The 86,107-nt window shown below is 51.9% G+C and carries 105 protein-coding genes, 3 pseudogenes and 1 riboswitch (1 of these 109 running past the window's edge); of the genes and pseudogenes, 36 read left to right on the forward strand and 72 right to left on the reverse strand.

All coding sequences use genetic code 11. The features are described 5' to 3' along the window. Both B4923_RS15870 and B4923_RS15875 read left to right on the forward strand, forming a co-directional pair. A protein-coding gene (locus B4923_RS15870) for an ABC transporter permease (protein ID WP_109055345.1) crosses the window boundary here: on the forward strand, window positions 1-411 show its end. It extends 1,521 nt beyond the left edge of the window; only the last 411 of its 1,932 coding nucleotides appear in the window; its start codon lies off the left edge, out of view; the stop codon is at window positions 409-411. A 37-nt stretch (window positions 412-448) separates the two neighbouring features. Further along, entirely contained in the window at window positions 449-1,165 is a 717-nt protein-coding gene (locus B4923_RS15875) for a DsbC family protein (protein WP_109055346.1), read from the forward strand. 102 nt (window positions 1,166-1,267) lie between these two features. Here B4923_RS15875 and B4923_RS15880 read toward each other — a convergent pair whose 3' ends face one another. The 6 genes from B4923_RS15880 to moaA all read right to left on the reverse strand — a co-directional run bounded on the left by B4923_RS15880 (window position 1,268) and on the right by moaA (window position 4,858). Continuing rightward, window positions 1,268-1,978, reverse strand: a complete 711-nt coding sequence (locus tag B4923_RS15880; protein ID WP_109055347.1) for a Bax inhibitor-1/YccA family protein — start codon at window positions 1,976-1,978, stop codon at window positions 1,268-1,270. A 127-nt stretch (window positions 1,979-2,105) separates the two neighbouring features. Further along, complete coding sequence (gene moaE, locus B4923_RS15885) at window positions 2,106-2,558, reverse strand: molybdopterin synthase catalytic subunit MoaE (protein ID WP_109055348.1); 453 nt, start codon at window positions 2,556-2,558, stop codon at window positions 2,106-2,108. Window positions 2,559-2,560: 2 nt separating this feature from the next. Continuing rightward, window positions 2,561-2,806, reverse strand: coding sequence for a molybdopterin synthase sulfur carrier subunit (moaD, locus tag B4923_RS15890; protein WP_109055349.1), 246 nt, complete (start codon window positions 2,804-2,806; stop codon window positions 2,561-2,563). After that, on the reverse strand, window positions 2,803-3,285 hold the full coding sequence (moaC, locus tag B4923_RS15895; RefSeq protein ID WP_109055445.1) for a cyclic pyranopterin monophosphate synthase MoaC: 483 nt from the start codon (window positions 3,283-3,285) through the stop codon (window positions 2,803-2,805). The genes moaD and moaC overlap by 4 nt, the downstream gene beginning before the upstream one ends. A 32-nt stretch (window positions 3,286-3,317) precedes the next feature. Further along, window positions 3,318-3,836 (reverse strand): molybdenum cofactor biosynthesis protein B, encoded by a 519-nt coding sequence (moaB, locus tag B4923_RS15900; protein ID WP_109055350.1) that lies wholly within the window; start codon window positions 3,834-3,836, stop codon window positions 3,318-3,320. A gap of 32 nt (window positions 3,837-3,868) precedes the next feature. After that, window positions 3,869-4,858, reverse strand: a complete 990-nt coding sequence (gene moaA / locus B4923_RS15905) for a GTP 3',8-cyclase MoaA (protein ID WP_109055351.1) — start codon at window positions 4,856-4,858, stop codon at window positions 3,869-3,871. Next, window positions 4,846-4,994: riboswitch (molybdenum cofactor riboswitch) on the reverse strand. Its footprint overlaps the gene before it by 13 nt. 297 nt (window positions 4,995-5,291) lie before the next feature. Between moaA and yvcK the strand changes: the two genes are divergently transcribed. The 10 genes from yvcK to B4923_RS15955 all read left to right on the forward strand — a co-directional run bounded on the left by yvcK (window position 5,292) and on the right by B4923_RS15955 (window position 15,313). Beyond that, window positions 5,292-6,200 carry a uridine diphosphate-N-acetylglucosamine-binding protein YvcK gene (gene yvcK / locus B4923_RS15910; RefSeq protein ID WP_109055352.1) on the forward strand — a complete coding sequence of 303 codons (909 nt, stop codon included), beginning with the start codon at window positions 5,292-5,294 and terminating at the stop codon, window positions 6,198-6,200. Between the two features lie 335 nt (window positions 6,201-6,535). Continuing rightward, entirely contained in the window at window positions 6,536-7,255 is a 720-nt protein-coding gene (locus B4923_RS15915) for a GntR family transcriptional regulator (protein ID WP_109055353.1), read from the forward strand. Next, window positions 7,252-8,094 carry an ABC transporter ATP-binding protein gene (locus tag B4923_RS15920; RefSeq protein ID WP_245929621.1) on the forward strand — a complete coding sequence of 281 codons (843 nt, stop codon included), beginning with the start codon at window positions 7,252-7,254 and terminating at the stop codon, window positions 8,092-8,094. Before B4923_RS15915 ends, B4923_RS15920 begins: the two co-directional genes overlap by 4 nt. Window position 8,095: 1 nt before the next feature. Further along, window positions 8,096-8,869, forward strand: a complete 774-nt coding sequence (locus B4923_RS15925; protein ID WP_109055354.1) for an ABC transporter permease — start codon at window positions 8,096-8,098, stop codon at window positions 8,867-8,869. Window positions 8,870-8,873: 4 nt separating this feature from the next. Next, entirely contained in the window at window positions 8,874-9,866 is a 993-nt protein-coding gene (locus B4923_RS15930) for an ABC transporter substrate-binding protein (RefSeq protein WP_109055355.1), read from the forward strand. 58 nt (window positions 9,867-9,924) lie between these two features. Further along, window positions 9,925-10,941, forward strand: coding sequence for a quinone oxidoreductase family protein (locus B4923_RS15935; protein WP_109055356.1), 1,017 nt, complete (start codon window positions 9,925-9,927; stop codon window positions 10,939-10,941). 30 nt (window positions 10,942-10,971) lie between these two features. Further along, on the forward strand, window positions 10,972-11,388 hold the full coding sequence (locus B4923_RS15940) for a PaaI family thioesterase (protein ID WP_109055357.1): 417 nt from the start codon (window positions 10,972-10,974) through the stop codon (window positions 11,386-11,388). Between the two features lie 10 nt (window positions 11,389-11,398). Beyond that, a complete protein-coding gene (locus tag B4923_RS15945) occupies window positions 11,399-12,187 on the forward strand; it encodes a VOC family protein (protein ID WP_109055358.1) in 789 nt (262 codons plus the stop codon). Then, window positions 12,184-13,701, forward strand: a complete 1,518-nt coding sequence (locus tag B4923_RS15950; protein ID WP_109055359.1) for a class I adenylate-forming enzyme family protein — start codon at window positions 12,184-12,186, stop codon at window positions 13,699-13,701. Before B4923_RS15945 ends, B4923_RS15950 begins: the two co-directional genes overlap by 4 nt. Next, window positions 13,691-15,313 (forward strand): gamma-glutamyltransferase family protein, encoded by a 1,623-nt coding sequence (locus tag B4923_RS15955; RefSeq protein WP_109055360.1) that lies wholly within the window; start codon window positions 13,691-13,693, stop codon window positions 15,311-15,313. The genes B4923_RS15950 and B4923_RS15955 overlap by 11 nt, the downstream gene beginning before the upstream one ends. 5 nt (window positions 15,314-15,318) lie before the next feature. On the opposite strand, the gene B4923_RS15960 is transcribed toward B4923_RS15955, so the two are convergent. The 6 genes from B4923_RS15960 to bioB all read right to left on the reverse strand — a co-directional run bounded on the left by B4923_RS15960 (window position 15,319) and on the right by bioB (window position 22,262). Beyond that, window positions 15,319-15,759: a VOC family protein gene (locus B4923_RS15960; protein ID WP_109055361.1), complete on the reverse strand. Its 441-nt coding sequence runs from the start codon at window positions 15,757-15,759 to the stop codon at window positions 15,319-15,321. 28 nt (window positions 15,760-15,787) lie between these two features. Then, on the reverse strand, window positions 15,788-17,800 hold the full coding sequence (gene uvrB / locus B4923_RS15965; protein WP_109055362.1) for an excinuclease ABC subunit UvrB: 2,013 nt from the start codon (window positions 17,798-17,800) through the stop codon (window positions 15,788-15,790). A gap of 767 nt (window positions 17,801-18,567) precedes the next feature. Beyond that, entirely contained in the window at window positions 18,568-19,245 is a 678-nt protein-coding gene (gene bioD / locus B4923_RS15970) for a dethiobiotin synthase (RefSeq protein WP_109055363.1), read from the reverse strand. Next, the gene (bioC, locus tag B4923_RS15975) at window positions 19,238-19,999 is read right to left on the reverse strand and encodes a malonyl-ACP O-methyltransferase BioC (RefSeq protein WP_109055364.1); all 762 of its coding nucleotides are present in this window, start codon (window positions 19,997-19,999) and stop codon (window positions 19,238-19,240) included. The genes bioD and bioC overlap by 8 nt, the downstream gene beginning before the upstream one ends. After that, complete coding sequence (gene bioF, locus B4923_RS15980) at window positions 19,989-21,137, reverse strand: 8-amino-7-oxononanoate synthase (RefSeq protein ID WP_109055365.1); 1,149 nt, start codon at window positions 21,135-21,137, stop codon at window positions 19,989-19,991. Before bioF ends, bioC begins: the two co-directional genes overlap by 11 nt. Window positions 21,138-21,224: 87 nt before the next feature. After that, the gene (bioB, locus tag B4923_RS15985; RefSeq protein WP_109055366.1) at window positions 21,225-22,262 is read right to left on the reverse strand and encodes a biotin synthase BioB; all 1,038 of its coding nucleotides are present in this window, start codon (window positions 22,260-22,262) and stop codon (window positions 21,225-21,227) included. A gap of 94 nt (window positions 22,263-22,356) precedes the next feature. Here bioB and bioA point away from each other — a divergent pair, with 94 nt between their 5' ends. From bioA to B4923_RS16015, 6 genes are all read left to right on the forward strand, one after another. Beyond that, window positions 22,357-23,652, forward strand: a complete 1,296-nt coding sequence (bioA, locus tag B4923_RS15990; RefSeq protein ID WP_109055367.1) for an adenosylmethionine--8-amino-7-oxononanoate transaminase — start codon at window positions 22,357-22,359, stop codon at window positions 23,650-23,652. A gap of 110 nt (window positions 23,653-23,762) precedes the next feature. Further along, window positions 23,763-24,170: a CidA/LrgA family protein gene (locus B4923_RS15995; protein ID WP_109055368.1), complete on the forward strand. Its 408-nt coding sequence runs from the start codon at window positions 23,763-23,765 to the stop codon at window positions 24,168-24,170. Next, on the forward strand, window positions 24,170-24,868 hold the full coding sequence (locus tag B4923_RS16000) for a CidB/LrgB family autolysis modulator (RefSeq protein WP_109055369.1): 699 nt from the start codon (window positions 24,170-24,172) through the stop codon (window positions 24,866-24,868). Before B4923_RS15995 ends, B4923_RS16000 begins: the two co-directional genes overlap by 1 nt. Before the next feature lie 24 nt (window positions 24,869-24,892). Further along, complete coding sequence (locus B4923_RS16005) at window positions 24,893-25,246, forward strand: hypothetical protein (RefSeq protein WP_109055370.1); 354 nt, start codon at window positions 24,893-24,895, stop codon at window positions 25,244-25,246. A gap of 98 nt (window positions 25,247-25,344) precedes the next feature. After that, window positions 25,345-26,235 carry a cytidine deaminase gene (cdd, locus tag B4923_RS16010; protein WP_109055371.1) on the forward strand — a complete coding sequence of 297 codons (891 nt, stop codon included), beginning with the start codon at window positions 25,345-25,347 and terminating at the stop codon, window positions 26,233-26,235. A gap of 176 nt (window positions 26,236-26,411) precedes the next feature. Beyond that, window positions 26,412-28,109, forward strand: coding sequence for an NAD-dependent malic enzyme (locus B4923_RS16015; protein WP_109055372.1), 1,698 nt, complete (start codon window positions 26,412-26,414; stop codon window positions 28,107-28,109). Between the two features lie 67 nt (window positions 28,110-28,176). Here B4923_RS16015 and gsiD read toward each other — a convergent pair whose 3' ends face one another. The 4 genes from gsiD to gsiA all read right to left on the reverse strand — a co-directional run bounded on the left by gsiD (window position 28,177) and on the right by gsiA (window position 33,580). Further along, complete coding sequence (gsiD, locus tag B4923_RS16020) at window positions 28,177-29,082, reverse strand: glutathione ABC transporter permease GsiD (RefSeq protein ID WP_109055373.1); 906 nt, start codon at window positions 29,080-29,082, stop codon at window positions 28,177-28,179. A gap of 9 nt (window positions 29,083-29,091) precedes the next feature. Continuing rightward, window positions 29,092-30,012 carry a glutathione ABC transporter permease GsiC gene (gene gsiC / locus B4923_RS16025; protein ID WP_109055374.1) on the reverse strand — a complete coding sequence of 307 codons (921 nt, stop codon included), beginning with the start codon at window positions 30,010-30,012 and terminating at the stop codon, window positions 29,092-29,094. An 87-nt stretch (window positions 30,013-30,099) separates the two neighbouring features. Then, window positions 30,100-31,644 carry a glutathione ABC transporter substrate-binding protein GsiB gene (gene gsiB / locus B4923_RS16030; protein WP_109055375.1) on the reverse strand — a complete coding sequence of 515 codons (1,545 nt, stop codon included), beginning with the start codon at window positions 31,642-31,644 and terminating at the stop codon, window positions 30,100-30,102. A gap of 28 nt (window positions 31,645-31,672) precedes the next feature. Beyond that, window positions 31,673-33,580 (reverse strand): glutathione ABC transporter ATP-binding protein GsiA, encoded by a 1,908-nt coding sequence (gene gsiA, locus B4923_RS16035; RefSeq protein ID WP_109055376.1) that lies wholly within the window; start codon window positions 33,578-33,580, stop codon window positions 31,673-31,675. A gap of 489 nt (window positions 33,581-34,069) precedes the next feature. Here gsiA and moeA point away from each other — a divergent pair, with 489 nt between their 5' ends. From moeA to B4923_RS16060, 5 genes are all read left to right on the forward strand, one after another. Beyond that, on the forward strand, window positions 34,070-35,305 hold the full coding sequence (moeA, locus tag B4923_RS16040) for a molybdopterin molybdotransferase MoeA (protein ID WP_109055377.1): 1,236 nt from the start codon (window positions 34,070-34,072) through the stop codon (window positions 35,303-35,305). Between the two features lie 2 nt (window positions 35,306-35,307). Further along, window positions 35,308-36,060, forward strand: coding sequence for a molybdopterin-synthase adenylyltransferase MoeB (moeB, locus tag B4923_RS16045; protein WP_109055378.1), 753 nt, complete (start codon window positions 35,308-35,310; stop codon window positions 36,058-36,060). Between the two features lie 162 nt (window positions 36,061-36,222). After that, a complete protein-coding gene (locus tag B4923_RS16050; RefSeq protein WP_109055379.1) occupies window positions 36,223-36,618 on the forward strand; it encodes an acyl-CoA thioesterase in 396 nt (131 codons plus the stop codon). Between the two features lie 183 nt (window positions 36,619-36,801). Then, window positions 36,802-37,401 (forward strand): nitroreductase family protein, encoded by a 600-nt coding sequence (locus B4923_RS16055; protein WP_109055380.1) that lies wholly within the window; start codon window positions 36,802-36,804, stop codon window positions 37,399-37,401. Between the two features lie 496 nt (window positions 37,402-37,897). Then, window positions 37,898-39,355, forward strand: a complete 1,458-nt coding sequence (locus B4923_RS16060; RefSeq protein ID WP_425428641.1) for a diguanylate cyclase — start codon at window positions 37,898-37,900, stop codon at window positions 39,353-39,355. A gap of 94 nt (window positions 39,356-39,449) precedes the next feature. On the opposite strand, the gene B4923_RS16065 is transcribed toward B4923_RS16060, so the two are convergent. The 8 genes from B4923_RS16065 to B4923_RS16105 form a co-directional block, all read right to left on the reverse strand. Next, window positions 39,450-39,788: an antibiotic biosynthesis monooxygenase family protein gene (locus tag B4923_RS16065; protein WP_109055382.1), complete on the reverse strand. Its 339-nt coding sequence runs from the start codon at window positions 39,786-39,788 to the stop codon at window positions 39,450-39,452. 258 nt (window positions 39,789-40,046) lie between these two features. Beyond that, window positions 40,047-40,214 (reverse strand): YqaE/Pmp3 family membrane protein, encoded by a 168-nt coding sequence (locus B4923_RS16070; protein ID WP_109055383.1) that lies wholly within the window; start codon window positions 40,212-40,214, stop codon window positions 40,047-40,049. A gap of 560 nt (window positions 40,215-40,774) precedes the next feature. Further along, a complete protein-coding gene (locus tag B4923_RS16080; protein WP_109055384.1) occupies window positions 40,775-41,446 on the reverse strand; it encodes a hypothetical protein in 672 nt (223 codons plus the stop codon). Further along, entirely contained in the window at window positions 41,446-43,479 is a 2,034-nt protein-coding gene (locus B4923_RS16085) for a tail fiber protein (protein ID WP_109055385.1), read from the reverse strand. The genes B4923_RS16080 and B4923_RS16085 overlap by 1 nt, the downstream gene beginning before the upstream one ends. Window positions 43,480-43,593: 114 nt before the next feature. Then, the gene (locus tag B4923_RS16090; RefSeq protein WP_109055386.1) at window positions 43,594-45,405 is read right to left on the reverse strand and encodes a phage tail fiber protein; all 1,812 of its coding nucleotides are present in this window, start codon (window positions 45,403-45,405) and stop codon (window positions 43,594-43,596) included. Between the two features lie 2 nt (window positions 45,406-45,407). Beyond that, a complete protein-coding gene (locus B4923_RS16095) occupies window positions 45,408-46,313 on the reverse strand; it encodes a baseplate wedge 1 family protein (RefSeq protein WP_109055387.1) in 906 nt (301 codons plus the stop codon). Beyond that, window positions 46,300-47,514 carry a baseplate J/gp47 family protein gene (locus B4923_RS16100; protein ID WP_109055388.1) on the reverse strand — a complete coding sequence of 405 codons (1,215 nt, stop codon included), beginning with the start codon at window positions 47,512-47,514 and terminating at the stop codon, window positions 46,300-46,302. Before B4923_RS16100 ends, B4923_RS16095 begins: the two co-directional genes overlap by 14 nt. Beyond that, complete coding sequence (locus B4923_RS16105) at window positions 47,514-47,864, reverse strand: contractile injection system sheath initiator (RefSeq protein ID WP_109055389.1); 351 nt, start codon at window positions 47,862-47,864, stop codon at window positions 47,514-47,516. Before B4923_RS16105 ends, B4923_RS16100 begins: the two co-directional genes overlap by 1 nt. Window positions 47,865-47,950: 86 nt before the next feature. Between B4923_RS16105 and B4923_RS21340 the strand changes: the two genes are divergently transcribed. After that, a complete protein-coding gene (locus B4923_RS21340; RefSeq protein ID WP_425428642.1) occupies window positions 47,951-48,142 on the forward strand; it encodes an ECs_2282 family putative zinc-binding protein in 192 nt (63 codons plus the stop codon). Window positions 48,143-48,237: 95 nt separating this feature from the next. On the opposite strand, the gene B4923_RS16115 is transcribed toward B4923_RS21340, so the two are convergent. Genes B4923_RS16115 through B4923_RS16150 form a run of 8 tightly spaced genes read right to left on the reverse strand, consistent with a single transcriptional unit; the run spans window position 48,238 to window position 54,460 of the window. Further along, window positions 48,238-48,915 (reverse strand): Gp138 family membrane-puncturing spike protein, encoded by a 678-nt coding sequence (locus B4923_RS16115; protein WP_109055391.1) that lies wholly within the window; start codon window positions 48,913-48,915, stop codon window positions 48,238-48,240. Beyond that, a complete protein-coding gene (locus B4923_RS16120; RefSeq protein WP_109055392.1) occupies window positions 48,912-49,802 on the reverse strand; it encodes a phage protein in 891 nt (296 codons plus the stop codon). Before B4923_RS16120 ends, B4923_RS16115 begins: the two co-directional genes overlap by 4 nt. After that, the gene (locus tag B4923_RS16125) at window positions 49,795-50,085 is read right to left on the reverse strand and encodes a phage baseplate plug family protein (RefSeq protein ID WP_109055393.1); all 291 of its coding nucleotides are present in this window, start codon (window positions 50,083-50,085) and stop codon (window positions 49,795-49,797) included. The genes B4923_RS16120 and B4923_RS16125 overlap by 8 nt, the downstream gene beginning before the upstream one ends. After that, the gene (locus tag B4923_RS16130) at window positions 50,082-50,726 is read right to left on the reverse strand and encodes a phage baseplate protein (RefSeq protein ID WP_109055394.1); all 645 of its coding nucleotides are present in this window, start codon (window positions 50,724-50,726) and stop codon (window positions 50,082-50,084) included. Before B4923_RS16130 ends, B4923_RS16125 begins: the two co-directional genes overlap by 4 nt. Window positions 50,727-50,728: 2 nt before the next feature. Further along, window positions 50,729-52,477: a glycoside hydrolase family 24 protein gene (locus tag B4923_RS16135; RefSeq protein WP_109055395.1), complete on the reverse strand. Its 1,749-nt coding sequence runs from the start codon at window positions 52,475-52,477 to the stop codon at window positions 50,729-50,731. Between the two features lie 44 nt (window positions 52,478-52,521). Then, entirely contained in the window at window positions 52,522-53,343 is an 822-nt protein-coding gene (locus B4923_RS16140; protein WP_109055396.1) for a hypothetical protein, read from the reverse strand. Next, window positions 53,340-53,726, reverse strand: coding sequence for a hypothetical protein (locus tag B4923_RS16145; protein WP_109055397.1), 387 nt, complete (start codon window positions 53,724-53,726; stop codon window positions 53,340-53,342). Before B4923_RS16145 ends, B4923_RS16140 begins: the two co-directional genes overlap by 4 nt. Then, window positions 53,726-54,460, reverse strand: coding sequence for a hypothetical protein (locus tag B4923_RS16150; protein WP_109055398.1), 735 nt, complete (start codon window positions 54,458-54,460; stop codon window positions 53,726-53,728). Before B4923_RS16150 ends, B4923_RS16145 begins: the two co-directional genes overlap by 1 nt. 312 nt (window positions 54,461-54,772) lie before the next feature. Here B4923_RS16150 and B4923_RS21345 point away from each other — a divergent pair, with 312 nt between their 5' ends. Further along, window positions 54,773-55,579 (forward strand): ORF6N domain-containing protein, encoded by an 807-nt coding sequence (locus tag B4923_RS21345; protein ID WP_109055399.1) that lies wholly within the window; start codon window positions 54,773-54,775, stop codon window positions 55,577-55,579. 92 nt (window positions 55,580-55,671) lie between these two features. Here the strand turns inward: B4923_RS21345 and B4923_RS16160 are convergent, their stop codons facing one another. Continuing rightward, entirely contained in the window at window positions 55,672-55,863 is a 192-nt protein-coding gene (locus tag B4923_RS16160) for a hypothetical protein (protein WP_109055400.1), read from the reverse strand. On the opposite strand from B4923_RS16160, the gene B4923_RS16165 reads away from it, so the two are divergent. Continuing rightward, the gene (locus B4923_RS16165; protein ID WP_109055401.1) at window positions 55,841-56,197 is read left to right on the forward strand and encodes a hypothetical protein; all 357 of its coding nucleotides are present in this window, start codon (window positions 55,841-55,843) and stop codon (window positions 56,195-56,197) included. The genes B4923_RS16160 and B4923_RS16165 overlap by 23 nt on opposite strands. Before the next feature lie 86 nt (window positions 56,198-56,283). On the opposite strand, the gene B4923_RS16170 is transcribed toward B4923_RS16165, so the two are convergent. From B4923_RS16170 to B4923_RS16180, 3 genes are all read right to left on the reverse strand, one after another. Continuing rightward, a complete protein-coding gene (locus B4923_RS16170) occupies window positions 56,284-57,042 on the reverse strand; it encodes a phage antirepressor KilAC domain-containing protein (RefSeq protein ID WP_109055402.1) in 759 nt (252 codons plus the stop codon). A gap of 63 nt (window positions 57,043-57,105) precedes the next feature. Next, the gene (locus tag B4923_RS16175) at window positions 57,106-57,918 is read right to left on the reverse strand and encodes a phage antirepressor N-terminal domain-containing protein (RefSeq protein ID WP_245929627.1); all 813 of its coding nucleotides are present in this window, start codon (window positions 57,916-57,918) and stop codon (window positions 57,106-57,108) included. 67 nt (window positions 57,919-57,985) lie between these two features. Next, window positions 57,986-58,165 (reverse strand): Arc family DNA-binding protein, encoded by a 180-nt coding sequence (locus tag B4923_RS16180; RefSeq protein ID WP_109055404.1) that lies wholly within the window; start codon window positions 58,163-58,165, stop codon window positions 57,986-57,988. Window positions 58,166-58,288: 123 nt separating this feature from the next. Here B4923_RS16180 and B4923_RS16185 point away from each other — a divergent pair, with 123 nt between their 5' ends. Continuing rightward, window positions 58,289-58,687 (forward strand): Arc family DNA-binding protein, encoded by a 399-nt coding sequence (locus B4923_RS16185; RefSeq protein WP_109055447.1) that lies wholly within the window; start codon window positions 58,289-58,291, stop codon window positions 58,685-58,687. Window positions 58,688-58,874: 187 nt separating this feature from the next. Here the strand turns inward: B4923_RS16185 and B4923_RS16190 are convergent, their stop codons facing one another. The 20 genes and pseudogenes from B4923_RS16190 to B4923_RS16285 all read right to left on the reverse strand — a co-directional run bounded on the left by B4923_RS16190 (window position 58,875) and on the right by B4923_RS16285 (window position 73,233). Further along, entirely contained in the window at window positions 58,875-59,270 is a 396-nt protein-coding gene (locus tag B4923_RS16190) for a hypothetical protein (protein ID WP_109055405.1), read from the reverse strand. Beyond that, window positions 59,260-60,117, reverse strand: coding sequence for a hypothetical protein (locus B4923_RS16195; RefSeq protein WP_109055406.1), 858 nt, complete (start codon window positions 60,115-60,117; stop codon window positions 59,260-59,262). Before B4923_RS16195 ends, B4923_RS16190 begins: the two co-directional genes overlap by 11 nt. A gap of 20 nt (window positions 60,118-60,137) precedes the next feature. Next, a complete protein-coding gene (locus tag B4923_RS16200; RefSeq protein WP_109055407.1) occupies window positions 60,138-60,542 on the reverse strand; it encodes a hypothetical protein in 405 nt (134 codons plus the stop codon). 6 nt (window positions 60,543-60,548) lie between these two features. Continuing rightward, window positions 60,549-61,703 carry a DUF3383 family protein gene (locus B4923_RS16205; RefSeq protein ID WP_109055408.1) on the reverse strand — a complete coding sequence of 385 codons (1,155 nt, stop codon included), beginning with the start codon at window positions 61,701-61,703 and terminating at the stop codon, window positions 60,549-60,551. Window positions 61,704-61,711: 8 nt separating this feature from the next. Then, window positions 61,712-62,236, reverse strand: a complete 525-nt coding sequence (locus B4923_RS16210; protein ID WP_109055409.1) for a phage neck terminator protein — start codon at window positions 62,234-62,236, stop codon at window positions 61,712-61,714. Further along, window positions 62,236-62,655: a hypothetical protein gene (locus tag B4923_RS16215; RefSeq protein ID WP_109055410.1), complete on the reverse strand. Its 420-nt coding sequence runs from the start codon at window positions 62,653-62,655 to the stop codon at window positions 62,236-62,238. The genes B4923_RS16210 and B4923_RS16215 overlap by 1 nt, the downstream gene beginning before the upstream one ends. Window positions 62,656-62,657: 2 nt before the next feature. Beyond that, complete coding sequence (locus B4923_RS16220; protein ID WP_109055411.1) at window positions 62,658-63,245, reverse strand: hypothetical protein; 588 nt, start codon at window positions 63,243-63,245, stop codon at window positions 62,658-62,660. Continuing rightward, window positions 63,242-63,664 carry a DUF4054 domain-containing protein gene (locus B4923_RS16225; protein WP_109055412.1) on the reverse strand — a complete coding sequence of 141 codons (423 nt, stop codon included), beginning with the start codon at window positions 63,662-63,664 and terminating at the stop codon, window positions 63,242-63,244. The genes B4923_RS16220 and B4923_RS16225 overlap by 4 nt, the downstream gene beginning before the upstream one ends. 30 nt (window positions 63,665-63,694) lie before the next feature. Beyond that, on the reverse strand, window positions 63,695-64,054 hold the full coding sequence (locus tag B4923_RS16230; RefSeq protein WP_109055413.1) for a hypothetical protein: 360 nt from the start codon (window positions 64,052-64,054) through the stop codon (window positions 63,695-63,697). 1 nt (window position 64,055) lies between these two features. After that, window positions 64,056-64,991, reverse strand: coding sequence for a DUF2184 domain-containing protein (locus B4923_RS16235; protein WP_109055414.1), 936 nt, complete (start codon window positions 64,989-64,991; stop codon window positions 64,056-64,058). Between the two features lie 15 nt (window positions 64,992-65,006). Beyond that, window positions 65,007-65,519, reverse strand: coding sequence for a structural cement protein Gp24 (locus B4923_RS16240; RefSeq protein WP_109055415.1), 513 nt, complete (start codon window positions 65,517-65,519; stop codon window positions 65,007-65,009). 2 nt (window positions 65,520-65,521) lie between these two features. After that, the gene (locus B4923_RS16245; RefSeq protein ID WP_109055416.1) at window positions 65,522-66,712 is read right to left on the reverse strand and encodes a DUF2213 domain-containing protein; all 1,191 of its coding nucleotides are present in this window, start codon (window positions 66,710-66,712) and stop codon (window positions 65,522-65,524) included. 11 nt (window positions 66,713-66,723) lie between these two features. Then, entirely contained in the window at window positions 66,724-67,590 is an 867-nt protein-coding gene (locus B4923_RS16250) for a phage minor head protein (protein ID WP_245929629.1), read from the reverse strand. After that, window positions 67,523-68,920: a DUF1073 domain-containing protein gene (locus B4923_RS16255; RefSeq protein ID WP_109055418.1), complete on the reverse strand. Its 1,398-nt coding sequence runs from the start codon at window positions 68,918-68,920 to the stop codon at window positions 67,523-67,525. The genes B4923_RS16250 and B4923_RS16255 overlap by 68 nt, the downstream gene beginning before the upstream one ends. 2 nt (window positions 68,921-68,922) lie before the next feature. Further along, window positions 68,923-70,563 (reverse strand): phage terminase large subunit, encoded by a 1,641-nt coding sequence (gene terL / locus B4923_RS16260; protein WP_109055419.1) that lies wholly within the window; start codon window positions 70,561-70,563, stop codon window positions 68,923-68,925. 8 nt (window positions 70,564-70,571) lie between these two features. Next, a pseudogene (locus B4923_RS16265) lies at window positions 70,572-71,650 on the reverse strand (terminase small subunit). A gap of 280 nt (window positions 71,651-71,930) precedes the next feature. Next, on the reverse strand, window positions 71,931-72,200 hold the full coding sequence (lysC, locus tag B4923_RS21350; RefSeq protein WP_109055420.1) for an Rz1-like lysis system protein LysC: 270 nt from the start codon (window positions 72,198-72,200) through the stop codon (window positions 71,931-71,933). Then, entirely contained in the window at window positions 72,088-72,480 is a 393-nt protein-coding gene (locus B4923_RS16275) for a DUF2570 domain-containing protein (RefSeq protein ID WP_170116071.1), read from the reverse strand. Before B4923_RS16275 ends, lysC begins: the two co-directional genes overlap by 113 nt. Continuing rightward, window positions 72,477-72,911, reverse strand: a complete 435-nt coding sequence (locus tag B4923_RS16280; protein WP_109055422.1) for a lysozyme — start codon at window positions 72,909-72,911, stop codon at window positions 72,477-72,479. Before B4923_RS16280 ends, B4923_RS16275 begins: the two co-directional genes overlap by 4 nt. Next, on the reverse strand, window positions 72,895-73,233 hold the full coding sequence (locus B4923_RS16285; protein WP_245929631.1) for a phage holin, lambda family: 339 nt from the start codon (window positions 73,231-73,233) through the stop codon (window positions 72,895-72,897). The genes B4923_RS16280 and B4923_RS16285 overlap by 17 nt, the downstream gene beginning before the upstream one ends. 119 nt (window positions 73,234-73,352) lie before the next feature. Between B4923_RS16285 and B4923_RS16290 the strand changes: the two genes are divergently transcribed. Both B4923_RS16290 and B4923_RS20930 read left to right on the forward strand, forming a co-directional pair. Continuing rightward, entirely contained in the window at window positions 73,353-73,811 is a 459-nt protein-coding gene (locus B4923_RS16290) for an AcrIF11 family anti-CRISPR ADP-ribosyltransferase (RefSeq protein WP_109055423.1), read from the forward strand. Window positions 73,812-73,814: 3 nt separating this feature from the next. After that, on the forward strand, window positions 73,815-73,982 hold the full coding sequence (locus B4923_RS20930) for a hypothetical protein (protein ID WP_170116072.1): 168 nt from the start codon (window positions 73,815-73,817) through the stop codon (window positions 73,980-73,982). A gap of 100 nt (window positions 73,983-74,082) precedes the next feature. On the opposite strand, the gene B4923_RS16295 is transcribed toward B4923_RS20930, so the two are convergent. The 16 genes and pseudogenes from B4923_RS16295 to B4923_RS16365 form a co-directional block, all read right to left on the reverse strand. Continuing rightward, window positions 74,083-74,694: a hypothetical protein gene (locus tag B4923_RS16295; RefSeq protein WP_109055424.1), complete on the reverse strand. Its 612-nt coding sequence runs from the start codon at window positions 74,692-74,694 to the stop codon at window positions 74,083-74,085. Beyond that, a complete protein-coding gene (locus B4923_RS16300) occupies window positions 74,691-75,317 on the reverse strand; it encodes a recombination protein NinG (RefSeq protein WP_109055425.1) in 627 nt (208 codons plus the stop codon). The genes B4923_RS16295 and B4923_RS16300 overlap by 4 nt, the downstream gene beginning before the upstream one ends. Next, a complete protein-coding gene (locus B4923_RS16305; RefSeq protein WP_109055426.1) occupies window positions 75,310-75,759 on the reverse strand; it encodes a recombination protein NinB in 450 nt (149 codons plus the stop codon). Before B4923_RS16305 ends, B4923_RS16300 begins: the two co-directional genes overlap by 8 nt. 137 nt (window positions 75,760-75,896) lie before the next feature. Next, window positions 75,897-76,139: a hypothetical protein gene (locus B4923_RS16310; RefSeq protein WP_109055427.1), complete on the reverse strand. Its 243-nt coding sequence runs from the start codon at window positions 76,137-76,139 to the stop codon at window positions 75,897-75,899. Window positions 76,140-76,237: 98 nt separating this feature from the next. Next, window positions 76,238-76,459, reverse strand: a pseudogene (locus tag B4923_RS16315) (class I SAM-dependent methyltransferase); the annotation flags it as partial. Then, entirely contained in the window at window positions 76,456-76,935 is a 480-nt protein-coding gene (locus B4923_RS16320) for a hypothetical protein (RefSeq protein WP_109055428.1), read from the reverse strand. The gene B4923_RS16320 and the pseudogene B4923_RS16315, both read right to left, overlap by 4 nt. After that, window positions 76,932-77,207, reverse strand: coding sequence for an ArsR/SmtB family transcription factor (locus tag B4923_RS16325; RefSeq protein WP_109055429.1), 276 nt, complete (start codon window positions 77,205-77,207; stop codon window positions 76,932-76,934). The genes B4923_RS16320 and B4923_RS16325 overlap by 4 nt, the downstream gene beginning before the upstream one ends. A gap of 25 nt (window positions 77,208-77,232) precedes the next feature. Continuing rightward, the gene (locus tag B4923_RS16330) at window positions 77,233-77,775 is read right to left on the reverse strand and encodes a replication protein P (protein ID WP_170116073.1); all 543 of its coding nucleotides are present in this window, start codon (window positions 77,773-77,775) and stop codon (window positions 77,233-77,235) included. Beyond that, on the reverse strand, window positions 77,663-78,235 hold the full coding sequence (locus tag B4923_RS21355) for a DnaT-like ssDNA-binding domain-containing protein (RefSeq protein ID WP_425428644.1): 573 nt from the start codon (window positions 78,233-78,235) through the stop codon (window positions 77,663-77,665). The genes B4923_RS16330 and B4923_RS21355 overlap by 113 nt, the downstream gene beginning before the upstream one ends. A gap of 21 nt (window positions 78,236-78,256) precedes the next feature. After that, a pseudogene (locus B4923_RS21360) lies at window positions 78,257-78,703 on the reverse strand (DnaT-like ssDNA-binding domain-containing protein); the annotation flags it as partial. After that, window positions 78,703-78,936 carry a hypothetical protein gene (locus B4923_RS16340; protein ID WP_109055431.1) on the reverse strand — a complete coding sequence of 78 codons (234 nt, stop codon included), beginning with the start codon at window positions 78,934-78,936 and terminating at the stop codon, window positions 78,703-78,705. The gene B4923_RS16340 and the pseudogene B4923_RS21360, both read right to left, overlap by 1 nt. Continuing rightward, window positions 78,936-79,601, reverse strand: a complete 666-nt coding sequence (locus B4923_RS16345; protein WP_109055432.1) for a hypothetical protein — start codon at window positions 79,599-79,601, stop codon at window positions 78,936-78,938. The genes B4923_RS16340 and B4923_RS16345 overlap by 1 nt, the downstream gene beginning before the upstream one ends. 38 nt (window positions 79,602-79,639) lie before the next feature. Further along, window positions 79,640-79,879 carry a hypothetical protein gene (locus tag B4923_RS16350; RefSeq protein ID WP_109055433.1) on the reverse strand — a complete coding sequence of 80 codons (240 nt, stop codon included), beginning with the start codon at window positions 79,877-79,879 and terminating at the stop codon, window positions 79,640-79,642. Window positions 79,880-79,887: 8 nt separating this feature from the next. Beyond that, window positions 79,888-80,562, reverse strand: a complete 675-nt coding sequence (locus B4923_RS20935; protein WP_170116074.1) for a hypothetical protein — start codon at window positions 80,560-80,562, stop codon at window positions 79,888-79,890. 36 nt (window positions 80,563-80,598) lie between these two features. Continuing rightward, on the reverse strand, window positions 80,599-81,165 hold the full coding sequence (locus tag B4923_RS16360; RefSeq protein ID WP_109055434.1) for a toxin YdaT family protein: 567 nt from the start codon (window positions 81,163-81,165) through the stop codon (window positions 80,599-80,601). Then, window positions 81,166-81,396, reverse strand: coding sequence for a transcriptional regulator (locus tag B4923_RS16365; RefSeq protein ID WP_109055435.1), 231 nt, complete (start codon window positions 81,394-81,396; stop codon window positions 81,166-81,168). It abuts the gene before it with no gap. A 102-nt stretch (window positions 81,397-81,498) separates the two neighbouring features. Here B4923_RS16365 and B4923_RS16370 point away from each other — a divergent pair, with 102 nt between their 5' ends. From B4923_RS16370 to B4923_RS16390, 7 genes are all read left to right on the forward strand, one after another. After that, entirely contained in the window at window positions 81,499-81,891 is a 393-nt protein-coding gene (locus B4923_RS16370; protein ID WP_109055436.1) for a helix-turn-helix domain-containing protein, read from the forward strand. Window positions 81,892-81,931: 40 nt separating this feature from the next. Further along, window positions 81,932-82,471 (forward strand): hypothetical protein, encoded by a 540-nt coding sequence (locus B4923_RS16375; protein WP_109055437.1) that lies wholly within the window; start codon window positions 81,932-81,934, stop codon window positions 82,469-82,471. A gap of 160 nt (window positions 82,472-82,631) precedes the next feature. Further along, window positions 82,632-82,796, forward strand: coding sequence for a hypothetical protein (locus B4923_RS20940; RefSeq protein ID WP_170116075.1), 165 nt, complete (start codon window positions 82,632-82,634; stop codon window positions 82,794-82,796). 393 nt (window positions 82,797-83,189) lie between these two features. Further along, the gene (locus B4923_RS20945) at window positions 83,190-83,327 is read left to right on the forward strand and encodes a hypothetical protein (protein WP_170116076.1); all 138 of its coding nucleotides are present in this window, start codon (window positions 83,190-83,192) and stop codon (window positions 83,325-83,327) included. 124 nt (window positions 83,328-83,451) lie between these two features. Further along, window positions 83,452-83,640, forward strand: a complete 189-nt coding sequence (locus B4923_RS16380) for a DUF1482 family protein (protein WP_109055438.1) — start codon at window positions 83,452-83,454, stop codon at window positions 83,638-83,640. Between the two features lie 110 nt (window positions 83,641-83,750). Then, window positions 83,751-84,152, forward strand: a complete 402-nt coding sequence (locus B4923_RS16385; protein ID WP_342752556.1) for a hypothetical protein — start codon at window positions 83,751-83,753, stop codon at window positions 84,150-84,152. Window positions 84,153-84,226: 74 nt separating this feature from the next. After that, a partial coding sequence (locus B4923_RS16390) for a RecE family exodeoxyribonuclease (RefSeq protein WP_342752557.1) occupies window positions 84,227-86,107 on the forward strand: 1,881 nt, incomplete at its 3' end.

Here is an 86,107-nt window from a genome sequence, read left to right on the forward strand (position 1 = left end):
ATGGCGGAAAAGGTGAATATCACTGTTAGTAATCAAGTGTTCCGCGTTGCCATTATATCACTAATCGTAGGCAGCATTGGCATTATGAATATCATGCTGGTTTCCGTATCTGAACGACGTAGAGAAATTGGCATACGCATGGCTGTTGGTGCGAAAAAAACCGACATATTGCAGCAATTTATTATTGAATCCATATTAATTTGTTTAGTCGGCGGTACTGTCGGTGTAATTAGCGCGTTCGCTATCGGTGAAAGTATGAGAACCTGGATCAGTACAGCAATTATTTTTGATTATTTTTCATTTGGCACTGCTGTAGCCTGCTCATTGATTATTGGTATTTTATCTGGACTGTTTCCTGCTTATCGTGCTGCAACACTTGATCCCATAGAGTCATTAACCATAGAACAATAACATTCCCGTGAGAATCAGTAAACGTTAAGGATGAATAATGAAAAGTAACCACATAATAACCAAGCTATTTTTATTTACGCTGCTTTGCGGGCAAGCTTTTGCCAGCGACGAAGATAAAGTCAAAGAACTCGTTACAACACGAATGGGAAATAGTACAACTATCGATTCGGTACGAAAAACCGATTATCTTGGCTTATATGAAATTAAAATTGGAAAGAATATTATCTATACCGACATAAACGTTAATTACTACATAGCGGGTCATGTTATTAATGCAAAAACTCTTTTCAATTATACGAATGAAAGGCTGTTGGAAGCCAGTAAAACCGAGATAAATACTCTTCCGTTAGATTTAGCAGTAAAAATTACTAAAGGCGATGGTTCAAGAAAACTGTTTATTTTTGAGGATCCCAACTGTGGATATTGCAAATTATTAAGAAAGAAAATACAAAATATCAATAATGTAACAATATACACATTCATGTATAACATATTAAATGATAGCTCATGGACGCTATCCAGAAATATTTTATGTGCAAAACACCCCGACATTGCTTTTGAGGATTGGATGGTAAATGAAAAACAACCAGAAACCGCACCAATTGACTGCAAAGACCCTAATAAAATCGTTTACGAACTTGGTAAGAAAATGAATATTACCGGAACACCCACCCTATTCTTTATCGACGGAACCAGTCAGCAAGGAGTGATGGAAATCGATGCGCTGGAGAAAAAATGGCTAAGTATCAAATAAACCGGTATTTAGATGCCGGTTCTGGAAGAAACAACATTCATGGCGGCGACATGCCGAAACAGAGCATTACCCTCTGTCTCGGATATCGTAATAACGACGGGCTTAACGGCGGTTGCCGAAAATGCGCAGCAGCATCAGGAACAGGTTGATGAAGTCCAGATACAGCGTCAGTGCGCCGACGATCGAGTATTTGCGGAAATTATCCCTGTCATCAACAGACAGTTGTTCACCCATACGTTTCAGTTTCTGGGTGTCATAGGCCGTCAGGCCAACAAACACCACCACACCGATATAGGTCACTGCCCACATCAGCGCCTCGCTTTTCAGCCAGAAATTCACCAGCGAAGCCAGTACAATGCCGATCAGCGCCATAAACAACAAGCTGCCGAAACCACTCAGATCCCGTTTGGTGGTATAGCCATACAGGCTCATGGCACCGAACATCCCGGCGGTAATCACAAAAGTACTGGCGATGGACTCACCGGAATACATGATGAAAATGCTGGAAATCGTTAACCCGGTCAATGCGGAATAGAGCATAAACAGACTGGTTGCCACACCGCCGCTCAGACGCTGCACCATGCCGGAAATGACAAAAACCAGCCCCAGTTGCGCGATGATCAGACCAAAGAACGTAATCTGGCTGGAGAAAACAAAATTCAGCACCGCTGGCGTGTTGGCGGCATACCAGGAAACGAACGCCGTCAGCAGCAACCCGCAGGTCATCCAACCATAGACTTGTGCCATATAGGCCTGAAGGCCGGATTGAGCGCGTTCAACAATCGAATCACTCGAGCGTGGATACCTATCCATGATTTTACCTTTGCATTGAGTTATACGTAAGAAACCAGGTATCTCAGGCCTTACCCGCAACCCGAAGAGACCGTGTTTCACCTGCTTTTATCGTAACACATAAATCTTAGTTCCGTTGAAACCGCCGCTACCAGCGCTTCGCCGCCTGTCGGTCACTATCCCGCGATTCGACCCAGCGTTCTCCTTCCGACGTCGCTTCCCTTTTCCAGAACGGCGCGCGGGTTTTCAGGTAGTCCATAATGAACTGCGCCGCATCAAATGCGACGCTGCGGTGAGCGGCACTCACGCCGACAAACACGATTTCATCCCCCGGATAGAGCGCCCCCACCCGATGAATAATGCTAACGCGGGGCAGTGCCCAGCGTTCACGCGCCAGCTCAACAATCTCCGCCAGCGCTTTTTCGGTCATGCCGGGATAGTGTTCCAGCGTCAATGCACTGACATCAGCGGCCAGATTGTGGTTGCGCACCTTACCCGTGAAGGTGACGACCGCTCCATCTTCATCACATTGCGCCAGCCATTGATATTCATCACCGACGCTGAAATTTTCTTCGCCGACGCGAATCCGGGTTTCCGTCATCCTCAACCTCCTGTTACCGGCGGGAAAAAAGCGACTTCATCACCGTCCTGTAGCGGATGGTGCATTTCCACCAGCGATTGATTCACCGCCGCCAGCAGCTTGCCGGATTCCAGCGCCAGCGCCCAGCGGGCGCCTCGCTGACAAAGCCCCTGCCGCAACGCGTCAACCGTGGAGTACTCCGCCGGCAAGGCAAGATTATCCGTTTCGGTCAGTTCCCGTACCTGTGCAAAAAACAGTACGTTAATCATGATGCCTCCGCCTGGAAATCCCCGGATTTGCCGCCGCTTTTCGCCAGCAGCCGCACCGGGCCAATCACCATGTCTTTCTGCACGGCTTTGCACATGTCATAAATCGTCAGCGCCGCCACCGATGCCGCCGTCAGCGCCTCCATTTCCACGCCGGTTTTACCGGTGAGACGGCACAACGATTCGATGCGCACACGATTATGCTCAGGCTGCGCCGCAAGCTCTACCGCCACTTTACTCAGCAGTAAAGGATGGCAAAGCGGAATCAGTTCCCAGGTACGTTTCGCCGCCTGAATACCGGCAATGCGCGCCGTGGCAAAGACATCGCCTTTATGGTGGCTGCCATCCATGATCATCGCCAGCGTCTGCGGCGCCATTTCGACAAAGGCTTCCGCCCGGGCTTCACGCACGGTTTCTGCTTTGGCGGAGACATCCACCATAGACGCTTCACCCGCGGCGTTAAGATGGGTTAACTGTGGCATCGCCGGTTGTGCCGTGATTCGTTGCGACATAATCAGGCCAACTTTTTCAGATGGGGGTGGAAATTACAGGGCTTTTGACGCGCATCCAGCTGTTCCTGAATGATGCGCTCCCAGGCGGTGTGGCAGGCGCGGGTCGAACCCGGCATTGCAAAAATTACCGTCTGATTGGCCAGCCCGGCCACCGCCCGGGATTGCAACGTGGCAGTACCGATATCTTCATACGACACCATGCGGAACAGTTCGCCAAACCCTTCAATTTCACGATCGAACAATACGCCGATCGCTTCCGGCACCAGATCGCCGCGGGTAAACCCGGTTCCGCCATTAATCAGAATGACCTGCACATCGTCACTGGCGATCCAGGCCGAGATCTGCGCACGGATCTGGTACAGATCCTCTTTGACGATACCGCTGGCAATAATCTGGTGCCCGGCAGACTGCGCGGCTTCGCGCAGATAGTCGCCTGACGTATCGTCGGCTTCCGTACGTCGCTCAGATACCGTGAGCACCGCGATATTGAGAGGAATAAATTCGCTGCTGACTTTACTCATACCAAACTCCTGACGGATAGACGTTAAGGGCTTCAGCCACCAATAAACGACAGATTCTGCGTGATGCCGCTGTTGCCCTGATGCAGGAAGTGGGTCCGTTTTTTGGCTGACAACCCACCGGAAATACGCATTTTCAATGCCTCCAGTTGCCGATCGTCCGCCATCAGGTCGCGCAATGGGATCCCTTGTTCACCAAACAAACAAAGGTGCAGATTGCCCGTGGCCGATACGCGCAGACGATTACAACTCAGGCAGAAATCCTTCTCGTAAGGCATGATCAGCCCGATTTCGCCCTGATAGTCGGCATGCCGGAACACCTGTGCCGGCCCATCACTACGGCCCCGGGCCTGCTGCTCCCAGCCCTGTAGCAACAGACGCTGGCGGATCACGTCACCGGAAATATGATGCCGCTGAAACAACACGCCGCCCTCTCCGGTCTCCATCAACTCGATGAAGCGTAGTTGAATCGGACGATGTTTGATCCATGCAAGAAAGGTTTGCAGGCTGGTATCGTTGACATCGCGCATCAGTACGGTATTGACCTTCACTTTAGCGAAGCCACACGCAAACGCGGCATCAATCCCCGCCATTACCTGGCGAAATTTATCCTGCCCGGTGATGGCATGAAACTGCCGGGCATCCAGGCTGTCCACGCTGACATTCAGCGCCGTCAGACCAGCCTCACGCCACTGGGCGACGTCACGCGCCAAACGGTAGCCGTTGGTGGTCACCGCCAGCGTCCGGATAGCCGGGTTTTCACGGATCGCCGCGAGAATTTCAACAAAATCGCGGCGCAGGGAGGGCTCTCCCCCGGTAAGGCGGACTTTCTCCGTCCCCAGTTCAGCAAACGCCCGGCTGACACGGCGGATTTCGTCGAGTGATAAAAAATGATGGGGAGTATTGCCATTTGGCTTATAGCCATCCGGCAAACAATAGGTGCAACGAAAGTTGCAGACGTCGGTTATCGACAGGCGCAAATAGTAGAACTTGCGCGCAAACGCATCAGTCAGTTGACTCACCATAAACACCTTTCCAAATACGGGAGATGCAGGCATTTCTACCTCGCACCCTGGCGACCAATCAGGTCACGGCCAGGGCACCGTATCATGCGTTGTCGACGCATCACTTAGGCACCAAGGCTAGGAGTTTGATTCTCGAGCGCACCGGCCAATACGCCAGCCCATGCAGAACGGGAATCGTGATTTCACTATTCAGTCTACCGCCAATCATGGCGGACAGTCACTTAAAAAACCGGTATATAAACTAATATATAACGATTTTTCAATATCTTATGTTGAATAACATACCGTAAAACCGACGGTATAACTTGTCTTAAATCATACCTGAGATTGGATTTTTCGCCTTTTAAGTAAAAATCGGCTACCTTACCGCAGCAAAGATCGTTTCAACTCCGTTATCATTTCAGTTCAGTTATTTCAGCAATTAAGGATTACTATGCGCAATCGCACGTTGGCCGACCTTGACCGGGTTGTCGCCCTTGGCGGCGGGCACGGGTTGGGCCGTGTCATGTCTTCCCTTTCTTCTCTGGGATCGCGGCTAACGGGCATTGTCACCACAACCGATAATGGCGGTTCAACCGGCCGGATCCGCCGCTCGGAAGGCGGTATCGCCTGGGGTGATACCCGCAACTGTCTGAACCAGCTGATTACCACCCCCAGTATTGCTTCCGCCATGTTCGAATACCGTTTTAACAGTAATGGCGAACTGGCCGGGCATAACCTGGGCAATCTGATGTTGAAAGCGCTCGATCATCTGAGCGTCCGCCCGCTCGAGGCGATCAATCTGGTTCGTAATCTGCTAAAAGTTGATGCCTTTCTGATCCCGATGTCCGAACAACCCGTTGATTTGCAGGCAACAGATCAGCAGGGAAACCCCGTTTACGGCGAAGTCGCCATCGATCTGTTATCGAGCCTGCCACAGGAACTGACGCTGTTCCCGCCGGTGCAGGCGACGCAGGAAGCGCTCACCGCCATTGCGGAAGCCGACCTGATTCTGATCGGCCCCGGCAGCTTTCTGACCAGCCTGATGCCGCTGCTGTTGCTCACCGATCTCACGCGTGCGCTGCGTCGGGCTCAGGCCCCCATGGTTTACATCGGCAATTTAGGCGATGAACAAAGTCAGGCCGCAGCCAGACTGTCACTCAGAGAAAAACTGGAGCTGATGGAAGAAAAAATTGACCGGCAGGTCATTGATGCCGTTATCGTCAGCCCGCAAGTCAACGTCAGCCAGATACACGACCGTGTGGTGGTACAGCAAGCGCTGGCCGCAGAAGATGTGCCGCATCATCATGACCGTCAGTTACTGCGTCAGGCGATAGAGACCGTGTTACAAAGGCTGGGATAATTCAATTCCGCAGCCAGGGAGGATACCTGACATCCTCCCCTTTATTCTGTCTTTCAGTCACTCTTCAGAAAGAAACACGGCGTATGACAATATCTCTCTTCCCGCGCACGAAATTGCGCTGAACTTGTCTATTTCATCATCAGCCAATTTGCGTATAAGAAACCGCCTCCCTCACTGAATTTCCCGGCCGTAGGCTGCTCAGTTGATGTTTTTTCCTCATATCCAAAGCCAAATTTCTTATTGGCTAATTATTAGCCTGCTTCATAAACTACCTTCAGTTAAGCATCCTAGTTTTCCTCTGTGAGCTGCTCACAGTACGTATTAAGGATTCTCAAATGGTTACGCGTTCATCAGAAAAAAACGCCGCATTGTCGCAAGGCGACACAGCCTGGCTCCGCATTCGCCATGACGTTTTATGCTGCCGTCTGCTGCCTGGCGCCATGGTTACCGAACAGATGCTGATGGAACGTTATGAGATAGGTAAAAGTAGTTGCCGTGTGGCGCTGGCGCGGCTGTGCCACGAAAACCTGATCCAGTCGCGTCCGCGTAAGGGCTATCAGATTGCGCCGATCACCGTTCAGGACGTGGAAGAGATCTTTACTATCCGCGCGCAACTGGAGCCGCTGGCCGCCCGATTGGCCGTGGGCCGTGTGGACATCGATTTACTGCGCCGTCTGGAGGCCGACTGCCGGGAAGAGATTCACGCTCCGCTGTCCAAGCAGATCAATATATTCATGAACGCCAATAAACGCTTTCATCTGGCTATCGCACATGCCTCCGGCAACAACCATCTGATCCGTACGCTATCCAGCCTGATGGATGAAATGTCACGTCTGGTCGCGCTCGGTTTTAACGTGCAGGGAACCAAACCGGAAATCAAGCACGATCATAATGCGATGATCGAAGCCTTCAGCCAGGGCGACAGCAAGCGGGTTGAACTGATTGCCCGCCGCCATATCGAAACCTTTCAGGCGATGACGCTGGAAAAAGTTTACGCCACGCTGAGCCGGGACGGCGCCGTTTTGCCCATACTGGAACGGAGGCTACAGCAATGAGCGTTCTGATTCAGGACACCATGCAGGTACAAGACGCTATGTCAGTACAAAAAACCATTTCAGTACAAAAAACCATGTCAGTACAAAACACTATGCCGGTACAGAACACTACGCTGATACAAGCCAAAGGTATCAGTAAAGCGTTCGGTTCGCTTCAGGTGTTACGCGACATTGATTTAGCACTCATTCAGGGAGAAATTCTGACGCTGCTCGGCCCTTCAGGCTGCGGCAAAAGTACGCTGTTGAATATTTTATCCGGTCTGCTAAACGCGGATAGCGGAACACTGACGATACAGGGTGATGACGCCGCGCATTTTCAGCACTGGCAGCGCATTGGCTACCTGTTTCAGGAAGATCGCCTGCTTCCCTGGCGCACGGTGCAGCAGAATGTAAATTTTGGTCTGGAAACGCTGCGCCTCAGCCATGCTGAACGCCGCCATCGGGTTACTGAAGCGCTACAGTTGGTCGGGCTGTCTGATTTTACCCACTACTGGCCTTATCAGCTGTCCGGCGGAATGCGCAGCCGGGTTGCGTTGGCGCGCAGTCTGGTCACGAAACCAGAAATTCTGCTGATGGATGAACCCTTTTCCAAACTCGATCCGCAAACCCGCAGCGCGATGCATGGCGAAATTCTGCGCATCCAACGCCTGACCGGCATGTCAATCGTGATGGTAACCCATGATGTGGAAGAGGCGGTGGTGCTGGCCGATCGGATAGTGATATTCAGGCCGCATCCAGGGCATATCCACCATATTCAACCCGTTAATCTACCGCGGCCCCGTCTGCCCACCAGCCAAACGGTCAGCGAACAGATACGCCTGCTGCGTCTGGAGGTTTGATATGTCACGCGCCCGATCGCTGTCAACGCTGATATTACAACGTCTGATTTTGCTACTGCTGTTTCTGTCCATCTGGTGGCTGCTCTCCTTACGCATGCCGGGATTCATTCTGCCCAGTCCGCAAAAAACCTGGCTGGCACTCCAACTGCTCTGGCATAACGACACGCTGCTGCACGATATCAGCGTTACGCTGTCGCGCGTGGTGATGGGCTTCCTGTTCGCCACGCTTATCGGCACGCCACTCGGGCTGGCGCTGGGAGCGAGTCGCCGTCTGGCGCAGTTCTTTGAACCGCTGTTGTCGGTATTTAACAGCGTATCGTCGGCGATCTGGGCCATTTTCGCCATCATCTGGTTCGGCATCTCAAATGCCACGACGGTGTTCGTGGTGTTCATGACGGCAATGCCGCTGATCCTGACCAATGTCTGGCAAGGCGCGCAGACGGTGGAATCGCAGTATGTTGAGCTGGCGCGCAGCTTTCGCATGAACCGCTGGCAGACGTTGGTGAAAATTTATCTGCCGACCATTCTGCCCTACTTTTTCTCCGGCGCCAGGCTGGCTTTTGGCTTTGGCTGGCGCGTATCGCTGGTCGCTGAAACGCTGGGGGCGTCAAACGGTATTGGTTATCGCCTGCGTCAGGCCGGGGATTTGGTGCAAACCGATCAGGTGTTCGCCTGGACGGTGCTGTTAGTCACACTCATGTTGCTGCTTGAAGGCGGCATTCTGAAACCGCTGGAACGCCGTTTGTTCCGCTGGAAAAAACTCACACAGGAATGACACGATGAAAAACATGATTGCAGCGGCCTTAATGGTCGCCGGGACGCTGTTTGCCCAAAATCTTTCCGCCGCGGAAAAAGTTCGCATCGGCTACTGGACCAGCGGCGTCAGCCTGGGCTATGGCGCGGTGCTGGAAAGCACGGATTTTCTGGCCCGTCATGGTATTGACGCTGAATTTATTCACTTTCCTGACGTCAATGCGCCGGTGAAAGCGTTGGCTTCAGGATCAATTGACCTGGCATTTGGTGCGCCGCTGGCGGGTATTCTCAGCACCGCCGCCGAGGGCGTACCGGTAAAAATCTTTGCCGCCACACAGCCTGCCGATGTGCAGTTCGTGGTCCCGGTAGACTCTCCCATCACCCAGCTTTCCCAGTTGAAAGGCAAAAAGATCGGCATGTCCCCGGCGGGGTCGTCCGTGGCGGTAATCGCCAGCGCGATTCTGGCCAGCAATTACGATATCAAACCGGCAGATTTTTCGCTGATTGGCGGTAACGAATCACGGCTGGCGCAATTTTTGGCGCAGAAACAAGTCGATGCCGCGGCATTACGCTCGGTCACCATCGCCCAGTTGGATGAATTGCATGTCCGGCCGCTCGGCAGCTTTGCCGACGAATGGCGCAAGATCACCCATAGCGATGCGGTTCCCTACATTGGTATCGGCGCCGTGCGTAGCGACCTGATTGATAAACAGCCGGATACCATTGCCCGCGTCATTGCCGCGCTGCGCGACACGTTGACCTGGGGACAGGCGCATCCTGACGATGTGGTCAAGATCCTACAGAAAAAAGCCAACCTGCCGCAGAAAGATGCGGAGGTCTACGTCAGCCGTTGGGAAAGCATGAATCGGGTATCGTTCGAGCCGGCAGATATCGATACGCTGAAACGACAACACCAGGTGTTCGTCGATAGTGGCGCCATCAAAGGCCAGTTAAGCGACGACCTGTTCGTGACTGCGCCTTATCAACAGGCGAAATCCATTCAACCATTGGTCCGTTAAAACCATTGGTCCGTTAAAACCATTGGTCCGTTAATTCCGCCTGAACAGGAGATATTCTGTGAGCAACACCATGAAAGCGCTGGTTTTAACACAACACGGCGACCTCGACCAGCTACAGGTGACAAACAATCATCCGCGGCCGGTCCCTCAGCCCGGACATGTGGTGATCCGCGTGGGGGCGTCATCATTTAACTATCACGATGTCTTTACCGTGCGCGGAATGCCCGGCATTACCGTGCCGCTGCCGGTGGTGCCCGGTCTGGATTTGGCCGGCACCATCAGCGCCCTCGGCGAAGGCGTTGCCGGCTGGCAGATTGGCGATCGGGTGCTGATCAATCCGCTAAAGCCCGGCGTGGGGCTGATGGGGGAAATGGTTGACGGCGGCATGGCGGAATACGCTCAGGTCGATGCCGCTCAGCTCATTATCCTGCCGGACAACGTCAGCTTTGCTCAGGCAGCGGCCTTACCGGTCGCATACGGCACCGCGCACCGTATGTTGATAACGCACAACACGGTCAAAGCGGGCGATCGCGTGCTGATCCTCGGCGCCAGCGGGGGCGTCGGCAGCGCCTGTGTGGTGCTGGCAAAACGGCTGGGAGCCGAGGTTATCGCCTGTGCGGGCAGCGCCGAAAAAGCAGAGGCGCTCAGCGCGCTGGGGGCCGATCGCGTAGTTAACTACCGGGAAACCGATTTCTCAAAATGGGCCATCGCTACCTACGGCAAGCCACAGCGCCGCAGTTATGAAGGCGGGGTCGATGTCGTTATCAACTTCACCGGCGGCGATACCTGGCGCCCCTCGTTACGCTGTCTGAAACGCGGCGGCATCCTGCTGGTATGCGGCGCAACCGCCGGTTACGACCCGCAGGAGGATTTGCGCTATGTCTGGAGTTTCGAACTGACGATCAAAGGCTCCAACAGTTTCTATGCCGACAACCTGAGCGCGCTGCTGGAGATGGTGTCACGGGGAGAAATCGATCCGCTGATCGATCGCGTGCTACCGCTGGAACAGGCCAGCGAAGGACTGCGGCTAATCCGCGATCGGGAAGTGCTTGGCAAAGTCATCGTCACGCCCTGAGGGCGGTCATAACTTATAAAGGTAACGCTAATGGCTGAATCCACACCACTGAGTGCCGCCGATGTTCAGGCGCGTTTGTTGCAGGGTCCCTATCACCAGTGGCTCGGTCTGGAAGTGACCGCGCTGGGTGAGGGGGAAATAGAATTAACCGCGCGCTGGCGCGAAGAATGGGTCGTTAATTCCGCCGGGGGATACACGCATGGCGGTATTCTTGCGGCACTTATTGATCTGACCGCTGACTGGGCGCTGGTTTCCTTTACCGGCCGGGGTGTGCCGACGCTTAACCTGCACGTTGATTACCACCGTCCGGCTCGTGGCAACCTCACCGCCCGCGGCCGGGTGATCAAGGCAGGGAAACAGGTCTCCTGCGCCGAAGCCCGGCTGTTTGACAGTGAGGGAAATCTGGTTGCCAGTGGGCGCGGTCTTTATTCCACCGTTAGCGTCTGAGGGGCCGACCATGTCTTTATCCCTTGACCACCTGGTGTTTAACGCCCAGTTTGCAACCGACCACGCGGCGGCTATTTTCCGCCAGTTGGGCTTTACCCTGACGCCGCGGGGCTACCATTCGCTGGGATCAATCAATCATCTGATCGTGTTCGATCAACACTATCTGGAGATCCTCGGTCTGCCGCCCGACGAACCACCGCAGCGGCAGGAGCTGCTGGCTGGCCCGGCCGGACTTGACGGGCTGGTGTTCAGCAGTCAGGACATCGAAACCAGCGCGTCAGCAATCCAGCGGGCAGGCTTCACGCTTCAACCCATTCGCTCATTTTCCCGCCCGGTTGACATCAACGGGCGGCAACAACAAGCCCGCTTCAGTACGGTGCATCTGGCCGCAGGCAGTTTCAGCGCCGGACGCATCTATTTTTGCCAACACCATACACCCGAGTGGGTCTGGCGTGATGAATGGCAACGTCATCAGAATGGTGTCGCTCGCATTAGTCAACTGACGATCGTCACCCACGATCCGGTGTCACTGGCTTTGCAATATCAGGCGCTGGGTACCCTTGAGCCGGGGTTTGAGCTGGCTTTTCTCAATCATGAAGATTTTGCCCGACGCTATCGGCAACAGCTCACGCTGGATACCGCACGCGATAGCCAGTTTGCCGCGCTTCGCTTCCACGGCGGCGACCGTGAGCGGATCGCCGGACAGGCCCGTGCGCTTGACCTGCCGCTCAGTCAACAGCCAGAACGACTGCTGATTGCGCTGCCCGCGTTCAACTGCCTGCTTGAGTTTCTGCCATGAACAGCCGCAATCTTGGTGTACTGTTTACCCACCTTAGCGACAGTGGGAAGTCAGCGTTAATCGCCCCGCAACATGGCTTGCCCGACCGGGTTGTCAGCTATGCCCAGCTCGACCGTCAGGCCAACGCCATCGGACGCGCCCTGCTGTCACGTGGATTTGCGCCCGGCAGCAAAATCGCCATTCTGGGCGTCAATACGCTGGAGTATGTCGCCGTGCTGTTGGGGATCCTGCGTGCCGGACTGGTCGCCGTTCCTGTCAATATCAAACTGCCGGACACCACTATCGAATATATTTTGCAGGACAGCGGCGCGGTTTTCCTGTTTGGTGACAGCGAACAGCTGGCGCGGATTGCCTTTCCTTTGCCGCGCATCAGCTTCAGTGACGACAGCCTGAAGCGGTTTTATGATGAAGGTCCGCTGGCGCCCTGGCAGGCGCGACCAGACGATATTGCGCTGCTGCTGTATACCTCCGGGTCCAGCGGTGTCCCCAAAGGGGTGCTGCTGAGCCACGACAGCCACCTGTGGGTGATTGAAACCCGTCTTGCCGCACACGAACTGCATGATGAACGGCTTTTGATCGCCGCCCCGTTTTATCATATGAATGCGCTGGCGCTGATCCTGCTTTCGCTGGCAAGCGGCGTCACCACCGTCATCCTGCCGCAGTTCAGCGCCCCAGACTATATCCAGGCTATCCACCACTACCGTTGTAGCTGGCTGACGGCAGTGCCGCCGATGATCGCCATGATCCTGCGGGAAAAAACACGGCTGGCGCAAAGCGATTTATCCTGTGTACGGGTGGTACGCATGGGTTCAGCCCCGGTGAGCGCCAGCCTGATAAACCAAATCCATCAGCTTTTGCCCGCCGCCCGGATTATCAATGCCTACGGCACCACCGAGGGCGGCCCGGTGGTTTTCGGCCCTCATCCACAGGGAAAAGCATTACCGCTGCTGGCGACAGGCTACCCTCACCCACAGGTACAACTTCGGCTGCGCGCCGAGGACGGCCAGTTGTCGCGGTGCGGCGTACTGGAACTGAAAAGTCCGGCGCTGATGCTTGGCTACCATCAGCGACCGGATATTCCCACGCCTTTCACACCGGACGGGTATTACATCACCGGTGATGTCTTCCGCAAGGATGAGCAGGGATTTTTCACCTTTGTCGGGCGCCATGACGATATGTTCGTCTGCGGCGGGGAAAATATCTATCCGAGCGAAGTTGAACAACTGCTGGAGCGCCATCCGGCGGTACAGTCAGCCTGCGTCGTACCGGTGGTCGATGAAATCAAGGGCCATAAACCGGTCGCCTGGGTCGTTTTACGCCCCGGCCAGCAGATAGACAGCGAAACACTCAAAGCCTTCACGCTACAACAGGGGGCAGCCTATCTGCATCCTCGCCATATCTGGCTGGTTGAGCACTTGCCGCTGGCCGGCACCAACAAAATCGACCGTAAAACACTGATGGAAGAAGCTGCACGCCGCCTATTGCCCGACACTGGAGCGCATCATGACCTTTAACTGGCATAACCCTTATCCTACCGTGCGTACGCCGCTGTTTGCCCGCAATGTGGTGTCCACCTCACATCCGCTGGCGGCACAGGCCGGAAACCGGGCGCTGCTGGCAGGCGGTAACGCGGTGGACGCGGCTATCGCCGCCGCGGCGATGTTAACCGTTGTCGAACCGGTCTCCTGTGGACTCGGCAGCGATGCCTTTGCGCTGGTCTGGGACGGAAAACAACTACAGGGATTAAATGCGTCCGGCTGTGCGCCGGCAAGCTGGACGCTGGATTTTTTCCGCCAGCGTCATGGCGAAGACGGCAACGGGTTAGCCCGCCGCCCGCTGCGCGGCTGGGACAGCGTGACCATCCCCGGCGCCATCGCCGGCTGGGAGAAGCTGCACCAGCGCTATGGCCGCCTGCCGTTTGCGCATCTGCTGTCGTTCGCCATCGAGGTGGCTGAACGCGGCGTTACCATCGCGCCGATGGTCGCCCATAAATGGGCGTTGGCGGTCACCGAACTCCATCAGCAACCGGGCTTTGCCGCGGCGTTCATGCCGCATGGCCGGGCACCGCTTATCGGCGAAAAATTCACCTTTCCGGCGGCAGCCCGCACGCTGCGCCTGCTGGCCCAACAAGGGGCAGCCGCCTTTTATCAGGGAGAGATTGCCGAAAAACTGGTGGCCTGGTCTCAGGCCACGGGCGGCAGCCTGACTCGTGAGGACTTAGCCCACTATCGCCCCGAGTGGGTAACGCCAATCAGCCAGCGCTACCGTGGGTATGACGTTCATGAGATCCCACCCAATGGTCAGGGCATCGCGGCGCTGATTGCGCTCGGCATTCTGGAACGTTTTGATCTGGCCTCGCTGCCGCTCGACAGCGCGGCATCACAGCATGTGCAAATTGAAGCCATGAAGCTCGCCTTTGCCGATGTTTATCGCTACGTGGCCGATCCGCGCTCAATGGATGTCACCCCCGCTCAGATGCTGGACAGCGGCTATCTCGATGCGCGGGCAAAGCTGATTGACCCGGTCCGCGCCCGTCCCCCCGCGGCGGGCATGCCCGCCAGCGGCGGTACGGTATATCTGACTACGGCAGATGAAAACGGAATGATGGTCTCCTTCATTCAGTCCAATTACATGGGATTTGGCTCAGGCGTCGTGCTGCCAGACTATGGCATTAGTCTGCAAAACCGCGGCGCGGGTTTCTCCAGCGATCCGCGTTCCGCCAACGTGGTAGCGCCGGGCAAACGCCCGTTCCACACCATCATTCCGGCCTTCCTCAGCCGTAACGGGCAGCCGCAGATGAGTTTTGGCGTGATGGGCGGCGATATGCAACCGCAGGGGCATGTGCAAACGCTGGTGCGGATGCTGGATTATCAACAACAGCCGCAGGCGGCCTGCGATGCGCCGCGCTGGAAAGTGAACCGCGATTTTTCGCTGGATCTGGAATCAACCATGCCAGCAGATACCGTTAACCGGCTGGCCCAGCTCGGCCATCGGCTGAAATCGGTTAACGATCCCTATATGGACTTCGGTGCCGGTCAGTTTATCTGGCGATTATCCGATGATGTCGAGCACGGCTATATCGCCGCCAGCGACAGCCGGCGGGATGGTCAGGCGGTGGGGTTTTGAGATGTTTACCCCGCGGGTGCGCGCAGCCAGGGGGTATGCGTGACCCCGATCAGCATCCCTTCCGGGCTGAGGAAACGGGTTACCCGCTGCCCCCAGGGTTCCAGCCGGTTTTCCACCAGCAGCGCATAGCCTTGCTGTTTAATCGCCTGCGTTGCCTCGTCCATATCGGCAACCTCAAACTCCAGCCAACTCTGCGGCACCGGTAAATCTGACGGCCACGACGCCTGTCCGAAGCAGGATTGGCTGGCCTGTTCGAGCGGCCACAGCGAAAAGTGTTTTACTCCTTCCAGCGCATCCGTCACCAGATAATCAGGGCTGCCCTCCAGCGGCTTCAACGGCAGACCGAGTGTTTCAACGTAGAGCGCATAGCTGGCCGGGACCGATGTAACGATGGGTCCAAAGCCGGCAATAAACAGCACCTGCACACCGGGTATCGCGATATCCATAATGACCCCTTAAAACGTTTTTGTTAATTCAGGAAGCGGCAATAAATTGCGCCCGCAGCGCCTGTACCTCATCACGCAGACTGGCCGCTTCTTCAAATTCCAGATTCTGCGCGTGCATCATCATTTTGCTTTCGAGCTCGCGGATTTTCTGATCCAGCGCCTTCGGCGTCAGCAATGCATAGCTGGCTGACGGTTCGGCGGCTTTCTTGCTACGCCCTCTGCCTCTGCCGTTACTCGATTGACCAATTTGCAGGATATCAGCAATTTTCTTGTTCAGTCCCTGCGGCACAATGCCATATTTCAGGTTGTAGGCCTGTTGTTTTTCACGGCGGCGCTCTGTTTCGCTAATCGCGCGAGCCATTGACGGCGTAATTTTGTCGCCGTACAGAATCGCCTTGCCATTCAGGTTACGCGCCGCACGACCAATGGTCTGAATCAGCGAACGTTCCGAACGCAGAAAACCTTCTTTGTCGGCATCAAGAATCGCCACCAGCGACACTTCCGGCATATCCAGACCTTCCCTCAGCAGGTTGATCCCCACCAGAACATCAAATTCGCCAAGACGCAAATCGCGAATGATCTCCACCCGTTCGACGGTATCGATATCCGAGTGCAGGTAACGCACGCGTTCGCCGTGCTCTTCCAGATACTCGGTTAAATCCTCCGCCATGCGCTTGGTCAACGTCGTCACCAGCACGCGCTCATTCACAGCGGCGCGCAGACGTATTTCGGACAGCAGATCGTCCACCTGCGTCGCCACCGGACGGACCTCCAGCACCGGATCCAACAGCCCCGTCGGACGCACCACCTGATCGATCACTTCGTTGCCTGATTTCTCCAGCTCGTAGTTACCCGGCGTGGCGGAAACGTAGATCGTCTGTGGCGCCAGCGCTTCAAACTCCTCAAACTTCATCGGGCGGTTATCCAGCGCGGAAGGCAAGCGGAAACCGTATTCCACCAGCGTTTCCTTACGCGCCCGGTCGCCGCGGTACATCCCGCCGATCTGCGGTATGGTCACGTGTGATTCATCCACCACCAGCAGCCCATCGGCAGGCAGGTAGTCAAACAGCGTTGGCGGCGGCTCACCGGGGCCACGCCCGGACAGAAATCGGGAGTAGTTTTCGATACCGGAACAATAGCCCAACTCGTTCATCATTTCCAGATCGAACTGCGTGCGCTGGCTGAGACGCTGTTCTTCCACCAGCTTATCGTTCGCCAGCAGCACCTTGCGGCGTTCGGCCAGTTCAACCTTGATATCTTCCATCGCCTGCAAAATACGCTCGCGTGGCGTCACGTAGTGCGTTTTAGGATAGATGGTGTAACGCGGCATTGTCTGGATAACCTGTCCGGTCAGCGGGTCAAACAACGATAGCCGCTCGACTTCCTCATCGAACAGTTCGACACGTAACGCCACGTCATCCGATTCGGCAGGAAAGATGTCGATCACTTCGCCGCGCACGCGAAAAGTGCCGCGCTGAAACGCCTGATCGTTACGGGTGTACTGCAACTCCGCCAAGCGCCGTAAAATGGCGCGCTGGTCAATCAGCATCCCCTGCGTCAGATGCAGCATCATTTTCAGATAGAGATCGGGATCGCCCAGACCGTAAATCGCGGAAACCGAGGCCACGACCACCACGTCTCTGCGTTCCAATAGCGCTTTGGTCGCCGAAAGACGCATCTGCTCAATATGTTCATTCACCGACGCATCTTTCTCGATAAACGTATCGGAGCTTGGAACATAGGCTTCAGGCTGGTAGTAATCATAGTAGGAGACGAAATATTCCACCGCGTTATCGGGGAAAAACGCCTTCATTTCACCGTAAAGCTGCGCGGCCAGCGTCTTGTTCGGCGCCAGAACCATGGTTGGGCGATTCAAATCGGCAATTACGTTCGCGATGGTAAACGTTTTGCCGGAACCCGTCACACCCAACAGCGTCTGATGCGCCAACCCATCTTCCAGCCCTTCCTCCAAACGGCGAATGGCCTCAGGCTGGTCGCCTGCCGGTTGAAATTCGGACTTCAGTTTAAAGACTTTACTCATAGTTAAACACGCTACTCATGAATGGACGATCAATGGCAAGCAGAGGGAACGCCATGGCGCTTCCTTGACACTTAACTATTATGGGAAACAATCGCGAACTTTACTTCCGCCATGATACTGGATATAAAAACAGCATCAAGAAAATTATTGCCGGATTGGATGATTATCAAACAAAGACATCGGCTAGCACATTCATGGATGATCGGCTAGCAAATATCAGGATTATTTATCCCCAATCTCACGATTCCTGTAACGTAGAGGTATTACCAGTGATGTGAATTTATGCAACTACGCGTCAGGCCTTAACAAGAGACTTGATTTTAATTAATGCAATGATTTTTAACGAATTAATCAAAAAGCGGAGAATAGCGCCAACCTGGCGACAACCCGCGCCGGCTCTCGTCTGGCGCGATTTTTCTATCCCTAATGCACACAGTTATCCACAGAAATGGTGGATAACTCTCACAACGCCGCACCCGCTCTGAGTTGCTGAAATACTACCTTCATCTTATATCGTGATTGATATGGATTTTTTTCACGTTCTTTGTGCGATTTATCTTATAAGTATTAGACTGAAAAATACTAAAAACAGACGCCCCTATGCAGGCGTAGCAAGGGCTTACCAGAAATTTCAAGATGCTTTTTTCTATTGAATACGGCAAATACCATGCTTATTACCAATCTTAGCCATAAAGATCGGCGTTTGCCATTAACGAAATGAGTCCCGCATAAGAGAAACTCATCGCGCTTTGCCTGCATAAAAGCGATTAATCCAAGCGTGTCAGATCGATATACTGTCCCAGAGGTTGCCGTTGAGGCGCCGCCAAATGCGGTATTTCTCCCAGCATGGGGGCAGGCAGCCGCTGCTGTAAACTGCTCAGGTATTCCTGGTGCCGTTTGCCCGGCGGCGTGATGTCGTTGGCAATCCAGCCGCTCAATTTCAATCCCGATTGCGCAATCGCGCTGGCTGTCAATAATGCATGATTAATGCAGCCCAGCTTAATCCCCACGACCAGAATGATCGGCAACTGCTCCTGATAAACCCAATCAGCAAACGTTTCCCGCGCCGACAGCGGGGTAAACCAGCCGCCGGCGCCTTCCACCAGCAACCAGTCGGCCTGCGTCTCCAGCATCCGTAATCCCTCGGACAACACGGGCAGATGAATCGGTCGCTGCTCCTCGGCACTGATAATATGTGGCGACGTCGGTTCAATAAACGCCATTGGATTCACCGCCTGATAGTCAAGCGGCACGCTGCTGTTGGCCTGAAGCGCCAACGCATCGCCGTTTCGCACGCCGTCGGGGGTAATGTCGCAGCCGGACGCAACCGGCTTATAACCGGCGGTACGGTATCCGGCGTGATTCGCGGCCTGCAACAGTGCGCAACTGGCGATAGTTTTACCGACTTCCGTATCCGTACCCGCGACAAACCAGCGTTTAATCACGATAGATCACTCCGTAAATCAATTGGTAGCTGAGCGGATAGCCTTCTGAGCATCGCGGATAAACCGACGATAATCCGTTTAAGCGGGAACGACTCAGCAATCCGGGGGCTCGTCCCTGATGCAACCAGGTCGCGCCAATCCCCTTTAATGACTTCATTAACGTCAGCACATCCGGGAAGTAACACGTGATACGCTCCTGACGAAGCTGATAACGATAAGGCTGACAAGCCGCTTCGATCGCGCCGGCGGAGAGAAAATGATTCACACGACGGGTGCCGTCCAACTGCGTCCAGGCATGAGAAAGCTCGCTCAGTGACCCCTCCGCCAACGTAGAAAAAGCAATGATCCCCTCCGATCGCGTGACCCGATACAGCTCAGCCAGCGCACGGGGTAAATCATCACACCACTGCACCGCCAGATTGCTATAGCTAATATCCACGCAGCCGTCTTCCAGCGGCAGATGTTCGATATCACCTTGCACGTAGCGTTCAGCCGCCTGATGTCGGCTGGCATGGCTCAGCATGGCCGGAGAGAGATCCAATGCGGTAACGCGTTTCCCCTGCTGTTGCCAATAGCGGCTGAAATACCCCGTCCCGCAGCCCGCATCCAGAACCCGGGTCCCACCGTGCGGCGGAATTAAATCAAGCAGGCGCTCCCCGCTGGTGCGTTGCAATTCGGCAAAACGATCATAGCTGGCCGCCGCCCGTCCGAACGCCTGCGCAATCGCCTGCTTATGGCATGTATCAGCGAACATGATGCAGCACCGCCAGCAGTCGTTCGATATCTTCCGGCTGATGATCAGCCGTCAGCGTAATGCGTAAACGCGCACTGCCGGGCGGTACGGTGGGAGGACGCATCGCGCTCACCCATAGCCCCTGCTCACGCAGCGCCGCCGTTAACGCCAGCGTGCGGGCATTATCCCCCACCACCAGCGGCTGGATGGCGCTCAGAGAATTCATCAGTTGGTACGACGACGCCGAAAAACCAGCACGGAACTGAGCAATATTACGTTGCAACCTATCCCGCCGTGCCGGTTCGTTACGAATACAGTGTAATGCGGCGCTCAGTGCACAAGCTTGCGGCGCGGGCATCGAGGTGCTGTAAATCAGATGACGGGCGAACTGCAAGAAGTATTCCGCCAGCGGTTCGTCACACAGCACGGCCGCGCCGCTAACGCCGAAGGCTTTGCCGAACGTCACAATCAGCAGTTCCGGTTTTACGCCCTGTTGCCAGCAGCTTCCGCGTCCTTCTTCCCCGGACACGCCAATGCCGTGGGCATCATCCACCATCAACAGCGCACCGTGCGCGCTCGATTGCGCATGTAACTGCGCTAACGGCGCGCTATCACCGTCCATGCTGAATACGCCTTCGGTCACCACCAGCGTTTGGCCTTCTGCGGGTTTTTCCAGCAGCTGTTGCAGGCTATCTGCCTGATTATGCTGAAAACGCCGTAACGTCGCCGGTGAATGTGCCGCCGCCTCCAGCAAGGAAGCATGGCTCAGCTTATCAGCCAGAATGCGGTCGCCCGTTTGGGTTAAGGCCGCGACAACCGCCTGATTCGCCGCATAGCCGGAAATAAACAGTACGGCACGCGGGTATCCCAGCCAGTCGGCCAGTTGAGTTTCCAGTGCGGCATGCGCATCGGTATATCCCGTCACATGGCCGGAGCCGCCGCTGCCGACGCCGTATCGGTCCGCGCCCTGCTGCCAGGCCCGGATAATCTCAGGGTGGTGGCTCAACCCCAGATAGTCATTACTGGAAAAATTCAGATAACAGCGATCGCCTTGTCTCAGCCAGCGTCCGCTGCTCCCCTGATTGATCTGCCGCTTGCGATACGCATCGTCCTGTTGTCGCTGCGTCAGCGCCTGTTCAACACGGGTTTGCCAGCTCATCTCTCGTCGCTCCGCGTTATCTTGCCCTGCAATACCGATGACAGACGCGGTTTACACGGCCGTATGCGTTTAAACCACAGAATGGTTTTAAACCGCCGCATTGTAAAATTGCTCGCTGTCGCTATGAATCAGCTGATCCGTCAGTCGCTGCTGCTGTTGGTTGTCGCCATACTCGACTTCGGTCTGCTGTGGGTTCAGCCCCAGCTTACGGAATAACGCCAGATCCTTATCTTCTTTTGGATTCGGCGTGGTCAGCAGTTTGCAACCATAAAAAATGGAGTTGGCCCCCGCCATAAAGCACATCGCCTGCGTTTGTTCGCTCATCTGCTCGCGCCCGGCGGATAGCCGAACATAGGAAGACGGCATCATGATACGCGCAACGGCAATGGTGCGAATAAAATCAAACGGATCGACATCGTCGTTATCGGCCAACGGCGTGCCTTTTACCTTGACCAGCATATTGATCGGAACGCTTTCCGGCGGCGTCGGCAAATTGGCCAGCTGTACCAGCAATCCGGCCCGATCGCGCACGGTTTCGCCCAGCCCGACAATCCCGCCGGAACAGACCTTGATCCCTGCGTGGCGCACTTTATCCAGCGTATCAAGACGTTCCTGATAGCTGCGCGTGGTGATGATATTGCCGTAGAATTCCGGTGAGGTATCCAGATTATGGTTATAAAAATCCAGACCGGCGGAAGCCAGACGCGCCGCCTGATCGCCGCTTAACGTACCGAGCGTCATGCAGGTTTCCATCCCCAGATCTTTGACGCCCTGCACCATTTGCTCCAGATAAGGCATGTCGCGTTCATGGGGATTCTTCCAGGCCGCGCCCATACAAAAACGGGTAGAGCCTGCCGCTTTTGCCTGACGCGCCGACGCCAGCACCTGTTCCACCTGCATCAGTCGTTCCGTTTCAATCCCGGTACGGTAGCGGGAGCTTTGCGGACAATATTTACAGTCTTCAGGACAGGCGCCGGTTTTAATCGACAGCAGCGTACTCACCTGCACCTGGCGGGGATCGAAGTGTTGTCGATGGATTTGCTGGGCCTCAAACATCAACTCCAGAAAAGGTTTATTGAATAGGTTTTGTGCTTGCTCAAGCGTCCAGTAAATGCGGTCAGCCATATCGGCATCTCCAAAATAAAATCGTTTTATCAGTTTAAATTAACCCGATATACTGTCAACCAAATCAAACTCAAATTGGTTTACATAAAATATTATGACTTCGGAAGACCTGGCATTTGACCAGCGCCACATCTGGCATCCTTACACTTCAATGACCCACCCGCTCCCTTGTTATCCGGTGGTGTCAGCCAATGGCGTCGAACTGCAACTTGACGACGGGCGCAAACTGGTCGATGGCATGTCCTCCTGGTGGGCGGCGATTCACGGCTATAACCATCCGGTGATTAATCAGGCGGTGCAGTATCAGCTGTCGCAAATGTCGCATGTGATGTTCGGGGGCATTACGCACCCGGCGGCCATTGCGCTTTGCCGCCAGTTGGTGGAGATCACTCCGACCGGGCTGGAGTGCGTCTTTCTGGCTGATTCGGGGTCGGTTGCCGTTGAAGTGGCGATGAAGATGGCGCTGCAATACTGGCAGGCGCGTGGCGAAGTGCGCCAGCGTTTTCTTACCCTGCGCCACGGTTATCACGGCGATACCTTTGGCGCGATGTCGGTGTGCGACCCGCAAAATTCCATGCACAGTCTGTATCAGGGCTACCTCCCCCATCATCTGTTTGTGGACGCGCCACGATGCGGCTTTGACGCCGACTGGCAGGACGCCGATATTGCCCCGTTGCGCACCACACTGGCCGAGCAGGCGCACGAGATCGCCGCCGTCATTCTGGAACCGATTGTACAGGGCGCTGGCGGCATGCGTTTTTATCATCCAACGTACCTGCGACAGGTACGTGAACTGTGCGACCAGTACGGCATACTGCTGATAGCGGACGAAATTGCGACCGGATTTGGCCGTACCGGTAAGCTGTTCGCCTGTGAACACGCGGGGATCACGCCGGATATTCTGTGTCTGGGGAAAGCGTTAACCGGCGGCTATATGACATTATCCGCCACGCTGACCACCCGCCCGGTTGCCGAAACCATCAGTAACGGCGCGGCGGGATGCTTTATGCACGGTCCGACCTTTATGGCCAATCCGCTGGCCTGCGCCGCCGCCAATGCCAGCCTGTCGCTGCTGGCGGAAAATCGCTGGCAGCAGCAGGTAAAAACCATTGAACAACAGCTACGTCAAGGGCTTATGGCTTTCGCCGCATCCGAACAGGTCGCCGATATCCGGGTGCTGGGCGCGATCGGCGTCGTGGAAACCCGCCAGCCGGTGAATATGGCGCGGCTACAGCGATTTTTTGTTGAACGCGGCGTCTGGATCCGTCCATTCGGCAAGCTGATTTACCTGATGCCTCCCTTTATCATTCAACCTGCGCAGCTGCATCTGCTTATTACTGCTATCGGTGAAGCGCTTGCGGACGCCAGCCTGTTTAGCAATGACGTCTGAATCACATCAGGAAACGGTAAGACGGACATCTCGCACGGAAAACCTGTGAGCTGTGGCACGCTAATTCTATTAGCGTTATGATAAGCCCTTCAGTTAATCAGGAATTCCCCATGCGTAATACGATCACACTATGCTGGCAGTATTTACGCGCTTTCGCATTGATTTATCTCTGCCTGCTGGCAGGCAATGCGATATCCGCGTTACTTCCGCTGACCATTCCCGGCAGCATCATTGGTATGCTGATTCTGTTCACTCTGCTGGCCTCGCAAATTCTGCCTGCTGAATGGGTGAAGCCGGGTTGCCACCTGTTAATCCGCTATATGGCGTTGTTGTTCGTACCGATTGGCGTGGGCGTCATGAACTATTATGACCTGCTCAGCCAGCAGTTCGGCCCGATTGTCGTTTCCTGTATGGTCAGCACGTTTATCGTGATGATCGTCGTCGGTTTCAGCACGCAGATCATGCAACGTGAAAAGATCATCGCAGACAACCGTCTGCAAGGTGGGGATAAAGAATAATGCTGGCCTATTTATGGTGGTCTCTGCCGCTGACTCTGTTTGTCTTTTTTGTCGCACGCAAGCTGGCGATTTGGACCAAAATGCCGTTGCTGAATCCGTTGCTGATTTCAATGGTCATTATCATCCCGCTACTACTGCTGCTGCACATTCCATACGATCACTACTTCAAGGGCAGCGAAGTGCTCAACGATCTGCTGCAACCTGCGGTCGTCGCGCTGGCTTTTCCCTTATATGAGCAGCTTCACCAGATTCGCGCCCGCTGGAAATCGATTATCAGCGTTTGTTTTATCGGCAGCCTGACCGCCATCGTGTCCGGTACGCTGGTCGCTCTGTGGATGGGTGCATCGCCGGAGATTGCCGCGTCTGTATTGCCTAAATCCGTCACCACGCCCATTGCCATGGCCGTCGCCAGTTCTATCGGCGGTATTCCCGCCATCAGCGCCGTCTGCGTAATTTTTGTCGGTATTCTGGGGGCCGTGTTAGGACACAGCCTGTTCAATCGCATCGGGATCAAAACCAAAGCGGCGCGTGGCTTGTCGATGGGAACCGCTTCACACGCCTTAGGCACGGCGCGCTGTGTTGAAGTGGATTTTCAGGAGGGAGCATTCAGTTCACTGGCATTAGTCATCTGCGGGATTATCACCTCGCTGATCGCGCCGTTTGTTTTCCCCGTACTATTGCAGTTTTTCAGCAAGTGACCGCATGCAATCAATGAAAAAAAGATGGAAATACGCGAACAGGATTTTTATGACTTTCTCAAGGATGAACAACTGCTGGAGCTGCGTGAACGTTTAAAGATCGCAGATGACAGCGGCTCAATATTTTCTATTCGTCTGTTCTGGTCGGCCGATTACTTTATCGATGACGGCGGCAAAGCCGTCATGACGCAAGCCTTTCCCCGCGACAATCCCATCGTGGCTCAAAGCCAATGGCCACTGGACAAATGGCGCACTCTGCTACATAAGACAGATTGGACGCGTTTGACGTCCGCAATGCTGGATCACTTTCCCCGCCGCACCCTGTCACTCATCATCGTTAGACTAAAACTTGAGATACATCTCGCATTTAACATTTAATTTTCATAAATTTCATCCATAAAGAGATACATATCACAATTTATTGCTACTCTGCTCCCTAACATAGATTTATTGACCGGTAAAAAGAGCAAGCCGATATGCATCCAAGATTTGATAACGCTTTTCAACAATTACCCGCCAACCTACAGTCTGCGCTGGCGCCGATCCTGAACCGGGCGGAGTTCTCCGCCATGCTGACGAGCGATGAGGTAGAAAGCCTGTGCCGTGCCAGCCAGATGGAGCGGGATGCGCTGGCGTTTGCCTTATTACCGTTAGCGGCGGCTTGCGCGCAGGCCGCCATTTCCCATTTTCAGGTCGGTGCCATTGCACAAGGCCTGAGTGGCAATTTCTATTTTGGCGCCAATATGGAGTTTGCTCACGTGCAGTTGCAGCAAACCGTACACGCGGAACAAAGCGCGATTGCACATGCCTGGTTACGTAATGAAACAGGACTAAGTTCCATTACGGTGAACTACACGCCGTGCGGCCACTGTCGGCAATTTATGAATGAACTGAACAGCGCGCCTTCACTGCGCATCCAGCTACCGGGACGCCAGCCTGCCCTGCTCAGCCACTATCTGCCTGACGCATTTGGTCCGGCTGATTTACAAATCAAGACGTTATTGCTGGATGAAGTGAACCACGGCTATCGGCTGGAGAATGCGGATGCGCTAACGTTGCAGGCACTGGAAGCAGCCAACCGCAGCCATGCGCCGTATAGCCATGCCATCAGCGGCATCGCGCTGGAAACGGTGAACGGCCATCGCTATAGCGGCCGCTACGCGGAAAACGCGGCATTCAACCCCAGCCTGCCGCCGCTGCAAGCGGCACTGAATCTGATGAATCTTTCCGGTGAAGCGCAAACCGATATCCGTCGCGCCGCAATCGTCGAACGTCGGGATGCCGCCATCAGTCAATGGTCCATCTCGCAAGTCATGCTGAATGAACTCGGATGCGCCGACGTTGTCCGGCGTTTCATTGACGAATAGCCGTCAAAATTTAGAGGTGAATCGATTAACCTTATTTAAGTGCTCAGATGCAAGCCATCTGTAACTATTTTAATTAACATTTTCTGTACATATTCCTCGGGTAATTTAAGATCCGCTTCAGTTTTTATTGGTTATTAAACTGAATTCGTTTCTGTTACCCGAAGAGTAAAAAAGTCATGGAATTAGAATACGAAAGTAAACGTCCCCTCTACATCCCTTATGCTGGCCCTATCTTGCTTGAATTTCCGTTGCTGAATAAAGGCAGTGCATTTACAGAAGAAGAACGCGCCAACTTTAACCTGCATGGTCTATTACCTGAAGCTGTCGAAACCATTGAGGAACAGGCCGAACGAGCCTGGCGTCAATATCAGGAATTCAAGAATGATATTGATAAGCACGTCTACCTGCGCAACATTCAGGATACGAATGAAACGCTGTTCTACCGCCTGCTGGACGCTCACCTGAGCGAGATGATGCCAATCATCTATACGCCAACCGTGGGTGAAGCCTGTGAGCATTTCTCCGATATCTATCGTCGGGCGCGCGGGTTGTTTATCTCCTACCCAAACCGCGCGCATATCGACGATATGCTGCAAAACGCCACCAAGCAGAATGTAAAAGTCATCGTTGTCACTGACGGCGAACGTATTCTGGGTTTGGGCGATCAGGGCATCGGCGGTATGGGGATTCCGATCGGTAAACTGTCGCTTTACACCGCGTGTGGCGGCATCAGTCCGGCTTACACCCTGCCGGTTGTTCTGGATGTGGGCACCAATAACCCACAGCGTCTGAACGATCCGCTGTACATGGGCTGGCGCCATCCTCGTATTACCGATGACGAATATTATGCGTTCGTTGACGAATTCATTCAGGCGGTCAAACGCCGCTGGCCGAACGTGCTGTTGCAGTTCGAAGACTTCGCCCAGAAAAATGCGACCCCGTTGCTAAACCGCTACCGTGATGAAATCTGTAGCTTCAACGATGACATTCAGGGCACCGCCGCCGTAGCGCTGGGCAGCCTGATTGCCGCCAGCCGCGCGGCCGGCAGCCAACTGCGCGATCAAACCGTGGTCTTCCTCGGTGCGGGCTCCGCCGGTTGCGGCATCGCCGAACAAATTATTGCGCAGATGAAATCCGAAGGGTTGAGCGAAGATGAGGCCCGCGCCCGCGTTTTCATGGTTGACCGTTTCGGCCTGCTGACCGATAAATTGCCGAACCTGCTCGATTTTCAAAGTAAACTGGTGCAGAAAAGCGAACAGTTGACTGATTGGGACGTGACCAGCGACGCGATCTCTCTGCTGGAAGTGGTTAGCAACGCCAGACCAACCATCATGATCGGGGTTTCCGGCCAACCGGGCCTGTTTACGGAAGAAATTATCCGTGAAATGCACAAACACTGCGCACGCCCGATCGTCATGCCGTTATCTAACCCGACCTCCCGTGTGGAAGCGCGTCCGGAAGATATTATTCGCTGGACCGACGGCGCCGCGCTGGTGGCAACGGGCAGCCCGTTTAACCCGGTAACCTATAAAGATAAGGTTTACCCGATTCCCCAGTGCAACAACTCCTTTATTTTCCCGGGTATTGGGTTAGGCGTGTTGGCTTCCGGGGCAAAACGCATTACCGATGGCATGCTGATGGCGGCCAGCCGCGCATTGGCCGATTGTTCACCCATGGCCAACAGCGGTGATGGGGCGCTACTGCCGGACATCGCGGATATTCAGGACGTCTCCAGACGCATCGCGCTGGAAGTGGGTAAAGCCGCGCAGTTGCAAGGCGTCGCGGTCGTAACGTCCGGTGATGCTCTGGCGAAAGCGATTGCGCATAACTTCTGGCAGCCGCAATACCGTAGCTACAAACGTACCTCGTTCTAATCAAGGAACGGGACAAATAAGCGCGGCCTTTGCCGCGCTTATCGCACTTTGTCATCAAACTCGCTTTTTATCCTTTCAGTTTCGGATCCAACGCATCACGCAGTCCATCGCCCAACAGATTAAACGCCAGTACCGTCAGAAAAATAGCCAGACTGGGGAAAATTGCCACGTGCGGCGCAATCACCATGTCGGAACGCGCTTCATTGAGCATCGCCCCCCATTCCGGCGTCGGCGGCTGAGCGCCAAGCCCCAGAAATGATAAACTGGCCGCGGTAATGATCGACATGCCAATGCGCATGGAGAAATACACCACAATCGACGACACCGTGCCGGGCAGAATATGCCGGAAAACAATGGTCCAGTCGGATGCGCCAATACTGCGGGCCGCCTCAATGTATGTCTGATGTTTCAATACCAGCGTATTGCCCCTGACCAGGCGGGCAAAGGCCGGGATACTGAAGATCGCCACGGCGACAATCACATTTGCCATCCCGCTGCCCATAATCGCCACCACGGCAATCGCCAGCAGAATACCGGGAAACGCAAATAGCACATCGCAGATGCGCATAATAATGCGATCCCACCAGCCTTCGTAGTAACCCGCCAACATCCCCAGAGACGTGCCGATCAGCATCCCGACCAGCACGGAGAAGATCCCTGCCGCCAGCGAGATGCGCGTTCCCACCAGGATACGGCTGAAAATATCCCGCCCCAGCGAATCCACGCCCAACCAGTGCACCGCGGACGGTCCTTCATTCAACCGATCGTAATCAAAATAGTTTTCGGCATCATAGGGAATCAGGTAAGGCGCCAGCACTGCGATAAGAATCAGCAAAACCACAAACATACCCGCCAACAAAGCCACATGCTGACGACGGAAGCGCCGCCAGAACTCGCGCCACGGCGTGCGAACCTGATTCTCTCTGAGCACCGGCAGAGTGGATAACGCCGCCTTACGTCGCCAGTTTCTCATTCCCTTTCCTTATTTATAACGAATCGCCGGGTTGATCGCGGCATACAGCATATCGACCAGCAAATTGATCAGAATAAACTCCAGCGAAAACAGCAACACTTCGGCCTGAATCACCGGATAATCACGCATCTCCACTGAATCGACCAACAACCGCCCCAGTCCCGGCCAGTTAAATACTTTTTCCACCACAATCGAGCCGCCCAACAGAAAACCGAATTGCAACCCCATCATGGTTACGACCGGGATCAGCGCATTGCGTAAGCCGTGTTTTACCACCACCAACGATTCACGTACGCCTTTTGCCCGCGCCGTACGCATATAATCTTCCTGCATCACCTCGACAAAAGACGCCCGGGTGAAGCGGGCCATGACCGCCGCCACGGCGGCGCCCAGCGTAATAGAAGGCAAGATATAGTGCCGCCAGGTATCCGCGCCGACGGTGGGTAACCAGCCGAGCTCAACGGAAAACACCTGCATCAGCAACATACCCAGCGCAAAGGCGGGAAACGAAATTCCGGACACCGCCAGCGTCATGCCGATCCGGTCCGGCCAGCCATTGCGCCACACGGCTGACACCACACCAATCGCCATGCCAAAAATCACTGCCCAGACCATACTGCTGACGGTCAGCCAGAACGTCGGCATAAAGCGTGTGGCGATCTCATCCACCACGGGTCTTTTGGATACCATTGACGTACCCAAATCCCCTTGCAGGCTGCGTGTAAAAAAACGCCAAAACTGCTCAGGCAACGGCTTATCCAGGCCCAGATCCTGACGGACCAACTCGATCACCGTCGCATCCGCTTCCCGTCCGGCCGCCAGACGCGCCGGATCGCCCGGCAGCAAATGGACGAACAGAAACACCAGCACCATGACGATCAACAGCGTGGGAATCAGCCCCAATAATCGTTTGATAAAATAATTCAGCATGGATTGGTTCCCACCACCTATCCCCCCTCGATGTCAAAGAGCAGGGAGGCCAGACCGGCCTCCCTGATTACGCGGAACATCATCGGACTATTCTTTCAGGTCCGCATCGTCAAAGCTGAATGCCGTATCCGGCATCACATAAAACCCGGTCAGATTCTTACTGTTAGCCGAAACCAACCGTTCCGTTACCAGGAAAACCCATGGCGCATCGGCCCAGATTTTATCCTGTGCGTCTTTGTACAGTTTCTGTTTCTCCGTCCGATCGGTCGTTTTCAGTGCGTTGGTCAAATCCGCATCAACCTGTGGATTGCTGTAAAAGGCCGTATTGAACAACGCTGGCGGCCAGGATGCCGTGGCGAACAGCGGAGACAACGCCCAATCAGCCTCGCCGGTGGAGGCGGACCAGCCGGTATAGAACATGCGCACGCCGGTTTCCTTCATGTCTTTTCCTTCAACTTCCGCCGCACGCTGACCGGCATCCATCGCCGTCACTTCCGCTTTGATGCCCACCTGCGCCAGTTGCTGCTGCGTAAACTGCAACACTTTCTGTGCCGTACTGTGGTTATGCGATGACCACAGCGTGGTGGTGAAACCATTCGGATACCCCGCCTCTTTCAATAGCTCGCGGGCTTTCGCCGGATCGTAAGGCCACGGCTGATACGTCTCCGCATAGTCAATACTGGGCGGCAGCGGTCCTTCCGCCGGCGTGGCATAGCCAGAGAAGGCCACTTTAATCAGCGCGTCTTTGTTGATGGCGTAATTGATCGCCTGACGGACTTTGAGATTATCAAACGGCTTCTGTGTCACATTAAGGCTGATGTAACGGTGCAGAATCGACGGCGATGCCACCAGCGCCAGTTTGTCATTTTTCTCCAGCACGCCGGCCTGCTCAAACGGAATCGGATAGGCAAAGTGCGCTTCGCCGGTTTGCAACAGCGCGGCTCGCGTATTGTTATCCACGACCGGACGCCAGGTGATGCTATCCAGCTTCGGCAATCCCGCTTTCCAATAACCGGCAAATTTCTCGGCTTTGACATAGTCCGTCTGGTTCCAGGTCACAAAACGATATGGCCCGGTTCCTACCGGATGGAAACCGATCTCTTTGCCATACTGTTTTAGCGCGGCAGGTGAAATCATCACCGCCGCAGGATGGGCCAGATTATTAATAAATGCCGAAAACGGCGATTTCAGCGTGATTTTCACCGTCTGGGCATCAACGACCTCGGTTTTATCAATCATCCGGAACAGGTTATAGCGTTTCAGACGATTTTCCGGATTGCTGGCGCGATCCAGATTCACTTTGACCGCATCGGCATTGAAATCCGTGCCATCATGAAACTTCACGCCCGGATGCAGTTTGACGGTATAAACCAGACCATCAGGGCTGGTTTCATAACTGTCCGCCAGGACATTAACCAGCTTCATATCCTTGTCGAAACCAAACAATCCCTGATAGAACGACTTGGCAACCGTTTGTGACAGCGAGTCATTGGCATCGTATGGATCAAGACTGGTAAAGTTGGACCCCACCGCAATCACCGCATCTTTCGCCGCCCAGGCCGGTGCTGCCGCCATAGCCGCTGCGACACCGGCAGCAACTAACCAGTTACGCTTTAAAGTAATAACATTCATCGTGTTACGTTCTCCTTGTGAGTCCCTGTCAGTAAGCGCCGGCAATCGGGTGATGAGCGACAAAATGCCGTTCGCCAACCTGAACCAGAGGCGCGATGGTAGGTTCATCGCCTATTGCCCGAATTGGGCTCGGCATTTCATCAACCAGTAAAACCTGTTCACGATGGCGGCGTGAAGGATCGGCTATGGGTACTGCTGCGATCAGCTTACGGGTATAAGGATGGCGGGGATTCTCGAACACCGCCCTGCGCGGGCCGATTTCCACAATTTGCCCCATATACATTACCGCAACCCGGTGGCTGATCCGCTCAACCACCGCCATATCATGCGAAATGAATAAAAACGCAATGCCGAATTCGCGCTGCAAATCCAGCATCAGATTGATAATTTGTGCCTGAATGGAAACATCCAGCGAGGAAACCGCCTCATCCGCAATAACGACTTTGGGGTTCAACGCCAATGCTCTGGCGATACAGAGACGCTGACGCTGCCCGCCGGAAAATTCATGCGGATAGCGGCGGGCGTGTTCAGGTTGCAACCCTACCCGCGCTAATAGCCATTCAACACGCTGTTCCGCTTCCCGTCTGCTCCCGACCTTGTGCACCAGCAACGGTTCCATAATGGAAAATCCAACGGTCAGGCGTGGGTCCAGCGAAGCATAAGGGTCCTGAAAAATAAACTGAATGTCTCTGCGCAAATGCTGCAACGCCGCCCCTTTCAGTTGATTAATCTGTTGACCGCCAAAAACAATCGTTCCACTCTGACTTTCCACCAGCTTCAGCAACGCTCGTCCGGTCGTGGATTTGCCGCAGCCTGACTCGCCAACCAGCGACAACGTTTCACCCGGATAGAGGTCAAAGCTCACTTTTTCGACCGCATGAACCTGACGGGTTACCCGGTTCAACAGACCGCTGCGCACCGGAAATCGGGTAACCAGATTCTGCACCTGTAAAATAGGCGCGGCATTCACAGGAATGGTATTCTGCGGCGCACTGTCGACGGTTTGCGGCGTCTCGTGATTCAACAGCGGAAATTTTGCCGGAAACGCCTGCCCGCGCATGGAACCCAACGTCGGCACCGCCGCCAGCAAAGCCTGCGTATAATGATGCTGCGGCGTATTGAAAATCTGATTGACGTCCCCTGTCTCCACGCTTTCTCCGCGATACATCACCATCACCCGGTCAGCAACTTCCGCGACCACCCCCATGTCGTGGGTGATGAAGATGACGGCCATGTTCATTTCCCGTTGCAACACGCGAATAAGTTGCAGGATCTGGGCCTGTATGGTGACATCCAGCGCCGTCGTCGGCTCATCCGCGATCAGCAGCGACGGTTTGCAGGAGAGCGCGATGGCAATCATGACCCGTTGCCGCATGCCGCCGGAGAGCTGATGAGGATAGCGATCCAGTACGTTACGCGCTTCGGGAATACGGACCAGATCCAACATATGTAAAGCTTCCTGCCGCGCGGCACGATGATCCTTCCCCTGATGCAAGCGGATGGATTCGGCAATCTGCTCACCGACCGAAAAGACCGGATTCAGCGACGTCATTGGCTCCTGAAAAATCATAGCCAGATCGGCGCCGCGCAGTTTCCGCATTAGCGACTGATGGGTTTCCCGCAGATCCAGAACCTGACCATTACGCCGGCGAAACAGCATATCTCCCTGATGAATCACGCCGCCGGCCTGTTCAATCAAGCGCATCACCGCCAGCGACGTCACCGATTTCCCCGACCCGGATTCGCCGACAATAGCCAGCGTCTCACCGCGATCTACCGCAAAGGTTAAATCACGCACCGCATCCGTCCGCTGTCCCTGCTGCTCGAAATAAACGCTCAAATCGCGAACCGCCAATACCCGCTCGTCAGGCAGGGAAATCCTGGGCGCAGGGACAGGGATAAGAGGCGATGCAGCATGATGCCGTGTTAATACCATTAACAGTGGATCTCCATATAAACAAAGGCCGCGACGACGACGGTTCGATCAGGGACGAATGATTAACGCATTCCGGCTGTGACGTACATTGCCTATCGCATCATCTCCTCACCGAAGGAGATAGCCGGCGAAATAACGCATTGATATTAAATTGCGCATGGTTGATGACCGCATTCGGCGGCAAGAAACCGATTCGTCATCACCCGCGTTTTTTGACTATATTTAGCGCAGGGTATGATGTAAAGCAGAAACTTAACCGGCATTTCGATAAAAAATCTTTTATAACATATAGTTAATAAAAATAAACATAACGATATAAATCCACCGACGGCTCAACGAACCTCCAGTCCGGCGTAATACACGCTCACAATTACCCAACGCCTTGACCCACGCGCATTCTCCGGGCAGGCGTTCTCTGACATAATATTGGCATACGATCCCTGTTTTCGCCCGCAGACTTCCCCTGGCGAAACCTATCATGGAGTGCAGATGAAAAGCATGACCTCTGGCTTATTGCCCCTCGAACAGGCGTTGGCAACGATATTTGCTCAGGTATCACCGATATCGGAAACAGAAAATGTTTCGCTGTATGATGCCGCCGGCCGGATCAGCGCCGACGTGATAACGTCCCCCATAGACGTTCCCCCCTTCGCTAATTCTGCAATGGATGGTTATGCCGTTCGCTGCGCCGATCTCTGTGCGTCAGAACCGCTACCGGTGGCGGGCAAAGCCTTTGCAGGGGCGCCATTTAACGGGGATTGGCCCGCTGGAACCTGTATCCGCATCATGACCGGCGCCCCCATTCCTGAAGGTACCGATGCGGTTATCATGCAGGAACAGGCGGAAGTCAGCGCCGTCGGCGTGCGCTTTACCCATGACGTCAAGCCCGGGCAGAATATCCGTCGATCCGGTGAGGATATCCGTGCAGGCGCGGTTGTTCTGCCCGCAGGAAGAAAATTAAGCGTAGCGGAATTGCCGTTGCTGGCTTCGTTAGGGATCGCCCGAATTAATGTATTCCGTCGTTTGAAAGTGGCTATCTTTTCAACCGGCGATGAACTTCAGCCCGTCGGCACCCCGCTTCAGGCCGGACAAATCTATGACACTAACCGTTTCGCCGTGCGCCTGATGCTGGAACAAATCGGCTGTGAGGTTAACGATTTGGGTATCATTGGCGATGACCTTGCCGCCCTGCGCAACACTTTTCACCGGGCGGACAGCAGCGCCGATCTGGTTATCAGCAGTGGGGGCGTTTCCGTCGGTGAAGCGGATTACACGAAACAGATGCTGGATGAATTAGGCGATATCCATTTTTGGAAACTGGCGATCAAACCCGGTAAGCCGTTTGCCTTCGGCAAGTTACAGCATGCCTGGTTCTGCGGCCTGCCGGGCAATCCGGTTTCCGCGGCCCTCACCTTCTATCAACTGGTTCAGCCCCTGCTGGCTCGTTTAGGTGGGCATACAGAGTGGCATTTACCTGAGCGTATCCGCGTAAAAACAACCAGCGCACTGAAAAAGACGCCCGGTCGCACAGATTTTCAGCGTGGTGTCTTCAACCGTAACGCACAGGGTGAACTGGAAGTCAGAACTACCGGACATCAGGGTTCGCATGTCTTCAGTTCCTTCAGCCTCGCGAACTGTTTTATCGTGCTGGAAGCCGAACGCGGACAGGTCGCCGCAGGTGAATGGGTCGAAATAGAACCGTTCAATTCACTGTTAGGACATTGATCATGCTGCCGGAACTCAGTGATGCCGAAGCGCTGCGCTACAATCGTCAGATTGTGCTGCGCGGCTTTGACTTTGACGGACAGGAAAAACTGAAAGCGTCGCGCTTACTGATTGTCGGGCTGGGCGGGCTTGGCTGCGCGGCGTCACAATATCTGGCTACGGCGGGCGTCGGCCACCTGACGCTGCTGGATTTTGATACCGTTTCGCTTTCCAACTTGCAGCGTCAGGTATTACACCGTGATGAACGCATTGGCATGGCGAAAGTCGAATCCGCGCGGATCGCACTGACAGAACTCAACCCACATCTCTCTTTAGATACGGTAAACGCCAGTCTGGATGACGAGGCGCTCGGCGCCCTGATGGAAAAGCACGATGCGGTGCTGGATTGTACCGACAATGTGGCTACCCGCGACAGGTTGAACCGCCTGGGTTTTCAGTTGAAAAAACCGTTGATTTCCGGCGCGGCAATCCGTATGGAAGGCCAGATCAGCGTGTTTACCTACCAGCCGGATGAGCCTTGTTACCGTTGCCTTAGTCGGTTGTTCGGCGATAACGCGCTGACCTGCGTGGAATCGGGTGTGATGGCCCCGCTGGTCGGCGCCATCGGCAGTCTGCAAGCTCTGGAAGCCATCAAACTACTGACCCGTTACGGCAACGTCGCCACGGGTCGTCTGCTGATGTTTGATGCCATGACGCTGCAATTTCGCGAAATCAAGCTGCCGAAAAATCCCGCCTGTGAGGTATGTGGCGGTTGATTAACCGTATCGGCGCCAATTGCATCGAAAAACAGAACCGCGCCCCTCGTTTGCCCGCCGGGGCGGTTAGCCCCTGAGTGATATCTCATTCATATTGTTATGACTTTGTGTATATTTAAGGTGTAAAATGTTCGTTCGATGCTTAAGCAGGTCAGACATACTATGAGCCAAGCGCTGTCTATTGACGAAAAAATCCAGAATTCTATCACCAAGGTCGCCAAAGTCGTTTTTCCTACCAATATCAATCACCACTCCACCCTGTTTGGTGGCACCGCGCTGTCGTGGATGGACGAAATCTCTTTCATTACCGCAACCCGTTTCTGCCATAAACCACTGGTGACGGTTTCCACAGAAAAGATTAACTTTAATACGCCGATTCCTTCCGGCACGATTATCGAACTTATCGGACAGGTCAGCCGGGTGGGAAGAACCAGCCTGACCGTTGATGTTAATGTTTTTCTGGAACAGATGTACGCGGAAGGCCGGACCAAGGTGATATCGGGACAGTTCAATTTTGTTGCAGTGAATGATGAAGGCCGGCCGATTCCATTATTTTAGACAGACACGCTTTAGAGACGTGCCGGCCTCAACGGTGAGGCGGAGATAATCACCGCGTTATTATCTCGAATTCACCCATCGTTAGTAAATTTACATATATAAATCAATCTACTATTTTCTTGTATGCAATAGATATCAGTGCCACAGTGTATAAATAAGCAACCATGTAAAGGGGTACGAACCATGAGTAATGCTTTTTTGCAAGCCATCAAAGCCCGCCGCTCCATCTATGCCATTGGGAATAAATTACCCATTTCCGAGGATGCGGTAACCGCATTGATTACCGAAGCCGTTAAGCAAAGCCCTTCATCCTTCAACTCGCAGAGCTCGCGCGTGGTGATCCTGTTCGGTGAACAGCATGCCAAAGTCTGGGATATCGTTAAGCAGCAGTTGAAGAAGATTGTTCCTGAAGGATCATTCGCGGCCACAGAGCAGAAGCTGGCTTCGTTTGCCGCCGGCGCGGGCACCGTCTTATTCTTTGAAGACACAAAAGTCATCGAAGATCTCCAGAAGAAGTTTGCTCTGTATGCGGATAATTTCCCTGTCTGGTCGGAGCATTCTACCGGGATTGCCCAGTTCGCCGTGTGGTCCACTCTGGCGCAGGAAAAAATCGGCGCATCGCTACAGCATTACAATCCGCTAATTGACGACGATGTGAAAACACAGTGGAATTTACCTGCCAGTTGGAAGCTGCGCGCTCAATTGCCATTCGGTTCAATTGAACAACCCGCGGGTGAAAAAACCTATATCCCGGATGAAGAACGTTTCCGTATTTTCAAATAATCCGTTGATACATAGAGCTTGATATAAAAAAGGGACCACGCAGCCATGCGTTCCCTTTTTTAACCATGCTTCCCCTTTCTCATTATTAAAACGTCTAAATAGCAATACGCGCATTCATCTCATCTCGGCGCAAATACTCCGAATAAATCGTTGCAGGTTCCTGCCCCTTTTTTCTCCGGTTCAATAATATTTTTCACATTACGGAGACGTTTTAATAAGCCTGCAATAAAATACGAAAAATCACATTCTCAGCCCCCTCCTTTTCTGATAATTCATGATAGCTACTGTGATATTTTTCTATTTTTTACAGGGAAGAACGGCGCATCGGAGATGCTAATTGGTAGCATTTCTTTGCACATCAACACATTGATGTTTCTTGGCGCGACTGCTTAACTTCAGTAAGATGCTCTGCGATATTCGTTAGGTGAGCGATGGATTTTGAATTGCCTTATCATTTGATGACTACATTGAGGACAATGTCTTGCGGATCGGACTAATGACAAACTCACGCTGGTTGAATAAACCCCGGGCAATAATCGTGTTTGCCGCGATGCTCCTCACTGCGTTTCTGGTTATTAGCTGGACCAGCTATGAAGTTGCAAAAGAGTCACTGGAAGAAGAAATAAAAGAAAACACCCTGCCCCTCACCAGCGACAACGTGTACTCCGAAATCCAGCAGGACTTGCTCAAGCCGATATTCATCTCATCACTGATGGCGCACGACACATTTTTGCGTGACTGGGTTATCAATGGCGAAAGCGATCCATTGGCGATGATCCGTTACCTGAAAGAAATCGATAACCGTTTCAATACCATTTTCTCTTTTTTCGTTTCAGATAAAACCAAACGGTACTACGACCCCCAACGCATTCTGAAAACCGTCTCAGAGCAATCCCCCGACGATCGGTGGTACTTCCAGGCCAGAACGCTGTCGGATGAGACACCCTATGCTATAGATATTTCCGTTGACCCTGAAGATCGTACGCGCCTGGACATCTTTATCAATCACCGGGTGATGGACTATAACAATAACTTCATTGGAATTACGGGAGTGGGGATCCCCGTTGAACGGGTAAAAAACCTGATTGAAAAATACGAACAGCGTTATAACCGAACCATCTATTTTATTGATAAAACGGGTAACGTGGCATTGCATGGAAACACCTACAATCGTCCATTGAAAATTCAGGAGCAGCCCGGCCTGTCCTCGTTGGCCACCTCAATATTGACGGTGCCCGGCGGCGCATATGAATATTTTTCAAACGGCAGACAGGTTTTCCTGAACACGCGGTTGTTGCCCGAGTTTGGCTGGTATCTGATGGTCGAGCAAAGTAATCATCCCAGCGAGAAACGCCTCTATGACACGCTGATGAAAAACCTCGGCGTCAGTATTGTCGTTAGTATGCTGTTCTTATTTCTGCTATGGCTGACTATCGGCGGCTACCAGCGGCGTCTGGAGCAGATGGCCACCACGGATAAGCTGACCGGCATTATGAATCGACAGGCCTTTGATTACTTTTTCAAACGTTTATTGGCCCGACGCATGTCTCATCACCAGCCCGTCGCCATTCTGTTAATTGATATTGACCACTTTAAACAGATAAACGACCACTATGGTCACGGCGTTGGCGACGTGGTTCTGCAACATATTGCCGGCCTGATACAGCAAACCATTCGAAGCAGCGATCAGGCCTGCCGCTGGGGCGGAGAAGAGTTCGTCATACTGCTGGACGACTGTAACCTCGATAACGCATTACTGCGGGCCGACTCGTTGCGTAAAAAGATTGAAGCGGCGAAAGTTCGGGCTGAAGGCGACACGATTCAAATTACCATCAGTTGTGGCGTCGCGGAGTATCAAAACAATGAAACATTGGAGACGATGATTAATCGAGCGGATATTGCGCTCTACCAGGCGAAACAGCAAGGGCGCAATCGGGTTGTTAAATCAGAATAGCTGTTAAATTAGAATAGTGGCTAAATCCGCACACGTTTCAACATCCGCTGTTCTTACTCCCGCCAGAGAGCATCAGGTCGCTGGCGGGAATACATTACCTCATCTGTTTTCCGTAGGCATACTTCACTTCAGAAACGCGCAACTCATAACGTTTGTACCATTCGGTGATACCAAATTCCTGCGCAATACGGTGCTCTGAGTGGTTTCGCCACCGCTTGATGGCTTCAAGCGAATCCCAGTACGAGACGGTTATGCCAAATCCCTGACTATCGCGTGCGCTTTCTGCGCCCAGATAACCGGGTTGCTCCATCGCCAATTCAACCATACGAAGCGACATCGCGTCATACCCATTATCCCCTTCGGTGCGTTGAGATGAAAAAATAACCGCAAAATAAGGCGGTTCTGGCAAACGGGTAAATTGAGTATCCGACATGAACAACCTCTGAATACGGGGAAATAATAAAAAGATACGCCGAAACCATTGGGATCAGACGTATCCGGGACCGAATACGTTTTAATACATTGAATTAACGGACGCAATCGAAAGGTATCAATATCGGCAGAATAAATAAAAGCGGATCTCACCACCGGTGACACCCGCCTGCCATTGTTTAAAATAATAAGCCATCCGGTATCATGTTGTACCCGATATGCTTCCTTAAATTTTATTCATTTTTAAATACTATTCGTTTTAAATACTATCCGTTTTGGTCTGAACCCAGAACGCATGGATCAGCCCGGGGAAATACCCCAGCAAGGTGAGAATAATATTCAGAATAAATGCGCCGCCAACCCCTTTCCCCAGCAACACGCCCAAAGGCGGTAAAAGGATGGTAAATACGATTCGCCAAAAACCCATATCAGTCTCCGTAACGTAATGATTACCTATGACCCTAGTACAGATAACGCGATTTGTCAGCATTAAAGGGAAGATCAACGGCAGTGCATCAGGATTGCAGAAGAAAAAATGGTTTGATAGATGATTTTCTCACCGGGATTTTTATCACAGAATAGAATGCCTATAAGTGATTGAATAATGGCGGAGAGAGAGGGATTTGAACCCTCGGAGGGATTGCTCCCTCAACGGTTTTCGAGACCGGTATAACACCAGTTAACATTCAATAACTTACTGGTTTTTGTTGGTATATATCATGAAATCACGTATTGTTATATCAATAAGTTACAATGCCTTAATCAACCAAATACCAACAAAATAACGCATAAAAATGAAAACTTTCGATTATCACGGAACAACGATCTGCATACTCGACGACAATGACATGTTAACTGAATGCCCCGTCGGTTCCTATGCAGTGATCGAGCGAGAAAGAAGCGCCAGCGATTCATATTGATCCCGTCCCAACGCTGGAAGATGCGCTCGACATCATCGCCAATAAACATGCGTTTTTTGCGTAAGAATTACAGCGCACTCAGTACAAAATTTTCGTTCGTAAAAATGAATTCGAAATATTTATTGTTGATCGTGCTATGCCAGCGCCAGCGCAAGCCCAGTTGTTTTCCGTAGAAATTTGAATAATCCTGCTGCTGAACCTTAAAATAGCGATACCCAGTCGATGCCAGCCACCCTAAAAATGCCTGTCTATCAATAACAGCCGGATTTATTGTTGATAATGTCTGATATGCGCCGGTACTCTGACGTAATACTGACGCAGTACCGCTATCGTATTTCACACCCAGCGCGGTAGGCTGGGCTCCAGATGTAGAGAACATATCAACAGGAACGATCTCGCCAGTTTCCACAACAATGTATTCAAAATATGACCAATCAACATCAATGCCATTACTGGCCAAATTGCTGAGTAGCGGGATTTGGACGCTATTTGCAATCCACGAAAGACGGTTTGTTGTTTCTGATGCAATACCCTGCGTCAATGTGAGCGTTGTCGCATTAGCTATATCGTAATACGCGGATGGATCTTCATATTCTGTATCTCCCGGGAACACTTTTTTAAATGTCCCGTTATCATTAATCCACGCGGCCGTCACGGGTTTAAACGTCCCATCGTCATTGATATTCAGCGCTGAAACAGTGGCGAAAACGCCCCCGGATGTTTTGCGATAAATTGGCATTATGCCTCCGTTTGATACCAGACATGACCGTTTGCATATCCCGTAGCATCAGTCGGCGCAACATCGGTCGATATCGTGTAGCTCACGCCCAAGTTCTCGCGTGATTCTGCTGCGTCCGCTACGTCTGACAGATTATTTGCGATGGCAAGGAAATCACCGCCTGACTGTTCCCACGCGCCAAATGTCTGCGTTGCCGTGTCGACGCAGTAGCGGTGATAAACATCCGTCGTGTTGTACGGATAGTAAATCTGACGTATGCCGGTTCCAGTGGTTTTGATGACATCCAGCATGCCGGCCAGCGCAACGGGATAGTGCCGGGCTGCTGTCGCATTGCTGGTCAGTGACTGGAATTTGCGGCCAGGGCTGGTGACGGTGTTCAGGTCTTCCGTTCCCAGCGTTGCGCTGGCTTGCGGCACGGCGTTGACATCCGTTGCCGATAGACTGTCTTTCGTCGCTAAATCGCCCAAGCCCAGTGCGTTCCGCGCTTGACCCTGCGCCACTGCGCCGCCAGCGGAAATTTCAGAGAGATTGTTTTCAATCTGGAGATAAATCTCCGGCACTTCCTCTTCCGTCGCAGTAATCGTTATCGATGCCGTTACGCCAGAACTCGCGCCGGTCAGCGATAATGTGGCTGTACCTGCGCCGCTGATGGTCAGTGTACCATCGGCCGCCAGCGTGGCGACCGTAGGATCGGAAGATGCGGAGTTTACAGTTTCCGTGTAGCTAGTGGGCGAGTACGTCACGGGAACAGCATAGGTGTTGCCTGCCAGCAACTCAGCAGGGATAGCGCCAATAGAGATTGTGGTCAGATAGACATGCTGCGTTACTGTCGCCGTCGCGGTCAAGCCGGTAGATAGGCTGGCAATGATAGTCTGCGTGCCGCTCTTTCCCGCCGTGGACGAGTACAGTCCGTTGCTGTCTATGCTGCCCAATGTTGGATCAGATACGGCCCACGACACTGGATAATCAGCGGACAATGCCGCAGGCAGTACCGTCCCTGCAAACTGCCGAGTTGTGCCAGCGTTGATCGTCACCGCTGAAGGAGAAATCACTAGCGCTGTCGGCGTGGTCGAGCCGGAGTTTTCAGACTCAGCCAGATCGGTTTTGATGATGTACATTGCCGCAATATTAATCGGGCGAGTTTCAGAGCCTGTATTTTCCTGAATCTCGCCGCTTTCTATTCTTCCTGCCGCAAGGCTCGTTCCGCTATTCCCACATTGGTGTAGAGCCCCCTCTTGTGGCCCATACGAATCAGCCCTAGTACCAAACCTGCCGGTAATTAGAATGTGAGAATGTGGACCGACCTCATCACTTTGAACGCTCCCCAACTCTCGATCCGCATCAATCGTACTGCCGTTAGACCATGCACGAACGAACCTGCCGCGATAATCCGGCACCACACCGTCGGGATACATCAGTGCAAGTTTGGGATTTTGTTCCGTGTCGAATTCCTGCCCGTTCAGTTCCAGCCAGCCATCGGGCGGAGTTTCGCTGCCCCACATCACAATCGCGCCAACGGGCAGCAAGTACGGCGTCAGCGCGGTTTTTAGTTGTTCGTCGAGATAGCTGGCGCCGGCATGCAAACGGCGTGGGGTAATAACCTGCGTGCTGCCCTCGCCTGCGATCGCTTCTTCTTCCGTGGCCTCGCGCTGGATGTACACCTGCCATTTCGTTGCATCAGCGCCCGGCGTCGCCGTATTGTTGCCGGCAAGCGACAAATACAGCGCGCCGTTGTACTCGACGACAACGCCAGCATCATACGCAAACGCTGCGCCGTTGTTGTTCGCCGTCGTGATCCATTCGGGGTATGCGTTAGTCTGGTACTGACGGATCGCGCCGGTGATTGCGTTCAGCACCGTATTCATGGCTTCACGTTCTACCGGCTTCGCGTTGGCGTCTGCCGCTGGGTCTTTTGCATAGTCCGGCCCCCACCCCGATGGATAGCTCACGCTGCCGTCGCTGGCGGCGGTTTCGGGAATAGCTTGGGTATCACCGTTCGATGCGAACGGTACGCGGAAGAATTTCTGATCCATTTATTGAACTCCAGAAATGAAAAAAGGCCGCGATGCGGCCATAGAGGATTTTGATTCGGCTTGCAGAATTACGGGATTTAATACGTGTAATTGCCCGCTTTGCGTGAGTAAAATTCACGCATCAACATGAATAAAAGACGGTGATACTGTCCCACAATAAACATTACTGTGTCTGACTGATTGCGTTTCTACTGTATTTTCGCGTTCTGGCATGTTAACGCGAACCTGAATATAAAAACCTTTTGGAACATCTATCAAATCACCATTCTCGTACCCATCGATTTCATTACGAGCAAATGAAATCGCGTCCGGGTGTGGACGATGATAAATGCGGACGATGACCGAACCATCGGGCTCTACGTCAAAATCATTCCACGTCAATTCGAGTCCATTACGGCAGCGCGGGTTTGTTACGCCGCCGTCAATTCCGTTCCAAGCCGCGTCTGGATGCATACCCGCACAACCGGTTATTTTGTACGTTCCCTCACTCAATCGTTCAACTGCCACCCCCTCGGCATCGTCTGTAGCAGTGAATGAGCCGTCTGCGTAGATGTTTATAACCGGTGATGCTGTTTTCCAAAAACCGCTAGAATCTGCAACTGCATTATTCCCGGTCACTAACGCCGTACCTGTCGCAGCGGTTGGAATATTAATTACTGTTTGATTTGTCGTTGTGTCGCCAGCAGAGCGACTATAAATTTGAAGCGCACCCGCTAATGACGCCGTTATAAGTCGATATCGACCAACTGTCCCAGCAGCGATGCCGGTATTTGATAATTCGATTCCGGGAAATGATGTTCTGACGATGGATATATTTTGGCTAAATGTTTTAGTCCCTGTAATTGTTTGCGCGGTGCTTGTTGTGACGCCTGTATTTTCTGTGAGAACATTTACACCGTTTATTGTTACGGTTGTCGCTACGTTCAATTGAATATTGCCATTTTGCAATAAACGAATATAAGCACCGCCTGATTCATTAAGTAACGAGACGTCTGCTGTTGTATTAGAACCACGCCCTATCCACCATGTGTTAACCCCTGCTTCGGTTTGCCCTCGTATAAAATTCGCCATATTGGTACTAACGGGACGTAGCACTATTCCTGCGCCGTCATAAGAAAAGACTTTAACGCCTGTAATAGTTTGAGCTCCAGCAGCCGTCAAGGGATTCTGTAAATTTCTATTAGTCCAAAACTCAGACCAGCCAGACCAAACACCGCCATTATAGCAGTTATAAAATACTCGATGTGATGCGGCTGTTATTGTTGCAGGGGTAGCAAAAACGCCGCGTAAACTGTTATTAAAATTTATTAATTCAAACATCCAGCCCTCGGAGGATGTCGGTGTACTTGGATTTGTCCCTAATGCTGAATATTTTCCTGATTGTGCTGTTGATAGATATGTTAAAACATCAGTACCTGCTGGAATTCTAATTCCAACACCACCCAAACCAAAGGCACCTACTGACATAAGCCGTGCGGCAGTCGAATCAATTAACGAGGATATAACTGTCGCAAGCGCAGCATTTTTTAAACCCAGATTTTCACGAAACGTCTCAGCATCATCAATATCAGAACCGTTGGCGGATTTTTTCATTGAATCATTAGCGGATTGCGAAGCCTGATCAATATCATTAGATAGTTGATTAAGTTCATTTTCTGTATTTTGTGAAAGTGAATCAATATCCTGATTGATTTGATTAATAGTATTTTCTGTGTCTTCGCTCAGTTGGTTTAATTCATTTTTGATTTCTTCCAGTTTGGTTTTTAAATATTTCGTCCGATTCGATAGCGCCCTGGCTTGAAAATTTGCGGGTCCATCTGTTCCACCCAACACATCCGTATTAATCTGTAGCTCAGGGACTTTGTCAGTAAATTCATTTAACTCATTAATTGCAGGTAAATCATCTGGTGTAATTAAATCTGACACGACTACCCCCTAAAAGAATATGCGCCATCATATTTAATGGCACCGTTAAATTTGACTCTCGTTGATAATTCGCTCGACTCAATGTTTTCCCATTCGCACAATGGCGTTAAAACCTGAGCGCGGGCGACCACGCTGTAACCGACATCTATATTCGGTGTCGTCTCAAAATACCCGTTATCATCTGTTACCAGCCGTTCTGTGACTGTTGACCCGCCAGCCAGCGTGTAAATCAGCGTGATATCCACGTCAGACACAACAATGCCCGCGCCCGCCGTTAACGCGCCAGAAAGAACACCATCAGTGAACGTCAACGTTAATTTCAGATTGGTGTAAACCTTAATTCCATCCCCATGCCAGAACGGGGCGCGGAAATTCGAGTAATGCGGGCCGAAGCCGAAGGGTTTGTATGTCAGCGTGCGAGCTTGTTTCATCCCGACGCCCTGCGGTCGTGGTATCAGGTCGTAATCAGCGACAAGTTTTTGCGAGCCAACGTCGAGATATTCGAAAAAAATAGGGCGCATGGTCATATCCTGACCATCCAGAATTAGTGCGTCGGTGCCAAGGATGTAATCGGTAGCCCGCTTTATTTCGTCAATCGTCGCAATGCTGTTGTTTTTGAAAATCTTCGCCTTAATCATTCGGCGAAACAGGTCGTCACTCACTGCCGCTGACGCGCAGGCCGGGTAAAACGTCCCGACCGGACGCTTTGTGTATCCCGCGATGCGCCCGCAGATATCGAGTTGCTCGCCCTCGGCGCTATCGATATCGAGCATCGTCTGGATTTTTGCTAACTGATCCTCGATGCTGGCTTGGGCGATGTCAGGCAAAGTCAGCAGCAGCGCGATCAGTTTCGGCGCGTTTTTATATTGCCAGTAGACTCGCGTCAACGCCTTATCACGGTGCTGCATAGCTCACCTCGATGCCATCCGCCGAGAACACGGCCAACTGGTTAAACGCGATAGGGATGGTACTGTGCGTCACGTCGTCAGCGCTGGCGCCGACGGTGATCGCTGCAACGTAATCGTCATTGCCAACGATTTTATTCACCGGCGTGAACAGGCGTCCAGCACCCACGGTTTCACCAATACGAAACCCCTGTTTTGCAAATCCGTTTGTTTCCGGGAAACCATTCAGCGAATAGTCGATGATCGCCTGTTTTATTTCGGCGTCAGTGGCGCTGGTCAGCGTGTCAGAGACAATTTCCACACGAACATGCGCGGACACGTATTCAGGACGGAAAAAAGTCGCATTGAACGGGTTCCCGCCCGGTGTATTGGTGTCTGTGCTGATCCGGTTCGGGATGCTGGCGTTATAGCGGTTCAGACCACAGCCGGGGTTTTTCCGCACCGACAGCGTGACCACAATGTCATCTACCGAGCCACCATCGATAAAAATCGCCATCGAATGCCCCTCAACGCCGTTTGCGTCGGGCGATGACTCGGTATTCTCATAAATGCGCACCTTCTTCACGCCATCTATGTTGACCAGCGCGGCATAGATGTTGTCGATCTGGTTATTTCCGGGTAGCGCTACAGATTCATTGCGCCGGATACGGAATGCATCATCACTTTCCTCATTGGCTCCCAGCGACGCCGCGTCAGGATTAGTTACTGACGTAATACCGCCAACCGGTGTGGCGATGATCGACAGGTTGTCGCTGTTGGCGCCCTGCGATCCGGCAGTGGCGCATGTCACATTCACCGTTGCGTTGCCGCTATTGTCGGTCGCTACCGTCGTATCCGTGGCCCAGAGCGTATTCGTGATTCGGTTGCGAACCAGCGTACCCGCAGGGATCTCCACCAGCGGCGTGCCGGTGAAAACCACCGTCGCGGTAGAAAATGTTGCATCCTGCCGGGTGATGCCGGCGAACGCCGCGATGCGGTCGAGTTGCTGTCCTATGGCCGAGTTCGGATCAGCGGAATGATATGCGTTGATTACCGCCTCATCCAGGTTCGCCAGCGTTTCGCACCACGCCGCGATAATCAGGCCGTCCGGCGATTCCGGATTGATGTTCCAGCCGTCGTCAATATCCAGATAGCGCTGGCGCATCACGGCAAGATAGCTGTTCAGCGTCTGGCCGACGGCCCCGTCTTTTGTGATCTCCGCCATTAGATGATTTCCTCGTTAAACAACAGTTCGAACTGTTCGTTATTGATATCCACCAGCGACGCATAAACGGTGATTTTTCGGGTTTTCTGGTCGATATCGAACTCAAATCGGTTGATGCCGACGACGCCCGGCGCGGTCAAAATCCGCTGCTTGATGTTCGCCGCGGCAATGTCTGCTTGGGTTTTGCCTAAAATGTTCTGAAACCACGGCGTTCCCTCCGTTGAGTCCAAAAAATACTCACCGAGAAAAAGCCGCAGCCGACGGATAATCCCCTGTCGCGTCGCCTCTTTCCCGGTCGCGAAATGATCGCCATGCGTGACGATATCGCCGTCCACAAAATTACGGATCACAGTTCAGACTCCATAAAAAAGCCCCAGCGAATGCCGGGGCGTGGGTGTTACTCTGGAGTTCTCACACAGCCAGAGGAGCAACATCAATGAGCATTAAAATTCCCTGTCCGAATTGCGGTGGCGAGGTCATCAAAACGCCTACCAAAGTCAACTCGCTGGACGATCTGATCGGTGCCGTCTGCACCGGTTGCGGGCGGCCCATCAGTAAGGATGATGTCATCGCATACGCTAGAAAGGTGGCTATCGAGAAAATCAGGAGCGCCATCAGGAAACCGTGATTTAATCAGCCCGGCCAATTCTTCCACCTTGCGGTCAATATCAGCGGTGTCGAGCACCACCCTCACCGCTATTTTACCTGTTGCCATAACCCCTCCTATTGAGGCCCATCTGTGTTGCCGCTTCCGCGATCAACACCACCGTGAACATGTGACTCAAATTCGATATTGCCAACGGCAAGCCCACCCTGCGTTACCTGTGTCCGCCCGTTCAGATCGGTTTCACCGGCATTGGTAAATTTCTGCCCGTTGTACGTCATGCCGGATTCGCTCAATGTCAAGGATGTATCGCCAACCGTCAGAGTTATTCCGCTATCCATCAGGTGAATGCGTACCGAACCGTCACGGTTGCTCATACCCATACCTGATGTCGGCAAGTCCGGAATAGCCGTTTTCAGAGAGCGATAACCCGGTGAGAAAAACGCGTCGCTGGCGCTGAACATTTCCGGCCCAACCGGTGGTGCCGGGCCGCCCATATCCAGCCATGCATCTACTGAGCGCTGGCTGAAATGAATGTACCCCTCCGTACCTGCTGGCAGTTCATGAAAAACCGACCAGCCCGACGATCCGGAAAACCGAACGGGAACGTTAACCAACAGCGGCAGCGTTTGAACCTCCCCATCATTCATTCTGCGCTGAATGCCGCATTCGACCTGCGCTCGTTGATTATCTGGATTGTAGGCAACAACATGGCCTGGCATACCGACCATCAATCCGCTGACCATGTCCATGCCAGCGGATTGAATCGCTGAAAATAACGGATTTGTGCTTTTCATTGCGCGCTACTCCATTGGCATCGGAACGTTGTGCGCCAGTCATCATTCCAAAAATCGCCCTGATGAGTGTTTGATAGCACGCGGAATGATCCGGTTCGGCGCTGAATGTCGGCCATGTCGTTCAGTCCCGTGTTATACATGCCGCTATAATTAATCGTCCAAAAATCGGAGCGGATTTTCAGCAAATCACCTGGCTTAATGATGTGGTTCAAGCGGGTGTCAACTTCCAAATCCTTTTGATACCAACGCGGGTAGCTTTCCATGCCGTTATTGGAATTGAGTTCGTAAGTGGTCGGGCGTGTGGCTCCCTCACGAATGAGGGTGGTTTTTGTTTCTGACAATAGCCAGTCATAGCGCCACGCCGCTTTCATCGCGTTAAGAAAGTTCCTGCTTGATGTATGCGGCAACGTGTAGCCGTGATTGAACGTTGGAAGGTCGGAGAAATCGCCTACGGTTTCGATCGGTGGACCAAATGATCGCGCTACATCCTGCAATATTTCTATTGCTTGCGTTTTCTCGCCCCATGTTTTTCCGATAGTGGCGTCAGACCAGACCTCAGTCCAGCAGTTAAGCCGCAGGTAAACGCTGACGCCATCGCGCCCAACTTCGACGCTGTTTATCTGCCCGGTGAATATTTCTCCCGATGATTCCTCATAACCGGCGGTCAACCTGACTGTACCGAAGCGTTGCCGTTTTTTATCGAATTTCTGTATCAGTTGACGGTACTGGCTGGATACGCCGTAAACCATAATCATGGCGGTTGCCACCTGATTCATTGGCATATTGGTAATAAGGAATCTAACCTGGGTGGGTGGTTCACACGTCAGTTTATTACCCTCTGCCGATGTAATTTCCATGTTATACGTTCGCCCGAATAATCTAGTCATTTGGATACCAGTTCAGGTTGTTGGTGACGCCCAAATTAGCGAGCGTTGGTGTCTCGCCCTCCAGCACAATCTTACCGATGGTGGTATTCAGGCCTGCCAGCAGGTTGACGCCCACATGTAACGCTCTCCCCAGCGCGATCGGATTATTGTCCGCGTCGCGGATATCGACCACGAAATAACTGTACCGGGTTAACCAGCGAACGTTGAACTGCAACGGTATGTCATTGAGCGTTGAGGTAAACGAAAAATCAGCCAGCCCGCGCGTGAGTGGAATAGTTTTCATTGCGGCGTCACCTCGCCTAAGTGGACGTTCGCCTGCCCTTGCGTGGCTGCCGTGTCACCAGCCGGCAAATTACTATTGATTGTCGTTGCGCCGCTGTTGCTGTCCTTTATCAGTAGTGAGCGCATTTCGACGACGATCTCTTGTCCGCCCTCGTTTTCCTTGCTTTTCTGCACCCGCGTATTGGTAATGATCATGTTGTCGTAGGATGAATTGATGCCGATAACCGTAAGGATGGATTTCTCGACCTGCAACTTCCTTAGCTCCAGTAATGCTGACTCTGATCGTTTCGTACCAGAAGCTACAAATGACAACCCAGCAGATGCAGCCAGCCCAGCTAGTACCGCTGATCCACCACTCAACAGTGAACTGGCCGCCCCTACAGCTACACCGGCACCGATACCCGCGACACCTGAATACTGGCCTGCCTCATCCATTAATGCCTTTACCGGGTTATCAGAGATAGCGACCGTCATCGTAACTGTCATTGGCCGAGTTACGGCGTTGTCATTCGCTGTTTTACCCGTTTCTAACGGATATTCGCTGACGTCTGTCCGTAGTTCGCTGGATTCTTCCAATATCGCGTCAAAAAAAATCCCGCCGATTTCTGGGTGGGACTTATCGAACACTCCGACGATTGACATGGTTACCGCCTATTACTGTTAAATGACCGCTCCAAATTCTCCCCGGCGATCGTTAGCGCATTGGCTATCGAGTCCTGCACCTGTTGCTCATTGAGTCCTAAGCCGGAAATATTTTGTGTGTTGTTTAGGGTGACACTGACGGGCCGTGACGATTCGGAACGATTGATAGATGGATTATGCGGAGCCTGACTGCGGCGCTGAACGTAATCAGGCGTGTAGTAACTCTCCATCTCCTCCATGCTGCGTTTAGGTTGCGCATACGGCGACGACGGCAGTGACGCCCACACACCGCCGAGATTATTGGTTGCTGTCATGAAGTCTCCACTCAGTACATTTTCTAGCTGACCAGCACGCTGGATAAGCCACAGTGCGGCCATATCCTGACTTTGCGGTGAAAAGTCGTTTAACCCTAGTGCTGCCGCCGCCTCATCCCATGATTTTTGCGTGAACTGGTAACGTCCCGCCGCCGATGTTTTATTCCACGTTCCGTCCGTCTGCCGGAAGTCTTTTAACTGGCGTGGGTGATCGGAAAGACTGGCAACCTGACCACCACCAAATAGGGTGTGATAACCGGAATTCATGTATGCGCTTGTACCTTCAGCGCGAGATATGGCATCAAGATAGGATCGGGCGTTGGGATTATTTAGAGCGGAATGTAGCGAATTACTCCCCGATAGATATACCTGCGGTATGAACTGATCCCGTTGCTTTATTTCTTCTTCCGATCCAAGAAGTCCTCGCATTATAGTGTCATTTCTGCGCAGATGGTTTCTTAACTCAATGCCCCGCCTTTCAGCGTCATCCATCACATCGCTATACAGTTCCAGTGGGGATTTATTCCCCATAACTTCACGTCTGGCGAAATTATTTATATCTTCTTCTGGCCCCAGAAGTTTACGCATGACAGCATCGTTACGCCGTAAATGATTTCTAAATTCTATTCCTTGCTTTTCTGCATCATCCATTATCTCGTCGTACCAACTACCGGACGTAACCTTATCTACAATGCCGTTAATTTCCCCTCTATTTTTATCAACAAATTGATTTATATCCCCAAGCATTTTGTTTAAGTTTTCAAGCAATGGCCCACCGATTTGATAAGAAAGAACCTCAAAATTTCTTCCGATATCTGCCATTGAATCTCTAAACTTCTGTGCGTTTTCCAAAATCTTTTCATCAATAACATAGGGGGTTTTATCAGACATTTCCTGCGCCTGTTGAAGAAAACGCGGCCCCTGTTCCAGAAGTCTAACCATCGGAGAATCAGCGCCAGTCCCTATACCTTGCTGCAAAAAGGCACGCTGATCATTATTCATTCGTTGATAGCTGTCAGAAAGATACCGTAGGGCATCAGATGGCGACATATTGGCAAAATCAGACGGGTTAAAAGCGCCATTCCAGTAAGCTTTATCACCTAACTCCCCAAACCTCGCCTGTCTCTGTATAGTGCTTATTGATTTCGCAACCTGGTTTGCATCACCATTCGATAATCCCAGGCGCTTCATAGCCATTTCAAGGCCCTGCAACTGTCGGATAGTAAATCCGGTATTATCACTAAGCCTCTTCATTTCCTGTGCTGATGTAGCGATACCGTTGGTTAGGGCATTAAACGTCAACGCGCTTCCTGTAGCAGCGGCTAACTGCAACACCCCATCGGTAACACCCTTGATGGCGTCCGCACCTTTCTGGAATGATTTAGCATCAGTTTCCAGCCCAAGCGACACCAGTAGCGAATCTATGGTTTCTGCCATTTATTGATCTCCATACGAAAAACTCAGACTTTTTCTGGGTATGATTATTTTATGGTTGGTATTATCTCTTTATAATTATTTCTATCGCTCTCATAGAATGACATTAATTTACTGCTCAGAGTTCCTTTCTCAAATCCAGGCTTTCTTCTTTCAACACTTATATCATACAAAACTTTATAGCATTCTTCTGATTTGTTCTTGCATGCTTTGTTTATTTTCTCTTTGTATTGGTTGTAGATGAAAACCATTTCAGCGCCAGAATAATATCTTATCTGCCCATCATTTCTTTTAATATCATTCTTTATTGAATAAAGAAGATTATTATAAACTTCCTTTACGTGATCTTCCGTAAATGAACAGTTATTCATTACAAGTAGATTATTTTTATCATCATGAGAAACAACCGTACACCTAAATTTAACCTTGTCACCCGATGACATTTTCATCATTCTTTCATCTGGCTTGTTAAATACTGCCACTACCAGCCCATTATCCCTATCGACATAGTGCCCAATTGTGGCTGCAATTTTATCATCGAGCGTATATATTCTAGATAGCCTACCTTCAATGTTAATCCTTTTCCCTTTATACTTTTCTGCCGCTAGTTGATTACTTACGTACAGATCATAAAAAAAACCAGAAATAACTCTTTCATAAACTGAGTTATATTCTGTCCACCACAATTCGGTAAAACCTGTTATTGATGATATATTCTCATCAATGTATATTTCCGCATAGTTATAAAACATATTAACATCATCAGGTATTACTGTTATTTTGTTTTTGTTATCAGCACTTACCACGCCAGAAACAAATAATAAAACAAAAGCTAGTATCCTCACATCCTTGCCCTCATAATATTTCACTCATTGTTAAATATTTCTGATACAGATCTTACCTCTAGCACGGTTTCTTGCGCGGTAGATAAGGGGACATTAACGCTGATGTAATAATCAGCAACAACCCTATTGCGTTTCGCCGCTTTCAGCTTTATGGCTAATTTCTGCAACCTTACCGGGTCAAGACCTTCGACTTCTGCCGCATCATGCATCAGATAATGCGTCAATCTTTCATGGACGCCGCCACGAACAGTTTTGTGATCGTATTTCGGAACCTTGTTATTCACCAGGTTCATGGCGAAATGGTACATGCCATAGTAAGCCCGGCTGGTCGCCGTTCTGATAGATATCTCATCCTCGGACAGCAGTAAGGACTCCGCGATTTTGATGAAGTCGTTGTGGTTAACCATTATTCGTCAACCTCCGCTTCGAAGAGCGCTACGCTGTCCACTCTTCCCAGCCCAGCATCAATAATTCTGTCTGCCAGCTTATCGTTGAGATAAAACAGGTAGTTAGGATCATCGGTTTTTACCCTGAACCCATACGCAAGATATCCGTACATATCCTCAGTTACCATACTGCTTGATGTCGGAATCTTCTCCTCCTCGGCAATATCCATCACCAAGCCAGCTAGCTTCTCTATATACGCCATATCATCAGGGTATCTTTCCGCCAAAGAAATGATATATTCGGCGTCTTTATTATTCAGCTCTATTCTCATTTCTTTAACCTTATCGATGGAAACATTAATTAGGTCTAATTTGCACCACATTACAGAATAAGAAACCAACTCTGACAATAACCAGCCATCAGAATAATCGGGAACCCTACTGATAACTGAAAACTCTTTATTATAAAGAAATAGCGCCTGAAGAAGTCTTAAATAATTAGACCAGTTAACACTTTCATGGGGATTTATTGATATGGCCTTTTCGCATAACGTAATGCCGTGTTCCACTTCGCCACTAATAATTCTCGCCAGCCCTTCAACATGCAGCGCCTGATCATCATTGGGCAGTTTTTTTGCTTCCCGGATGATTCGTTTCAATGTGAACTCATCTATCAGGTTGTTCCCAGCATTGATTGACGGGAACAACTCTGCAAGCAGTTCGTTTGTTTTGGGCTGCGGTATAGGTGCTGACATAACGGCTGTAGGTTGGTCGATGGATTTTCCTCATCCTATCACCAGTTGACGCCCCGATCACTATCCGCTATCTTCTTTCACACGAGGCGTCGAAACCTCCACAAACACGGTCAGAACCAACCCCGATAGTGTTGGATTTTTTATGCCTGTCATTCAGTGAACGCGCAGCGCGGTCACACCCCGATCAGAGTCGGGAGGGCGACGAATACAACACCCGCAAGGGAAATAAGTCCGCGGCTTTGTTTGTGCCGTTTCGAACCTCCCGGCACCACTCCGATAGTGGTAATTCGAAAAAAACAAACAGAGGTCATTATGACTACCCAACTCTCCGTAGAAAGCTTGTCCGTCATCGCTCACGCTGGCGTTCCCGTAATCACTACGAAATTGCTCGCTGAACTGTATGGGACGAAGGCGATCCTCATCAGCAACAATTTCGGCAGAAACAAAGATCGTTTTGTTGCAGGGAAACACTACTTCAAGCTCGAAGGTGAAAACCTCGAATCCTTGAGAACATCTTTAAGATGTTCTCGAACTCCGATCCACAAGAACGTGCGATTCCTCATGCTCTGGACAGAACGCGGCGCAGCTCGTCACGCCAAAATGCTGGAAACCGATCAGGCGTGGGACGTTTTCGAGAAATTAGAGGACTGCTATTTCAGTCAGCGTGAAAAACGAGCGGAAGAACCTGTTCGCAAAACCAAGCAATCCACGGCAAAACAACTTACCCCGCTGCGCCAGACTGTCGAGCGCCTAATCACCTCCGGCGTCGGTAATATCTACCCTGATATCTGGAAGCTGGTTCATAAGCGTTTTGATGTCGAAAACATCCAGCAATTGCCGCCAGACCAGATCAGTGAGGCCATCGACTACCTCAACGCACTGGAAGGTGAATATATCCAGCGCGGGCAGCAGACAACGAAAACCGCCGTGGCTCCTGTGGGTTCCCGCCGCGTGTTGCTGTACCTCGACGCTAACGGATCTGTGACAGGTTCACTCCCCATCGCACCAGATGAACTGGTGGCAAGCTGGAACACATTCGCCGAACTCGCACGGCGCGAGGGCTGGATTGTCGCCAGACGAGAGGACTTCGCAGCTAAGTTGCAGAACCTGCTGATTTAGCCAAAGGCGCAAGGACGCGCTCGCCCCCTCAATAAACAGAACTGTAGGAAGATTATCGGCCTCACTCGCTCAACCTTTACGCTGTTATTTTGTCAGGATTTCGTGTTGTCGGGATCGGTGGTATCACTATCTATCGTACCGGAGCGGATCATCACTTTTTCAAACTCCAGCGTTACATCGTAGTTGATTGCGAGGAGAAGTGCGCCGTGAAGTAACTGGATAGCCATCCCCAACTTTTTCTGATAGGGAGAGTCAATTTTTATGCCGAAATTCGATATTTTCATAAAGTTACCTCGTGACATTAGTGATCAGTTGCTGCCTATCATTACAGCCAACATATCGGCAGAGGATATAAAAATCAGTCGCCGGGTTTTCAATCGCGACTCTATTAGCACAGGCTCTGTGGTACTTGATGTAACCGTGGCAGTCGTCTCATCATCTTCCGCCTGCCTTGCCATCGCTAACATTATTACAACGTGGATTAAGGCAAAAAACTCAAAGAGCATCAAACTAAAACATGGTTCGATCTCGATAGAGGCGACAGGGCTCACGAAAGATGAGGTGTCCGAGATTATTCAAAAATACGGGAGCGTAGAACTGGAACAGGATGAAGAATAGCGTATCTGTTGCCGCACCGATAATTACATCTGCAACGAAGAAACCCGCAGTTAAGCGGGTTGGTTAACGCAATTTTGCGCGGACTGTTACATCGTAGCGCCAAGCATCTTAGATACCCTGGCAATCCCTTTTGCCGTGATAAGCGCCTGTTCGACAATCTTCTCACTACCATCCGAACGGGAAACGGTCGTCACTTTATGTTCCAGATAACCGGACTGGATCTTGTCCTGATATCCCAGCCACGCCTTACCGCCAGCACGTCGGTAAATCCAGTGTTGCTCCGACAGGGTTTTGAACAGAAACTTCGGCTGTACCTGCAAATGCTTCGCGGCAGCGGTGATGCACATGCTGCCATCGGCTTTCGCTATACGCTCCAGCGCCTCGACATCTGGCCGCATCTCATCCACCTGGTGTTCAAGCCCAATCACTTTCTCAGAGTAGGTCAGCAAAAGTCCGCGCATCGTCGCCGGATCATTGAGTGCTTGCATCGGGTCAACGGCCGGCGCTAACTTCCCAGTGCGGTAGTCGATGAACGTCTGGTTCACCCGCAACCGGAACGCCGGGGAGATCCATCCGGCATACTCGACGGCCAGCAGTTCGTGGGCAAAAGTGCCGCCACTACGGCCTTCCACCGAAACTATGCAGATCTGCACAGTTTCTTTCTCCAGCTCCGTAATCAGAGATTGTGCCGATTGGGTGCGCAACCACTGAGCGGGCGCTTTGTTGGCTCCGAGTCCGCTCGCCCGATGAAGCGCATTCAGGTTAAACCGCCCTTCTGCATCCGTGGTAATTTCCACGCCAGCGATGACAGGAGGGGATTTCTTTGTTACAGTTGATTTAGTCATTAAGTGGTCCTTATGACAATTTTGCGATGCCAGCGGCTGCAACCGCTGGCGTTTTTATTTGCACTACTGCAAATTCTTTATTGCTCCGGCCATCATTTCGAACAGTTCATCCTTGCGGGCAACAATCCAGCCGTTACGCCGGGCCAACTCCGCGAAATCGTTCAGTGTCAGCACAATCTGGTCTTCGCGCAGCGGCAGCGTGTTAGCCACTGTTCCGTTAGGATGCAGGTATAGCAGCACACGGTTGCTTTCGGCTGGAACCGACCACGCCGCCGGCGCCCTGTTTTGTTCTGTGGGCCGCGGCAGAAGCTCGCCATCCAGCGCCAGCTTGTGGACATACTCGATAGCCTGCGGCAGCAGTTCCGGTGCCAGTTCGTCGATATGGCCCACATTAAAACGCTGGTGGACGTAGCTGTACGCCTCTGGATACATAATCCCTTTCTTGCCCACCAAAAGATTTACGGCATCACGTAATGGCGTGCGTTCATCGGTATTGGTTTTGCGCGGATTGGTTACTTGACCCTTTGTCCAGTATTCGTAGAGAACGTCATCGCATTCATTCTGATAACGGATAACGCGATCGCGGATCTCGGCTTTAACTTTATTCGGGCTGATAGTGTTCAGCCATGCGGCCAATTTACGCAGAGCCAAGCAAATCATCTTTTGAATGCCGCCGGCAGTGGGTATAGAGATTTCCTCTATACCTTTGGAAAATCGTTGTTTCAGCTTCGTATACTGCCCCATCCAATCCATTCCCATACCTTCAACGATCGGCTTCATTGGCGTGTATGGTTCCCCGCAATGATTAACGACGAAAAGATCTGTTCCATAAAACGGTACATTGATGGCACATGGTACTGTTGCTATACTGTTCATGTTGGTTTTCCCGCAAAGGTTTACTGACAAATAGGAGCCCTGACTATCGCAAGTAGTCGGGGCTTTCTCATTTTTGGTTCGCATTAGCACGCTGCCCCTTGATGCGATTCATTCTTTCCGTAAGAAGCTTCACCAATTCCCCATTCAGTGAACGAGCATTAAATTCAGCCTCAGATTCAAAAAATTCCCTCACATCAGCAGGCATACGTAATGGATACGGCGTTGGTCGAACTAACTTTTGACTCATAAGGACTCACTGTTTTATTCGCAAAGGTAATGTTTCTAAGCAAGAATGGATCAGATGGACTCACTTGTCAAGCGGGCGACACCTGATAAACTTCTACAAGATGAGTCTTATGGAGTCATATTGATGTCAAGAATAACGCCGTATCCATTACGTATGCCTGCTGAAATGAGAGAGAAACTAGAAAGCGAGGCAAAAGAATCCGGCAGAAGCCTCCAGCAAGAAGTAATGAAAAGGTTAGAGGTTTCTCTAGCTCTTGATGAGATTACAGAGGTAGCAGTGGACTACCTGCCAACCTTAGTTGAAGACCTTCAAGCTGGGGTGGAAAAAGTAAAGTCGTTGAAATCAGAGAACGAAGAACTAAATAAAAAGTTAAAAAACCTGCAATCAGAAATATCAGCTTCGTTTTCTATATCAGGGACAGATCGTTCAAACCTGGCTTTAATGAAGCTAAAGAAGGCATACGCTCACATCTCATCAGGATTGGATGAGATAAAAAATCTCATACCGGAAGACAATAAATAGCCCAGTTAGCTGGGCTACCCTTTCGCTTTCTCTCTGGCCTTTTCCGCGCTTTCGATCGCTGCCTCAATTACGGCGTGCATGGCCTGAACATCATCAATGGTGTACGTGCCATCGAGCATGTCAGACCATTTCGCCAGTGGCGGGCATGCATCACCCGCCCCCAGGCACGGACGCCAGAGAAACCAGTCTATTCCGCTGTCGTTTCGCTCGCCGTCGCGCTTGCGCCGTTTTCGCTCCCTGCGCTGAGCGTCCAGAAAGGGCCGATATTCTCCTTGAGCACACGCCCCAGCAGCAGAAGATAGTTTTGGATCTGGTCTTGAAACAGGTTTTCGGCCACCGGGATGCTGTCAGCCTCACGTACAATCTTGCCGTTCTTGATGCACAGTTCTTTTAGTCGATTGAGCGACAAAGCATCAGCGCTGGCCAGGGCCACGGCAAGCCCCATGTCAGACGAACCTTTGCCCAGCGCCGGTAAAATACCGTTTTTAGTGACAATCTGTAGCATTTCCAGTTGGTCTTTTGCCGATGGCGTAGCACCGCTGTATGTCACGCTGTCGATTTCTACTTCAATTTTACGTCCCATTAGGTTTCTCCTGTTTGTATGCGAGCGCAGCCCACTGGAAAGGCTCAGTTAAGATCATTAGATTACGTTTCATGAGGTTGAGGCATTCAGGAATAACCTGAATATTGCTCGCGCAATGCAGCCCGCATGCTTTCTTTGCTTGAAGCGGGATCATGTGATCGACTTGCCACTTTATCCCTGTATCCGCCTCGCGCTCTTTTATCAGGGCGTAGGCTTCTTGAATTACAAACGCATCCCATTCACCAAACCATACAGGAACGGCATTGCGCTTCACCGCTCTGCGTCGGGACTGGTATTCTCTGACGCGCTCACGATTTCTTTCTCGCCAAGCTGCGGCGGTGATACGGCACTCGTCGGGCTTATCTGCGCTTCTTCGCCGGGACGCCGCTTTGATTACCTCCTTATTTCTCTGGTAGTAGGATCTAGCAACTACTCGCCGCGAATATTTATTGGCGTGATAGTAGGCTTTTGACTTTTCACGAACGGCGGCGGCGTTTTTCTCGTAGCATTTTCGCTGACAATCTCTGGCCTTCTGCCCGTTTTCTTCCCTGTATTTCTTCGACTTCGCTTTTATGTGTCCGCTGTTAGCCTGATAGTAATCAGCCCTTTTCTGACGGATAGATTCCTCATTGCGTTCCGCCCACTCTTTTTTGTAGGCAAGGACGTGATCCTTGTTTTTCTCGTAGTGGCCTTTGGATCGCTCCAGATCAGCCTGAGCACAGGTTGAACATGTGCACTGGTAATTGCTAACCCTGCGAGGAGCAATCCCACCCCATTTGCACGGCTTACCTGTAAAGTAAAAGGCCATCCCTTTCGAGATGGCCTCATTTCTTGATATCAGGTTCACACGCAATCACCTTATTTTTATTAGGTCTCTTCACTATTGGCAAATTCGAATACCAGGCTCTCATCACTCACGCTGGTTTTGCCGCCGCGCGTCATAGAACCACGGTTCGTTAAAATGCCATCAAACCCCATAACGGTTTCCGCTGTGCCGGTTTGGAAAAATGTGAATGTGGCATCCACGCCAGTTTTTTCCACCGCCAGAATCTGTCGCACCTGGTCGGAGCCGGGAATCAGGTTGATGGTGAGGCGTTTCGGGCGTGTCTGGCTATCCAGTCGAACGGAGGTTTTGCCGATGCCTCGTTTCAGTGTCGCGCGCGGCTCCAGGTCTTCGATCGTGATCGGCGGGTCGGTATCGCCGAAATCGTCAATCGGAATGCCAAACACCGTCAGGTTGGCGCCATCGGCGCCATACCGTTTCATTGTCATAGTGTGTTACTCCACAGTGATATTGATTTCCGCTACATGACCGGCACGCGCCAGAATGACAAGAACAGAGGTCGGCGGATAAGTACGCTCTTTGCGCTGACTTGATGTTAAGTCGAGTACATCTTCGGGCGCAGAGCGCAGAACAAATCCGAACTGCGCTGTTTTCGTTTCGCCATCGTCAGAATCGACATATGAGCCAGTACCCAGCACACCGTTGTCATAGAACCGCTTGCAGGTAGCCGAGATAGCGGACAATAGCCCGGCATAATCCCTCGGCGTCAGCGCACGTTTTGATCCGGCGTTGGCGATGTAGTTATAGCCATCCACCTGGATGTGGTTTTTCAGCACATCCAGATTGACCACATCATCGATAAACTCGCCGTAGGACGACATGGATTTGCTGTTGATTACCCGGCTGTTGTCGATCGAACCGGCCAGTTCGATCTGAGTGAAAAATACGGCATTCTTGGCTTTCAGCGCGTTATAGGCGCTGGTGGTGAGGTCGTCACCGCTGACACCTGGTAGTACCTGATATTCACCCGTGATAGCAGTATTGATACCCGTAGGCCGGAATTTGTGGAATGCCGCCGCCAACTGCACCATGGCGTATGCCTGCGACGCGTCAGCGGTAACGGACGCCGCTGATTTGTATCCGGCAAACACATGGCGGTTGCCTTTGGCTTTCAGTGTGGAAATCACATCGGTCGTATCGTTCTGGTCGATAATCGCGTCAGCGTTGAACGTGAACCAGAGTGGATGCGATGTAGCATCCGACCAGTCGGATAAATCAGGCAGAATTGCCGTCGTCACATCGGCGTTTTTGAAAAAATAGTGATAGCGCCATAGTCGATCGTTCGCGCTGTTGATGATTTCCAGCAGCGTATCGGTCGCGTTTTTCATCCATACCGTAATAGTCGGCGGCTTCGGGATGTTGGCAAAATAGCGGGTAGCGATGCGGTAAATGTCGCTGTCGCTGTCGAAATCCGCTGCGACCTCGGTTACTGAACCATAATCGCGGTAGGTGTCGGCGGCAAACGTCACGTCCTGCGCCAAATCGGCAGCATCAGCGAAAACGATCGCGCTGGAAAAATCTGCATACCCCAGCCCCGCCGGCGTCAGCAGCAGGTTAACCGGGATGATGTAATCAACTGGATAAGCCATCGGGATATTTACCCCTCGTTGGTTAATTGAATATCGAACCCTGCGGCACGCAGTAGCTCGTATGAAACGGTATGCTCAATGAAAAGATGGATATCAGCCTGCCAGCGCGGCTGGATACCTGCCTGCATAATTCCGGTAAGGTTCCGGCATGTGCTGACGTGGCGCCAGGCTATTTCGTTGCGGTAAAGAAATTCACTGACGGGCTGGCGGAAATTGGCGTTATGCAGTCGCATGATTGCCGTATCTGCGCCCTCGTTGAGGATATTTACAGAGAGCATGAACTCCATCGACGTGGCGACGTTTTCACGCAAGTCCTGCCATTGCCCCAGCGCTGGATCGGCTTCTTCCGTTGCTGGGATTAACTCGCGCCGCCGTTGCGACCAGCCATAGGCGCGGATGGGGAGCGGTTTGTAGGTGGCATATAGGCCGGTTGGCGCATCGCGGCCCTGATCGGCCAGAATTACCGTCTCCACGCCGGAGGCTAGCGTCACCAACTCCTGAAACGTCGTGTTCAGTTCGTCGATGCTTTCCATTAGCCCGCCCCCCGGTAACGCTCAACCACGGCACGACAGAAGTTTCGCCACGGTCGGTTATCGCACGACATCACCCGCCACTGACGCATCGCCTGCCCGTCGCTGAACTCCAGCAGGTCAGCGAATTTGCCGTTATCGTCCGGGTAGAGGTAATTCACACCATCGTTGATATGTACCACGCGCGCATCCTGCGGGTTTGCCGTCCCACCCATACCGATCAACATCTGCATGTCTTCCCATTTCGCTGGCTGCACGTTGACGCGAAGCAGTTCCACGGTTTCACCCTCGCTCTGCTCCCAACGTCCGCCTGGGCCGGTATAGCCGCCCGCTCCCGCACGTATCAGCCGTATACCGCCGGCAATAGGAGAATTGAACGTTGAATCGATATGACCGTGCATATCCAAACCGTTACCGAACATCGTTAATCCTCCACGACGTGCGTGATAGCGCCTTTGAGAGTGCCATGATTGACTAACGGTGTAGCCGATCCTTTTTGTCGAATTGTTGACGGCGCGTTGGCAGGCTCAATCCCTGCCTCAATCGCTTCCTTGCAATAACCTGCCGCCCGCGCACCGATCTGATCCAGCATTTGAAAGGCGGTGATTTCTCCGCGGGTTACCGCGCCGGTAAGCGACCGAAAAGCTTTTTTGATGTTGTCCTGATTCTGTCGGAGCGGGACGCGAAGAAATGATCGCTCTGGAATATTGATGGTGTGCGGGCCAGTGACGCCCAGTTGCATAAGTCCGGCGCCGTCTTTCATAAACCGCACCTTTCCGGCTACCGCGTCTTTCTCGTTTCGATAACCGTAACTGGTGCCACCTGGATGTTGAATGGTGCCGCCAAATTCGTTCACGGCACCAATAACGACCAACGGCGTACCATCGTCGCTGTTACCGGAACCAGCGGGCAACCCGACCAATACGCGGCGTTTAGCCACAACTCTATCCTGAATCTGCCTGAGCTTCTGCGCGATTTTATTACCGCCATGTACCTCCGCATTGAGTTTCATATCATCACCCCCCCGGTTCCAGCCCGGCGACGTAGGCGCATAAATTCCACGCCATATGCCGTAAGTGGCAGGTCGCCATTTATGGTTAGGTCATCCATCGTTACCGAAGGCACCGCGAATGAAGTGGATTCGTCTCCCACAGACTTACCAGAGATCGCATAAGCCGCCCCGACGTCACCACCAGCGGAGCGCTGACGCATTATCAGGCGATGGGCTGCAAACGCGAACATACCGCGCTTTTTGATACTCACCACTCTGCCATCCGGGTACACGCCCCAGCGCTTTCCGGTTTCCGCATCACCTTCTTCCAGAGCGATAACTACCCCTGAATCCGGCCACGTTGCTTCGTCGCTGAATTCGGGGTAATAGTCCCGGAAATCGGACACGATTTGCGCCGTAATTTCCATCGTTACCCCCATAAAGCAAAAAACCCATCGCAGTGACGGGGTTTATTCGATTTCGGTAGCGTTGCCGCCGGGATCCGACTGTTGCGCCAGGGCTTCGTCAATGGCTTTTTGCAACGTTTCCGCCTTGGCCGCCGATGGCGCCTTTTTACCCAGCAGTTGTTCGTATTGCTCGCGCAGTTTGGTGATGTCCGTTTCTTTTTCGTCTTCCTTTTCCGACTGCTGCGCCAGGGCTTCGTCAATCTCATCATGCTCAGCACGAATCAGACCGGACTTAACGAACAGGTGATTACGAAAGTCACCTTGCACCAGCGCAGAATGGCCACGCTGGATGGTAATACGCAGCCCCGTAGCGGCATCGGTAACCGTTACTGGTGCCGTGTGGATATTGAATAATTCAGCCATTTTATACCCCATCAACATAGTGGCCAGCTTTCGGGATTCTCCATTCCGTCCCGCCAGTTCGCAGGATTGCCGGAACTCTGAAATTCACGTTATCAGCCGTAGCCGGAGCCAGGAACCGCAGCGGCATAACGTCGTGACCCTTAACGATGCGGACTTCTTTTTTGTACACCGCCATGCGATCAGCGCCAGCGACACCCGCGCCTTTCAGCAAGATGTCATCCTCAAACGTAACATCAGGGAAGTTGGTGCGCAGGAACTGCAACAGCGTAACGTTGGATGCGTTCTGCGCAGACAACAGCGTACGAGCCAGCAACTGGAACTGCGCTGGCGGCAGCACAAACGTATTGGGGCGATGAACGGTCAGCGTATTATCCAGATAAACGGTGTTATACGCGTTACCGAAGAAATCAATGATCGGTTGCGTACCGTTCGTCGGAATAGCCGCTACCAACGCCGTAAGGTTTGATGTCGCCGCCTCTACCGAAACATTCGGGCTGGCATAAAGTCCCTCACCAACGCCCTTGTCGCCCAGCAGGTAGATTTTATTCAATCCCTGCTCAACGACATCACGCACCGCCTGTCCACGCTCTGCGTCAAGATTGACGTTGTTCAGCATGGCGTATCCAATTTCCTCAATCGAATACGTGTAACCCAGCGCCGCCGTAGTGATATCTTTGAAGCCTTGCGACATCGCAATGTCGACGGTTGGCACATCGGTGGAGTTAGGCCCAAATAATTGCAACTCACCACGGGCATCGATGGAACGGAACATTACCGCTTGCGCCCAATCCGGCGCGCTGTTATCCAGCGGCAGCAATGTGCCATATTTAAACTGCGGGTATTCGATACGGTAAATTTCCGACTCGATATGCGCAGCCTGATTAACTAAAAACGACAGCGCGGAAACCGGGCTGACGTCAAATACGCTCTTTGGCATGTCAATTTTCCTTTCTTATGCGCTTACGTTCAGAATGCCGTCAACGCGGATTTCACCGACCTCGCCAGCAACCACATCATCAACCCACTTGACCTGATTGAGTGCTAACAGCCCATCACCAGTACCCACCGTTAGGCGCCCCTGATTCTCACCAGCCGTTAAAATGACACTGACTGCATCGCCTGCACTGGCCCCATCCACACATAGCGCGAACATTGGCCCGCGACGTAGCACTGACGCCACGGCATCAACCGCATAGCCAGTTGCATAATTAGCGGGATTGGTTGGCACTGACGGACTGGATGTCGCCATCGAACGAACAGAGAATCCGATAATTTCACTGGCGGTAGTTGCGGCAGTCACAGGCGCACAGCTACGCTTCTCCGTACCACGGATCACCGCGCGGCCAAACTGAACCAGCGAGGTTTCCACTTTTCGGGACACAACTTCAACAACGTCAGTCGTCGAAACTTGCCCCTCATACGCCTTACCGCGATAAAGCGAAAAATCATCTTGAGCAATTGCCATTATTATTTGCCCTCCTGCGTACCGTAACGTTTATCAAGCCACGACCGACGAACGCTATCGCGCGTTGCCTGACCGCCACCTGTTTTGGCGCGCTTCATGTCGTGAGTGAAGCCGTTCAGAGAATCATTTGAGCTTTTATTCTCTTCACCTTCTTCATCCTCGTTTTCTTTGCGCTCCTCTTCTGCATCGAAATACGCCGTAACATACGCATCGGGGGCCTTATCCCACGAATCATACTTACGGCACTTAATGCCCGCCGAATCCAGCGCGGCGCGTTTGATTTTCAACGGATCGAGGGAGTCGCAAGAGAACTTCTCACCAGCGATTTTCGCGGCTGAATCACGAACAGACACCACCTCGGCGATCAACTTGGAAATCGAGTCTTCGGAGGTTTTTTCCTTTAACTTTTCGATCTCTTCGTCTTTCGCGTCAGATTTGGCTTTTTCCTTCTCCAGTTCCTCTTCCGTCTGGTCTTTTGCGGCCTCGGCCTTTTCCTTTTCTTCTTCGGCATCCTTTACGCGCCTTTTCAGGCTATCGAAACTGGCCTGAATTAGTTGAGCGGTGGCTTCTTCAGCAACCGTTGCGTGTACGCCGGAGTCCAGCACAACTTTAAATGGCATGGGTTTTACTCCCGTTGGTTTGTTGTCGAACAGACGCGCTTTGTGTCCGGCGCGGGCCTGGTCACATAACGCAATGTGATTAATGGTGATGTCACGTTGGACGTATTCATATGGCGTCCCGTCCGGCGCTATACCTGGCGTGTCGTCATATTCAGAGGTGTAGCCGGCGGATAACTCAACTTTGCCTTTGTCGATCTCATCAATGGCCTGTTGGTCTTTAATCAGCAAATCGACAACGACATAGCCTTCATCATCCGGACGTCCGGGCGATGTCGCATGTCCGGCTGTCACCTCCTTGAACGTGGTTGAATCAACCAGGTCATCAGGATGATCAATAGTGACGTCCATATTGTCGTAACTCGCCAGACTACCCGGTTTAAAAACCTCCTCAGGCGGTCGGTAGACATTGACTATTTGACCGAGTGGCCTGTCCGTTAATCCCAATTCGGATGCCAGATATTGCTGGATACCGGCGCGAGCAACCCGCCCGGGGACTTTTAAATAGCCCTCAGGAGTGATTTCACGTTGAGACGGGATGGGATAGGACACGCGGTCACGAACAGTGATCCGCATAGTTTTTCCTGTTAGTAGTCGAGCCCTTTGATTTGGGCGATAGCATGGCAACGGCAACCGATGTGTGCCCTGCCAGGGAATAATCCGGTTTGGCCTTTGTAGATCGCCCCCTTTGACCAGAGGTAGACACCCGTTCCGAGTCCAGTGTCCATTCGAGAAATGGCGAAACACGAAACCTTGGCGTACGGATATTTCCCAGCGGGATTACCCGATACACGCACATCCTGAGACGTTGACCAGCGAAACCGATCAATACCGGCGTTCTGCTGGCGGGCGCTGGTGATGTCGCTTTGGATTTTCGCTGTTTGGTCCCTCGCTATCAGATGCGCGCGGTTATAGGTTGTGCCGGTAACATGCTGGAGGTTACGAACTATCGTAGTGAGCGAATCGCCGCGCAGGATACCGTCATACACCTGCATCTGGATGTCTTCAAAATAATCCGATGACAGCGATTTAATCAGCGCGACATTGCTCTCTATTGACGCATCGACATAATCAACCAGGTTTTCATTGACCATTAGTGCGGTCATGTCGATACCAATAGCCCGGTTAATCTGCTCAACAAACGCCTCGGTACTATCGGACTCAGCACGACTTACAACGCGTTGGGAAAGCCGCTCCGCCTGACGTTGAAAGACCTGACCCTGAAAATTTTCCGCCGCCTGTCGTATAGCTTCTTTCAGTATGTCAGTTAGGTAACTGTCTGCCGTATAATTCCTTCGTAATACCGGAACCAACGCCTCATCAACCGCCTGCGCCATTTGCCGGATGATTTCACGTAACTGAGCACGATAAAATCTTTCAGCATCATCATTCGGCTTGATTGGTTGGATCGGCGCTTTCCGGCGTACTGGCGTTTTCGCCAGTAGCGTTTGCAAGCTCTCCAATCCTGAATTGGTAATCACCGTCCCGCTCTGCCTTTTCGTCAGTTTCGAGCCCGGTAATATCAGATTCGTCGATACCATAAACGCCTTGCTCCATCAGTTTTCGCGCTACCTGAGAGGGGCGAACAACACGCTGTTGCAGGCGTATTTCGTCCGCCTGGGCGTCCGCAAGCCGCTGTGCCGATAGCTCGGTATCTGTTGGCTGCGCCAGCGGCGCAAACTCAAAATCTAATCCGTCGGGCATGGCGCCCAGCGTCGAACGGATCAGCACCTCATCAATGCGTTTCAGGAATGGCCGATACTGCGACTCCTGCCCGCCGCGGATAGTGTTGTAGTAGTTGTTCATATCGCCCTGTCCTGAGTCGCCCAACCCCTTCGCCTGGACACCAAACAGGCGCGTCATGGGAATACCCGCCGCGCCAGACGTCCACTCCATCAACGCGTTGAGTATTTCTCCTAAGCCACCAAACGATAGCTGTTTGCGATCCAGCACTTCTTTTGAGTCCAGCAATGCCAGGCGATACAGTGATTTCATCATGCCGAAAATGTTGTACCGCTTAGCTATGGCATCATCCATATCCCCAGAGGATAGATCGCTTGCTAAATTCTCCCGATTGATAACATCGATGTTGGCCTCCTGTATCAACGAGGCTATGCCAGATTTTGCCGAAACAGCGTCTTTAATATCCTCCATGCAACGACGCAGCCGGCTATCGTCCCACCCGGAGTTAATCATGCGCCAGCGCATCGGCAGTGGAGCACCTGGCGCCGCAACAAAGTGACTGTAATGAATTTGCTGGGTTCCGCCGTTTACCACGTAGTAATCCGGCATCATGTAATTCACTGCCAACGGATCCGTAACGTTGAATGCCTGTCCGTTGATGAACATGCGATCCAGCACAAGTAGACGCTTCAGCGAACCTTTTTTTATTTTCCCCACATCCAGAGGCTGATCGAACGGCTGATCAGTAATCATCAGCACACCTGCACCGCCATATACCCCAGCCCATTTAAATGCCTCTTGCGTCACGGATTGAACGTTATAAATCTTCTCAGCTTCGCGAATGGCCGTGGCATCATCGGAGGAAAACTCGCGCCACTCTCGCGTTGCGTCGTCAACCGGGTAATCAATAATCGCTCGCGCTATCCAGTTTTCGACGTAGGCCGCTTCCAACTCTGTGAAATCCTGCATCACGCCGAACATGAACCGATTGAACATGCGGCGATCGCGACCGGTTCCCATTCCCGTCATGACATTAGCCAGGCCGTCGGTGGTTACGCGCAGGCCGTCGGCAGTTGCGCGAACGCGTAGTTTTTCGGTCATCGTTAAACCCATCCCCACCCGGCACCAACACCGGAGATCAATTCGATATCAATCGCATCCATGAACGTATCCAGGATGTCATCATTTTTGTGGCTATCATCTGCTGAGAAATCAGCGCATTCGGCCAGTGCCGGCATAACCCAATCAGTTTTCGCCGCTACTGTGCCGTCTTCGTAATAAACCTGGTCGATTCGCTGTCCGTCGTCGGTCATCAGCGCGGGAATGAATACCTTCCCGGTTTTCATTTGAGGAACAACATTGAGGCAACGGATCAGTTTGTTCTGTCCGGCGCCACGGGGAATTTCCAGCACAGGGATGCTCTTACGTTTTTTCAGCGTAGTGATCAACCCCTGCCCGGCTTGTTTGTCCTCAATGCCCGCGTGACGTAACGGGGCGGGCCTCCTACGGTTAAATGGCTTCCATTTTTCCCATAGTTCGATCGCTTTGCTCAGCAAATCTTCCGGATCCCACTTCCCGCGAACGCTATCAATGATGTAGAGATTGCCGTCCACGCCAACGCCCACCAGCGTAAACACGGTGTAATCGTTGTAATCCTCTACTTTGCCCGAGTTTGTATCCACATAGACAGAGCGGTGAGTGAGTTGCGGCAAGTGCGTATAACGATTAAACCAGTCGGTATCGATCAGGCCGCCGGTCAGCGCGCGTGGCCGCTGCATGTACTGCGACAAAAACGTGTATTCGTCACGCTCCCACAGCCGCAGCAGATCGCCAACATACTCGTTGACGGGCCAGTAAGACCAGTATCGGACGCCGCCGACAACCACGCTTTCCGTGTCTTTAACGCTGAACCAGCACAACGAGCGCCACGGCTCCGGCAGCGAATCGACGTATTCCTCGCTGACCAGCGCCGGGATGGTGACGTGGTGGAAATCTATCCCCATGCCGCCCGCCAGCATGAAACCGGTGGCATCGTCCGTGTGCAGGCGCTGCTGGATGCTGACGAACGGCGTCGGGTGCTCTTTTGATTTATCGCCACGGCGGGAACGAACGGTGTTCACCAAAATGCGGTTGGCGGTTTCACGTTTCGTTGCGGAGAACATGTCATCAGGTTTGTTGTAGTCATCAAGACAAACAAACCCGGAAAAATCGGGACCGGGATAACCACCACGACCACCCGTAATCTGCCCGCCACTAGAACGGGAGACCGTCTCACCAACAGCGCGACCGCGAACGTTAACAATTTGCCACTCTTCCGCTTGGTTAACGCCAAATTTGCACGGCCACAGCGACTGATATTCAGCACTGGCGATAATATCTCGCGTACGCCGGCTGTTACGCTTTACTAACGAGTCGGCAAAGGAAATATTCAGATTGCGGAAACGGCGCAGCTTTCCTGTCTGCACCAGCATGTTGATATAGGCCGCCGCATGAATCGATACGAACTCAGTTTTTGTCCCGCCCGGGGGCACATTGATAATTAGGTTGCGCGGTTGCAGTCGCCCGAACACCAGATCATCAATTTTGCTGGCCATCATTTTGTGATGCCAGTTCACCAATAGTCGATCGCCTTGCAGCATTTCAAACCACAAACGTGTGAAATTCAGAAAAGATTTTTCAGACTTGGATTTGATGGCCACCCGAGCCGGGAAGTCTAATTCTTCCCATTCAAGCAAGTCAGCCATGATAATCCTCAGTCTAAATCAGGTAGGTTTTTCTCCAGCGTATCCTGCGCCTTTGCGTAATCTTCAGGTGTGTAATTCACCTGGTTGATCGGACCACCATCAGCACCGGTTAGCTCTGTTCGGTTTTCAGCATGCCCAAGTGTTGAGCAACCATTTTCAACGCGTCATCTTGATTACGGGTGATGACCTCTAAGCCAAATTTACCCTCTTTCACGCCAGCATAAAGCCGCCGCGCCGCGCCGCGTAAATCTCGCGTGTCGTGGAAATAGGAACGACTCACCCCCAAACCATTACAGCGAGGACATTCTGGATTCGGATCGAGTTGAGCGTCAAAGCCGTAGCCGCCGTTATCCAGCGGTTCGCGTTTTTTGCTTTCTAATGCTTTCAACCTGGCTTCTTCGAACTCAACCGCATCCTGCCACTGATACTGGAAACCAAATCCCCAGCAGTGGCGGCAGCACAGGCGGCGCAGTTCGGTAATCTGGTTCGCGTCAGCGGTGGCGATCTCCCACCACATTTTCAATACGTCGTCTTGAGTGATTTGGGTGCGGCGTTCTCTGGCTTCGAGTGCGTCACGAATGGCGCGCGCAACCTTTAAATTCCTATAAAGAATCGAAGCAGCGGCATAGGCCTGTTGCCCTTCACATTTATACCCAGCGCGCTTATAGGCTGCGACTCTGTTCAAGTCCTTCAGGTACTCATTCACGAAACGAGCCTGCATATCGTTAAGCCCGTATTCATCGGGTTTTAACGTCCATTCGTTATTGGTGTTTTCAATTACCTGACGAGTGGAATCAATTTGATTTTCAATTTGAGGAATTTGATTTTTTTGCTTGGTACGCAGGTTTACACTTGCCGCTTTTTGCGTACCACTTTTGCGTACTTGCGCACCTTTTTGCGTACCACTTTTGCGTACTTGCGCACCTTTTTGCGCACCGCCTTTTTTATTGCGTACCCAGCCCAGCTTTGCAGCCCTTTTGCGTATAGCTCCCTCGCTTATGCCGTACTGCGCTTCTATCTTGCGGAGGGACAACACTCCGGCACAGTAGGCCGTTTCGATGGCCCCCCAGTCCTGTGTATTGGGCATATCATCCTCGCTTTGATAAAACCATTACGCTATTCACTCGGAAATGAATAATGTGGTGGCAACAAAAAACCGCCTCAGTGGGCGGCTTGTGTATAGACACTTCTGTCATTCATCATTCTGGTCAATGGGAACAAGTTTTTTAATATCATTCTGTTCGAGAATTGCCATTCACCACTGCCAACCTATGCTGATATGCGACAGCAGCCAGAGAACCGCCTCTATCACCCCCCACCCCGCAACGGCGCATACGATACCGAGGAGAATAAATGCTGTGTTATAGTCACCGTTGTACACTTTCTTTCCCCTGTCGGTTTGATTCTATTTGACGTATTGCGGCTTTATCAGCGTTGCACTGCTCGATTACCGCCAACAGCCGTTCATTCAGTTCCACGCTGTCCCCGTAGCTCATGATTGCGGGGATTTCTGGAATTACGCAGTCAATCAGAAGTTCTGCTGGTATCGGCACTACTGGCGCCGGAACGTATTCTGTCCGCGTGTTCCCGCAGCCGGTTAACAACATCGCCAGGAACAGGTCGAGCGGCACAATCATCAGCAGAAAGCGCTTGCCGGATGTAAACGATGCGCTCCGTCGATTTTTGCTCGATTTGCTGTTTTGCATCTGCATTGGCCTGGGTGATTGTGTTGATAATACGTAGTGAGGTTATTACGTTCGCCGTTATCGTTTCTGCTCGTTGCTCGTTTGCGGCAGATGCAGCACTATCACGATTTGACACGTCAGCATTCCACCGCAAACCGGTGATGTACCAGCCGATACCAATACCAACCACCAGCGCCAGAGCGGTTATTTTCCAACTCGGGATGATGTTCATGACAGAAATAAATCCCGTTCTGCGGCCCGCCGCCGCGTCAGCCCGGGCAAAATTCTTCCTCCCGCGCGGTTCCATTTCAGGAATTCGTCGGCGGCTCCGGCTGTATCGCCAGCGTTAAGTTTTTTCAGCAGTGTAGATTTAACGAAATTTCCCGCCCCAAGATTGAATATGAATGAGCAAAGAGCGTCGAATTGTCCCTGCGTCAGTGCCGTTTTTACATTCGTATCGATATTCAGATAAACCGATGCCAAATCATCACGCAGAAATTGTTCTGCCTGAGGCTGAGTAATAACATCACCCGGCTGAACACCCAGCGTGTGTCCGTAACCAATCGTCCACGGTTTACCGCCGGTTCCCGGGTCAGGGTATGCTGTCAGCTTGCAGCCTTCAAAACGCTTGATAAGAGAAATCCCGTTAGCGCTGATTTTCATCATCACCCCCTACGCGCCGACTGATTGCACGAATCGCTATACTGCGCAGCTTCTCTACGCCAATAAATCCAACCATTCCGCCCACAAATGGCGACATGCTCACAGGTAGCCCTACGACATCGAGCGCACTGGAAATACATAAAGAAAGAGCGCCGCACAGGACGCCCTCTATCCATTTATTCTTCCGCTCCGCACCGTCATAAATCAGTCGGGCATATGCAATTAGAGCCGCAAGAATTGCCCCGGATATCTGCGGCCATGAGTTTTTCAGTCCGTTTAGTATGTCGGCCCAGAATCCGGGATCTTTGTCATTCATCTTCATAGCCTCACCTCCCCTATGGGGTTGGCGCTGTGTGTGATTTAAAAGGTGAAAATAAGTGTTGACACATAACCGATAATCGGTTATATTCAATTCATCGAAACGAGATTGAGGGATTCAAAATGAAACTTTTCCACGGCTCATACAGCAACATCGCCCCGGTAATCAAAATTGGCGCATCTGCAATGTCGGGAGACAACGTTTTTGATGGAATTTTTGCCAGTGCTGATGCCGATATTTCTGAGTCTCACGGTAATTTTGTTTACGCGTATAACGTAGAAAACGTTGCTGATAGCTCAGATCTGAATAATCGAATCGATGAAGTGATCGAATTCCTGCGCAGCGAAATTGACGCCGATGCCGACGTTCTCGAAAACATCGCTAACGCTATCGCTGATGATGAATGTGATGACGAATACGCCGAGTTTCTGTCACCGCGCTCCGCAACTGAAGATGCGGGCTGGGAAATGCAACGCCTGCGCGGTCGTGCTGCCGCTCATCTTGGTTTCGATGCTGTCGAGATGGACGACGAGCACGGAACTAGCTATCTCATCGTTAACCCTGCGATCATCGCGGAGTGAGTCATGCCGCTAATCGAATACATTAAACTGCATTTTGGCGGCAATCAGGCCGCTTTCGCTCGGCATATGGGCGTCAGACCACAAAAAGTTCAAGATTGGCTTAATGCCGAGTGGATAGTCGTTGACGGCAAACTCTGTTCCGTTCGCCGCGAGATTCCACCCATCAAATGAAAAAACCCGCACTGATGGCGGGTTTCTGAAATTCTGTCGCTTCTTGATACGGCTTCGCGCAAGCGTACTACAATTATGCAATTTAAAAACTTGTTTGCAACTATTTTTTGCTACTTTCTGCATTTTCCCTGCATAACTCGTCAAATAGAGTGAAATAGACAGCAGAATTGAACAGTTCCATGCACCAGCGAACCCGATCAATACACTGTTTTTCTGTCAGAAACGGGGCATGCTTATAGTTAAGCCAGCGAGCCATATCAGCAATAGATTTATTCCAGGTGTAGTAATCACGGCCAATCTCATAGACCGGACTGTCTTTGCTAAATGACTGGAGAACTATTCGTTCCATGAATGCCGCTTCCTCTTCGTCACCAGCATTACCAATCAGATCCCCCAGCGTTTTTTTAGGCCAAAGAATTTTTTTAGCCATAATGAGCAACGTATCTCCCTGATACCCGATTTCACGTAGACCAACTAATACAGTCGTTATTTTTTCCTGCTGCTCACAACTCCAGCCAGTCATTAATTGCGACCACATGCTGCCGCCAGAAAGATGCTCTGTACCGCTACCACCATAAAATGATCCCCAGTGATTCAGGAGCGACCGAACCCAGCGGTTCTGTGGTGGCGTCAGTCGCTGGTATTTTCCCAGATACGAACGGCGCGGAGCGCATGCCAACGTTTGCCATGATTTATCCTGAACGGTTCTCAAGCTGCCTCCAGATTACGGGCGTGGCGCCTCTCAAACACACGGGCCTTGCGGGTAAAAATGGATTTGATGCGTTTGAAATATTCGATATCGAATTTTCGTGGGGTGTTGTTGCAATTCAGGGCTTCAACCTTATCGGGACCGATGCGAACAATCAGTCCCTGTTCAAAGGCTTTTTGTGCTCCGGCTTTGTCACGATTACACCGGACACATTGCGCCGCCGTATTGTGCAGATTGAACGCCAGCCACGGCCGGGCGCCGCGCGTATGATAATGTCCGCAGTCCATTGTCCCGCCGAATTTCGGCGCCGGCAGAGCACCGCAACTGATGCAGGGCTTTCCTGCGTCTCGCAGGCGTACGTAGCGGTTAAACGCTGCCTGAGCTTCTCGCCTCCAGTCGTTGCGGGTTTTCAGTGCCAGCTTGCGCGCCCTGATCTGCTTGCGGTTTTCTTTCGCCTCGTCCTGTCGTTTCTGTTTTGCCTGCTGCTGCGCACGCTGTCGGGCCTTCTCCGTCTGAACTTTTCCATACGCGGCCGCACACTCGTATGAACAGACGATCTGACCGTCACGAGCGGGGTGAAACCACTGTCCGCATGCTCTGCATTTCCGCCGGGGTAATTTAGCCATGTTGTTCACCCCATCGTTTCGCCCACTCTATTTCCAGCTTGGATTTTTCGCTGAATTTCACATTCTGCTGAGTGCCGAACCAGTAAATCGCTTCGATAACCTCCACCATCTGGCGAACACTCATTTTGCTGGTGCGCTGACCAAACATTACAACCCCGCCATCCAGGCCAGGGGCCATGCGTTGCTCTTGCTTTTTGGACTTCGCCACCATCGCAGTAATCAGGTCTTTCCAATCGGCGGTGTCGTATTTGTTACCGAACCAAACTACCTGGTCAGAAAGATCTTTCAGGAGCGGCCACATCTTCCGGTTTTGTTCCGCCGTGCGTCCTGGCTCTTTAATGTCCACTATCAGAGGGCGTTTTTGATCAACAGGCAGTTGGCGAATAAAATTAATGGCGTTTTGCTTGACGCTTTCACTTGCGAGGTGGAATTGCTGTTTCATGCGCCACCCCGCAGGATAAGCGCTGAATACGAGAAATTGCTGGCGTCGTTAAACGTCAGTCGATGGGGATTTTCGGTGTAAATATGCGCCATTGATTTCCCTCCAGTGGCGCAGCAGGTGTCAGGTGTTCAGGCTGACTAAGAAAGTTTATCAGGGGAGCAAACGCGATATCCAGCTTTTTCCAGCATCTGTGTGAATAGTGTCGGAGTACCAATAATTTCATCATGTTGCAGCGGCATGAATGACACAACATCATTGTTTCTGTACATTAGCGCACGGTCGCAAACGGGGAAGCTCGTTAACTTGGCGACTATAATACGGTCACAGCAGCGAATAACTGCATATCCTACCGGTGGTAATTCCTCTTGTAATTTTTCCACTTCTTATCCCCTTACAATCTACTGTATAAATATACAGTTTATTATTGGTCCGGATTTTTCTTATTGCAAATAAAAAGGCCCAAAAGGGCCAAGTAGTTAAGATGTGGCGGGTCGAATACGACAACAGGGAACGAGTTATCAGCAAACGGCAACGCTCGAAAATCAGCGATGATATCCGGGTTAATAACAAGGCTGCGACCGTCACACAGCGTGTGCTGTTCGTTGCGGATATCCATGAATACGGCGCGTTCGTCGTTTTTGTCATGCCAGAACATACGGCTGCCGCAACACATATCAAGAATTGGTATGGTGTCACTCATGCGTCACCGTCCTTGTACTCACGAATTTGTCGCTCAGCGTCAAGCAGTCCATCGAAAAACCCCTCGCAATATTCATCGCTGCGCCCAGTTCGATCACGAATGCAATCCATGTCTACACCATCTACTTCAAAAGGCTGATATACAGTTACTTTCGTCGGCACCAGCGCCCGCTCTGCTGCTAACTGCTGCTTGAGCGTATTCGCCGCCCTGTCATAAGCCGCAAGTCGATTCCGCAGTTCCAGAATCTCGCCATTCAGCCGCACACACTCGTTAACGACGCCGGCATGAACAGATTCACCTGGAGGAATTCCTAAGGCACAGCGAATGCTATTCAATTCAAGTGATATTCCCGACTCAGTCGCCAGTAACAGCTCGATGCGGTTGGCGACCAGGTTCAATAACACGCTTTCTTGACTGGTTACAGACAGTTCGCGGACGCGCTCAATCATCACAGCTGTAGACATTTCAGGTTTCATGCCCGCACCTCCGCCAGTAACTGATTGAATTTAGCCTGTAGGCGGTGAACACCAAATTCATGCTCAGGATTGTCCGTCAGGTAGTAACGGTATTGATTTCCATCACGATTAATTTTGATGACACCCTCGTTCTTGAGACGAAAAAGGGCATCGGCAGTGACGGTAATATGCATGTTTAACGCCCGTGATAGCTCCGCTTTAGTCAATCCATCTCGCCGACGCAGGTAGCGGGCGACACGTTGCTTTGGAGTCAACTTCGTTTTTTTGGTCATTGGTCAAATCTCGATTTTTTGTTTGTTAAATTAATCCAGCGTCCTTGCGGCGTTTGTACTCCGCATACGCCTGTTCCGCAGGTGTCGGCCCTGCCGGGTTTTTCGGCGCCGCGAGCTGTCGGCGAATCGGTGGGATACTCATCCCGTTACTCACGTTTTTTACCCACTTCGTAAGCAGTCGTTCCGCCAGTCGTTCCAACTCCCCCGCGGTCATTCGACGCTCAACACCAGCCCGGCGCATTTCGATGCAGATGTGATACAGCACTGGATGGCGCCACGGAAATTTGTCGCTGCTGGCGTGCCGGTAGCCCTCATTGCGCCAGCGCTTGTACTCGGACATCACGTCGTCAGTGCTCAGGCCGAACGGATTTGCGCCGCACTCAGTCACGAGCGACATAAACTCGGCCAGATCCGGCGGCCATGTATTTCCGGCTGCGCAGCGGGACAGGCAGCCGCTAACCACCTTCGAAATCTGAACCTCGGTCAGATGACCAATCGTCGCGCTCCAGGTCGATGACGGAGTTGCCCCGTTCTTGGCTATCCAGCGGTCGGTATAAATCTCGATCATCGCCTGCCAGAGTCTGGATAAAATCTTCTCCGTATCGCTGGGCTGTGGCTTCGCGGAATTTCTGCATTGCGCGAGATTCACCACTGACGACGGTGTTTGATTGCGGTTTTGCATTTAAACCTCCGTTTGGTTTTTTCATGGATTCCTGACGGCGCTCGTACACTACGCTGTCAGCGAATTTTTGTTCCCACTGGACGTGGTTGAGTACCCGTCCGTCCGCCTGCCAGAACGAGGTAAACCTCGCCAGGTCAGCGGCAGTGAATCCGGGATCTGGCCCATCAAGAATTCGGTTCCAGTAGGCGGCACGTTTTCGGAAGTCTGGCGATGGCACCCAGCCTGAGAACATCGTGAATTTGCCGGTCGGAATTTCAACACCGTCCAGATAGTCCGGTGGAACTGGTTCGGGTGGCGGTTGGTTTTCTGTCTGAACCACTTCGGCTAAATTTTCACCATCGTCCATAGAGAGATGGTTTTTATCTTTTATATCTTCTTCTAATTCTTCTTCTGGTAACGCTTTTTGAAACGCTGATGTAACGCTGTCAGCGTTACTATTTGCGTTACCGTTTGATGGTTTTTTGCGATGTTCTGTAACGCGCCTATTCGTAAGTGTCCGTTTTTTCGAAGATTTACCGTTATGGCGTTCAAAGTTGGGGAACATCAGTGTGTTGCCTTCAGCTTTTAGCCAACCAACCTGTAGCAGTGCGTCAGCGAACCCTGGCAAAAAAGTGATACGATCAATGGCGTTTTTTGTAACGCTCGTAGCGTTACTATTTGCGTTACCATCTATCGTTTGTTGGTCAGCCCATGACCAAAGACGGATCAGTTTTCCCAGCACTGAATCAGGGTCGATGCTCAATATTTCGGCCAGTTGATAAATCTCCGGCTTGTCAGGCGTAATGACCTCAACCTTGATCCATTCGTAAGCCATTAAGCCCCCTCAACCTCGATAAATTCGACGTCGCAACCGCATCCCGGCAGGTGGTATGTCAGAGCCGTTTCGTCGTCCCCGTCCTGCCAGTCTTTCGGGTGAGCCAGCCAGTCCGATTCTGGGTCTTCATCATCACCAAGAGACAAAAGGCCACATCCCGCATAGCCTGCGGCGTAGGTTTCACCTTCCGTCCAATATCCCGCCTCGTCCTTTATGCATTTCAGTATTGGCATCAGCTATTCCCCTCAATACGCTTGAAGCTGATTACCCAAATCCATGGGTTGGCTTGCCAGCTTCCAGCACCGTAAAGTGACTCCCATAAGTTTCGATACCAGAGGAACGGATCGTAATAACCACCATCAATGGCTCGTTCTGCTGGATACCCTTCTGCAATAATGCCATCGCGGGGGATGTGCTTAAGCTTCTCCACGCGTACATCTGTGATTTCTAGCGTGATTCTACTAGCCCGTCGAGGCATGTGGATTGATGGCTTCCAGCATGAACGGCCATCATCGAATCCGTCATCGTCACCCCAAGTAAATTCGCCATCTGCCGCGTAAATAACATGTCCAGAGTAATAGCCATTACCGAATGGCATTTCTCTGATCGGAGTAGCCGGGCGGGTGGGAATCCATTCCTGAATTCTCCCGGAGGCGTCCAGATCATGGCTGACAACACCCCATTTTTCCCTTACCCACAGACGGTCGCCAAGCTGGCCGAACGGGCAATTTGAGTAATTACCAGCGGATAACTCACCGGCTAGTTCATTGCCTGCCAACTCGCAGCCCATATTGATATCGTGGACCGGGAATTTAACTGGACGCCGCGTCTGCGTTTTATGTCCGGACAAAATCGCCCGCACCATATCGGCGTTAAAAATTATCCCGCGCTCTTTCATAGCTGGGTTCCCTCATAGTGTTTATTGGTCAAAACTCATTACCGCCTATTACGCGCTGGCGCGCCCTTATCCTTATTTGGCTTAAGGCTGTACTTTTCCGCCCATAAGCGCCCTTCACGCAGGCAGTCATCAATCATCCGGCCCTTACCGCTGGACTGGGAGACTCGGCGGTAATACTCCAGCGCCTTGTCTACCCCCCCCTGAGCCGCTCCTGGCGTGTAACCTTTTCCCAGCAAATCCTCCCGGACGTGCTTTGCGATAAATTCCAGGACATTCATGGCGCACCTCACTCAACCCACTCGCCGGCATTGAGAATCTGAATGAGTTTTTTAGTCTGGGCGGCCCGTGCTGCGGCCCCTGCTGCGGCCCATGCTGCGTCCCATGCTGCGGCCCATGCTGCGGCCCGTGCTGCGGCCCATGCTGCGGCCCGTGCTGCGGCCCGTGCTGCGGCCCATGCTGCGGCCCGTGCTGCGGCCCATGCTGCGTCCCATGCTGCGTCCCCTGCTGCGGCCCCTGCTGCGTCCCCTGCTGCGGCCCCTGCTGCGGCCCCTGCTGCGGCCCGTGCTGCGGCCAATTCTTCACCGGTCGCGAGGCCATCAGAGTGCCGCCAGGCGACGTCGAGAGCGGCGATACTGCGTTCATCGGTCATCAGATGCTGAACCTGCCGTGCGCACCAAACTGCATATTTTCGCCAGAGGTTTTTATATTCAGGTCGAAGGCGTAGCGCCCATATGGCATCCTGAATATATTCAGTAGTTATTACTGACGCGGCGGGGAATTGCTCATCATCAGCTAGAGATAAAATCTCTTCCGGCAGTTCGCCGGCATCGTCGATGTCGTCATCTTCAATCAGCTCGTCACGCAATTCTTCTGTGATTTTCCCTCGAGCACATAACACGCGCAGAAATCCATCTTTGCAGGCGCCAGCATCTAAAATTTCATTCAGTGAAACGGTAATCATTTGATATTTCCTTAATGGTTTTTGGTCAAAACTCGATTAAAAACACTGCCCCAACATAGAGGCCACGCCACTAAGGACTGGTCCCCAGCTATCCATCGGCATTAAACGCATCAGCGATTCAACGCCCTCTCGTACCTCCTTCTCTAAAACATGCATAGGCGAGCCAAGCAATGCGGCCTGTTTCGCCTCGGAACATTCGCGCGACGCGGCGGCCACCAGCTCCGCTTTTGTCTTGCCCTTCTTTAACCCGTACTGGCGAGCAATCTCGATCGGCATTACGTCGGCAATCACCGGCGCCAGTTGCTCTACATACCCCGCATAGCGTTTCGAGTTGAACGGGTTATCCAGCCAACGGAAAATGTTCTGTCTGTTATTCCGGGCAGAATCGCCCAACTGCAAGCCACGTCCGCCACGGCGGCGCCATTCGTCAACCACCAGCTGCGCGATGGTTTCCTGCGCCCTGCCCGGCAATGTTTTTTGCCATACCTCTACAGCCTCACGAACGGCAGCATGAGCAGCGACAATTCGACGAGAAGATTGATTTTTGGATTTCAATAATCTCGGATTGGCGTAGTTATCATCCTGATAAGAGATGGTTTGCATTTATGCCTCCTGTTCCTTGGGTAGGCCGTCGGTTGGGTTTGGGTAAAGGTCTGGGCGCAGTTCGTGGGGGGTTACGCCAGTGACTTGGTATATTGGAAGTACGTGGCTGGAAGGAATAACCCCATCGTAGCGATACCGCCAATGACTTATTGCCATGGATGAAATACCAAGCAGATCAGCAAGCTTTGTAGCGCTTCCTACTGCATGAATGGCTTTATCAAGTGCTTTCATAGTCTCTCCTGTTTCTATTCGAGAGACATTAAACAATAAGTTTAATAAAAGATCAACATTTTGAAAGTACGTGTATGTAAACATATAGTTTAAAATGGACTGATGAAAGATAACGCTCACCAAATAGAACACCCGCAAGTAAAGCGGTTAACAGAATTGATGGCCTTAAAGGGTATCTCGAAAGCGGAGATGGCCAGAATAGCTGGGGTCAGCCCGCAATCCGTCAATAACTGGTTCAATCGAGGGACAATAGGGAAAAGTTCAGCTTTAAAATTAGCTGACGCACTCGGCGTGTCCGTTGCCTGGCTGCTGGGTGAGGACGTGGAAGAGTCAACCGGGTTGAGTAGTGATGAAATGAAGATGCTGAACCTGTATCGCCAGCTACCAGAAGCAGAACGCGAACGGATGATCACCCTATTCCAGACTCGCTTGAAAGAAATCGATGAGTATGTGGAGAAGTACCTCAGGGGTAGGTATAAGCCCATTGAGGAATAACAACCGTAATTTTCCCAATAGGACATGCGAGGCCAAATAAGTGTTATCACTTGAAGAAATTGGTCAATCAGTCAGGAATAATCTACAGCTAATCATTGATTCATCAGGGTTAGATCTTGCCGTTGGCCCCATATCCGATCAGGATTACAGGATATTGTGTGGAGGATTTGGCGATCTGGACTGGAATTATGCCATCTGCACTCACGGCAATGATCCAGATAGATTTGAATTTTGTGTTAAACTTGTTACTGACCATATTGATTCGGTTCCCGCAGGAATAGCGCTCTGTGTTTTTGGGAGTAATGACAAAATCTTTCAAATTCATATGATAGAAAGTTTTGTTCGTGATGATGAAGATCATCCGCTGAAAGGAAGGATGGTTACTTTAACACTGATGGCAGCATATATATTCTGTATGGCTGTCGAGGCAACCGAAGTTTACATCGTCGAGCCAGATCAGGATTTAATCGACTACTACTCGACGTATGGATTCTCTATGCATGAATGCGGATATATCATGAAATCCGATGTTGCAGGGCTGGAAACCACCTTTAAAAAATTTTACGAATCCATACAGTGACAGCAGAAATAGTTGTGGACTCGCAGTACAGAAATGATAGGATTTGGTCAATAAAAATAGAAATACTGATTACGTAGACGGTTTCCATAAGCAGGAATCGTCTTTTTTACACTTCGCAGTACACAGGTCCTAGCTGGTAAGTCCCTTAAGGGGGGTATACATGAAAAAATCTAAGGAAATATTCAGAGTTGATACGGTTGGAGCGTTCGCAAGAATGGGCGCTGCTGTAGACGTCCTTTTAAAGGCTGCACCGAATGCTCTGGATCACAAGGCTACTACGGCTGAAAAGCAAGGTAGACGTCGGAAAAGACAAGAAGCCGCCTAACTAAATAGTCCCACAAAGCCCCCGCATCAGCGGGGGTTTTTATTTTACTCCTTCCCATCCCGCCCCGGCGGGATTTTTTTTGCCTGTAGATCCCTTCCCCGCTGACCCTTTTTAGATAACCCATCACTAACGTCAATAAACATTTTGTTTATTTTTATATATTCACAAAGTTGACAAACAAATAAACATTGTGTTTAATAGCCTCATTGAAACGCAGCAACGCCACCAGCCAGAACCCTACGAAGCAATACCCCGAGTTACTTCGTATCTGCACGGTGACCAAGTAGCCAGCCCGAGGCGTAAGAACATGACGGCAGTTGCTGGAATTGAAGTAAACGCGCAGCAGGTATCAACGTTCTGGCAGCCGGGAAGACGGCAGATGAGGGAAAGACGATGAAAGAAATGATGGTTATTGGCTATGACAGCCCACTGTTTAAAGAAGGTATTAATAACTTCATGTTTGTAAAACGCATTCAGGGATGGGAAATCCAGCTGGATGCAGACCATCAGCAAGTAATTTTCACCCGATGATCAATTATCAGCGGTTACGCAGAGCGCAGCAACTGGCCCACCGGGCTCAGGTTCAGCGCAATAGTAAAAAATGGGATGCGGCAAATCGCATCATGGCGCGGGCAATAGGAAGGGAAATTATCGGATGGAGACACTGTACGCATTAGTCATCACCATCTGCACGTTTGGCAGCCATTGCCAGGATGCAGTGTTAGAGATTTACGAATCTGAACGGGATTGCGAACAGGCCGCATATGAACAGCGTGTTCACGGAGAATGCTTCCCCGTAGAGGGGATTATCAAGGCCGACGACCAACGGCCAGCGGTTAAGTAATCGAGTTCTGACCAATTGCCATTGTTGGCTTGTTGCCGGCACCAGGGAAAAGCTACACGAACGGTGAAAGCCCGGGCCGGAGACGTAACCGGCAACTAAATTAGATAGCTGTGAAAATTGCTGTGTGTAGTCTTTTCGGCGGTGCGGGTTTATCCCTTTCCAATCCGCCGCTTTTTCACTACAGCGAAAACAATCGAGTTTTTGACCAACCAACAACCTGGAACGAAAAAATGAAAATCATCGAACTGAGTCTTGAAGTCGTCAATAAAACAGTCGCGTTGTTCAACTGCGAACGCGCCATTTCTGGCGTCATCCATACAGTCGAAGGCGGCAATACAACCGTCATCGTCGGCGGTGACTACGTTCTTGGCAAATTTGATTGCCCCGCATGTGCGATCGACCGAATTACCGATTTGGCTATCAACATCAAAGAGTTGGATAAAGCATTTGGCGCGAATTATCAGCAGTACAAAAAGTCCATTTCGGCCAGTTTGTTTCCAACCGTTCATTAAAGCACAAAGCCCGCGCAAGGCGGGCTAAGTACCCGGTTCGCCGACCAAAGCTTACCGGAATCGAGTTTTGACCAATGACCACTACCCTGAGGCGGCAACCATTAGCTGCCGGGGATTGTACAATCCAAAGGAGCTTAAACGCAATGATCGAATTTGCATACCTGATCAAGGCCAAGGCCAAAGCAGACGCAAAAAACCTGTTCTGCTGGTTCAGTGCTAAATCCGAATCCCGCGGCAACCGGGAAATCCTCAATATTCTGGAAGATGCAGAAATCGAAACCGGTCGCGGCGCCGACTATCAGTTGCCTATCCGTACCGACTTTCCTGTATTTGATGATCTACCAGAAGAAAGTGTCCTAGATGACACCTGGTGCGACCGTTACGAGCTTGCAGATGATGAACGTACGTGGCGAAAAATCCCCGAAGCTGAACTGAAATCAACCAACATTCAGGATGATCATACTGACGTTACCACGGCTCACCCGGCGATGACCGATGCCTCCGGAACAATCACTATCGACCAGGCGACCTTTACCCAGCGAGTTCTCGGCGCGTGGCTGTATGGATCATTCACGAAACTGTTCGCCGGCCAGCAGGGTGAAATTAGAGAATTGCAACATGATATGGATGCCATGTACCCGCAAAACCTGTTGCTGGCGCTGAATAACGCAAAAGACCTGCTGCAACTGCAACATTGCTTTCCTGAAACGCTGTTCGAACTGGTCCGCGATATCAAGTCTATCTGGCCGGCTGATGGAAAAACGCCTGATGTCGGCCACCTGCTGTCATTTGCAAAAGAATGGATTAACGCACACAACAACGAAAGCGTCGGCACGCCGTGCCGCGATGACATTACCGCGAAGTGGTTTGCAAAACAGAACATGAAGCGCACGGATGCAGACACGAACGCCGGCGGCAGCAATAAAACCGATCGCTCACCAGAATATGAGCATACCCTCGATACGCTGGATAAAGAGATCGCAATGGCTACATTGCCGATGGATTTCGATATCTACAATATTCCTGGGCCAATCTATCGTCGCGCAAAGGAAGTTATCGCAAACAGGGAAGAGCCGTTTAAAACGTGGAGCCAGAAACTGCGCAATATGCCCGGCATCCTGGATTTTTCGCGCGCGGCAATATTTGCTCTGATCCGCGGTGTAAATCCTGACATTACTCAAATGCCGGCCTCACTCCAGAGATACATCAACGCCAACCTGACGGAATCGGATCATGCGGACCCGTCTCCGGAGACGTTGGCGCTGGCCCGGCATCTTCCGGCAAAAAATACAAATCCGATCACCACCTATGAATCCAGTAATGACGCGGTTATCCCGCCGGAAAATACGGGATCGGTCACCACCGAAAACCAGCAGCCGGAAATGAAAAACCTTGGCGGTGGAATGTTCTCTATTGATGGACTGGCGGACGATGCTCAACAAACCGCCTCAAACGAGGGAGAAAAACCGGAAAATCATTCTGCGGAGGCTGGCAATGTGCAGGTGGAAACGAATGACGGTCTGCAAGTCGAAGCTGTTACTTCGGTATCGACAAATGAAAACGCGGATGCGGATATGCAGGAAACCGGAACGGAAACCATAGCGGAAGCATTTTCCAAGGCTGTAGCCGAACACCCAAATTTAAGCGCACTGGTTCATGGCAGAGAACCACAAACGGAACAACAAAATATTCCTGAAAATATTCCTCGGGAATCTGAGGTGCTGATACCGGATCCTGGAAAACACTCATGGCCGGAATATTTTGAGCCTGGACGCTATGAAGGCATTCCGAACGAGATTTATCACGCAGCAAACGGCATCAGCAGCACGCAGGTGAAGGACGCCCGGATCTCGCTGATGTATTTCCACGGACGCCATATTTCCAAAACTATTAGCAGGGACAGCAGCGAGGCGCTGGTGTTCGGAAGCCTGGTGCACGCGCTGGCGCTGGAACCG

The sequence above is a fragment of the Brenneria roseae subsp. americana genome (genome assembly GCF_003115815.1).
Taxonomy (GTDB): domain Bacteria; phylum Pseudomonadota; class Gammaproteobacteria; order Enterobacterales; family Enterobacteriaceae; genus Brenneria; species Brenneria roseae.

Bases quoted from the DNA above. Each gene is read 5' to 3' on its own strand.
- gsiD (WP_109055373.1), bottom strand. From the start codon at position 29,082: ATGAGAAACTGGCGACGTAAGGCGGCGTTATCCACTCTGCCGGTGCTC.
- B4923_RS16225 (WP_109055412.1), bottom strand. From the start codon at position 63,664: ATGGGGGTAACGATGGAAATTACGGCGCAAATCGTGTCCGATTTCCGG.
- B4923_RS16205 (WP_109055408.1), bottom strand. From the start codon at position 61,703: ATGGCTTATCCAGTTGATTACATCATCCCGGTTAACCTGCTGCTGACG.
- gsiA (WP_109055376.1), bottom strand. From the start codon at position 33,580: ATGGTATTAACACGGCATCATGCTGCATCGCCTCTTATCCCTGTCCCT.
- B4923_RS20945 (WP_170116076.1), top strand. From the start codon at position 83,190: ATGAAAGAAATGATGGTTATTGGCTATGACAGCCCACTGTTTAAAGAA.
- B4923_RS15955 (WP_109055360.1), top strand. From the start codon at position 13,691: ATGACCTTTAACTGGCATAACCCTTATCCTACCGTGCGTACGCCGCTG.
- gsiC (WP_109055374.1), bottom strand. From the start codon at position 30,012: ATGCTGAATTATTTTATCAAACGATTATTGGGGCTGATTCCCACGCTG.
- B4923_RS16330 (WP_170116073.1), bottom strand. From the start codon at position 77,775: ATGATCGAGATTTATACCGACCGCTGGATAGCCAAGAACGGGGCAACT.
- B4923_RS16070 (WP_109055383.1), bottom strand. From the start codon at position 40,214: ATGGGTTTTTGGCGAATCGTATTTACCATCCTTTTACCGCCTTTGGGC.
- B4923_RS16055 (WP_109055380.1), top strand. From the start codon at position 36,802: ATGAGTAATGCTTTTTTGCAAGCCATCAAAGCCCGCCGCTCCATCTAT.
- lysC (WP_109055420.1), bottom strand. From the start codon at position 72,200: ATGATTGTGCCGCTCGACCTGTTCCTGGCGATGTTGTTAACCGGCTGC.
- B4923_RS16120 (WP_109055392.1), bottom strand. From the start codon at position 49,802: ATGACTAGATTATTCGGGCGAACGTATAACATGGAAATTACATCGGCA.
- moaB (WP_109055350.1), bottom strand. From the start codon at position 3,836: ATGAGTAAAGTCAGCAGCGAATTTATTCCTCTCAATATCGCGGTGCTC.
- B4923_RS15960 (WP_109055361.1), bottom strand. From the start codon at position 15,759: ATGGATATCGCGATACCCGGTGTGCAGGTGCTGTTTATTGCCGGCTTT.
- B4923_RS16135 (WP_109055395.1), bottom strand. From the start codon at position 52,477: ATGGCAGAAACCATAGATTCGCTACTGGTGTCGCTTGGGCTGGAAACT.
- B4923_RS16050 (WP_109055379.1), top strand. From the start codon at position 36,223: ATGAGCCAAGCGCTGTCTATTGACGAAAAAATCCAGAATTCTATCACC.
- B4923_RS16275 (WP_170116071.1), bottom strand. From the start codon at position 72,480: ATGAACATCATCCCGAGTTGGAAAATAACCGCTCTGGCGCTGGTGGTT.
- B4923_RS16280 (WP_109055422.1), bottom strand. From the start codon at position 72,911: ATGAAAATCAGCGCTAACGGGATTTCTCTTATCAAGCGTTTTGAAGGC.
- B4923_RS21340 (WP_425428642.1), top strand. From the start codon at position 47,951: ATGAGCATTAAAATTCCCTGTCCGAATTGCGGTGGCGAGGTCATCAAA.
- B4923_RS16305 (WP_109055426.1), bottom strand. From the start codon at position 75,759: ATGAAACAGCAATTCCACCTCGCAAGTGAAAGCGTCAAGCAAAACGCC.
- B4923_RS16235 (WP_109055414.1), bottom strand. From the start codon at position 64,991: ATGCCAAAGAGCGTATTTGACGTCAGCCCGGTTTCCGCGCTGTCGTTT.
- B4923_RS16220 (WP_109055411.1), bottom strand. From the start codon at position 63,245: ATGAAACTCAATGCGGAGGTACATGGCGGTAATAAAATCGCGCAGAAG.
- moaD (WP_109055349.1), bottom strand. From the start codon at position 2,806: ATGATTAACGTACTGTTTTTTGCACAGGTACGGGAACTGACCGAAACG.
- B4923_RS16180 (WP_109055404.1), bottom strand. From the start codon at position 58,165: ATGAGTCAAAAGTTAGTTCGACCAACGCCGTATCCATTACGTATGCCT.
- B4923_RS16380 (WP_109055438.1), top strand. From the start codon at position 83,452: ATGGAGACACTGTACGCATTAGTCATCACCATCTGCACGTTTGGCAGC.
- B4923_RS15950 (WP_109055359.1), top strand. From the start codon at position 12,184: ATGAACAGCCGCAATCTTGGTGTACTGTTTACCCACCTTAGCGACAGT.
- B4923_RS16370 (WP_109055436.1), top strand. From the start codon at position 81,499: ATGAAAGATAACGCTCACCAAATAGAACACCCGCAAGTAAAGCGGTTA.
- B4923_RS15925 (WP_109055354.1), top strand. From the start codon at position 8,096: ATGTCACGCGCCCGATCGCTGTCAACGCTGATATTACAACGTCTGATT.
- B4923_RS16160 (WP_109055400.1), bottom strand. From the start codon at position 55,863: ATGAAAATATCGAATTTCGGCATAAAAATTGACTCTCCCTATCAGAAA.
- B4923_RS15930 (WP_109055355.1), top strand. From the start codon at position 8,874: ATGAAAAACATGATTGCAGCGGCCTTAATGGTCGCCGGGACGCTGTTT.
- B4923_RS16300 (WP_109055425.1), bottom strand. From the start codon at position 75,317: ATGGCTAAATTACCCCGGCGGAAATGCAGAGCATGCGGACAGTGGTTT.
- B4923_RS16230 (WP_109055413.1), bottom strand. From the start codon at position 64,054: ATGGCTGAATTATTCAATATCCACACGGCACCAGTAACGGTTACCGAT.
- bioA (WP_109055367.1), top strand. From the start codon at position 22,357: ATGACTTCGGAAGACCTGGCATTTGACCAGCGCCACATCTGGCATCCT.
- B4923_RS16365 (WP_109055435.1), bottom strand. From the start codon at position 81,396: ATGAAAGCACTTGATAAAGCCATTCATGCAGTAGGAAGCGCTACAAAG.
- B4923_RS16325 (WP_109055429.1), bottom strand. From the start codon at position 77,207: ATGACCAAAAAAACGAAGTTGACTCCAAAGCAACGTGTCGCCCGCTAC.
- B4923_RS16165 (WP_109055401.1), top strand. From the start codon at position 55,841: ATGCCGAAATTCGATATTTTCATAAAGTTACCTCGTGACATTAGTGAT.
- B4923_RS16175 (WP_245929627.1), bottom strand. From the start codon at position 57,918: ATGAACAGTATAGCAACAGTACCATGTGCCATCAATGTACCGTTTTAT.
- B4923_RS16100 (WP_109055388.1), bottom strand. From the start codon at position 47,514: ATGGCGGAGATCACAAAAGACGGGGCCGTCGGCCAGACGCTGAACAGC.
- B4923_RS15880 (WP_109055347.1), bottom strand. From the start codon at position 1,978: ATGGATAGGTATCCACGCTCGAGTGATTCGATTGTTGAACGCGCTCAA.
- uvrB (WP_109055362.1), bottom strand. From the start codon at position 17,800: ATGAGTAAAGTCTTTAAACTGAAGTCCGAATTTCAACCGGCAGGCGAC.
- gsiB (WP_109055375.1), bottom strand. From the start codon at position 31,644: ATGAATGTTATTACTTTAAAGCGTAACTGGTTAGTTGCTGCCGGTGTC.
- B4923_RS16095 (WP_109055387.1), bottom strand. From the start codon at position 46,313: ATGCAGCACCGTGATAAGGCGTTGACGCGAGTCTACTGGCAATATAAA.
- B4923_RS16215 (WP_109055410.1), bottom strand. From the start codon at position 62,655: ATGTTCGGTAACGGTTTGGATATGCACGGTCATATCGATTCAACGTTC.
- B4923_RS16185 (WP_109055447.1), top strand. From the start codon at position 58,289: ATGTCAAGAATAACGCCGTATCCATTACGTATGCCTGCTGAAATGAGA.
- B4923_RS16145 (WP_109055397.1), bottom strand. From the start codon at position 53,726: ATGGTTAACCACAACGACTTCATCAAAATCGCGGAGTCCTTACTGCTG.
- B4923_RS16125 (WP_109055393.1), bottom strand. From the start codon at position 50,085: ATGAAAACTATTCCACTCACGCGCGGGCTGGCTGATTTTTCGTTTACC.
- B4923_RS16350 (WP_109055433.1), bottom strand. From the start codon at position 79,879: ATGAATGTCCTGGAATTTATCGCAAAGCACGTCCGGGAGGATTTGCTG.
- terL (WP_109055419.1), bottom strand. From the start codon at position 70,563: ATGGCTGACTTGCTTGAATGGGAAGAATTAGACTTCCCGGCTCGGGTG.
- B4923_RS16255 (WP_109055418.1), bottom strand. From the start codon at position 68,920: ATGACCGAAAAACTACGCGTTCGCGCAACTGCCGACGGCCTGCGCGTA.
- B4923_RS21345 (WP_109055399.1), top strand. From the start codon at position 54,773: ATGACTACCCAACTCTCCGTAGAAAGCTTGTCCGTCATCGCTCACGCT.
- moeA (WP_109055377.1), top strand. From the start codon at position 34,070: ATGAAAAGCATGACCTCTGGCTTATTGCCCCTCGAACAGGCGTTGGCA.
- B4923_RS16080 (WP_109055384.1), bottom strand. From the start codon at position 41,446: ATGCCAATTTATCGCAAAACATCCGGGGGCGTTTTCGCCACTGTTTCA.
- B4923_RS16190 (WP_109055405.1), bottom strand. From the start codon at position 59,270: ATGGGACGTAAAATTGAAGTAGAAATCGACAGCGTGACATACAGCGGT.
- B4923_RS16285 (WP_245929631.1), bottom strand. From the start codon at position 73,233: ATGAAGATGAATGACAAAGATCCCGGATTCTGGGCCGACATACTAAAC.
- B4923_RS20935 (WP_170116074.1), bottom strand. From the start codon at position 80,562: ATGATTACCGTTTCACTGAATGAAATTTTAGATGCTGGCGCCTGCAAA.
- B4923_RS16115 (WP_109055391.1), bottom strand. From the start codon at position 48,915: ATGAAAAGCACAAATCCGTTATTTTCAGCGATTCAATCCGCTGGCATG.
- B4923_RS16200 (WP_109055407.1), bottom strand. From the start codon at position 60,542: ATGACAATGAAACGGTATGGCGCCGATGGCGCCAACCTGACGGTGTTT.
- B4923_RS16085 (WP_109055385.1), bottom strand. From the start codon at position 43,479: ATGGATCAGAAATTCTTCCGCGTACCGTTCGCATCGAACGGTGATACC.
- B4923_RS16130 (WP_109055394.1), bottom strand. From the start codon at position 50,726: ATGTCAATCGTCGGAGTGTTCGATAAGTCCCACCCAGAAATCGGCGGG.
- B4923_RS15875 (WP_109055346.1), top strand. From the start codon at position 449: ATGAAAAGTAACCACATAATAACCAAGCTATTTTTATTTACGCTGCTT.
- bioC (WP_109055364.1), bottom strand. From the start codon at position 19,999: ATGTTCGCTGATACATGCCATAAGCAGGCGATTGCGCAGGCGTTCGGA.
- moaA (WP_109055351.1), bottom strand. From the start codon at position 4,858: ATGGTGAGTCAACTGACTGATGCGTTTGCGCGCAAGTTCTACTATTTG.
- B4923_RS16065 (WP_109055382.1), bottom strand. From the start codon at position 39,788: ATGTCGGATACTCAATTTACCCGTTTGCCAGAACCGCCTTATTTTGCG.
- B4923_RS16360 (WP_109055434.1), bottom strand. From the start codon at position 81,165: ATGCAAACCATCTCTTATCAGGATGATAACTACGCCAATCCGAGATTA.
- moaE (WP_109055348.1), bottom strand. From the start codon at position 2,558: ATGACGGAAACCCGGATTCGCGTCGGCGAAGAAAATTTCAGCGTCGGT.
- B4923_RS15945 (WP_109055358.1), top strand. From the start codon at position 11,399: ATGTCTTTATCCCTTGACCACCTGGTGTTTAACGCCCAGTTTGCAACC.
- B4923_RS16005 (WP_109055370.1), top strand. From the start codon at position 24,893: ATGGAAATACGCGAACAGGATTTTTATGACTTTCTCAAGGATGAACAA.
- B4923_RS16000 (WP_109055369.1), top strand. From the start codon at position 24,170: ATGCTGGCCTATTTATGGTGGTCTCTGCCGCTGACTCTGTTTGTCTTT.
- moeB (WP_109055378.1), top strand. From the start codon at position 35,308: ATGCTGCCGGAACTCAGTGATGCCGAAGCGCTGCGCTACAATCGTCAG.
- B4923_RS16015 (WP_109055372.1), top strand. From the start codon at position 26,412: ATGGAATTAGAATACGAAAGTAAACGTCCCCTCTACATCCCTTATGCT.
- B4923_RS15915 (WP_109055353.1), top strand. From the start codon at position 6,536: ATGGTTACGCGTTCATCAGAAAAAAACGCCGCATTGTCGCAAGGCGAC.
- bioF (WP_109055365.1), bottom strand. From the start codon at position 21,137: ATGAGCTGGCAAACCCGTGTTGAACAGGCGCTGACGCAGCGACAACAG.
- B4923_RS21355 (WP_425428644.1), bottom strand. From the start codon at position 78,235: ATGGACGATGGTGAAAATTTAGCCGAAGTGGTTCAGACAGAAAACCAA.
- B4923_RS20940 (WP_170116075.1), top strand. From the start codon at position 82,632: ATGAAAAAATCTAAGGAAATATTCAGAGTTGATACGGTTGGAGCGTTC.
- B4923_RS16150 (WP_109055398.1), bottom strand. From the start codon at position 54,460: ATGTCAGCACCTATACCGCAGCCCAAAACAAACGAACTGCTTGCAGAG.
- B4923_RS16240 (WP_109055415.1), bottom strand. From the start codon at position 65,519: ATGGCAATTGCTCAAGATGATTTTTCGCTTTATCGCGGTAAGGCGTAT.
- B4923_RS16170 (WP_109055402.1), bottom strand. From the start codon at position 57,042: ATGACTAAATCAACTGTAACAAAGAAATCCCCTCCTGTCATCGCTGGC.
- bioB (WP_109055366.1), bottom strand. From the start codon at position 22,262: ATGGCTGACCGCATTTACTGGACGCTTGAGCAAGCACAAAACCTATTC.
- cdd (WP_109055371.1), top strand. From the start codon at position 25,345: ATGCATCCAAGATTTGATAACGCTTTTCAACAATTACCCGCCAACCTA.
- B4923_RS16290 (WP_109055423.1), top strand. From the start codon at position 73,353: ATGAAACTTTTCCACGGCTCATACAGCAACATCGCCCCGGTAATCAAA.
- moaC (WP_109055445.1), bottom strand. From the start codon at position 3,285: ATGCCACAGTTAACCCATCTTAACGCCGCGGGTGAAGCGTCTATGGTG.
- B4923_RS16210 (WP_109055409.1), bottom strand. From the start codon at position 62,236: ATGGAAAGCATCGACGAACTGAACACGACGTTTCAGGAGTTGGTGACG.
- B4923_RS16340 (WP_109055431.1), bottom strand. From the start codon at position 78,936: ATGCCAATACTGAAATGCATAAAGGACGAGGCGGGATATTGGACGGAA.
- B4923_RS16320 (WP_109055428.1), bottom strand. From the start codon at position 76,935: ATGAAACCTGAAATGTCTACAGCTGTGATGATTGAGCGCGTCCGCGAA.
- B4923_RS16060 (WP_425428641.1), top strand. From the start codon at position 37,898: ATGACAAACTCACGCTGGTTGAATAAACCCCGGGCAATAATCGTGTTT.
- B4923_RS15995 (WP_109055368.1), top strand. From the start codon at position 23,763: ATGCGTAATACGATCACACTATGCTGGCAGTATTTACGCGCTTTCGCA.
- B4923_RS16345 (WP_109055432.1), bottom strand. From the start codon at position 79,601: ATGAAAGAGCGCGGGATAATTTTTAACGCCGATATGGTGCGGGCGATT.
- B4923_RS15920 (WP_245929621.1), top strand. From the start codon at position 7,252: ATGAGCGTTCTGATTCAGGACACCATGCAGGTACAAGACGCTATGTCA.
- B4923_RS16245 (WP_109055416.1), bottom strand. From the start codon at position 66,712: ATGCGGATCACTGTTCGTGACCGCGTGTCCTATCCCATCCCGTCTCAA.
- B4923_RS15940 (WP_109055357.1), top strand. From the start codon at position 10,972: ATGGCTGAATCCACACCACTGAGTGCCGCCGATGTTCAGGCGCGTTTG.
- B4923_RS20930 (WP_170116072.1), top strand. From the start codon at position 73,815: ATGCCGCTAATCGAATACATTAAACTGCATTTTGGCGGCAATCAGGCC.
- yvcK (WP_109055352.1), top strand. From the start codon at position 5,292: ATGCGCAATCGCACGTTGGCCGACCTTGACCGGGTTGTCGCCCTTGGC.